Origin of the sequence: Roseivivax halodurans JCM 10272, assembly GCF_000521785.1 — a bacterium.
Classification (GTDB): Bacteria; Pseudomonadota; Alphaproteobacteria; order Rhodobacterales; family Rhodobacteraceae; genus Roseivivax; species Roseivivax halodurans.
Map to the genome: position 1 here is coordinate 55,616 of NZ_JALZ01000002.1, position 109,075 is coordinate 164,690.

The window sequence follows — 109,075 nt, forward strand, 5'->3', positions numbered from 1 at the left end:
TTTACGGCTCCTGCGCAACCCCAGAAAAGAATGGGGCGCGGGAGCCCCGCGCCGGTAAGCGGGGTCTATAAATAGAGTCGCAGGTGGGATCAAGGGGCTTTTGGGAACGGATGATATCGGACTATGTTTGGCCTTGAGGAGAGCGAATGCCCAAGGTTGCCTACCACCTCTTTCGTCCGGAGGCACTGACCTCCTGCGTGGTCTTCGCCTCGCCGCATAGCGGGCGCGACTATCCCTGGTCGTTCCTGCGGCATACGCTGCTCGACGAGCATTCGATCCGTTCCTCCGAGGACGCCTATGTCGACAGGCTCTTCGACTGCGCACCGCAATATGGCGCGGCGTTCCTGAAGGCGGGGGCGCCGAGGGCGTTCATCGATCTCAACCGCGCTGCCGACGAACTCGATCCTGCGCTGATCGAGGGGGTCCGCCGCATGGGACACAATCCGCGCGTCGCCTCGGGGCTCGGGGTCGTGCCGCGGGTCGTCGCGAACGGGCGGGCGATCTACCATGGAAAGCTGCCGTTGACTGAGGCGGATCGCCGCATCCGGGACTATTGGCGGCCCTACCACCGGGCTCTGCAATCCTGCCTCGACGAGGCGCAGCTCGCCTTTGGCGAATCGGTCCTGCTCGACTGTCATTCGATGCCGCACGAGGCGGTCGACGGGCTCGCCCGAGGCGGAGCCAAACGCCCCGATATCGTGATCGGAGACCGCTTCGGGGCTTCGGCTTCGGCACATGTCGTCGACAGAATCGAGGCGGCCTTCACCTCGGCAGGGCTTTCGGTGACGCGGAACACGCCCTTCGCCGGCGCATTCATCACGCAGCATTACGGGCGTCCGGCGCGGCGGCAGCATGCTGTTCAGATCGAGATCGACCGGGCCATCTACATGGACGAGGTCCGCATCCGCCCCAACGCGAACTTCCATGCCTTCCGGCGGATCCTGCGCGGGGTAATCGCCGAAGTTGCGGCGATCGGGAACGCTCAGTCCCGACCTCTCGCCGCGGAGTGATCAGAAGAGGCGATCGAGCGCGGCATCGAGCGGCGCGGGATCGTCGAGGCGCAGCCGGACGGGAAGGGTCAGCACCTTCTGACGGAAGCTGTCCGGCAGTCTCACCGCATCCTTCTCGGTTGTCACGAGCTGCGCGCCGAGAAGCCGGGCCTCGGTCTCGAGCCGCGTCATCAGCGCCTGCGTCAGCGGCTGGTGATCCTCGAGGGCTTCGGCGCGCTTGAGGTCGGCCCCGAGGCCCCGCAGCGTGGCGAAGAACTTGTCCGGATGGCCGATCCCGGCGAAGGCGAGGCTCGGCAGTCCGTCCCAATCCATGCCCGTCTGAAGTGGCTCGAGCGCCCCTGTCAGGTGCGGGATCGCGATCCTGTCACCCCATGCCTCCGCAAACCGCGCCTGCATCTCGGCCGGCCCGATGGAGAGCAGCATGTCCGCACGTGCGAGGCCGTCGGCGACGGGCTCGCGTAGCGGCCCGGCCGGCAGGCAGAGTCCGTTGCCGAAGCCCTTGGCCGCATCCACCACGATCAGCGAGAGGTCCTTGGCGACGCTCGGATTCTGGAAGCCGTCGTCGAGGACGATGACATCCGCTCCCCCGGTCTGCGCCGCCTTCGCTCCTGCAGCACGGTCGCGTGAGACGACGACCGGCGCGAAGGCTGAGAGCAGAAGCGGCTCGTCCCCCACCGCCTTGGCGTCTTGGATCCTGGGCTCGACCCGAACCGGACCGGCCTCTTGCCCTCCGTAGCCGCGCGAGACGACCCAAGGCGTGAGACCGCGGGCGGTCAGGCGCTCGAGGAGGGCGATCACGGTTGGCGTCTTTCCGGTGCCCCCGGCATTGAGATTGCCGATGCAGATCACGGGAACCTCGGGTCGGAATGTCGGGGCTTGTGCGACGCGCCGGGCCGTGGCTCGCGCGGTCAGAGCGCCGAGGGGCGAAAGGACACGCGCCGCAACGCCCGGAGGGCGATCCCAGAACGCAGGAGCCCGCATCAGGCGGCGCCCTCCTGCGGGCGCGGCCGGGGTTCGTCGAGGAGGTCGATGATCCTGTCGATGACCGCGTCGGTCGCCGCCGCCCCGCGCGAGACGATGTCCCAGCCGGCATGTGCCATGGCCGCCGCGCGGTCGGGCGCAACGAGTTGGGAGACCGCTCCGGCCAGCGAATCGACGTCCCGCACGATCCTGGCCGCACCCCCTTCGACGAGCGTCGAATAGGCGGCGAGGTAGCGTCCCACATTGGGGCCGTACAGGATCGCCGTTCCGAGCGCCGCCGCCTCGTAGGGATCGCTCCCGCCATGTCCGGGCGCGAGCGAGCCGCCGAGAAATGCAAGCGGCGCAATACGATACCAGAGGCCGAGCTCTTCGGGCGCGGCGCAGAGAACGACCTGCGTGTTCTCGTCCGGCATCTCGCCCTCGTCCCAGCGGCAGAGGCGCATGCCGGTGGCCTCGGCCGCATCCCGGGCGGCCGCGCCGTCGGTTTCGCTCATCGAAACGGTGACGAGGATCAGCCGGTGCGACAACCGGACCGCACGGCGGTGGGCCTCGACCACCTGCTGGGCTTCGGCTGCGCGCAGGCGTGCGGCGAGCCAGACCGGGCGTCCCGCAAGCGCGCTCATGACCTCCTCGTGGAGGTCGTCGTTGCAGTCGAGGGGCATGGTCGTCTCGGTCAGAGCGGCTCCGCGGCGCAGGCGGGTACCCGACAGGGAAACGCGGGGCAGGCGGCGTTCGGCGGCGGCGTCGGGAAGGAAGATCGTGTCGAAGAGTCCGAGAAGCGCGGGGACGGGATCGGGGAGCCAGCGGGGGGCAGGGGTCGAATGGGCATCGCCGCCGGGGTCGATATGGAGGAGCGGGATGCCTTGTTCGGCCGCGGACCAGAGCAGTGCAGGGCGGAGGCGCGCGCCCTCCCAGACGCAGATGTCGGGGCGCCAGTGCTCTAGGAAGCCGTTGATATCCTGTGGTGTTTCCGGGGGGAGAGGCTCCGGGCCGTCCTCCCATTCGCCGGTGCGGAGGATCGCGATCTCGGGCCTGTTCTGGGCGAAGCGGGCCGCGAGGGTCGCGAGGGCGCGCGAGGCGGCGAGCGATCCGGCATGCAGCCAGACGACCGGGCCGCGCGGGCGGGGAGGCCGGTCCGGGGGCACGCCGGGGCTGCGCTCGCGCGCCATCGAAAAGTAGGTCTGGATGGAAAAGGGGCGCTTTGCCAAAGCCTTACGTCAACTCCTCGGTCGGCGATGCGGCGGCTTCCTCGTCGCGGAGGCGGTGGAGATGCGCGATGTAGTAACGCATATGCGCGTTGTCGACGGTCTTCTGCGCCCATTCCTTCCAGGCGTCGAAGGCCGAGGCGTAGTCGGGAAAAATCCCAACGATATGAATGTCATCGACGTTGCGGAACTGGTTCTTCGACGGCGTGACGAGCTCTCCGCCGAAGACGAGGTGCAGGCGCTGCATGGATGGTGTCCTCTCGATGCTCCCTCCCCTGTCGAAACCCTACGACAGGGGGCAGTTTCGTACAATCCGTACGAAATTCGCGTCGTTTCGTACGGTTTTCCGGTCGTTCTCGCAGGCGCGGGGGTCGGCGCGCACGACTTGGCCCAATTCCCAAGTCCCGAGCCTACTGCACGCCGGCCCAGACGCCGGGAAGGCGGGCGGATTCGGTGTTGAAGCGGAGGGGCGCGCCGGAGGCGTCGGTCACAGGGGCGCCGGCCTCGGTCGCGACGAGGGCGCCCGCGGCGATGTCCCATTCCCAGGTGTCGCGGAAGGTGAACATCGCGTCGAACGAGCCGTCCGCCACGAGGCACATGCGGTAGGCGAGCGAGGGGCGGTGCGAGCGCTGGACGTTGGGCACGCCCTTCGGCCAGAACTTGGGCGCCATGTTCGGCTTCGTCGCCAGCACCCGCGCGCCGTCGAGACCCTCGCGGCGGGAGGGCGCGATGGGCACGCCGTTGAGGTAGGCGCCATGGCCCTTCGCGGCGGTGTAGAGCTTGTCGGTCAGCGGCAGGTAGACAACCGCGGCGGTGATCTCTCCGTCCTCGCAGACGGCGAGCGAATGGGCCCAGATGTCGCCGCCGTCGATGAAGCTGCGGGTGCCGTCGATCGGATCGACGATGAAGACCGACGGGGTGAGCGTGCGCGTCGGATCGCGCTCGGATTCCTCGGAGAGCCAGCCATAGGCGGGACGGGCGGATAGCAGCACGTCCGCCAGAACCTCGTTCACCGCGAGGTCGGCGGAGGTGACGGGGCCCTGACCGCCCGGTTTCTCGCGCACGTCGAGCGGCGCGCCGATATGGCGGGTGGCGGTCTCGGCGGCCGCGCGGGCGGCCTCGATCAGGAGGTCGAGATCAGTCGCCGGCAAGGGTGAGCCCTTCGACCCGGAGCGAGGGGACGACGCGCGAGAGCCAGGGGCGGGCGTCGTTGGCGGGGGTGATCGTCTTCAGCATGTCCGGCAGGGATCCGGCGATGGTGACGCCGGAGACGGGATATTGCGGCTGGCCGTTCTCGATCCACATGCCCGAGGCGCCACGGGAATAGTCGCCGGTATTGGGGTTGATGGTCGCGCCGATCATGGAGGTCACGAGAAGGCCGGTGCCCATTTCTTCCATCAGCTGGCCGAGCGTCTGGCCGCCTTGGGTGAGCATGACGTTCCAGGGCGAGGGCGACGGCGCGGAGGAGAGGCCGCGCGAGGCGTTGCCAGTCGGCGCGAGGTTCAGCTTGCGGGCCGAGGCGAGGTCGAGCGTGAAGGACTCGAGAATGCCGTTCGCGACGATCCGGCGCTGGGCGGTCGGCAGCCCCTCGGCGTCGAAGGGGCGCGAGCCCATGACGCGCGGGCGGTGCGGATCCTCGGTGAGCGAGAGATGGTCGGGCAGGACCGCCTCTCCGAGCTTGCCGCGCAGCCATGACGCGCCGCGGGCGACGGCGCTGCCATTGGCGGCCGACAGGAGATGCCCGATCAGGGAGGCTGCCACGCGCTCGTGGAAGATGACGGGATATGCGCCGGTCTTGGGGCGGCGGGGGTTCAGGCGCTCCACCGTGCGCTCGGCGGCGATGCGGCCGATATCCTCGGGCGAGCGCATGTCGGCGGCGTGGGTGCGGCTGTCGGAATCGTGGTCTCGCTCCATCGCGGTGCCTTCCCCGGCGATGGCGACGCAGGCGAGCGAGCGGCCGGTGCGGGAATAGCCGCCCGAGAAGCCGTTGGTCGCGGCGAAGTGCATGCGGCTCGACGAGTAGGAGGCCGAGGTGGTGTCCATCTGGGTGATGCCGGGCACGGCGCGGGCGGCGGCCTCGGCGCGGCGGGCATCCTCCTCGAGTTCGGAGGGGGAGGGTTCGGCCCCGGGATCGACGAGGTCGAGCGCCTCGGCATCCCAGCTCTGCGCGAGCTGGTCCGGATCGGCGAGACCGGCATGGGGATCCTCGGGGGCGACCTTGGCCATCGCGACGGCGCGGTCTGCCATGGCGTCGAGGCTGCCCTCGCGCAGGTCGGAGCCCGACACGGTGGCGGAGCGATGGCCGACGAGGACGCGCAGGCCGATCTCGGTCGCCTCGGAGCGCTCGGCGTGCTCGAGCGCGCCGCCCCGCACGTCGATGCCCAGAGCGGCGCCCGACCGCGCGAGCGCGTCGGCCTCGTCCGCTCCGGCGCGGCGGGCGGCGGCGAGGAGGGCGTCGGTCAGCGCGGAAAGGTCTTGGGACATGGGCGTGCCTTCGGTCTGTCGGGGCCTTATGACGGACCTTCGGTCCGTCGGTGCCGTGTGACAGGTAGAAGGCGGGATGGGTCAGTGCAAGTGCGGCAGGCCCGGCTCAGCCGCGCGAGAGATCCCAATCCTCGAGGATCGCGCCGTCCTGCCGGGCGATCAGCGACAGCATCAGCGCGCCGAAGAGCAGCATCATCGCGGCGGCGGCGAAGGCCGACAGCGAGGTGAGCCCGGGAAGGGCGAAGGCGGAATGCACGTCGAAGGAATGGACGGCGATGATGCAGGCCATGGCGGTGTTGCCGAACGCAACGATGGCGAAGGTCAGATCGGATTGTGACGACGTCTTGCCCGCGAGGCGCAGGATGCAATGGGCGAGGACGACGCAGCCGATCGCCGCTCCGACCGACATGCGGCTGCGCTCGTCGATGAAGCTCAGCCGTCCCTCAGGGTCGGCACCGAGATCCACGGAGAATTGCAGGGACATGACGCAGGCCACGACGATCACCACGGCGTAGCAGAGGGCCTTCGCGAGCCGGGGAACCGACGGCGCCGGGGTCGTGACCGCGAGCGCGGCACACCCGAGCATGATCAGGCAGAGAGCGGTGTAGGGAATCATCGCGGGGCTTCCCGTCCAGGGATGCAGGACGGCGTCGACCTGCATTCCCCATCCCGCCACGAGCACCGTGACGCTGAGCAGCATGGCGACACAGATACAGGCACGTGCAAGGCCGAACAGACCGGCGCGAAGCGCGGCAGACATGGTGCAGATCCTTGTAAAGGCGAGCGGGGGATGATTCTTCCGATCACTCAACCCCGAGGATATTCGACCTTTCGTATTCCACAAAACGGATTCTTTCCCCGGTGAGCGCCCGCGCCGCACGGTGCGGTAGAACTTTCTTTACCAGGTGCCGGTTTGGGGCTGCTCGCTTGCCGGTGCGACGGCCCTGTTGCCGTGCAAGCGGAGGGTCCGGGCGAGGGACAACGACGCCCGGCCCTCCGGGGGCGTGTCAGCAATCGGAGCTGATCGAGGCGTGGCCGCGGTCGACGGCATCGAGCGTGACCGAGCAGCTCATCTCGGGGACGCTGAGGCTCTCGCCGACCGAGACGGGCTGCAGCGCGAGGCCGTTCACCGCGAGGCGCGCGGTGCCCTCGTCCTGGGACATGCCCGAGACGAAGACGCGGACCTCGCCGTCGGCGAAGCGCAGGACCTCGCCGGGCCGCGCGCCTTCGGGAGAGGGCAGATCGTCGCCGCAGGCGGCCGAGATCATGGCGGTGCGCTCGCGCAGGCTGTCGAGGGCCATCACGCAATCGCCGACATGGACCGTCTCGCCGGGCACGAGGGTCATCACCTCTGTGTTGACCGCGAGGCGCACGCTGCCGCCCTCGGTGTCGATGCGCGAGACGAAGGCGCGCAGGGCGCCGTCCGCGAAGATCGCGGTCTCGCCGACGCTGAGGCCCTCGGTGTCGCCGGCGGCCGCAACCGCCGCGGCGGCCTCGCCGTCGGGGGCGGGGGCGCTCCCGCCCGAGGCGCTCGCGGGCGCGCGGTCGCCCGCAAGTGCGGAGAGCGGGCCGGAGCCGCCCATGGCGGCGAGCGCGGTGCCGAGGCTTTCGAACCCGTCGCTCATCGAGGTGAGGGCGGAGTTCAGCCCCTCCTGCGCGCCGGCGGAGGTGGCGAAGGCCTCGGACATCGCGCCGCGGAGCGCATCCACCTTCTCGCCGAGCGGGGCGAGGCCGGGCGGATCGGCGGGCTCCCGGGTCATGCCCTCCTCGAGGGCGGCCAGCTGTTCGGAGAGGGACGCGAGGCGCCCTTCGAGCGCGGCAATGCCGGCGCTCGAGGCTTCGCCGGCCTCGGTGGCGGGCGCGATGCCTTCGCCGATCGCCGCGCGGATCTGGTCGATGTCAGGGCCGCCCTTGGCCCCGACGAGCCCGACCACCGCACCGACGACAAGGCCGATGACGCCTGCACCAATTGTCTTGTTGTCCAAAGTTCGTCCTCCCTGAATCGCTTGTTCCCTGAAATCCGGCGCCGGCCCGGAGGGCACACGGCGGCCGCGCGCAGGATAATCCGGCTGCGGGATCAAACGAAGGGTTTTCGGACGGGGGCGGCTGCGACTTCGGTCGGGTTTCCCCGTCAGCGGTCGTCAGCCTTGGGGGCGGCGACGCCGACGATCGGCCCCATCGCGCGGCCGAAATCCGAGCGGCCGATCGCGGGCGCGTGCAGTTTCGAGACGTTGCCGTCGAGAAAGAGCGCCTGGTCGAGGCCGAGCCCGTCGCGGTAGAGGCGGCCGAATTCGTGGAAGGTCACCGGGCGGTGGGAGATCGCGAAGATCGCCATGCGGCCGTCGGAGGAGGTGCCGACGCCGTTGCGGATGTAGCGCGAATCGCTGCCTTCGAGAAAGCGCGGGTGCAGCTCTCCGTCGATCACCAGCATCGGGCCCGATTGCGTCGCGTAGGGGCAGGCAGGCCCTTCCTTGAGGAAGGTCAGCGTTTCGATGACATGGGCGCGGCCGCTGCCGAAGCAGAAGACGCCGTTCGGCAGGAGGCCGAAATTGCCGGGGCCGGCATTCGGGATCGCGCGCATGCGCTCCTTGCCGTTCTCGACATAGAGCCCGACAGGCGAGCGGTCGGCGTGGTACATGCCGGCGTTCATGGCGAAGGCGAGGCGCTGGCCGGTCGCCTCGAGCGCGGCGTCGATGCGGCCGAACTGCGCCCAGGGCTGGCCGTCGGGCGCGTCGAGGAAGAGGCGCAGGTCGTCCTGCTCCATGTCGACGCGGCAGATGGTGTAATCCTGCCCGTCGAAGGAGATGTCCTCGCAGCCGAGCGCGGTCGCCGGGGCGGGTCCGAGGAGGATCGAGAGCGTCAGCGCCGCGAGGGCAGATACAATGCGCATGGGGGTCTTCAGTCGTCGAGGTCGCGGCGGACGTTGTCCTGCTCAAAGATGCGGCGGGTCTCGTCCATCCGGTCGAAGGTCTCGTCCACGCGGAATCGCAGGTCGGGCGCGAATTTGAGCGTGAGCTTCTTGGCGATCTGCCGGCGCAGTTCGGACTTGTTGCGCGCGAGCGCGCCGATCAGGTCGTCCTGCCCGTGCCCGCCGAGCGGCAGAACGTAGGCGGTGGCGACCTTCAGATCCGGCGAGACGCGCACCTCGCCCACGGTGATCGAGCGCCCCGAAAGCTCGGGGTCGTGCACGTCGCCGCGCATCAGCACGTCCGAGAGGGTGCGGCGGATGAGTTCGCCCACACGCAGCTGTCGTTGGGAGGGACCTTCGGCCCCGCTTTGCCGGTTCTTCGCCATGGGCATTACCTATGCCAGACGTGCCGCTTTGCCAAGCAGAGGGGCGCAGGATAAGCATGTGCAAATCGGCAAGGGGATCTGGGTGATGAGCGAAATTCCGGGCGTGGTCGTCACCGGCGTGTCGGGCCGGATGGGGCAGATGCTGGCGCACGAGATCGCGGCCTCCGACAAGGTGCGTCTGGCGGGCGCGCTCGAGCATGGGGGGCACGACTGGATCGGGCGCGACATCGGTGCCGCAATGGGCGGGGCCGAAACCGGCGTGATCGTAACGGACGATCCGGCCGAGGCGTTCCGCGGCGCGGCGGCGGTGGTGGATTTCACCGCCCCCTCGGCGACGCTGGCCTTCGCCGAGGCCGCGGCGGCGGCGGGTGCGGTGCATGTCATCGGGACGACCGGATTCTCCGACGAGCAGCTCGATGCGCTGGGCCGGGTCGCGGGCCGGGGCGTGCAGGTGCGGGCCGGGAACATGTCGCTCGGCGTCAACCTGCTGGTCGGTCTGACGCGGAAGGTGGCCGAGGCGCTCGACGCCGACTGGGACGTCGAGGTGGTCGAGGCCCATCACAACCGCAAGGTCGACGCGCCGTCCGGGACCGCGCTGATGCTGGGCGAGGCTGCGGCGGAGGGGAGGGGCGTCGCCCTCTCGCGCGTCGCCGACCGGGGGCGCGACGGGATGACCGGCGCGCGGACGCGGGGTGCCATCGGGTTCTCGGCGATCCGCGGCGGCGACATCGTCGGCGAGCACGACGTGATCTTCGCCGGCGAGGGCGAGCGGATCGTGTTGCGGCACGTGGCGACGGACCGGGCGATCTTTGCCCGCGGCGCGATCCGGGCCGCGCTCTGGGGGATCGGCCGGGCGCCGGGGGCGTACGATATGTCGGACGTGCTCGGGCTCTGATGCCCCGGCGAAACTGATCCGGCCCGGTCCCCGTGCGTATTCCCCGGGATATGTCATCACGGGGACGAAGCGATGTTAGCATGTCTGTGCCGCGCCGGCCTGATCGCCGGCCTCCTCGCAACGCCGCTCGCGGCCGAGCCGCAGCGGATCGCCGAGCGGGGCACGTTTCTCGGGCTCGTCGAGGGGCGGACGCTGACGCGGCCGCTGGTGCGCCTGCGGGTCACGCCCGACGGCGGCATAAGCGGGTCGGGATTCGGCTTCGACGTCTCGGGCGACTGGTCGTGGGAGAACGGGTTCTTCTGCCGGGAGCTGCGCTGGAGCGGCGGCGGGCGTGACCGCAATTGTCAGTTGGTGACGGCGGAGGAGGGGCGGATCCGCTTCACCTCGGACCGCGGCGCGGGCGATTCGGCGGGGTTCGCCATCGAGTGAGGGGCCGGAGCCCCGCTCAGAAGTCGATTGCGATGCCCTTCTTCTCCCAATCGCCGTAGCGGACGGGTTCGGGGCCCTTGCGACCGCCGAGCTCGACCGGGCGGGGATTGGCCGCGTCTGCGGCTTCGGCGGCGCGGCGGCGCTCCTCCGCTTCGGCGAGCGCGCGGCGGGCCGCTTCGGGCAGGTCGGGATTTGCGTCGTCGGACATCTCTTGCCTCCTCTCCGCTTGCGGCGCTTTCGCTCGCGGTGCTGCTGATATACGCAGCCTCGCGTCCCAGACAAGGAAAGCCGCCATGCCCCGATCCGCAACGCCCGACCCGCGACGTGCCGCGGCCGACCTCCTCGGGCAGGTGCTCGGCGAGGGGCGGCTGATGAGCGAGGCGCTGGGCGCTTCGGGTTTCCTTGCCCTGCCGCCCGAGGCGCGGGCCGAGGCGCAGCGGCTCGCGACGGGCACGCTGCGCGGGCTGAGCCGCGCCGATTACGTGCTGGCGCCGCATCTGCGCAAGGCGCCGCCGCTGAAGGCGCGGAACGTGCTGCGCATCGCGGCCTACGAGCTGGCGCAGGGCGGGGCGGCGCACGGGGTGGTGAACGCGGCCGTGGCGACGCTGAAGGCGGGCAAGCGGACGGAAGGCTTCGCGGGGCTCGCGAACGCGGTGCTGCGCAAGGCCGCCGAGGGGGCGCCGGAGGCCTGGGCGGCGGCGCCCGCGCCGCGTTTGCCGGACTGGCTGCGCGAGCCGCTGGTCGAGGCATGGGGCAAGACGGATGTGGCGGCGATGGAGCGGGCGCACGAGGCGGGCGCGCCGCTCGACCTGACGCCGAAGGGCGAAGCGGGCGCACTGGCCGAGGCCGTGGGCGGGGAGCTGCTGCCCACTGGATCGGTGCGGCTGTCTGCGCGGACGCAGGTGTCGGCGCTGCCGGGCTTCGATGCGGGCGCGTGGTGGGTGCAGGACGCCGCCGCGGCGCTGCCGGCGAAGCTGCTTGGGGACGTGGCGGGCTTGCGGGTCCTCGACATGTGCGCGGCGCCCGGGGGCAAGACGCTTCAGCTGGCGGCGGCGGGGGCGGAGGTCGTGGCGCTCGATGCCTCCGAGGCGCGGCTCGGTCGGCTGCGGGAGAATCTGGAGCGGACGGGGCTTTCGGCGGAGGTCGTCTGCGGGGATGCGCTGGCTTTCGATGCCGGGCCGTTCGATGCGGTGCTGCTCGATGCGCCGTGTTCGGCGACCGGCACCATAAGGCGGCATCCGGACCTGCCGCATGCGCGGGCGGGCGAGGGGATCGCGGAGCTGATCGGCCTGCAGGCGGAGATGCTGAATGCGGCGTTGCGGCTGGCGCGCCCCGGCGGGCGCGTGGTGTTCTGCACCTGCTCGCTCATCCCCGACGAGGGCGAATGCCAGGTCGAGGAGGCGCTGGAGCGGCATCCGGGGCTGAGCGTCGTGGCGCCCGAGGCGGATTGGATCGATGACGGATGGCGCTCCGAGGAGGGCGGGCTGCGGCTCCGGCCCGACTACTGGGCCGAGGCGGGCGGCATGGACGGGTTCTACATGGCGGTTCTGGAGCGGGGCTAGGCCCCGCCGCTCAGATCCACTTCGCGAGCGGCGGCAGGGACATGAGGACGGCGTCGGGGTCGTGGCCGGTCTCGAGCCCGAACTTGGTGCCGCGGTCGTAGACGAGGTTGTACTCGGCATAGAGGCCGCGGTGAACGAGCTGCGTCTCGCGGTCGGCGCCGGTCCAGTCGAGCACCCGGCGCTTTTCGACGAGCGGCAGGTAGGCGGGCAGGAAGGCCTGTCCGATGTCGCGGGTCAGGGCGAAATCCGCCTGCCAGTCGCCGGTATTGTGATCGTCCATGAAGATGCCGCCGACGCCGCGGGCGCGCTTGCGGTGGGGGATGTAGAAGTATTCGTCCGCCCACTCCTTGAGCCGCGGGTAATGCGCCGCGCCGTGGGGATCGAGATGTTCCTTCTGGACAGCGTGGAAATGCGCGGTGTCCTCGGGGTATTCGATGCAGGGATTGAGGTCCGAGCCGCCGCCGAACCACCAGGCATGAGGCGTCCAGAACATGCGGGTGTTCATGTGCACCGCGGGGGCGTGGGGGTTCTGCATATGGGCGACGAGGCTGATGCCGGAGGCCCAGAAGCGCGGATCGTCTTCCATGCCGGGGATGCCCTTGCGGGCGGCCATGGCGGCCTGCGCGCGGGTGCCGAGCGTGCCGTAGACCTCGGAGACGTTGACGCCGACCTTCTCGAAGACGCGGCCGCCGCGCATGACGCTCATGAGGCCGCCGCCGGCGTCGGAGCCGTCCTCGGCGGTGCGGCTGGTTTCCGTCACCTCGAAGCGGCCGGGGGCGGAGGCGGCGCCGGGGCCGTCTATGTGGCTGTCCTCGAGCGCCTCGAAGGCGGTCACGATGCGGTCGCGCAGCTCGCGGAACCAGGCGCTCGCGCGCGCCTTTTCGGCCAGCATCTCGTCACTCATTGCACCCGTTCCCCTGATTTGGCCGCTCCTCCATAGCGGGCGGCCGGGCGGCGCCGCAAGTCAGTGGGCGGGGGCCGTGCAGGGGTCGAGGAGGATGCGGCCACCGTCGACGGTCATGATCTGGCCGGTGACGAAGCGCGCGGCGTCGGAGATCAGGAACTGCACCGCCTCGGTCAGCTCGTCGGGAGAGGCGATGCGGCCCAAAGGCGTGTGCTCCTCGATCTCGCCGCGGTAGTCGCGACGTTCCTTCAGCGTGTCCTTGAGGCTCGCCGACATGACCGAGCCGAAGGCGACGGCGTTGACGCGGATCTTGTGGTGCGCCAGCGCGACCGCCAGCGAGCGGGTCATCTGGTCGAGCGCGGCGCAGGAGACCGAATAACCGAGAAGCTGCGGATGGGTGCGGCGCGCGGCGATGGACGAGAGGTTCACGATGGCGCCGGCCTGGCTGACCTCGTCCTGCCCCTCGGACTGCTTGATCATGCGCTTGGCGACGAGCTGGCTGAGCCGCAGCGAGGTCATGAGGTTCTGGTCGAGCAGCGTCTCGATCGAATCGTCGTCCATGTCGAGCGGATCGGACGGCATGAGCTGGCGCGAGGCATTCACCAGGATATCGACGCGGTCGAAGCTGTCGAGCGTCGCTGACAGCAGGTTCGTGAGGGTGAGGCGCTCGCGCAGGTCGCCCGCGAAGTAGCGGATGCGGTCGTCCTCGTCGGTCTTGCCGAGTTCCTTAGACAGCCGCGCCTCGTCCATGTCGGCGAACATCACGTTGGCGCCGCGGGCGGCGAGGTGGCGACCGATGGCGAGGCCGACGCCGTTTGCGGCCCCGGTCACGATGGCGGTCTTGCCCTCTACGGAAAATGTCATGTGCTCTGGTCCTGTCAGGCGCGCGCGGCGCGCGTCCGGGAAGGGGAGGCGGCGCGGCGGGGCCGCGCGGCGGAAAGGATCTTGAAGCGCCGGTCGCCGCCCAGTTCGGAGACGTCGCGGAACGCGTCCTCGAGGACTGTCTCGTAGGGCAGATGGCGGTTGGCCACCATCCAGAGGGTGCCGCCGGGCGTGAGGATGCGCGCGGCCGTTGCGATGAAGGCACGCCCGAGGCCGGGATCGGCGGCGCGGCCCTCGTGGAAGGGCGGGTTCATCACGACGCTGTCGAGGGGCTCGGGCGCGCGCCAGGTGCGGGCGTCGTCCCAGTGCAGGACGGCGCGCGGGTCGGGGGCGTTGCGGGTGGCACAGTCGAGAGCGATGCGGTCGGCCTCGACGAGGTGCAGCACCTTCACGCTGTCGCGCTTCAGGATCTGCGTCGCGAGATAGCCCCAGCCGGCGCCGAGATCGGCGACGCGTGGGCCGAGCTTTTCCGGGAGCGCCTCGGCGAGTGCGGCGGAGGCCGGATCGATCCCGTCCGCGGAAAAGACGCCGGGACCGGTGAGATAACCGTCGCGATTCGCCGTGAGCTCGCCCTGCCAGTCGGCGAAGGCGTCCGTCGACGCGAAGGAGAAGACCTTGCCGTGGTTCTTTGCGATCTGTCCGTCGATCGTCGCGCGGGCGCGGACCGCCTTCAGCATGGCGTCGATGCCGTCGGTCTTGGCGCCGTCGACCAGGATCGGCCCGTCCGTGGCTGCGCAGGCCTCGGCGATCCAGCCCTGCGCGCGGTCGCGGGCCCGGGGCAGCGTGACCACGGCGGCGGCATAGGGGCCGACTGCCTGCGTCGCGCAGTGGTAGCCGCGTGCGGAGAGGGCGGCATAATCGGGCGCGGAGGGCTGGATCACGTGCCAGCGGGCGGGATCGATGCCGGGAAGGTCGGCGTCGGCGGCGGGGCCGAAGATCGCGATGCGACCCTCTTCCGGCAGCGCGACGGCGCCGGCCGCAAGGGCGTGACTGAGTCGGGATTGGGCCATGTCAGAGAGCCGGGCGCGCGGGCCCGGTCATTCCTTTTCCATGGTGCATTGCAGCGGATGCTGGTGGCGGCGGGCGAAATCCATCACCTGGCCGACCTTGGTCTCGGCGATCTCGTGACTGAAGACGCCGACGACGGCGACGCCCTTCTTGTGCACGGTCAGCATGATCTCGAAGGCCTGGGCGTGGGTCATGCCGAAGAATCGCTCGAGCACGTGGACCACGAATTCCATCGGCGTGTAGTCGTCGTTCAGCAGCAACACCTTGTAGAGCGGCGGCCGCTTGGTCTTGGGTTTGGTGTCGACCACGACGCTGGCATCGCCGTCTCCGTCGTCGCCGGGACGGCCCGGCTGGCCGGCCATGGAGATGCGCGCCGCGGGTCCGGTTCTGGTGATCGCGCAGGGGCGGGGGTATGTCATCGTGCCTGAAAACGTCCGTTTCGCGTGGCAGGGTCAGCGCGATTATATAATCACGGGGCTCTACTAGAAAAGGGTCGAGACCGGCGCCGCGGTTCCCGAAATCGGCATCTGCCACGAATGGCGGCGGATGGCCAGCGCGGGGGCCGGAGGGCGCCATCTGTGGCGTATCTCGGGCCGCAATCGCTCTGCTTGTATACGCGATCCCTGCGGGTGACCAGATCTGGTGCCGCTTTCTCGTAAGGCAAGCGAAAAATTAAGCTTAATGAAACCTTTGCGCCTCACTCTTCCCGTGGTACGTTACCTTCATAATACGCGCCCCGAACGGGGTGTCATAAGGCAGCACGGCCCAACCGAAACATCGGGGGCCCCGAGGCAGGCAAAGGCGGAAAACGTGACGGGACGGCGACGTGGGCCGGGCCAAACCGGTCTGTTCATACTCTCTATTTTCGTGCTCTCCATCCTCGCTCCGATCGGTGCGCTGGCGGCGCCCTATGCGGGCATGGTGATGGATGCACGGTCGGGCAATGTCTATTACAGCGAGAACGCGGATACGCGGCTGCATCCGGCATCCCTGACCAAGATGATGACGCTCTACATCGCCTTCGAGGCGGTGGAGCACGGCGAGCTTTCGATGGACACGATGATCACCGTGTCGCGCAACGCCGCCTCGGAACCGCCCTCGAAGCTGGGTCTGCGGACCGGGCAGAAGATCGCGCTGCGCTATTGCGTGCGGGCGGCGGCGGTGAAATCGGCCAACGATTGCGCGACGGCGATCGGCGAGGCGATCTCGGGATCCGAAGCCGCCTTTGCGCGGCGGATGAACAGGACCGCCAAGGCGCTGGGTATGACCCGGACGACGTTCAAGAACGCGCACGGTCTGACCGAGAGCGGGCATCTCTCGACGGCGCGGGACATGTCGATCCTCGGCCGTCACGTGCTTTACGACTATCCCGAATACTACAACCTCTTCAGCCGGATCACGGCGGATGCGGGTGTCGGGACGGTCTATCACACCAACCGGCGGCTGCTGCGCAGCTATACCGGCGCGGACGGGATCAAGACGGGCTATACTCGCGCGGCGGGATTCAACCTCGTCGCCTCGGCCGAGCGCGGCGGCGAACGGGTGATCGCGACGGTGTTCGGCGGCAAGTCGACCGCCTCGCGCAACGCGCAGGTCGCCAAGCTTCTCGATCTCGGCTTCACGAAGGCGCCGAGCCGGATCGCCTTCGCGGCGCCGCGCCGTCCTTCGTACCAAGGCAATTCGGGCATCAATATCGACGTCGCCCGGAACGCCGATCCGGTGCCGGGCGCGCAGGGCCGGTCGGTGCGGATGGCGTCGGCGGCGGTCACCCGCAGCCTGCGACCCGCGCCGCGTCCGGGATCGACGGAGGTCCTGCCGCCGGCGCTGGTGGCCGAGGTCGCGGAGGACATCGAGACGGTGATCGCATCGGCCGATGCCGAGGCGGCGATCGAGGCCGAGGCCGACAAGGTGGCGAGCGCGGTCGAGGCCGCGGTTGCGGTTGCGGCGAGCGAGGCGGCCGAGAGCGACCTCGCGAGCGATGCCGTGGAAGCGGCGGTCGCGATCGCGGCGAACGATGCGGCGGTTGCCGAATCGATGCGGCCGCGCGGACGGCCGGCGGCGGTCGTCCTCGCCTCGGCCGGCGGGCCGACGGAGACCGAGGTCGCGATGGCGGCGCGCAGCCAGCCGGAGACCGAGACGGTGAGCCGCGTCTCGACCTCGGGCGGGCGTCACTGGGGCATCAATATCGGCCGCTACCCGAGCCGCTATGCCGCGCAGAAGGTGCTGCTGAAGACGGCGCTGTCGGAGATGTCGTCGCTCGACGGCTCGCTGCGCAAGGTCGTGGAGCGTCCGAGCGGCTATGACGCCAATTTCATGGGGATGACCCGGGAGATGGCGGACCTCGCCTGCCGGCGCCTGCAGGCGCAGCAGACCACCTGCTTCATGGTCGGCCCGCCGGGCTGATCGCGAGGACAACAAGAAACGGGACAGTGAACCTTGGCCGCGCTCCTCCGGGAGCGCGGCTTTTCTCTGGGCGGAAAGGCCCTCCTGACGTGGCGGGGAGCGTCTGGACATTGCGCCGCTCCGCTGGTCCGGTTCGCGCCGAAGTCCCGATCACAGGAGCGGTCCCTCATGCGCTTGCGCGACCTCGACATTCTCATTGTGGCGCCGCCTCCGCCGGGCTGGGGCGGGCGCTACTGGATCCTCGTCAAGCTGACGACCGACGACGGCATCACCGGCTGGGGCGAATGCTACGCCTCGGCGGTGGGGCCGCGCGCCATGCGGGCGGTGATCGAGGACGTCTTCGCCCGCCACATGGAGGGCGAGAGCGCCGAGAACGTCGAGATGATGTTCCGCAGGGTCTATTCCTCGGGCTTCACCCAGAGGCCGGATCCGACGGTGATGGGCGCCTTCTCGGGGCTCGAGATCGCCTGCTGGGACATCCTCGGCAAGGCGCGGGACCGGCCGGTCTGGGCGCTGCTCGGCGGGCTCATGAACGAGAGGGTGCGGGCCTATACCTATCTCTACCCGCTGGAGCGGCATCCGCTGCCCGAGTTCTGGGTCGATGCCGGGATGGCGGCGGACTCGGCGGCGGAGGCGGTGTCGCGCGGTTACACGGCGGTAAAGGTCGATCCGGCGGGGCCCTACACGCTGCGGGGCGGGCATCAGCCGGCGATGTCGGACATCTCGCGCTCCGTCGCCTTCTGCCGCGCGATCCGCGAGGCGGTGGGAGACCGGGCCGACATCCTCTTCGGCACGCACGGTCAGTTCAACACAGCCGGGGCGATCCGGCTCGGGCGGGCGATCGCGGAGTTCGATCCGCTCTGGTACGAGGAGCCCCTGCCGCCCGACAACGCGCTCGAATTCGCCGAGGTGGCGCGGGCCACCGGCATTCCGGTCGCGACCGGCGAGCGGCTGTCGACGCGGGCGGAGTTCGCTCTTCTGCTGCGCACGGGGGGCGCGGAGATCCTGCAGCCGGCCCTAGGGCGCGCGGGCGGGATCTGGGAGACGCGCAAGCTCGCGGCGCTGGCCGAGAGCTTCAACGCGCAGATCGCGCCGCATCTCTATGCCGGGCCGGTGGAGTGGGCGGCGAACATCCATCTCGCCGCGTCGATCCCGAACCTGCTGATCGCCGAGACGATCGAATCGCCGTTCCACGACCGGCTGATCCGGGGCGCGATCCGGGTCGAGGACGGCTTCATCGCCGCGCCGCGGGCGCCGGGCCTCGGGATCGAGGTCGACGAGGCGCTGGCGCGGGCGCATCCCTACGAGGGAGACGGGCTGCATCTCGAGATGCGCGAGGAACCCTGCGATTACGCCAACGGCAACGTCTTCGAAGGCGGCGCCCCGGCTCCGAAGGCCTGAGGCCCGGGAGCCCCGCCCCGGACGAGTGCCGGGCGGGCTTCGCGGAGCGGTCAGGCCGGGGCTTCGGCGGATTTCGCCTCGGCCGCGTCGCGGCGGGCGCGGTCGAGCCAGCCCGCATCCATCTGCGGGACGGAGGCCAGCAGGCGCTTGGTGTAGGGCTCCTGCGGGGCCTCGAAGATCCGGGCGCGCGGGCCGGATTCGACGATCTTGCCGTTCTTCATGACCATGACCTCGTCGGCGATCGCCTCGACCGTGGCGAGATCGTGGGTGATGAACATGTAGGTGAGGCCAAGCTCCTGCTGCAGCCGGATCAGCAGCTTGAGGATGCCCTCGGCGACGATCTGGTCGAGCGCCGAGGTGATCTCGTCGCAGATGATGAATTTCGGCTCCGCCGCCAGCGCGCGGGCGATGCCGATGCGCTGCTTCTGCCCGCCGGAGAGCTCGGGGATGCGGCGGTCCAGGAATTCGTCCGGATCGAGCTCGATCAGCTCCATCAGCTCGCGCACGCGGGCGCGGCGGGCCTTCCCCTTGAGGTTCGTGAAGAGGCTGACGGGACGGTCCAGCGTTTCCCGGACGGTGTGGCGCGGGTTCAGGGCGGTGTCGGCCATCTGGTAGATCATCTGGATGTCGCGCAGCTGCGCGCGCGTGCGCTTGCCGTGATCCCCGGCGAGGGGCGCGCCGTTCCAGAGAACCCGCCCCTCGGAGGGCGCCATCAGGCCCGCGATGACCTTGGCGAGCGTGGACTTGCCCGAGCCGCTCTCGCCGACGACGGCGGTGGTCCGGCCGCGGGCGAGCGTGAAATCGATCCCGTCGAGCGCGCGGAAGCTGCGGTAATGGGCGCTGGTCGCTTCGAGTGTGAGGATCGGCTCCGCCGCGCCGGTCGCGTCGGGCTTGCGGATCGACCGCACGGCCCAGAGCGAGCGGGTGTAGTCCTCTTGCGGGCTCTCGAGAATGCGCGGGGTCGGCGCGGTCTCGATCTCGCGGCCGTGGCGCATCACCGTGATGCGGTCCGCCATCTGGCTAACCACCGCGAGGTCGTGGGTGATGTAGATCGCCGCGGTCCCGTAGCGCTCGGTGATGTCGCGCATCGCGCCGAGCACCTCGATCTGGGTGGTCACGTCGAGCGCGGTGGTCGGCTCGTCGAAGATGATGAGGTCGGGGCGGCAGGCCATGGCCATCGCGGTCATCGCCCGCTGGAGCTGGCCGCCCGAGACCTCGTGCGGGTAGCGGAAGCCGATCTCGTCGGGGTTCGGCAGCTGCATCTGGCGGTAGAGGGCGCGGGCGTCCTCGTGCGCGGTGGCCGTATCGGCGGTGCCGTGGAGCACCGGCCCCTCGGCGAACTGGTCGATGAGCCTGTGCGCGGGGTTGAAGCTCGCTGCGGCGGATTGCGCGACATAGGCGATGCGGCGGCCGTGCAGGCGGCGGAGGGCCGATTGCGAGGCGCGCGCAAGGTCGGTGCCGTCGAACTCGATGCGGCCGCCGGCGATGCGCACGCCGTCGCGGGTGAAGCCCATGGCCGCGAGCCCGGCGGAGCTTTTGCCCGCGCCGCTCTCGCCGACGAGGCCCAGCACCTCGCCGCGGTCGAGATCGAGGTCGAACCGGTCGAGGATGCGTTTGGGATCGGTGCGCGGTCCGGCCTCGAGGCTCAGGTCGCGGATGGTCAGCAGGTTGCCCATATTGTCCTCCTCAGCTCTTCAGGCCGCTGGCGCGGTGCAGCATCCAGTCGGCGATGAAGTTGATCGAGACGGTCAGCAGCGCGATGGCCCCGGCGGGGATCAGCGGCGTCACGTCACCAAAGGTGATCAGGGTGGCGTTCTCCTTGACCATCGAGCCCCAGTCCGCGGTGGGCGGCTGGATGCCGATGCCGAGGAACGAGAGCGCGGCGATGAAGAGGAACACGAAGCAGAAGCGCAGCCCGGCCTCGGCCACCAGCGTGGACGAGATGTTGGGCAGGATCTCGCGGCGGAGGAGCCAGAGCGTGCCCTCGCCGCGGAGCTTCGCGGCGTCGACGAAATCGAGCGACACGACGTTCATCGCGGCCGCGCGGGAGAGGCGGTAGACCGGCGCGAGGTAGATCACCGCGATCACGCCGACCATGTTGGGGATCGACGGGCCGATGATGGCGAGCAGCATGAGCGCGAGGATCAGCGGCGGCACCGCCATCACGACGTCGATGGCGCGCGACAGGATCTGGTCGACCCATCCGCCCTTGAGAGCGGCGAACATGCCGAGAGCGGCGCCGAGCCCGAAGGCGATGCCGGTGGTCAGGAGCGCCAGCCCCACGGTGTTGCGGGCGCCGTAGATCATCCGCGAGAGCATGTCGCGGCCGAGATTGTCGGTGCCGAGCGGGTATTCCGCGCTCCAGGGCAGGTATTCCGCGCCGACGATCTCGGTCTCGCCATAGGGGGCGACGAGGGGGGCGAAGATGCCGGTCAGCAGGGTCGCGGCGAGGACCAGCATGCCGAAGATCGCGGTGGGCGGAGCGGTTCTGAGAAGCGTCATTCCGGTCTCCTCTCAGCGGCCGTGCCGCAGGCGCGGGTTGGACAGGATGGACAGGATGTCGGCGGCGACGTTCAGCAGGATGTAGGTGCCCGCGAAGAACAGCCCGACCGCCTGCACGACGGGGAAGTCGCGGCTGGCGACGGCATCGACGAGAAGCTGGCCGAGGCCGGGATAGGAGAACACCACCTCGACGACGACCACGCCGACGATCAGGTAGGCGAGGTTCAGCGCGATCACGTTGATGATCGGCGCGAGCGCGTTCGGGAGGGCGTGCTTCAGCACGACGCGCCAGCGCGGCACACCCTTGAGGCGGGCCATCTCGATATAGGGAGAGGCGAGGACGTTGATGATGGCGGCGCGGGTCATGCGCATCATGTGCGCGATCACCACCATGATCAGCGTCAGGGCCGGCAGGAAGGTCACGTAGAGCGCGTCGCCGAGGCCCGTCGCAGTGTCGAGCCGGGCGAGGGTCGGGAACCAGCCGAACTTGATCGAGAAGAGCATGATCAGCAGGTAGGCGACGAAGAACTCGGGCATCGAGATCGCGCTCAGCGCGCCGATATTGGCGGCGCGGTCGAAGATCGAGTTGCGCCAGAGCGCGGCGAGAAGGCCGAGCGTCACCGCGACCGGCACGGCGATCACGGCGGCATAGGCGGCCAGGAACATCGTGTTGGCGAGCCGTGTCCCGAGGAGGTCGGAGACCTTGCGCCCCGAGGCGAGGCTCTGGCCGAAATCGCCCTGAACGACGCCGGAAAGCCAGTCGAGGTAGCGGGTGTGCGGGGGCTGGTCGAGGCCGAGCTCGGCGCGGAAGGCGCGCAGCGTGTCGGGGGTGGCGGACTGACCGAGGATCTGCTGGGCGAGGTCGCCGGGCAGCAGCTCGATCCCGACGAACATCAGCGCCGAGACGACGAACAGGGTCAGGATCCCCAGCGCAAGGCGGCTGAGGATCAGCTTTTGAAGTCGGGTCATTGCGGATCTCCGCGGCCCTTGAGGCGGGCCGGTCTCTGACGCGGCGGCCCGGTCGAGGGGGCCGCCGCAGGGAAGGGCTAGGAGCGGATCAGGCGAACCACCAGCGCTCGATGAAGCGCTGGCTGTCGAGATCCCACATCTCCGAGACCTTCTCGGGCATCGCGACGCGGGTGTTCATCGCCGAGACGTACTGGCCGAAGGCCGGGATGAGGGCGCCGCCGTCGGTCTGGCAGAGCATCTGCATCTCGCCGTACATCTCGGCCCGGAGCGACTCGTCGAGCTCGGCGCGGGCGTCGAGCAGCAGCTCGTTGAAGCGCTCGTTCTGCCACTTGGTCGCGTTCCAGTCCGCATCCGCGGCATAGCCGGCCGAAAACATCAGGTCCGGCGTCGGGCGGCCGCCCCAGTAGCTGGTGCAGAAGGGCTTCTGCAGCCAGACATTCGACCAGTAGCCGTCATCGGGCTCCCGCGCGACGTTGACGCTTATCCCGGCCGCCTTCGCCGCCTCGGAGAACAGAACCGAGGCATCGACGGCGCCGTTGAAGGCCGCATCGGCGGTGTGCAGCGTGACCTCGAGGCTGTCGAGACCGGCCTTGCCGAGATAGTGTTTGGCCTTGTCGGGATCGTAGGCGTGCTGCTCGAGATCGGCGTTGTAGAACGGCATGGAGCTCGCGATCGGATGGTCGTTGCCGACCGTGCCGTAGCCCTTCAGCACCTTCTGCACGATCGCCTCGCGGTCGATGGCGTGCTTGAGGGCGAGGCGGACGTTGACGTCGTCGAACGGCGCCGTCGTCACGTGCATCGGCATGGTGTAATGCAGCGTGCCGTTCTGGGTGTGGATGCGCAGATCGCGGTTGCGCTCCAGCATGTGGATGGTCTTGAGGTCGGGACGGTCGATCAGGTCGACCTCGCCGGTCATCAGCGCGTTCATCCGGGCGGCGGCATCGCCGACCTTGAGGATCAGCACCTTGTCGAAATGGGCCGCGCCCTCTTTCCAGTAATCGTCGCGGCGCGCGAGCTCGATCCGGACGCCGGGTTCGAAGGCCTCGATCACGTAGCCGCCGGTGCCGATGCGGGTGTCGGGATCGATCGTGCCGTCCCCCTGATCCTGCCGGATGGTCAGGTGGTAGTCGTTGAAGATGAACGGGAAGTCGGCGTTCCCGCTTTGCAGCGTGAAGACCACGACCTTGTCGCCGTCGGCCTTGATGTCGGTGATCTGCGCGAGGAGCGGCTTCACGCCCGACTTCGACTGATCGCCCATGTGGTGGCGGACCGAGGCGACGACGTCGTTCGCGGTGACGGTCTTGCCGTCCGAGAAGGTCGCATCGTCCCGTAGGCGGAACGTCCAGGTGGCGGCGTCGGGCGTCGCCTCGTAGCTTTCGGCGAGGTCGGGTTTGGCCGAGCCGTCGGGGGCGATCTCGACCAGCGTCGAGAAGACCGCGTAGCTCGTGGCGAACATGAAGTCGTTGGAATAGGTCGCCGGGTCGAGGGAATCGGACGTGCTGCCCTGCGTAAAGCCGACGCGAAGGGTGCCACCCTTCTGGGGTTCGGCGGCCCGGGCCGGGGTGAGGCCGAGGCCGAGGGTCATGCCTGCGGCGGCGGTTCCTGCCAGAAAGCCGCGGCGGCTGGGGGATGTGAAGCCGGTGAACCGTTTCAAATGATGTCCTCCTGTGTGTCGGTGTCGTCCCCGGCGGCCTGCCGCTGCCGGGGGATCGCGTGTCCGGCGCCCGTGGCGCCTCTCGGGTGGCAGCTGCCGCCCGCCTGTGTCAGCCCGCGAGCGTGATCGCCTTGGCGCGGGTATAGGCGTCGAGGCCCTCGAGCCCCTTCTCTCGGCCGAAGCCGGACTTGCGGTTGCCGCCGAAGGGCAGCTCGATGCCGCCGGCCCAATAGTCGTTCACGGTGACCTGACCGGCATCGATCGCGCGGGCGACGCGAAGTGCGCGGCCCGTATCGCGGGTATAGATGCCGGCATTCAAGGCGAATTCGGTTCCGTTGGCCCGCGCGACCGCTTCCTCCTCGTCCGAGAAGGTCTGGACCGCGAGAACCGGGCCGAAAATCTCCTGCGTCACCGCTTCGTCGGCCGGGTCGGGCGTGTCGAGGATCGTCGGCTCGAAGAACCAGCCGGACCCGCTCTCGGGATCGGTAGTGACGGTCCCGCCGGTCAGGATCTCGACGCCGCGCCCGCGGGCCCGGGAGACGAAGCCCGCCACCTTGTCGAGATGCGCCGCGGAATTGATCGCGCCCATGTCCGGGTTGCGCAGCCCGTGGCCCAGCTTCAGGGCGCGCGCCTTCTCGACGAGCCGCGGCAGGACCGCGTCGCGCAGCGACTCGTGCAGGATCAGCCGCGAGCCGGCGGAGCAGATCTGCCCCGAATTCGAGAAGATCGCCCAGAGGGCGCCGTCCGCCACGGCTTCGGGATCGGCATCCTCGAAAGCGACGAGGGGCGACTTGCCGCCGAGCTCGAGCGTGAGGCCGGTCACGTTGGGGGCGACCGCGCGCATGACGTTGACGCCGGTTCCGACCGATCCGGTGAAGGTGACATGCGCCACCCGGCTGTCGGCGACCAGAGGCGCGCCGGCCTCCGTGCCGGTCCCGGTGACGACGTTGACCACGCCCGCGGGCAGCCCGGCCTCGATCAGCAGCTCGGCGATCAGAAGCGCGGTGAAGGGCGTCGTCTCGGCCGGCTTGACCACCGCCGAGCAGCCCGCCGCGAGCGCCGGGGCGATGCCGCGCACCAGCGTCGAGGTCGGGTAGTTCCACGGCACGATATGGGCGGTGACGCCGACGGGCTCGCGGATCGTGAAGGCGGCCGCGTCCGAGCCGAGATTGACCGAGCGGCCGTCGAGCTTGTCGGCGGCGCCGGCGTAATATTCGAAGAGCCGGGCCGAGCCCGCGACGTCGCCGCGCGCCTCGGCGAGGCTCTTGCCGCTGTCGAGGGATTCGACCACGGCCAGGCGCTCGGCATGGGCACGCAGGGTCCGGGCGATCTCGTTCAGGATGCGGCAGCGCTCCGCCGGCGCGCGGCGCGACCAGGTCTCGAAGCCCGTCCGGGCGGAGACGAGGGCGCGGTCCACGTCCTCGGCGTCGCCTGCGGCGAAGGAGGCATAGGGGCGTCCGGTGCCGGGATCGAAGCTCTCCATCTTCCCGCCCGCGGCGGGGGCGACGATGGCGCCGTCGATGAAGTGGCCGTCCGGGAGGCCCGGGAGGGTGCCGGTTTCGAAATAGGTGGTGATCAGCTCGTCGGCGGTCATATGTCGGCCTCGCTTGCTTGATATGTGGATTTTGCCAGCCAGTCCGGGGAGATCTCGACTCCCCAGCCGGGCGCGTCGCTGACCCGGATGCGGCCGCCGGAGACGGCATAGGGGCTCTGGACGAAGAGCTCGTCCTGCCAGGGATAGTAATCCGGCCCCTCGATCGAGAGTTCGAGGTAGCGCCCGGGATGCGGCAGGGCGCGCATCAGGTGCATGGTGAAGAGGGTCACGAGCGAGAGGTTGGCGGCGTGCGGGGTGCAGGGCAGCCCGGCCTCGGCGCCCATCCGGGCGACCTGCATGGCCCGGGTCATGCCGCCCACATAGAGGATGTCGGGCTGCACGATGTCGACGGCGCGCATGTCGATCATGCGGCGCCAGGTCTCGAGATCCCAGTCCTGCTCGCCCCCGGCCACGTCGAGATCGAGCGCGGCGGTGACCTCGGCGGTCTCCTCGAGCTTCCAGAAGCGGCAGGGCTCCTCGAAATGCTCGACCCCGTTCGCCTCGAGCAGGCGGCCGACCTCGATGGCGCGGGTGGGGGAGAAGCCGGAATTGCCGTCGGCGAGGAGCGCCGCATCGTCCCCGAGCGCGCGGCGCATGGCGGGCACGATCGCCTCGGTCCGGCCGGGCCATTCGTCGACGTCGCGGCCGCATTCGGCCCCGACGCGCATCTTGAACGCATCGAAGCCGTGGGCCTCGCGCAGCCGCAGCATGCGCTCGGCCTCGGCCTCGGGGGTGATGTCGCGGCGCATCGAGGAGGCATAGGCGCGGAGCTCTCCGGCCGAGCCGCCGAGAAGCTCGGCGACGGGTTTGCCCGCGGCCTTGCCGCGCCAGTCCCAGGCGGCGGTGTCGAGACCCGCCAGCGCCCGCATCAGGTAGGTGCCGGGATACTTGTGCTCCCGCTCGGGGATCTCGTCCACGATCGCCTCGAGCGCGTCGATCCCCCGGCCCAGCGCCCAGGGGGCGATCTGGCGGTGGAAGACCTGCGTGGTGATGTCGGCGTTGTAGGTCGACATCTGCCCCCAGCCCTGCGCCCCGTCCTCGGTGGTCAGGCGGACGAAGCCGACGAGCGGGGTCGAGAAGGTCTCGAGCGCGGTGATGCGCGGACCGGTGTCGTCCGCGCCGCGCCCGGCTTTCGGCATCGCGCCGGAGGGCGAATAGGGTGCCTCGGTCATGCGGCCTCCAGGATCAGCTCGGCGGCGTGATGCGCCGCCATCATGGTCGGGGCGTTGGTGTTGCCCGAGGTGATGTTCGGAAAGATCGACGCGTCGACCACGCGCAGGCCGCCGAAGCCGTGCAGCCGCAGCCGCGGATCGACCACGGAGCGCGCGGGGTCGGCGCCCATCCGGCAGGTGCCGACGGGGTGGTAGACGCTGCCGCAGCGCCGGCGGAAATCCTCGAGGATCGCGTCGCCGTCGAGCTGGCGCAGATCGGGCTCGACCGCGCGGTCGATCAGCCCCGCGAGCGCCGGGGTCTCGGCGATGCGGCGGCAGAGCAGGCCGCCGGCGATCACCGCGGCGCGGTCCTCTTCGGTCGCGAGGGAGTTCGGGCGGATATGCGGCGCCGCGTCGGGATCGGCCGAGGAGATGTCGATCCGCCCCCGGCTGGTCGGGCGGGAGGGCTGGTAGCCGATGATGAAGCCGGGGAACGGGTCGGGATTGACCACGTTGCGGGTGCCGCTCGGGGTCGTCGTGTAGCTGACCGGGTTGAAGTAGATCTGCTGGTCGGGGGCGTTGAGCTCGGGTCTTGACCGGAAGAGGCCGCCGCATTGGTTGACCGAGAGCGCGAGCGGGCCGCGCCGGGTCAGGGCATAGCGGATTGCCGCCATCGCCTTGCCCCAAGCGGGGCGCAGCGCGTCGTTGAGCGTCGGTTCGGTCGCCCGGAAATAGTAGTTGAGCCCGAGATGGTCCTGCAGGTTGCCCCCGACATGCGGGACATCGGCGAGAACGTCGATGCCGTGGCGGCGGAGCAGATCCGCGGGCCCGATGCCCGAGAGCTGCAGGAGCCGCGGCGAGGTGACGGCGCCGGCCGACAGGATGATCTCGCGCCCGGCGCGGAGCGTCTCGGGCCCGGCCTTGCCGCGCAGGTGCACATGGGTGGCGCGCCGTCCCTCGAAGCCGATGCGGTCGACCGTGACGCCGGTGCGCAGGGTGACGTTCGGACGCTTCAGCGCCGGGGCGAGATAGGCGCGCGCGGCGGAGTGGCGGAGGCCGTTCCTCGTCGTGATGCGGTAGGTCGTGGCGCCCTCGGGCTTGGCCCCGTTGCAATCGTCGGTGCGGAGCAGGCCGGCCTCGGCGGCCCCGGCGAAGAAATGGCGGTTGACCGGGTGGATCTGGTCCGAGACGTCCTGCACGTGCAGCGCGCCGCTGCCCTCGCGGCGGCCGTCGGCATGCACCCGCGTCTCCATCGCCTCGTAGGTCTTGCGCGCGAGCTCCCAGTCCCAGCCGGTGGCGCCCGCCTCGGCCCAGTCGTCGAAATCGTTGGGCAGGCCTCGGACCCAGACCAGCGCGTTGATCGAGCTCGATCCGCCGACGACCTTGCCGCGCGGCCAGTAATCGCTGCGCCCGCCGAGCCCGGGATCGGCTTCGCTGTGGTAGCGCCAGTTCAGCTTGGGGTGAAAGAACGTCTTGCCGTAACCGAGCGGCAGGCGGACCCAGGGCGAGCGATCATGCGACCCGGCCTCGAGGACGAGGACGGAGTGACGGCCCGATGCGCTGAGACGCTCGGCCAGAACGCAGCCGGCGGACCCGGCGCCGATGATGATGTAGTCGTAGCTTGCCAATGCGGACCTGCCTTGCAACTCGCTTTGGCGCGCACCCTGTCAGATCCGGAGCCGAACCCTATAACGAAAAAAAATTCGCAAGAACCGTGAAAAATTTCGCAGGAGGGAATAGGCTGCCGGTCATGTTCGACGAGCTTCCCCCACTGGCCTGGCTGAGATCCTTCGAGGCGACCGCGCGCCTCGGCAACTTCACGCGTGCCTCAGAAGAGCTGAACCTGACGCCCTCGGCGGTGAGCTACCAGATCCGGTCGCTGGAGGCGCGGCTCGGTCACAAGCTCTTCGAGCGGAGGCGCAGGACGCTGGTCCTGACGCGGCTGGCGCAGGCCTATCTGCCGGTGGTGAGCAAGGCGTTCATCGACATCGATGCGAGCACGGCCGGCGTCTTCGGCCGGTCGGGGGGCGAGCGGGTCACGTTGCGCTGCATGAATTCGCTGAACGTCCTGTGGCTCGTGCCGCGGATCGAGGCCTTCCGCGCCCGGCATCCCGAGATCACGCTGAGCCTGCTCTCGGCGTCATGGGCCGAGGGCGGAGACAGCGCGCTGATCGACATCGACATCCGCTACGGCGAGGGGCTCTGGTCGGACGGAGAGGTGATCCCGCTGATGCACCACGCCGTGCAGCCGGTCTGCGCGCCGGGGCTCGAGGGCGGATTGCCGGCTCTCGAGCGGGGGCCGCTCATAGAACTCGCGGGTGTGGTCGACACCTGGCAGCATTTCTTCTGGAAGTACTGCCCGGAAAGGCGGCCGCCGCTGCCCGATTACGTGGTCGATACCTCGCTGGTGGCGCTCGATCTGGCGGAACGCGGGCTCGGCCATGCGCTGGTCGCGGAGGTCTTCGCGCGGCCCTATCTCGAGAGCGGGAGGCTGGTGCGGTCGTGCGATCTCACCCTGCCGGCGCGGCACGGGCATTTTCTCGTCGTGCCCTCCCGCGCGGACCGGAACCGCTACGGGCCGCAGACGGTGATCGACTGGCTGAAGGAGATCGCCGCGGGCGAGCCGCATCGCTGAGACCGCGCCGGGCCGCCAGCGGTTCAGGCGGCCCGGTTCGTGAGATCTGCATTCCCCGCCCGGAGCTTCGAGAGGTTCTCGATCAAGATGTCGATCACGTTGCCCTCGAAGGCGGCGGTCTCGCCGGCGGTGTGGGGCGTGAGGATGACGTTCTCCATGTCCCAGAGCGGGGAGTTGCCGGGAAGCGGCTCGGTCGCGGTCACATCGAGCCCCGCTCCGGCGAGCGTGCCGGTCCGGAGCGCCTCGATCAGCGCCGGCTCGTCGACGCAGCCGCCGCGCGCGACATTGATCAGCACCGCATCGGGCCGGAACCGCGAGAGCGCGTCCGCGTCGATCAGATTGGCGGTCTCGTCGGTCAGCGGGCAGCAGAGGACCACCGCATCGGCCGCCGGGATCAGCTCGGGGAGGGCGCCGAAGGGATGGACCTCGTCGGCATGGCCGCGCCCTGCCTCCGCGTTCCGGCGCACCGCGGTCACGCGCATCCCGAAGGCCCTGGCAAGAAGGGCGATCCGGTTGCCGATATGGCCGAGCCCCACGAGGAGCAGCGTCCGGCCGGGCAGCTCCCGCGCGCGCCGGGAAGGATCGCTCTGCTCGTCGCCCCATGTTCGCCGCGCCTGCTTGTCCCGGGCGAGGCCCAGCCGGCGGGTCAGCGCGAGCAGGAGCGCCATGGCATGTTCGGAGACCGCGTTCATGTTCGCCCCCGCGCCGCTGGCGAGCATGACGCCGTGCTCCCTGAACGCCGCGAGATCGTAGGCGTTGGTGCCGGAGCTCACCGATTGGAGGAAGCGGAGCCTCGGCGCGTCCTCGAGCATGTCGTTGTGCCAGAGGCCGGAGCAGACGAGCACATCCGCCTCGGGCAGGCGGTGGCGCAGATCCTCTACGCTCGAGACCTGGAAGCTCGTCATGCCGGTTTCGCGAGCGTCGAACGTCGCCTTCAGGTCGTAGGCGTGATGGGCGAAGCAGATGCTCAGATCCTCGTGGGACGGGAGCAGGGCGTCGGTCATGGGGCACTCCTGTGCGGAAGGATCGGGGATCGTCGGGCAAGGACCGGTACGTGGTCCACGTTGCGCGAGCAGTCGCTTCCATTCCGCCCGGCTGCAAGGTCAAAACCGGCGGCATCACTCCGGCGCGGAGCGCGGAGGCGAGCGCCCACGGTGACCGGAAACTGGAGGTGCAGGGGGGCTTTGTGCCGTGCCTCCCTTTCGCTGACGGATTTTGTCAGGTACGCGGATGCGCGGGCCTCGGAGGTCTGCATTTTCCGGATCAGACGGGATCGCCATGCTTCGCCAGTTCGCCGCCTATTATCGCCCCTGGAAGGGCCTCTTCTGGCTCGATTTCGGCAGCGCCGTCCTGTCGGGTCTGCTCGAGCTCGCCTTTCCGCTGGCGATCAAGCTTTTCATCGACGTGCTGCTGCCGCGCGGGGACGTGTGGCTGACCGTGCTCGCCGCCGTCGGGCTGGTGGTGGTCTATGCGGTCAATACCGGCCTCATGGCCATCGTGATCTACTGGGGCCACATGCTCGGCATCAACATCGAGACCGAGATGCGGCGACGTGCCTTCGACCAGCTGCAGCGGCTCTCGTTCTCGTATTTCGACCGCGTCCGCACCGGCAAGCTCGTGGCACGGGTGACCCGCGATCTCGAGGAGATCGGCGAGGTCGCCCATCACGGGCCCGAGGACCTCTTCGTCGCCGTCATGACCTTCGTCGGTGCCTTCGTGATGATGATGACCATCGACGTGGAGCTCGCGCTCATCACCGCGGCCATCGTGCCGGTCTGCGCCGGCATCGTCATGGTCTTCGGCGGGCGCATGACGCGGACCTGGCGCAACATCTATGCGCGGGTCGCGGATTTCAACGTGCGGCTCGAGGAGAATGTGGGCGGCATCCGGGTGGTGCAGGCCTTCGCCAACGAGGATCACGAGAAGCGGCTCTTTGCCCGCGACAACGCGCGATACCGCGACACGAAGCTTTCGGCCTACAGGGTCATGGCGGTGTCCTCGACGCTCAACTACATGGGCATGCGCTTCGTGCAGGTCGCGGTCATGGTGACGGGCGCGGTCTTCGTGCTCAACGGCGATCTGACGACCGGGGGCTACGTCGCCTTCCTGCTGCTCGTCGGCCTCTTCTTCCGGCCGCTCGAGAAGATCGCGGCGGTGATCGAGCTCTATCCCCGCGGCATCGCGGGCTTCCGCAGATATCTCGAACTGATGGAGACGCGGCCCGACGTGGAGGATCGCGCGGACGCTTTCGAGGCGCCCGGTTTCGCGGGTCGCGTGACCTTCGAGGACGTGACCTTCGGCTACGATCCGGCGCGGCCGGTGCTGCGGGAGGTCTCGCTCGATGTGGCGCCGGGCGAGACGGTGGCCTTCGTCGGCCCCTCGGGCGCGGGCAAGACCTCGCTCCTCGCGCTGGTGCCGCGCTTTTACGAGCCCCAGGCGGGGCGCGTGCTGATCGACGGGACGGATACGGGGAGCGTGACCCTGCGCTCGCTGCGCCAGCAGGTGGGGATCGTGAGCCAGGACGTCTTCCTCTTCGGCGGCACGCTGCGCGAGAACATCGCGTATGGACGGCTCGATGCGACCGAGGAGGAGATCGTCGAGGCGGCGCGGAAGGCGCGGCTCGGCGACATGATCGCGGACCTGCCGGACGGGCTCGACACGGTGGTGGGCGAGCGCGGCGTGACGCTGTCGGGCGGGCAGAAGCAGCGTGTGGCCATCGCCCGGATCTTCCTGCGGAACCCGCCGATCCTGATCCTCGACGAGGCGACCTCGGCGCTCGACACCGAGACCGAGAGGCAGATCCAGCGCTCGCTCACGGAGCTGTCGCGGGGCCGTACCACGCTGGTGATTGCGCACCGCCTCGGCACGATCCGCGACGCCGACCGCATCGCCGTTATGGAAGCGGGCCGCATCACCGAGGTCGGCACTCACGCGGATCTGTTGCGGACGGGGGGCCGTTACGCGCAGCTCTCCGCCGCGTGAGAGGCGGGGCCGGAGCCGGCGCGATGTCCTGCCAGCTCCGCCGGAGCGTGGCCGTAACCGTGCGCCCGTTGTCGTAATAGGCGGAGGTGCCGATCGAGCGGGTCTTCGGGCCGAGGGGCCGCGTCATCGCGGATCCGGCCACGGGCAAGCCGATGATGCTGCCACTCGGGCGGCACGGCGGGAGATGACGCTTACCCGGGGGGCTCATGAGGCCGGGACTGCGCGCGGCAATGCCGGGGAGCGGACGATCATATCCATTTCGGACCCCTTGCGTCCTCTGGCCTTTTGACCGACGGTCAGGGGTGGAGGAGCCTTTTCCGGATCGAATTCGGCAAAGGCGCAGGAACGGGAGGAGACCCCCAATGATCAAGACATTCGCAATTTGCGCAACCGCGAGCCTCGTATTCGCGGGCGCCGCATTCGCACAGGACAGCTACGATCTGCGGTTCCAGTCGAGCGACACGTCCGGAAGCGAGGCGTTCAAGGTTCAGCAGAGGTTCGCCGAGAACCTGTCCGAAGCGTCGGACGGCCGCATCAATATCGAGGTCCTGCCGGTCGGCTCGATCGTCGAATACAACGAGACGCTCGACGCGGTCGGTGCGGGCATCCTCGACGGCCATATCACCGATTCATCGTATTTCACCGGCAAGGATCCGGCATTCGCGCTGATCGGGAATCCCGTCGGGGCGTATTCCAGCGCCGAGGAATTGCGGGCCTTCTTCGACGACGGCGGCGGTACCGACCTCTATAACGAGATCATCGAGCCCTACGGCGTCCACTTCATCGGCCCCGCGGCGCAGACCCCCGAATCCGTGCCCTCGAAGGTCGCGATTACCAGCGTCGAGGACCTGAAGGGCGTGAAGATGCGGGCGCCCGAGGGCATGGTGCAGTCCGCCTTCGCCGATGCCGGGGCGTCGCCGGTGAACCTGCCGCAATCGGAGATCTTCACCTCGCTCGACAAGGGGGTGATCAGCGCCGCCGATGCCACGACGCTCGCCACGAACCATTCCATGGGCCTTCACGACGTGGCGAAGAACCCGATCTATCCGGGCTTCCACTCGCTTCCGCTCAACGAGGTGTCGATCACGCTGGCGACCTGGGAGAGCATGTCCGAGGAGGACCGGCAGCTGGTGACCGAGGCGGTTCGCGGCTATGCGGACGATCTCGCGGCGACCATGCGCGAGCGCGACGAGGCGGTGGCCGAGGAGCTGCGCAATTCCGACGACGTGACGCTTCATTCCTGGTCCGAGGACGAGAAGCGCAAGTTCCGCCAGATCGCGCAGGACCAGTGGGAGGCCTATGCCGACCGGTCCGAAAACGCGCGCAAGGTCTACGAGGCACTGACCTCCTACCTGACGAGCCAGGACCTGCTCTGATCGCACGCCGACCCCTCCATTCCCAGCGGATGGAGGGGATCTTCTTGTTGTGCCGATAAGACGGAGGCCTCGATGCGCGAAAATTCGACGCAGGATGAGCTCGAATCCGCCCGCCCCCCGCATTCGGGCGAGACCCCGCAGGACCCGCTGTCGCGATGGATCATCCCGCTGGGCCTGCCTTTCGCAATCGTCTTCGTCTTCGTGACGCTCTTCACCTTCTACGAGGTGATGATGCGCTATTTCTTCAATTCGCCCACGATGTGGGTCCACGAAACCACCACTGCGATGACCGCGATCTGCTTTGCGTTCGGCGGCGTCTATTGCCTCGCCTCGGATCGCCATATCCGGGTCGTGCTGATCTACGACGCGTTGTCGCCGTCCTTGCGCAAATGGGTCGACGTCGCGATTTCAGTCGTCGGCTTCATCGCATGCGCGCTCATGGCCTGGGCGGCCTCGGGGCTGGCCTACAAGGCGCTCTATGCGCCGGACGGGCGGTTCCGGCTCGAGACCAGCGGCAGCGCCTGGAACCCGCCGACGCCCGCGATCGTTAAGTCGTTCCTCTTCATCATGCTCTGCGTGATGTGCGTGCAGTTCCTGCTGCAGACCGTGCGGCATCTGAGGCGTCCCGGCACGGCGACGGCCGAGAGGCGGCCCGGCGCCACCGAGGAAAGTGCCGGCGATGTCTGAGATCCTGAACCTTCAAGCGCTGGGCATCGGCGGTGCGTCGGTTGTCATGTTCGGCATGCTGATCGCGCTCCTGCTCACGGGCATGCAGCTGGCCTTCGTGACGATCCTCGTCGCGCTCTTCTTCGCGCTGGGATGGTTCGGCCCGATGGCGGTGCCGATCGTTACGACGCGGATATATTCCTTCGTCACGCAATACGTCTTTCTCTCCGTGCCGATGTTCGTGCTCATGGCCTCGGTCCTCGACCGGTCGGGGATCGCGCGGGACCTCTTCAACGCGATGCGGCTGGTGGCGGGCAACCTCCGCGGCGGGCTCGGGGTCCAGACGCTCTTCGTCGCGGTGATCCTGGCGGCCATGTCCGGCATCATCGGCGGCGAGATCGTCCTGCTGGGCCTGCTGGCGCTGCCGCAGATGCTGCGGCTCGGCTACGACAAGCACCTCGCCATCGGTATCGTCTGTGCGGGCGGTGCGCTCGGCACGATGATCCCGCCCTCCATCGTCCTGATCATCTACGGCCTCTCGGCCAACGTCTCGATCGGGGAGGTCTTCACCGCCTCCTTCGTGCCGGGCCTGATGCTCGCCGGATTCTACACCATATACGTGCTGGCGGTCGGCTATTTCCGTCCCGAGCTCGCCCCGGTCCAGCAAGAGGACGAGAAGCTCTCGGCCACGGAGAAGCTCGCGCTCCTGCGGGGGCTGATCCTGCCGATCATCGTGGTGATCTTCGTGCTGGGCTCGATCTACGGCGGCATCGCCTCGGTCACGGAAGCCTCCGCCATCGGCGTGATGGGCGTCGTGCTCTCTACCATCGTGCGGGGGGAGTTCACGCTGCGCATGATCGCGGACGCGGCGCTGCAGACGCTGCGCACCTGCGGCATGATCGTCTGGATCGGCGTCGGGGCCACCGCGCTCATCGGGGTCTACAACCTCATGGGCGGGATCGATTTCGTGGAGAGCCTGATCTTCGGGATCTCGGACACGCCGATCGTGGTGCTGCTGGTGATGATGGTGATCCTCGCCGTCCTCGGCATGTTCCTCGACTGGGTGGGGATCGCGCTGCTGACGATCCCGATCTTCGCCCCCATCGTGAGCGAGCTCGGCTACGACCTCATCTGGTTCGGCGTGCTCTTCTCGCTGAACATGCAGATCTCCTTCATCTCGCCGCCCTTCGGGCCGGCCGCCTTCTATCTCAAGAGCGTGGCGCCGCCGGAGATCGGTCTCGGCACGATATTCATCTCGCTCGTGCCCTTCATCGGCCTTCAGGTCCTGGCGCTGGGACTGGTGATCGCCTTCCCGCAGCTTGCGCTCTGGTACCAGTGACGGAGGGGTGGCCGGTCACGCGGCGCGCTGGCCCGCGCTCCAGACCGAGACGGGCCGGAAGATGTCGCCGACCTCGCGCAGCCTGACGAGATCGGCGCGGAGCCCGGGGGCCAGGCGCCCCCGGTCGGCGAGGCCCACCGCCCGCGCCGGAGCGTCCGTGACGGTCGATATGGCGGCGGGGAGGTTCCCGCTCTGGCGCGCGAGCGTCGCGGCGGCCCGCAGCAGGGCGGCCGGGACGTAATCCGACGACAGGATGTCGAGAAGCCCGGCGGCGGCGAGCTCGGACGCGGCGATATTGCCCGAATGGGAGCCGCCGAGCACGATGTTGGGGGCGCCCATCATCACGAGGATGCCCTCGTCATGGCAGGCGCGGGCGGCAATCTCGGTGGTCGGGAACTCCGCGATGCGGGCGCCGTGGGCGGCGCTTCTGGAGACGTGATCGGCGGTCGTGTCGTCGTGACTGGCGAGCGCTGCCCCGAGTCTCCGGGCCGTCGCCACCGCTGCGGCTTCGTGGGCGGCTCCGACCTCGGCCTTGAGATCGACGAGACGTGCGGAGAACGCCTCGAATTCGGGTTCCGTCATGCCGTGCTTGCCGGTCATGTAGCGCCTGTATTGCGCGACGTCCGCGAACTGGCGCTGACCGGGCGTGTGGTCCATCAGGCTGAGCAGCCCGACGCGGTCCTCGGGGCCGAAGGCCTCCAGCTCGTCGATCAGCGTGTCCGAGCAGATCTCGGCGCGCAGGTGGATGTGATGGCCGATCTTGAGATGGCCGGCGGCGCGCATCGACATGATCTCGCTGCAGAGCGGCCGCGCATAGGCGCGCTCGATATGACTGTCCCGGCCGCGGAGGGCACCGACGCGCAACGCGTCGAAGACCGTGGTGATCCCGCAGGCCGCAAGCTCGGCGTCATGGGCGAGGATCGCCGCGTCATGCGGCCAGTCGACGCCGGGGCGGGGCGAGAGGTGCCGCTCGAGATTGTCGGTATGGAGCTCGACGAGGCCGGGGATGACGAGATCGCCGCCGCAATCGACGGCGCCCGGGGGCACGGAGGCTCCGGTGTCGATGGCCTCGATCCGCCCGTCCGAGATCTTCAGCATGCCCGTGACGACGTCGTCGGGCATCACGAGGCGGGCATTTGCGAGTGTCAGCTGGTCTGTCATGGGACGGGATCAATCCTGTGCGGGGAGAGGCGGGCGGGGGCTCATGGCGCGCCGCGTCCGAAGAGGGCGGCTTCGGCGGCGGCGACCGCCTCGGCGAGGGGGCCGTCGTTTGCGATGCGGGCGGAGGGGATCGACGGGGGCAGGGATATGCCGGGACGGGCCAGGCGCTGCCGGATCTCCTCGGGCGCTTCGCGTCCGCGCGCGCCGAGCCTTTCGGCGATGGTCTCGGGCGCGGCGGTGACGACGAGCGCGAAGACGGCGGGATAGGTTTCGGCCGCCTCTCCGAGCACGCGGCGCGAGAGATTGGCGATGACGTCGTGGCCGGAGCGGACCTGATCGACGGTCTCGGCGGGGATGCCGTAGGAAAGCCCGTGCGCGGGCCAGAAGAGCGCGAAGGCGCCTGCGGCGCGGCGGCGCTCGAACGTTTCAGCGTCGAGGCTCTCGAAAGGCTCTGTCTCGTCGCTCGGCCGGGTGATGGACCGACGGCAGACCAGAAGGCCCGGGCGCGCGGCGGCGAGGCCTGCGATCACGCTGTCCTTGCCGGCGCCCGAGGGGCCGACCACGGCGATCAGCCGGCCCGTCACGGCGCCGCCGCGAAGAGCGAGACGTCGACCTCGCGGTCGGCGATCTCGTCGCGGGCCTCGCGGTCGTGGAAGATCCCGACGAGCGCGGCGCCGCGCGCCTTGGCCTCGCGGATGAGGTCGAGCACCACGGCCCGGTTCAGGGGATCGAGCGAGGCGGTCGGCTCGTCGAGGAGCAGGACGGGATAGGGGTGGACGAAGCCGCGGGCGATGTTGACCCGCTGCTGCTCGCCCCCCGAGAAGGTCGTGGGCGAGAGCGACCAGAGCGCTTGCGGCAGGTTGAGCCGGCTGAGGAGCGCCTCGGCCCGTTCGCGCGCCGCTGCCGGCGGAACGCCGAGCTGCAGGAGCGGGTCGGCCACCACGTCGTGCGCGGGCACCCGCGGAACCACCCGCAGGAATTGCGAGACATAGCCCAGCCGGTCGCGGCGGAGCGCCGCGATCTCGCGCGGGGTGGCCGTGGCAAGGTCGAGCCCCGCCACCTCGATCCGCCCCGAGGCGGGGGCGTAATTGCCCTGCAGGAGCCGCAGGAGGGTGGATTTCCCCGAGCCGGAGGAGCCGGTCAGCGCCACGCATTCCCCTGCCGCGACCTCGAGGCGGGCGCCTTCGAGGACGGGGATGACGATGCCCCCTTGCGCGTGCAGGGTGAAGGATTTCGAGACGTCGCGGACGTGGATCATGGGGCATCCGCCGTGTTGGGAGACGAGGGAAAAGAGCGGCGCGGAACGCCGCCCGCGGCGTGGGGGAGATGCGCCTCGATCATGCCGGCAGGACCGAGGAGACGAGAAGCTGGGTGTAGTCGTGCTGGGGATCGTCGAGCACGCGGTCGGTCAGTCCCGCCTCGACGACGCGGCCGTGGCGCATGACCATGAGCCGGTCGGCGAGCAGGCGCACGACGCCGATGTCGTGGGTCACGAGAATGACGGCGAGCCCCATGTCCCGCACCAGCCCGCGCAGCAGGTCGAGCAGCCTTGCCTGGACCGAGACGTCGAGCCCGCCGGTCGGCTCGTCCATCAGCACGAGCTTCGGCGCCGTGACGAGCCCGCGGGCGATCTGCAGGCGCTGCTGCATGCCGCCCGAAAACGCCGTCGGACGATCGTCGATCCGTGCGGGGTCGATCTCGACCCGCTGGAGCCAGTCCGCCGCGGTGTCGCGGATGCTGCCGTAATGGCGCGCGCCGCCCGCCATCATGCGTTCGCCCACATTGCCGCCGGCGCTGACGTTCATCCGCAGACCGTCCCTGGCATGCTGGTGGATATAGGCCCAGTCGGTCCGCATCAGCCGCCGCCGCGCCGGTTCGGGCAGCCGGAGCACGTCCTCGCCGCCCTGGACGACGCTGCCCGCGTCGGCCTCGAGATGACCGGCCAGGCAGGAGAGGAGCGTCGATTTACCCGAGCCGCTCTCGCCGACGATGCCGAGCACCTCGCCCGGCCAGACGTCGAGATCGACCTCGGCGCATCCGGTCCGCGCCCAGTAGGAGCGGGTGAGGCCGCGGACCTTGAGCAGCGGGGCGTCGTCCTGAAATTGGGTATTCTCCATCATGCCGTCCCCTCGCGCCGTTCGGCGCAGTAATCTGTGTCCGAGCACTGGAAGCGGCGCGTGCCCCGATCGTCGGCCACGATCTCGTCGAGATAGCTGCCCGTCGCGCCGCAGAGCGCGCAGGCGCCGTCCGCCTTGGAGGGATCGAAGGGGTGATCCTCGAAGTCGAGGCTCTCGACCTTGGTGAAGGGCGGCAGGGCATAGATGCGCTGTTCGCGCCCGGCGCCGAAGAGCTGGATCGCGCGCGAGGTCAGCTTGGGGTTGTCGAAGCGCGGGATCGGCGAGGGGTCGAAGACGTGGCGGCCGTTGACCATGGCGGGATAGGCGTAGGAGGTCGCGATATTGCCGTGGCGGGAGATGTCCTCGTAGAGCTTGACGTGCATGAGCCCGTATTCCTCGAGGGCGTGCATCCGGCGCGTCTCGGCCTCGCGGGGCTCGAGAAAGCGCAGCGGCTCGGGGATGGGCACCTGGAAGACGAGGATCTGGTCGTCGCCAAGAGGGATCTCGGGGATCCGGTGCCGGGTCTGGATCAGCGTCGCCTCCCGCGTGCGGGTGGTGGTCTCGACCCCGGCGACCTTGGCGAAGAAGGCGCGGATCGACACGGCGTTGGTGGTATCGTCCGCGCCCTGGTCGATCACCTTGAGCTGGTCCTCGGGGACGAGGCAGGCGGCGGTGAGCTGGACGCCCCCGTTCCCCATCCGTAGGGCATCGGCATCTCCCGGCTGGCGAAGGGCACCTGGTAGCCCGGGATCGCGAGACCCTTGAGGATCGCCCGGCGGATCATCTTCTTCGTGCGCTCGTCGAGATAGGCGAAGTTGTACTCGGTCATGATCGTCCTCCCGGTGCGGTGCCGGTGGGATCCCCTGTCGCCTGGGTGGCCCTGATCCGGCGGATCAGCTCGAGCTCGGCCTGGAAATCGACGTAATGGGGCAGCTTGATGTGCTCGAGAAAGCCCGTCGCCTGGATGTTGTCGGCATGCATGAGCACGAATTCCTCGTCCTGGGCCGGGGCGCCGGTGTCGTCCTCGCCGAGCTCGCGCCATTGCAGGGCGCGGTCGACCAGCGACATCGAAATTGCCTTGCGCTCGCAGCGTCCCATGACGAGCCCGTAGCCGCGGGTGAACTGCGCAGGCTCGGTGCGCGAGCCGGTGAACTGGTTGACCGTCTCGCATTCGGTCGCGACGATCTCGGCGAAGGTGATCGAGAAGCCGAGCTCGGGCAGCTCTATCTCGACCTCGACGCTGCCGATCCGGAGCTCGCCGACAAAGGCATGGGTGCGCCCGTATCCGCGCTGGGTGGAATAGGCGAGGCCGAGGAGGAACCCCTCGTCCGCGCGGGCCAGGGTCTGCAGCCGCAGGGCGCGGTCGGCAGGGAGTTCCATGGGTTGCCGCGTTGCGTCGGGGGGCGTCTCGGGCCCCGGGGGCTCGTTCCGCAGCAGCCCCTCCTGCCCGAGATGGTCCGACACCCGCGGGCGGTGCTGGGCGGCGGTCCCGGCCAGCGTCGCGGCGGCGCGCTCGTCTCCGGCGGCGAGCGCAAAATCGAGCAGGCGGTGGGTGTAGTCGAAGGTCGGGCCGAGCACCTGCCCGCCGGGGATGTCCTTGAAGATCGCCGAGATCCGCCGCTCGCAGAGCATCCGGCCGGTATCGAGGGGCGCCGAGGCCCCGAGCCGCGGCAGGGTGGTCCGGTAGGCGCGGATGAGGAAGATCGCCTCGATCAGGTCGCCCCGGGCCTGTTTGACGGCGAGGGAGGCGAGCTCCTCGTCGTAGAGCGAGCCTTCCGACATCACCCGCGCCACGCAGAGCGACAATTGTGCCGCAATCTGCTCTAGCGAGAGCGAGGGCAGGTCCGCCGGTCCGCGCCGCATCTCGCCCAGCCAGTCATGCGCCGCGGCGATCGCCTCCTCGCCGCCCTTTGCTGCCACATACATCAGCCGACCTCCCCGAGGAGCCGCGTCGAGCGGGGCAGGGCGGCGAGACGGGGGCCGCATGTGAGGAAGAGGTCGATGCCCTGGGGATAGAGCTCCATGTTCCGGCGCACGAAGGCGGCGTCGGGCAGGGAGAGGCGCATCTCGGTCTCGATGCCGGGGCCGGCGAGGCGCGGGCCATCGGAGGAGAGCTCCTCGATTTCGGCGATGAGGGTGACCGACCGGTCAGGGTAATCGGGCGTGCCCACGGCGTAGCGCGGGAGCGGCTGCAGATCCTGCCAGGTGCCGACGGCGAAGGCCGCCTCCTCGGGCTCCGCCGCGGGCGCGCCGGTGTGGAAGGTGAGCCAGTGGCGGGCGGCATCGGCGGCGCCGGCGAGATGGACGGGGGTCGTGTGGTCGGCAAGCGTCAGGAGCAGGGCGGCAGCGGCGGGCGAAAGCCCTTCGGGGGCGGGGCCCGGAAGCTCGCTGATCGTGCCGGGGCGCGCCATGACCTGCATGATGATGCGGAAGGCGCGGGCCGAGTCGATGGGCGGGTCGGCAAAACCGGCGGCAAGCTGGGTCATGTGTCCTCTCCCCGGACCATCGTCTCGAACTCGACGCGGGTGGCCTCGGCCTTACGGGCGGTCGTCTCCCGGCGGGTCGCCTCGTCCCGGGCGAGGGGCTCGAGGACGGAGGCGCGGGCCTGCGCCGCCCGATCGCCTTGCATGACGGCGTCGACAAGCGCGGCGTGCCGCGCGTGGTCCTGATCGCGGCCCTGGACGAAGGCATGGCCTTCGGTGCCGTCGGGCAGGCGCAGGGCGCAGCGGGTGGCGGTAACCTCCCCGAGGTTGAAGGGCGCGCCGGTGCCGCCGGCGCGGCCGCGGACCATCACCGAGCCGGTTTCGGGCGGGCGCAGCCAGACATGGCCCGGCAGCTCGCCGAGCTCGGCCATCAGCGCGGCCAGATGGTCGGGGCGGCTGCGGGCCAGAAGGCCGATCCAGTCAGGGCGCTCCATGTCTTCCTCGACAACTAGACAACATACCCGACAGCTAGACAAGTTTGCCGCGACATGCCAGTGAAACTTCCATGACGGATGCCATATGGACTGCCATCGCCGAGACCCTGCGCCGCGAGATCGTCGAGGGCTCGCGCCAGCCCGGGGACCGGTTGCCGACCGAGGCGCAGCTGTCGCGCCGCTTCGGGGTGAACCGCCACACCGTCCGGCGCGCGCTCTCGCGCCTCGGGGAGGAGGGTCTGGTGCATTCCCGCCGCGGCGCCGGAGCCTTCGTCGCGGCGCGCCGGACCGAATATCCGCTGGGCGCGCGGGTGCGGTTCCACCGCAACATCCGCGCCGGGGGTCGCCTTCCGAGCCGCCGGATCGACCATCTCGAGGAACGGCCCGCGACCGCCGAGGAGGCCGAGGCACTCGAGCTCGGCCCGAGCGGGCGGATCGTGCTGGCAGAAGGCGTGAGTTTCGCCGATGGCTGCCCGATCGCGCTCTTTGCGAGCCGGTTTCCGGCGGAGCGGCTGGCGGGGATCGCGCAGGCCCTTGCGGAGGTCGCGTCGGTGACCGAGGCGCTGGCCCGCGTCGGCGTCGGCGACTACGCGCGGCGCTCGACCCGGATCGGTGGAGAGCTCGCCGATCCTGCTCAGGCCGCCAAGCTCGAACTCTCTCCCGGAGCGCCGCTCGTCTGGACCGAAAGCCTGAACGTCGATCCCGGGGGCGTGCCCGTCGAATACGGGTTCACGTATTTTAGCGGCGAGCGCGTGACGCTCGTCCTCGATCATTCGTAGCGGTCGAGGAAGGTCTCTGCGGGCAGCGAGCGGAAGTCGGCGAGCCGCGCGCGCAGGGTTGCGTGATCCCAATCCCACCAGGCGATCGCCATCATGCGCCGGGCGATGTCCTCGGGAAAGCGCCGGCGGATCGGCCGGGCGGGAATGCCCGCAACGATCGTGTAGGGCGCGACGTCCTTCGTCACGATCGCGCCCGCCGCCACCACGGCGCCTGTGCCGATGGTCACCTCGGGCTTGACCATGGCCATGGCGCCGATCCACGTGTCGTGCCCGAGATGCGCGAGCCGTCCGGCTCTGTGGGCGAACCAGTCGTGGTCGCGCTCCGCATCGTCCCAGTAATCGTCCGAGCGGTAGTGGAAATGGTGCAGCGACGCCTTCTCCATCGGGTGATCCGTCGCGCCGATCCGGCTGCCCGCGGCGATGTTGGCGAATTTCCCGATCCGGGCATTGGCGATGTCGGCCATGCGGTCGCAATAGGAGTAATCGCCGAGATGGGCGTTGCCGAGGCGCGAGGCGCGGCCGATCTCGACATAGGCGCCGAAGACGCAATCCTCGCCGATCTCGCAATCGGGATGGATGAAGGGCCGGTCCTCCTTCAGCCGGGCCATCATGCGCCCTTGATCAACTTGCGGCGCAGCCAGCCCGAGAAGGAATCCATCGCGAAGACCATCAGAACGACGAGCACGATGTAGTAGGTGACGAGCTCCCAGTCCTTCTGGGTGATGATCGCCTGGGTCAGCAGAAGGCCGATGCCGCCGCCGGTGATCGCCCCGATGATCGTCGCCGAGCGGGTGTTGGATTCGAGCATGTAGAGGATCTGGCTCAGATAGACGGGGACGAGCTGCGGCAGGACCGAGTGGCGCGCGCGGGCGACGGGACCGGCGCCGGTCGAGCGGACCCCTTCGATCTGCTTCTCGTCGACGTTCTCGAGCGATTCCGAGAAGAGCTTGCCGAAGGTTCCGGTGTCGGTGAACATGATCGCCAGCGCGCCGGTCAGCGGGCCGGGCCCGTAGGCGCGGCTGAGAATGACCGTCCAGATCAGGCCGTCCACCCCGCGCAGGAAGTCGAAGAGCCGTCTGACCACCTGCCGGACCGGCCCGAGCGGCGCGAAGTTCCTGGCGGCGAGGAAGGCGACCGGCAGGGCGATCATGGCCGCGCCGGCGGTGCCGAGAAAGGCCATGAGGAGGGTTTCGACGAGCGCCCAGGCCACCTCGTTGTGGCGCCAGCGGTCGTTCAGCCAGACATCCTGCCAGATCGCCCAGGCCTCTCCGTTCACAGCCCGCGCGCCGATCTCGAGCGGCGAGAGGCCGTGATAGGGGCTGTCGAGGGTGAAGAAGAAGAGCTCCCAGCCGGGGAAGTAGCGCATGACCTCGGTGCGGGCGCGGGTGATGTTGACGCGGCCTGCCTCGGTGGTGATTGCCACGCGGTTCGAGGCCGCGTTGATCCAGTCGGGCAGGGGGCCGTCGGGGAAGGAGGCCTCGACGCCGCCGGAGCGGCTCGCCGTGGCCGCGACCACCCCATAGCCCGGAATGTCGTAACGCAGGCGGTTCTGGCCGATGAGTTCGACGACGTGGCCGCCCCCGAGTTCGACCAGGGTCACGTCCCCGCCCTGGCTCTCCACCCAAGCGGGGCTCTCGCCTTCGGGATAGAGACCGCTGCGCGAGCCTTCGATGGCGATCTCGACGGCGCCGCTGCCGTTGTCGCGGGTGACATGCGTCTTGTAGCTGACCATGTCGCCGGCGAGGATGCGCGCGTTCTCGGCATCGGCCTCGGCGAGGAGGCGCGGGACCTCGAAGGAGAAGACGAGATAGGTCAGGTAGGCGAGGATCAGGAGCGGCACCCCGAAGATCGCCAGATGCTTGCGCCGCATCATCCGTGTCGTGCGCTCGAGCGGGCTCTCCGGAGCCATCGTGTCTGCGGTGCCTGCGCTCATGTCCGCCCCCTGGTCAGCTTGTTCCGGATCATGCTGCCGCCCTGATCGACGATGACGATGGTGAGGAAGAGCAACATGAAGATGGCCGCCGCCTCGTCGAACATGCCGAGCCCGAAGGACATGGTGTTGCGCAGATCGTAGCCGATGCCGCCGGCGCCGACGAAGCCGAGGATGGCCGAGGCGCGGATGTTGATCTCGAAGCGCAGGAGGGCGTAGCTCAGCCAGTTCGGTCCGACCTGCGGGACGATCCCGAACGCCATGCGCTGGGCCCATGTGGCGCCGACCGAGCGCAATCCTTCCACGGGATCGAGCGGCGCGCTTTCGGCCACTTCGGAGAAGAGCTTGCCGAGCGATCCGATCGTGTGAAGGGCGATCGCGATGAGGGCGGGCACGGGGCCTCCGCCGAGCAGGAAGATCAGGATCAGCGCGACGACGATCTCGGGCACCGCGCGCAGAAGATCGAGAAGGCGGCGCAGCGGTGCGATGGCCCAGGGGGCCGGGGCGAGACCGCGCGTCACGAGAAGCGAGGCGAAGGCGCCGAGGATGCCCCCGATGAGCGTCGCGCCCGCGGCGATGTTCACCGTCTCGATAAGCGAGGGGAAATATTCGAGCAGCAGACCGGGCAGGCGGGCCGCGTTCTCGGCGGCTTCCGAGACCACATCGGCGGGAAAGTCGAAGATCTGCGGCAGGCCACGCCAGAAGCCTCCGGCGTTGCGGTCGTTGGCGATCCAGAAGCCGCCGAAGAAGAGCAGCACGTAGATCAGAATGCCGGTCGTCGTCCACAGGCGGCGCGTGCTGACCATTGCAAGATAGGCGTCGGTGACGCCCGGGCGCAGGGCGGAGGTCGAGGCGGCGTCGGTCAAGGGAATTTCCGCTGTCGGTCAGGGGCGAGGGATCGCCGAAGGGCCCCTTCCCGGTGGGGAAGGGGCCGGCGGGATGGGCGGGTCGTCAGCCGCCGATCTCGCGGCGGCGCACTTCGACGATGGTTTCGTAGGCCTCGTGGCCGATCGGGCGGAAGCCGGCGGTCTCGCCCGCGGCCACGCCGTAGGCGCAGTCCTCGTCGATGCTGTGCAGGTTCTCGACGAGGTTCACCATCTCGTCCTTGACCTCCTGCGGCAGCTCGGTGCGCAGGACGACCGGTCCCTCGGGGATCGGCTTCGAGCGCCAGATCTCGACGAGGTTGTTCATGTCGACGATGCCCGCGTCGGAGGCCTTGCGCAGCGCGCCCGAATTGTAGCCGTCTTCCCAGTTGCCGAGGCCGTCGGCCCAGGTCACGCCGGCGTCGATGTCGCCGTTGTTGACCGCGACGATGGTCTGCTCGTGGCCGCCGGTGAAGACGACGTCCGAGAAGTACTCGCCCGGCTCCATGGTGATGCTCTCGCCTTCGGCGGGGATCTCTACGGAGGGGATCAGGTAGCCGGAGGTGGAGTTCGGGTCGCCGAAGCCGAAGACCTTGCCTTCCATGTCCTCGAGGCTGGTGATGCCGCTGTCGGTGCGCGCGAAGCCGATGGAATGGTAGGAATAGGATCCGTCGAGATTGGTCTTCACCAGCACCGGCTCGACCGTTTCGGGATCCTGCAGATGGATCGCGGCATAGGCCGAGGCGCCGAGCCAGGCCATGTCGAGCGAGCCGCCGAGCAGTCCCTGGATCACGCCGTTGTAGTCGGCGGGGGTGAAGATGTTGACGTCGACGCCGAGGCGTTCGGCGGCGTAATCGGCGAGGCACTGGTTCGCGGTCATGCGGTCCTGGGCGTTCTCGCCCCCGAGCACGCCGATGTTGAGCTCGTCGATGAGATCGGCCTCGCTGTCGGCGAGATCCTCTTCGGAGGTGTCGGCCGAGCTGCTCTCCTGCGGCGTCATGCCGGTGTCGGAGGCGCTGGTCTCCTGCGCGAAGGCGTGGCCGGCGAGCGCGGTCGAGGCCAGAAGGGCGAGGGTCAGGGTCTTGACGTCCATGGAAATCTCCCGGTGTGTCGTTGGAGGTCTGGTGCGCCCATTCGCCGGGCGAACCTTGGGGCGTGCGGTCAGACGGCGGCCTTGGCGGGGCTGGCTGCCTTGCGGGGCGGGGCTGCCGCGGGGCGGTCGCGGATTTCGGTCGAGGTGGCGTGTTCCGAGAAGGTCCCGTCGGCGCCGTAGATGTCGCGCGCGACGCCGGTCGTGAGTTGCTCGGGCGTGCCGTCGAAGACGACGCGGCCCTTGCGCATGCCGACAATCCGGTCGCAATAGCGCCGCGCGGTGTCGAGCGTGTGCAGGTTGCAGACGATCATGCGACCGTCCTCGTCGTGGATGGTGCGGAGCGTCTCCATCACCACCTGCGCGTTCATCGGATCGAGCGAGGCGATGGGCTCGTCCGCGAGGATCATCTTGGGGTCCTGCATCAGCGCCCGGGCGATCGCCACGCGCTGCTGCTGGCCGCCGGAGAGCGCCTCGGCCCGCTTCGGCGCCTGCTCGGCGATCCCGAGGCGCTCGAGGATCGAGATCGCCTTGCGGATGTCGACCTCGGGCCAGAGCGCTGTCAGCGCCCGGAACGTGCCGGTGGTGTAGAGCGTGCCGTGCAGCACGTTCGAGACCACGTCCATGCGCGGGACGAGGTTGAACTGCTGGAAGATCATGGCGCACTGGGCCTGCCATCCCCGCGCCCGACTGCCTTTCAGGGTGCTGATCTCGCGTCCCTCGAAGGCGATGCTGCCCGCGCTTGGACGCTCGAGCAGGTTCAGCATCCGCAGGAGGGTGGACTTGCCTGCCCCCGAGGCGCCGATGATCCCGACCATGGTCGGACGCGCGATGTCGAGAGACACCGAATCCACGGCCCTGGTCGTGCCGAACTGCTTTGTGACTGTGTCGAGGGTGAGCATCCAGATCCCGCTGTTGAGGTCAGCGGGGGGATAGGTCTCAGGCTTGACGGATTTGTAATGCCCTCGTGAAGATTGGATGACCGCAGTTCTGCCGGACCCTCGCCGGCGGGCAGCTCCGCCTGCCTCGGAAACCGGGTCAGGCCGAGTGAGGGGTCCGGAGCGGCTCGACCGCCTCCGGGAGGCGGCAGGACGGGAATGTCTTGCAGGATGAATGCGCTAGCGCGAGGGCATTCGGAGCGGCAATCCCCTCGGGACTGCCGCTCTTACGCCGATCGACGTGACCTGCGGGGGCAGGCGTCGCGGCGACGACCTATTGCGTGGTCTCGGCTTCGGGGGCCTGGGTCTCGGCCTCGGGGGCGGTCGTCTCTTCGCCGCCGCCGCTGAACACGGCAATAAGAATGATGAGAACAACGACGGCGATGCCGCCGATGATCATGTTGTTTCTGGACATGGCAGATTCTCCCGTTTCGGCTGAATCCGACGGTATCGCAGATGACGGGAACGCAAGAATGATATCTCCGGCATAGGCGGGACGCTGCCAGCGGGGCTCCGGGCGGCCGCGGCGCATATGCCATGGCCGCTCTTCGGCGTTTCGCCCGCCGAGGGTGCGCAGAGCTATGACCAGGCTCCCGGTGCGCAGGGACTGCCTCGACCCATCATGTCAAGCGGACATGACGAGCAGCGCCGCGACCACCACGCCACCCACGGCCAGCATGGACGAGCTTCTCCTGAAGGGTTTGCGCAGAAACCAATTGGCGGCCTTTTCGCAGTTCGCGCAGACGGTCAAAGGTGTCGTTTTGACACCGCAATATGAGCAAAACATGATGTGAACGTCACTGGTAATTTCGACTGGGACGATAGAACAGCTCAGGGCCGGAACTGTTCCCGCCGTCGGCGTGATACCGCTCGCCTACGTCCGTATATGTTTGGCGGCATGTGATGCCCGACGGTCCGTTCGGCATTTTCGCACGTACCGAGCGCGCGGATGTTCGGATGCGATGCAGGTCTCTGACGCCTGGGCTATGCGCAGGGCGACATCTGGCCCGGCCGAGCGTCGATCCGGGCTCGAGCGTTGCGAGGACTAGCGATGTTCCGGGAGTTCAGTGGTGAGCCGTGCAGGATTCGAACCTGCGACCCACTGATTAAAAGTCAGTTGCTCTACCAACTGAGCTAACGGCCCACTGGCGGGCCATCTAGAGATAGCGCCGGGGGGGGTCAACCGGAAAATCGCGGGTTTTCCGGAAGTGCCGTAGCGGTATGACCAAAACGGGACGCAGGCGGCGGGTGCGCCCTCTGGAAAGCGGTCGCCGAGGCGCGTATATGCGCCGCCATGAGCGATGCGCACGCAGACGGGCTGCCCTTCATGAAGATGCATGGGCTGGGGAACGACTTTGTCGTTCTCGATGCGCGTGCGCGCAGCATTTATATGACACCGGAGCTGGCGGTTGCGCTTGCCGACCGGCACCGTGGGGTGGGCTATGACCAGCTTGCGGTCATCACGCCGGGCGAGAATGCCGATGCGCACCTGACCTTCCTCAATGCCGACGGATCGGCCTCTGCCGCCTGCGGCAATGCCACGCGCTGCATCGCGCGGCACCTGATGACCGAGACCGGTCGCAACCGGCTCGTGCTGACGACCGACCGCGGCGTTCTGCACGCGGCGGATGCCGGGCAGGGGCTCACCTCGGTCAACATGGGGGCGCCGCAGACGGGCTGGCGCGAGATCCCGCTCTCCGAGGACGTGGACACGCTGGCGCTGCCGATCGAGGGCGCGCCGGTGGCGACCGGCATGGGAAATCCGCATTGCACCTTCTTCGTCGAGGACGCGGAGGCGGTCGATCTGGCCACCTTCGGACCGGCGCACGAGCACCATCCACTGTTTCCCGAGCGCACCAATGTGCAGGTGGCGACGGTGACCGGAGCGGACCGGCTGCGGATGCGTGTCTGGGAGCGCGGTGCGGGTGTGACGCTTGCCTCGGGCTCGTCGTCCTGCGCGGTCGTCGTGGCGGCGGCGCGGCGCGGGCTCACCGGTCGGCGCGTGGCCGTGGATCTCGACGGCGGCACGCTCGAGGTCGAATGGCGCGAGGACGGCGTCTGGATGACCGGCCCGACCGCGCATGTGTTCGACGGCGTGCTGAGCCCCGCCTGGCTGGAGGAGATATGAAGGACATGCCCGCTCCCCGTTTCACGACGCTCGGCTGCCGGCTCAACGCCTATGAGACCGAGGCGATGAAGGATCTCGCCCGCGAGGCCGGGCTCGGCGACGCCGTCGTCGTGAACACCTGCGCGGTCACGGCCGAAGCGGTGCGCAAGGCGCGGCAGGAGGTGCGGCGGTTGCGGCGCGAGAACCCGGGCGCGCGGCTCATCGTGACCGGCTGCGCGGCCCAGACCGAGCCCGAGACCTTTTCCGCCATGGAGGAGGTCGACGCGGTCATCGGCAACACCGAGAAGATGGTGCCGGACACCTGGAAGGGGCTCGCCGCCGACTTCATCGGCCAGACCGAGCGCGTCCAGGTGGACGACATCATGTCGGTGACCGAGACCGCGGGGCACCTGATCGACGGGTTCGGGACCCGCAGCCGCGCCTATGTCCAGGTGCAGAACGGCTGCGATCACCGCTGCACCTTCTGCATCATCCCCTACGGTCGCGGCAATTCGCGCTCGGTGCCGGCGGGCGTCGTCGTCGACCAGATCAAGCGGCTGGTCGACAAGGGCTTCAACGAGGTGGTGCTGACGGGCGTGGATCTCACGAGCTGGGGCGCGGACCTGCCAGCGACGCCGCGGCTCGGCGATCTGGTGATGCGCATCCTGAAGCTGGTGCCGGACCTGCCGCGTCTCAGGATCTCGTCCATCGATTCGATCGAGGCGGACGAGATCCTGATGATGGCGATCGCGACCGAGCCGCGGCTGATGCCGCATCTGCACCTGTCGCTGCAGCACGGGGACGATCTGATCCTGAAGCGGATGAAGCGGCGGCATGGCCGTGACGACGCCATCGCCTTCTGCGAGGAGGCGCGGCGGCTGCGGCCGGACATGGCGTTCGGCGCGGACATCATCGCGGGTTTCCCGACCGAGACCGAAGAGCATTTCGAGAATTCGCTGCGGCTCGTCGAGGAATGCGATCTGACCTGGCTGCACGTCTTTCCCTATTCCCCCCGGCAGGGCACGCCGGCGGCGCGGATGCCGCAGGTCCATGGCGGCGCGATCAAGGAGCGGGCGAAGCGTCTTCGCGCGGCGGGGGAAGCCGCGGTGACGCGGCATCTCGAGGCGGCGACGGGGCGCGAGCACCGGATCCTGATGGAGGCGCCCGACATGGGCCGCACCGAGCAGTTCACCGAGGTGCGGTTTGCAGAACCGCAGGACGAGGGGGCGCTGGTGACTGCGACGCCCACTGCCCATGACGGACGCGCCTTGCGGGTCTGACCCCAAGGCTCAGGCCATTCGCAGGGCGGCGGCCATGACGGTTGCAAGAAAGCGCCGAGTTCGCCTCAGCCATTGATCCGCTCGTGATTCTGTTCCATGACGCGTTGATGAAGCTTCAGACCCGCGCTCTTTTCGTCCATCTCCTGACCGCCACCGGTGCCGTCTTTGCGATGCTGGCCTTGCTGGCCGCGGCGCAGGGACAATGGTCGATCATGTTCCTCTGGCTTGTCGTCGCCTTCGCGGTCGACGGGATCGACGGACCGCTGGCGCGCAAATACGACGTCAAGCTCAACTCGCCGCGCTTCGACGGGGTGCTGCTCGACCTCATCATCGACTATCTGACCTATGTCTTCATCCCGGCCTTCGCGCTCTTCCAGTCGGATCTGCTGCCGGGCTGGACGGGCTGGGTGACGATCTTCGTCATCACCTTCGCGAGCGCGCTCTATTTCGCCGACAGCAAGATGAAGACCGAGGACAATTCCTTCCAGGGCTTTCCCGGCTGCTGGAACATGCTGGTTCTGGTGCTGTTCGCGGTGAAGCCGGCGGTGCCGCTGATCCTCGTGCTTGTCGCCCTGGTCGCGACCGCGATGTTCCTGCCGATCAAGTTCATCCACCCGGTCCGCACGGCGCGCTGGCGCGCGCTGTCCCTGCCGATCGCCTTTGCCTGGGTGTTCTTCGCGGCCTGGGCGGCATGGGGTGATTTCCACCCCGAGAGCTGGGCCACTTGGGGCCTCGTCGCGACGTCGGTCTATCTGCTCGTCGTCGGCGCTCTGCAGCAGATCGTTCCGGTCCGCGCTGCTGCCAAGGCCGAGCCGGCCGAGTAGTCCCCCCGTCAGCACGGTGCACGCCGCCCGAGACGACGTGCACCTTTCCGCGATCAGGCCTTCAGCCGGTAGCCGCTGCGGAACATCCGCCACGCGACCGCGGTGATGGCGGCGACGGATACGACCGAGATCACGAAGCCGAGCAGCGGCGAGCTGTCCGAGACCCCGATCATGCCGTAGCGCGCGCCGTCGATCAGGTAGAAGATCGGGTTCACGTGGGTGAGTTCGTACATCACCGGGGGCAGGGCGCTGACCGAGTAGAAGGTGCCCGAGAGGAACGCCAGCGGCGTGACGACGAAGTTGGTGATCGCCGCCATCTGGTCGAACTTCTCGGAGAAGATGCCGGCGACGAGGCCGAGCCCCGACAGGAACGCCGCGCCGAGGATCACGAAGACGAGCGTGATCAGCGGGTGCTGCGGCCAGATCCCGAGGACGAGCCCGAGGCCGAGCGCGATCACCACCGCGACGACGAGGCCGCGCGCGATGCCGCCCGCCAGATAGCCGAGCACCATCTCGCCGCCTGAGAGCGGCGGCATCAGCGTGTCGACGATGTTGCCCTGCACCTTGGCGATCACCACCGAGGAGGAGGTGTTGGCGAAGGCGTTCTGGATCACCGTCATCATCATGATGCCGGGCGCGATGAAGGTGGTGAAGGGAAGGTCCATCACCTCGCCGCGGCGCGGGCCGATGGCGATCGAGAAGATCACCATGAAGAGTCCCGCGGTCACGAGCGGGGCGAGGAGGGTCTGGGTCCAGACGTTCACGAAGCGGAGGACCTCGCGCTCGCAGAGCGTCCAGAGGCCCATCCAGTTCACGCGCCCGAAGCGCCGGGATCCCTGTTCGTATTGCGATATGTCGCTCATGGTATTTCCGCTCTTCTTTCCTGCCGGTGGGCTTGCCCCGCCTTGTATCCGGCGGGGCCATGATTAGAATAGGGGGCCACGCGGATTTGTCAGGCGGCCGGCCCCTCCGGCCGCTTTTTCACTTAGGAAAGGCACGCCCATGTCCTGGACCGACGAACGGGTCGAGATGCTCAAGAAGATGTGGAGCGAGGGCCAGTCGGCGAGCCAGATCGCCAAGGAACTCGGCGGCGTCACGCGCAACGCGGTGATCGGGAAGGTTCACCGGCTCGGGCTCTCGAACCGCACCGGCGGCGAGCCGGGTGCCCCGGTCGAGCCGCAGCCCGAGCCCGAACCGCGCGTCGAGGCGAGGCCGAAGGCTCCGCCGCAGCCCGCACCCGAAGCGCCGGCGGCCGAACCCGCGACCGAGGACGGGGGTGAGGTCGAGGCGCGGACGATGCCGGCGCCGCGGACCAAGATCATCCCCGCCGGCCAGCCCCTGCCGCCGCAACCTTCGGCCAACGAGATCAGCCCCGAGGCGCTCGCCAAGGTCAGCGCGATCGAGAAGAAGGCCAAGAAGCTGACGCTGATGGAGCTGACCGAGCGGACCTGCAAATGGCCCGTCGGCGATCCGGCGACCGAGGATTTCTGGTTCTGCGGCCTGCCCGTCCAGCAGGGCAAGCCCTATTGCGAGGCGCATGTGGGCGTGGCGTTCCAGCCGATGTCCTCGCGCCGCGACCGCAAGCGCTAGCGGCCGGGGCGTGACGCCGCGCGGGGGCACGCCCTCGCGGCGCGTCCCGCGCGGCGGCGCCTCCATGCGCGTCGGCGCGCGCCGTGCGACCCTTCAGCCGTTGGGATCCATCAATTCCTCGACGGCCTCCGGTTTGAGCCATTTCATGATGCCGAGTGCCGCGGCGCCGAGGACGAGCGCCATCAGGGCGGCGGCGAACATCGCGCCGAGCCGTTCGGTGGCGAGCGCGCCGACATCCGAGACGAGACTCAGCGCCTCGAGCACGATCATCGTCAGCAGCGCCGTGAAGCCGAGATAGCTCACCGGGAGGATCCGGAAGGCGAGCGGCAGCGCCGCAAAGGTGACCGCAAGCCGTGCCCAGACCGGTTCGAGCGTGAGCGACACGACGACGGCGAGGGCGACGCCCGCGACGGTCCCGAGCGTCCGTTTGGCGGTGCGCGAGAAGAGCTGCCCGAAGGGCGGGATCCAGAGCACGACGAAGGTCAGCGGGAACCAGAAACCGTGATCGCCGAAGAGCCGCGCGCCGAGCTCGACCGAGATCATCAGGCCGAGACCCAGCATCACACCGAACATCAGGCTGTATTCGGGGCTCGAATCCTTGTCCTTGCGGTGCTCGGCCGCCTGGCCCGTCCATGCGGTGATCGCAAGGCTCCACGCCATCGCCGTGAGATAGACCGCGAGCACGAGCGGTTTCTGATCCGCCGGCAGGATCGGACCAGTGAAGATCGTCCAGGTGAAGAGGGCGCGCAGGCAGGGCGTCGCGAGGCCATGGCGGAACCCCAGCGCCGTGATCGCCGAGAGGATCGCCGCCACCATCAATGCCAGCGTGTGGTCACCGAGCGCGAGCGCGCCGCCGAGCCCGGTGATCAGCGTCACCGCCAGTGCGGTATGGGTGCCGGAATGCTTTGCGGCGAGATGCGCGGGAAGAGCGGCCACGAAGGCGGCGGCGCCGATCTGGCCGAAGAGCCCGATGCCGATGATGACCGGGACAAGGACTGCCGCAAGGGTCACCCCCACGTTGCGCCATGGCGCCGGATCGCCGCCCTCGACGACGAAACGTCGCGCCCGCTCAAGCATGCCTCACTCGTCCCTTTTCCTTCGGTTCGCGTGAGCTAGAGCGCGCCGGGAGCCGGGAAAGGTGGCGCCTCGTGTCGGGCCGGGGCCTCCGGCGGGAGTATTTCCGCCAAGAAGAAGCAGGCCCGCCTTCGGCCGCGACGCTCCGCTTCCCTTCGGGCCGGCGCGGCTGTATTGGGCGGGCATGGCTCAGAACCCTCCCGATATCCGCCCGGACCGCGCTCAGGCGCGGCTCGAGCGCGACCTCTCGACCGTCCGCCCGGGCGCGCAGCCGACCATCGGCATGGTGTCCCTCGGCTGCCCGAAGGCGCTGGTGGACAGCGAGCGCATCCTCACGCGGCTCCGGGCGGAGGGCTACGGGATCTCGGGCGACTACACCGGTGCCGACGCGGTGATCGTGAACACCTGCGGCTTTCTCGACAGCGCCAAGGCCGAGAGCCTCGAGGCGATCGGGGAGGCTTTGGCGGCGAATGGTCGGGTGATCGTCACCGGCTGCCTCGGGGCGGAGCCCGAATACATCACCGGTGCGCATCCGAAGGTGCTCGCCGTGACGGGGCCGCATCAATACGAGCAGGTGCTCGACGCGGTGCACGCGGCGGTGCCGCCCGATCCCGATCCGTTCGTGGACCTGCTGCCGGCCTCGGGCGTGAAGCTCACGCCGCGGCATTACAGCTATCTGAAGATCTCGGAGGGCTGCAATCACAAGTGCAAGTTCTGCGTGATCCCCGACATGCGCGGGCGGCTCGCCTCGCGGCCGCACAAGGCGGTGATGCGCGAGGCCGAGAAGCTGGTCGAGAACGGCGTGCGGGAGCTTCTGGTGATCAGCCAGGACACCTCGGCCTACGGCACCGACTGGCGCGACCGGGAGGCGAAGTTCCCGATCCTCGATCTTGCCCGCGATCTCGGCCAGCTCGGGGCCTGGGTGCGGATGCATTACGTCTATCCCTATCCGCATGTGCGGGACCTTGTGCCGCTGATGGCGGAGGGGGGCGTGCTGCCCTATCTCGACATCCCGTTCCAGCACGCGCATCCCGACACGCTGCGCCGCATGGCGCGGCCCGCGGCAGCCGAGCGGACGCTCGACGAGATCGCCGCCTGGCGCGCCGCCTGCCCCGACATCGTGCTCCGCTCGACCTTCATCGTCGGCTATCCCGGCGAGACCGAAGCGGAGTTCCAGACGCTGCTCGACTGGCTGGACGAGGCGCAGCTCGATCGGGTCGGGTGCTTCCAGTACGAGAATGTGGAGGGCGCGCGGTCGAACGCGCTTCCGAATCACGTCGCCGATGAAGTCAAGGCCGAAAGGTGGGCGCGGTTCATGGAGAAGGCCCAGGCGATCTCCGAACGCAAGCTCGCCGCCAAGGTCGGGACCCGCATCGACGTGCTGGTGGATTCGGTGGACGAGGAGGGGGCGATCTGCCGGACCAAGGCGGATGCCCCAGAGATCGACGGGAATCTCTTTATAGACCGCAACTTGGGCGGGATTTCTGCCGGCGACATCCTGACGGTCGATGTCGAGGAGGCGAGCGAATACGACTTGTGGGGCGTCCCCGCGGGAAGCGAATCGTCTCACGCGACGTAAGGCTCGGAGCGCGGCCGACGACGGGCGCATGGCGATTCTTGCAGGTTTGACCGGATTTGATCCGATTCGATGCGCAGAGACTCGCTTGGATGCGGTACAGCACCCGGCGACTTTGAGAAAACTTTGCGGTAAGATGATGGCATTATCTGGGATGTCGCAGGGCCGCGGCATCACGGGGGTCAGGGGATGCGCCTTGGGCGACAGCGGGCCGATCGGTCCGCACGAACTGGTCTTCGATAACATTTTACCCTTTTGCGGGGGGTCGAACGATTGGACGCCGCCTTTTCAAGAGGTTCGGGGCGCTTCGGAGACGAGGCGCCCCTTTTTGCCGGATCGTCTCCGGCAGGTGTCATCGCGCATCGCTGACACGGCTGCGCGCGCCGAAGCCATCCATCTCGACCAGCATGTCCATCGCACCCGAGGAGATCGCGCGTCCGGCCGGATCGGGCAGGATGCCGAGGGACATCGCCAAAGCCGCCATCTCCGTCCGCGAGGTGAGGCCGGTGCGCGTCGAGAGCGCGCTCATCCGCTGGCGCACCGCCGAGACCGAGATGCCGAGCCGCTCTGCGATCTGCTTGTCCTGAAGTCCGCGGCCGACGAGTTCGAGGAGTTCGCGCTGCTTCGCGGTGACGTGGTTCCGCTCGAAGAATTCCTGGGTGAAATGGTGCAGGTACCGCTGGTGCCCGATGAGGGCGATGGCGTGAAGCGCCCAGCCATGGGCGCGGACGATCGCGCGCATGCCGCGCCGCGAATGATCGCCCGAGAATGTCAGGAGCCCCGCACGCGGCGGCGCGTTCTGGCGGAGCGGGAACGAGATGCCCGCCCGCATGCCGCGCGCGGCCGCGGCCTCGAGCAGGACGCGGCGTTGCTCGGGGACCGGGGGCGATTCGTCGATGAATTCGAGCCCGACTAGGAGCGGCGTCAGGTGATGCTGCGCGTGCTGCCGCAGGATCGACCATTGGCGCGCCTCGTCGTCGCGATATTCCTCGGTCAGCCAGGAGGAATCGTAGGAGGTCCGCAGGAAGAGCGTGCGCCGCCAATCCTGCAGGCCCTCGGTCGAGACGAAATCGACGAAGGGCAGGGAGACCGATCGGCCGACCTCGACGATCAGACGCCAGACCTCGAGGGAGTGCTGGGTCTTCTCCAGCCGCACGAGACACCGTTGCAGGAGCTCGGGCGTATAGCTTTCGGCGGCCGTGACGTGCCGCGGCCCTGTGGCCTGGAGTGTCGACGTCATGGAGCGGTCCCTCCTGTCGGCGCCGGGATGCGTCTGCCCGGTCCTTGCCCTGCCGGCGCTGCTGGGGCATCTGCCGCGCATGGCCAAGCTCTACTTCCATTATTCCACGATGAACGCGGGCAAATCGACCCTGCTCTTGCAGGCGGCGCACAACTACGAGGAACGCGGCATGTCGGTCATGCTGATGACCGCGACCGTGGACGCCCGCGCCGGGCGCAATCGCATCGGCTCGCGCATCGGCCTCGGCCGGGATGCGGAGGGGTTCGACGAGGGGACGGATATCTGCGCGGCGGTGGTCGAGCGGCAGCGGCAGGGAGAGATCGCCTGCCTCTTTCTCGACGAGGCGCAGTTCCTCACCGAGGCGCAAGTCTGGCAATGCGCGCGCGTCGCGGACGATCTCGGCGTGCCGGTCATGTGCTACGGACTGCGGGTGGATTTCCGCGGCCAGCTCTTTCCGGGCTCGGCCGCGCTTCTGGCGATCGCGGACTGGCTGCGCGAGGTGCGCACGATCTGCCATTGCGGACGCAAGGCGACGATGGTGGTGCGGCAGGACGAGGCCGGACGGGTTCTGACCGAGGGTGCCCAGGTGCAGATCGGCGGCAATGAGACCTATGTGAGTCTCTGCCGCCGGCACTGGCGCGAGGCGATGGGGATGCGCTGAGCGCCGCGGCTCAGGCGCGCTCGACGAGGACCGAGCCCACCGAATAGCCCGCCCCGAAGGAGCAGATCACGCCGCGCTCGCCCGGGGCGAGGTCATCCGAGTTCTGTGAGAAGGCGATGATCGATCCCGCGGAGGAGGTGTTGGCGTAATCCTGGAGGATGTTCGGCTGCTCGCCGTCCTCGGGCGTGCGGCCGAGGACCTTCTTGCCGATGAAGTCGTTCATCGCCTTGTTGGCCTGATGCAGCCAGAGCCGCTTGATGTCGTCCGCGCTCCAGCCGGCGGAGTCCAGATGCCCCGCGATATGGGCCGAGACCAGCGGCAGCACTTCCTTGAAGACCTTCCGGCCGTTCTGCATGAAGCGCATGTCGCGGCGGTCCTCCATCTGGTCGTGGACCGGGCGCAGGAAGCCGTGGTTGTTGCGGATGTTGTTGGAATACTGCGTGGCGCAGCGGGTGGAGACCACGTCGAAGCGGGTGCCCTTGGCCTCGTCCGCGGGTTCGATCACGACCGCGGTCGCGACGTCTCCGAAGATGAAGTGGCAGTCGCGGTCGCGCCATTCGAGATGGCCCGAACAGATCTCGGGCGAGACGACGAGCGCGCGGCGGGCCGAGCCGCCGCGGATCATGTCGGCCGCGGCCTGAATGCCGAAGGTCGCCGAGGAGCAGGCGACATTCATGTCGAAGGCGAAGCCGCCCGCGCCGAGAAGCTGCTGGATCTCGATGGCGACGGCCGGGTAGGGGCGTTCGTGGTTCGAGGCGGCGCAGATCACGAGGTCGATCTCCTCGCCATCCCGTCCGGCCTGCTCCAGGGCCTTCTTCGCGGCGTCGAGACCCATCTCGGCCATGATCGAGGGCGCGTCGTCGCGCCGCGGATCGAGCCGGGGATACATACGGTCCGGGTCGAGCACGCCCTCCTTGTCCATCACGTAGCGGTGCTCGATGCCCGAGGCCTGCAGGATGAAGTCCGCGCTCGAATGGGGCTTCGGCTCGACCTCTCCGGCCGCGATCTCGGCCGCGTGGGCGTCGTTGAAGCGGTCGGCATAGGCGTTGAATGCGACCACGAGCTCGTCGTTCGAGATGGATTGCGCGGGCGTGAAGACGCCGGTGCCGGTGATGGCGGGGTGGGTCATGAAGTCCTCCGGAGCGTGGCGGGACTAGAACCCCAGCCGGGCTTCCGGGTCAACCCGAGGCGCGGACATGCGAGAGGCTCCGCCTCTCGCGTTCTCCGGGATATTTGGGTCAAGAAGAAGGGGGAGGCTCAGTGCATCCGCGCGCCGTCCGGCACGGGCCGCTCGGGAGAGATGAGGACGATGGCGCCGTCCTCGTCGGAAAGGCCGAGCACGAGGACCTCGGAGAGGACCGGTCCGATCTGGCGCGGAGGGAAGTTGACGACCGCGAGCACCTGCCGGCCGACGAGATCGTCGGGGGTATAATGCGCGGTGATCTGGGCGGAGGAGCGCTTCTCGCCAAGCTCGCCGCCGAAATCGATCCAGAGCTTGATGGCGGGCTTGCGCGCCTCTGGGAAGGGTTCGGCGCGGGTCACTGTGCCGGCGCGGATGTCGACTTTCAGGAAATCGTCGATGCCGATCTCATCCGTCACGGCCGAGCTCCCGGGCGCGATTGGCGGCGGCCTTGACCGTGGCTTCCATGAGCGGGGGGAGGCCGTTCTCCACGTCCATCAGCACGTCGAGACCGGCCTGCGTCGTGCCGTTCGGGCTCGTCACGTTGCGGCGCAGTTCGGCGGGATCGGTGCCGGTCTCCTGCGCCAGCGCGCCGGCGCCGGCCACGGTGGCGCGGGCGAGTTTCAGCGCGAGCTCGGCATCGAGGCCTTGCGCCTCGGCGGCCTTCGCGAGGCATTCGATCATGTGGAAGACGTAAGCGGGCCCCGAGCCCGAGGTGCCGGTCACCGCGTCCATCTGCGCCTCGGTCTCGAGCCGGACGGTCTCGCCCACGGCCGAGAGCAGCAGCTCGGCCTGTTCGAGGTGAAACTCGGTCGCCTGAGCGTTGCCGACGAGAGCCGTGATGCCGCGGGCGATGGCGGCGGGGGTGTTTGGCATGGCGCGGATGATCGGCGTCTCGCTGCCGAGCATCTCCTCGTAGGTGGCGATGGAGGTGCCCGCGGCGATCGAGAGGAAGAGCGTCTCGCCACCACTCAGGGCTTTGAGCGAGGGGAGCGCCTCGCGCATCATCTGCGGCTTGACGGCGATGAGCGCGATGGCGGGGTTTTCGGGCAGGTCCTCGTTGAGGTGCACGCCCTGATCGCTCAGCCAGTCCGAGGGTTTCGGGTCGGTGACCCAGACCGAGCCGGCCGGCAGGCCGCGGGCGAGCCAGCCCTCGAGCATGGCCGATCCCATCTTGCCGCAGCCCAGGAGTACGAGGCCGCGGCGGGCGATGTCGGTGTCCTGCATGGTCGGGTCCCCCGGTCTTTGCGATGCCGGGGGACAGGGTTACGCGCGGCCGTAGGCCTCTGCAATGGCGACCTGCAGGGCGTCCTTCGGCGTGCGGTCGGACCATGCGACGAGCTGGAAGGCGGGGTAGAAGCGCTCGGCCGCGTGGATCGCGGTGCCGATCATCGTGTCGATCTGGTCGGGGCTCGCCACCTGGCCGCCCGAGAGGACGAGGCCGTAGCGCCAGACCATCAGGTTCTGCTCGGCCCAGAAGGAGAAGGCGCCGGACCAGCATTGCTCGTTGACGAGGTTCAGCTCCTCGTAGAGCGCGCCCACCCGGTCCGCGGGCGGCTCCATCTCGAAGGTGCAGATGAGGCGCAGCGTCTCGTCGTAGCCGGACCAGGCGAGGGTGACGGAATAGGTGCGCCATTGGCCCTCGACCGCCATGGCGATCTGGTCGTCTCCGACGCGATCGAAATCCCAGTCGTTGTGGGAGGCGATGCCCTCCACGATGTCGATGGGGTGAATCTCGTCTTCCAGGAACTGCTCGGACAATGCCATGGCGCCAACCCTTTTGCTGTCGCGCCGGGGGCTCGCAGCGCCCCTAGCGCTTGGTGCCTGCTCTAGGGGCGGCACGGTCGCACGCGCCCCATACGACATATCGTGCCTGTGGGGGCGAGGTGGAGTAAAGCGATATTTTTGTGAAGCACGCAATTAGTTGTGGATGAACCTGTGAAACACTCAAGATGGGGCAGCTCGGGGTGCTGCCCGGATTTTGGGCGGAAATGGCGCTGGCGCACTTTTTTGACCGTTCGGACAAAATTTACCTTTTGATAAAATTTCGGGACGTGTCAGTCTGCTTGCAAAGAAAAGACCGACACGGAGGTAAATACATGGCCGACCCGCTGACCCCAGGCATCGCGCCGGCGCGATTGTCCGCCCAGGAGATCACGGAGAACTTCACCGATCTGCACAAGCCGCTCTCGATGCACGAGGCGTCGGTGGCCGCGGACCGCTGCTATTTCTGCTTCGATGCGCCCTGCGTCGAGGCCTGCCCGACCGAGATCGACATCCCGCTCTTCATCCGCCAGATCGCGACCGGCCAGCCAGAGGCGGCCGGGCACACGATCCTCGAGCAGAACATCCTCGGCGGTATGTGCGCGCGCGTCTGTCCGACCGAGGAGCTCTGCGAGGGCGCCTGCGTGCGGGAGGCGGCCGAAGGCGAGCCGGTGCAGATCGGGCGGCTCCAGCGCCACGCCACCGACAGCGTCATGGCGCGGCAGGGGCACCTCTTCGACCGCGCCGCCCCCACGGGCAAGCGCGTGGCCGTCGTCGGCGCGGGGCCCGCGGGCCTCGCCTGTGCGCATCGCCTCGCCATGAAGGGCCACGAGGTGCAGATCTTCGAGGCGCGGCCGAAGCCCGGCGGTCTCAACGAATACGGCATCGCGGCCTACAAGAGCACCGACAATTTCGCCGCCCGCGAGGTCGAGTGGCTCATGGGGATCGGCGGGATCAGCGTCGAGTACGACAAGATGCTCGGCGGGAACCTCTCGCTCTCCGAGCTGACCGAGGGCTATGACGCGGTGTTCCTTGGGGTCGGTCTTGCGGACGTCAACGCGCTCGACGTGGACGGCGCGGATCGCGAAGGCGTCGAGGATGCGGTCGGTTTCATCGCCGAGCTGCGGCAGGCGGCGGACCTGACGGCGCTGCCGGTTGGGCGCAATGTCGTGGTGATCGGCGGCGGCATGACGGCGATCGACGCGGCGATCCAGTCCAAGCTTCTGGGCGCCGAGAACGTCACCATCGCCTATCGCCGCTCGAAGGATCGCATGGGTGCCTCGCAATACGAGCAGGACCTCGCGACGTCCAAGGGCGTGCGGATCGTGGCCAACGCGCAGCCGAAGGCGGTGCACGGCAACGGTGCCGCGGCGGAGATGGAACTGGAATACACCGCGGACGACGGCTCGGGCCTGCGCGGCACCGGCGAGACCATGCGCCTGCCCGCCGATCAGGTGTTCCGCGCCATCGGCCAGAGCATCGTGCCGGTCGGGGGGCTCGAGATGGACGGGCGCAAGCTGCGCGTGTCCGAGACCGGGCGCACCTCTATGGAGAAGGTCTGGGCCGGCGGCGACTGCACGCCGGGCGAGGACCTGACCGTCGTGGCCGTGGCCGAGGGGCGCGACGCCGCCGAGGACATCCACGCCACGCTCATGGGCGAGGCGCTGGCGGCGACCGGTGCGGTGCTCGGCGAGAGCGCGCGCGGCGGCACGGCTCCGCGGGGCGCCTGATGCCCGAGCTGCCCGAATGCGAGGCGAACCGGCGGCGCATCGAGGATGCGTGTCTCAACCGCACGATCGAGGCGGTGGAGCTCGGGGAGGTCCGGCACATGGACCTTCCCGGGGGCAACGCGCAGGGCCGCCTCGTCGGGCATCAGTTCACCGAGACGCGGCGGCACGGCAAGGCGATCTTCGCGGGCACCAAATCGGGTCCGTGGATCGTCGTGCATCTCGGCATGACCGGCTCGCTTCGCCCCTATGACGGGGAGGACGCGCCGGACTACGCCAAGGTGACGATCCGCTTCGAGGGCGAGCGGCGGCTCGCGTTCCGCTGTCCGCGCAAGCTCGGCACGGTGTCGGTGATCGACGATCCCGAGGCTTACGTGAGCGAGGCAGGGCTCGGACCCGACGCGATGCAGGTGGATGCCGATCGCTTCGTGGAGATCATGGGGCGCAGCCGCGGCGCGGCGAAGTCGGCGCTGATGGCGCAGACTAAGATCGCCGGGGTGGGCAACCTCTGGTCCGACGAGACGCTCTATCGTGCGGGCGTGTATCCCGAGGCGCGGGCGAGCGAGCTGGGCGAGAAGATGCTGCGGACGCTTCACGCCGAGATGCGACACGTGCTCGGGCATCTTCTCGAGGCGAACGCCGATTACAGCCGCATCCCCGAAGACTGGCTCTTTCCGAGCCGGGACGAGGGGGAGGCCTGTCCCCGCTGCGGCGGGACCATCACGAAATCCAAGGTCGGCGGGCGCACCGCGTATTTCTGCGCCGACCATCAGAAGACCGCCTGAGGCGGCAGCTACAACCCAAGGGACGCGGGGCGTCCCTCCGGCAGGGAGACAACGACATGGCCGATCTGACCACCGACTTCGTGGGCATCAAGAGCCCGAACCCGTTCTGGCTGGCCTCCGCGCCGCCGACCGACAAGGAATACAACGTCCGCCGCGCCTTCGAGGCCGGCTGGGGCGGCGTCGTCTGGAAGACGCTCGGGGCCGAGGGCCCGCCGGTCGTCAACGTGAACGGCCCGCGCTACGGGGCGATCTACGGCAGCGACCGCAAGCTGATGGGCCTCAACAACATCGAACTCATCACCGACCGTCCGCTCGAGGTGAACCTCGAGGAGATGGCGCGGGTGAAGTCGGACTACCCGGACCACGCCCTGATCGCGTCGATCATGGTGCCCTGCGAGGAAGACGCCTGGAAGGCGATCCTGCCGCGGGTGATGGAGACCGGCGCCGACGGGATCGAGCTCAATTTCGGCTGCCCGCACGGCATGGCCGAGCGCGGCATGGGCTCGGCCGTGGGGCAGGTGCCGGAATACATCGAGATGGTGACCCGGTGGTGCAAGAAGTACTACGACCGCCCGGTGATCGTGAAGCTGACGCCCAACATCACCGACATCCGCAAGCCGGCCCAGGCGGCCAAGAACGGCGGCGCGGATGCGGTGAGCCTCATCAACACGATCAACTCGATCACCAGCGTCGATCTCGACGCGATGTGCCCCGAGCCCGCGATCGACGGCAAGGGCACCCACGGCGGCTATTGCGGCCCGGCGGTCAAGCCCATCGCGATGAACATGGTGGCCGAGATCGCGCGTGATCCCGAGACGGCGCATCTGCCGATCAGCGGCATCGGCGGGGTGACGACGTGGCGCGACGCGGCGGAGTTCATGGCGCTCGGCGCCGGCAACGTGCAGGTCTGCACCGCGGCCATGACCTACGGCTTCCGCATCGTCGAGGAGATGAAGCGCGGGCTGTCGCAGTGGATGGACGAGAAGGGTTACACCAGCGTCGACCAGGTGGTGCGCCGCGCGGTGCCGAACGTCACCGATTGGCAGTATCTCAACCTCAACTACGTGACCAAGGCGAAGATCGACCAGAATGCCTGCATCTCGTGCGGACGCTGCTACGCGGCCTGCGAGGACACTTCGCACCAGGCGATCGCGATGAAGCCTGGACGGGTCTTCGAGGTGATCGACGAGGAATGCGTGGCCTGCAACCTCTGCGTCGACGTCTGCCCGGTCGAGAACTGCATCTCGATGGTCGAGATGGCGGCGGGCGAGGTCGATCCGCGCACCGGGCTTACGGTCCAGAAGGATTACGCCAACTGGACGACGCATCCCAACAACCCGGCGGCCGCTCAAGCGGCGGAATGATCGCGCAGGCCGGCTCGCCACGAAGGCGTGCCGGCCTCACGCTCTCAGCTTTGTCGCGGCGGGCGTCGGCTGTGAATGGCGGCGCGGATGCTGCGCCAGTCCTGCGCCTCGCTCAATCGGCCTCTTTCCTCGCATTCGCGGGCCCGGCGCGCGGCCTCGACTTCGGCCTTGTCGCCATGCGCGCGGTACAGCGCGCCGGCGTAGTGCGAGATCTGGATTGCGTCCATAAAACCGTCCTCCTCCCGAACAGCTGCCTTAAGACATAAGTCCGCGAGGCGGTGCCTGCCACAAAATGAGCGGGGATCAGCGCATGTATTCGAGGCCCGCGTCGCCCTCGGTGAGGTGCACGATCACCCGGCAGCCGGGATCGCCGCGGGCGATGGCCTTCTCGATCTCCACCCGCGCGTAGCCGAGATTCTCCGCCGCCACGCGCCCGAAGACGCTCGACGTCATCATGCAGAGGGACCGCCGCCCCTCGACATAGCGACCGAAGGGGCAGGCGGTGTTGACGAGGACGATCGCCTCGTTGTCGACGCTCTCGACGGAGAAGCCGCCATTGATCCGGCGCTTGAGGTCGACAAGGGCCGCCGCGACCTGGTCGACGTCGAGGCGGTCGGCGCTCGCGGCGTCGAGATAGTCGGCGTTCATCTCCCGCCCGATGCGGTTGCCGACCCGCGCGATGAAACCGGCCGTCTCCTCGAGCCCCACCCCCTGTTCGAGAATGTCGGCAAGCTCTCCGAGCAACTCCCGGACGAAGACGTCGCGGTCCCTCCGGATCGGTGCCTTTTCGAATACCGCTAGCGCATCCATTTTCGGTTGTTCCTCAGCCCATGGGGCCACGATAACCGCTTCCCAAATCGATGCAATTGCCGTGACATGCGACGTTCGGATGACTCAAGGGGCGGGCGAGCCACCCGGCGCCAGCAGGGTGCGGAAGAGGTGGTCGACATGGGCGAAAGCCCGGGCCCGCGTGTCTTCGGTCTCGGGGGCGAGTACGGCCAGCTGAGCCTCGAAATCCGCGTAATGCTGCGTCACGGCCCAGACCGAGAAGATCAGGTGCTCGGGGTCGACCGGCGCGATCCGACCGGCGGCGCTCCACCGCTTGATGAGCGCGCATTTCTCGTCGAAGAGCGGCTTCAGGCCGCCTTCGAGCTGGTTGCCCATGCGCGGCGCGCCCCGCAGGATCTCGTTGGCGAAGAGTCGGCTTTCGCGTGGCATGTCGTAGCTCATCTCGAGCTTGCGCAGGATGTAGCCCATCATCGCCTCGAGGGCGTCGCCGTCATCCTCGAGCGCCTCGAGCGGAGCGAGCCATTCGGTCATCAGGGCGCTCAGCAGGTCGGTGTGGATCGCCTCCTTGCTCTCGAAGTAATAGAGCACGTTGGGCTTCGACATGCCCGCCTGGTCGGCGATCTGGTCGAGGGTCGAGCCGCGGAACCCCTCGCTCGAGAAGACCTCCAACGCGGCGTCGAGGATGCGCTTGCGGTTGCGCGTCTGGATCCGGCTGCGGCGCTTCCCGGATTGGGGCGCGTCGGTGATCGGGGTGCCGTCTTCGGCCATGTGGCCTCCTTGGTGGTGACACGGCAGGCAGCCTGCTCAATCTTTGGGCGGTGGTCCGGGCTGGCGGGTGATCCCTCGCTTGACAGGGGGGCACCCGGTTGCAATCGTCCCTTTACCAAATGGTAAAAAACGAGTGGCCGCGCGGTCAAGCGCGCTGACGCGAACGAACGACAGGGATGTGACATGGCAGCACCGGGAGAAAACCTCCGGATCGACGGCGACCGCCTCTGGGACAGCCTGATGGAGATGGCCAAGATCGGCCCGGGCATCGCGGGCGGCAACAACCGCCAGACGCTGACGGACGAGGACGGTGAAGGCCGCAGGCTCTTTCAGGAATGGTGCGAGGCCGCCGGCTGCACGATGGGTCTCGACACGATGGGCAACATGTTCGCGCGCCGCGAAGGCGCGGATCCGGACGCGCTGCCGGTCTATGTGGGCAGCCATCTCGATACCCAGCCGACGGGCGGGAAGTATGACGGCGTTCTCGGGGTCCTCGGCGGGCTCGAGGTCGTCCGCACAATGAACGATCTCGGGATCAAGACGAAGCATCCCATCGTGGTGACCAACTGGACCAACGAGGAAGGCACGCGCTTCGCTCCGGCCATGCTCGCCTCCGGCGTCTTCGCGGGCGTGCACGAGCAGGACTGGGCCGAGGCGCGCGAGGATGCGGACGGCAAGCGCTTCGGCGACGAGCTCGACCGGATCGGCTGGCGCGGCGAGGAGCCGGTGGGCGAGCGGAAGATGCACGCCTTCTTCGAGCTGCATATCGAGCAGGGACCGATCCTCGAGGCCGAGGGCAAGGATATCGGCGTCGTGACCCACGGGCAGGGCCTCTGGTGGCTGCAGGTGACACTGACCGGCAAGGACGCGCATACCGGCTCGACCCCGATGGAGATGCGCGTGAACGCGGGCCTCGGCATGGCGCGGATCACCGAAGCGGTGCACCGGATCGCGATGGAACACCTCCCGAACGCCGTCGGCGCGGTGGGGCAGGCGAACGTCTATCCCAACAGCCGGAACGTCATTCCGGGCAAGGCGGTCTTCACCATCGACTTCCGCTCGCCCGATCTCGAGAAGCTCAACTCGATGCGCGCGCGGCTTGAAAAGGAAGCGGCGGAGATCGCCGAGGATCTCGGCCTCGGCATCGAGATCGAGCCGGTCGGCCATTTCGACCCCGTGACCTTCGATCCGGGCTGCGTGTCGGCGGTTCGGGACGCGGCCGAGCGGCTCGGCTATTCGCATCTCGACATCGTGTCGGGTGCGGGACACGACGCCTGCTGGATCAACCAGGTCGCGCCGACCGCGATGGTCATGTGCCCCTGCGTGGACGGCCTCTCGCATAACGAGGCCGAAGAGATCAGCAAGGACTGGGCCACCGCAGGCGCCGACGTGCTGATGCATGCGGTGATCGAGACCGCGGAGATCGTCGAGTGAGACACCTGATCACCCTCGCGTCCCTCCTGGCTCTGACCGCGTGCGCGCAGGACGGCATCGGCTACGGTGTCGGCGGGCCGGACAGCGGCATACGGCGAGTCGGCGACAACATCCTCGTGCAGGACGCAGAGGGCGCGACGCTCGTCATCGACGAGAACGGCTGCCAGTCGGTGATGTCCGAGGGCAGCCGCAGCGCCCAGCCGGTGACCGACGCGTCCGGCCAGCAGGTCTGCGCGGGGGCGGAAATCATACCTTGAAGGCGGGCGCCGGCCGATCGCGGCCGGGCGCCTAGCAAAGAACAAGCGCGACAACGCGCATCGGCATGAAAGACAGGGAGACATCATGACCAAGGTCATCAAGAACGGCACCATCGTCACCGCCGACCGCACCTACAAGGCGGACATCCTTATCGAGGGCGAGACGATCAAGCAGATCGGCGAGGACCTGAAGGGCGACGAGGTGATCGACGCCGAAGGCGCCTACGTCATTCCGGGCGGGATCGACCCGCACACCCACATGGAGATGCCCTTCATGGGCACCACCGCGGCCGAGACCTTCGAGACCGGCACCTGGGCCGCGGCCTGCGGCGGCACCACGATGACCGTCGATTTCGTCCTGCCGGGCGCGGACGGGTCGATCAAGAACGCGATCAACGACTGGCACCGCAAGTCAGGCCCGCAGATCTGTTCCGATATCGGCTTCCACGTCGCGGTCACCGGCTGGAACGAGACCATCTTCAACGAGATGAAGGACGCCGTCGACATGGGCGTCAACTCGTTCAAGCACTTCATGGCCTACAAGGGCGCGTTGATGATCGAGGACGACGAGATGTTCGCCTCGTTCAAGCGCTGCAAGGAGCTCGGCGCGCTGCCGATGGTCCATGCCGAGAACGGCGATCTCGTCGCCGACATGCAGCAGCAGATGCTTGAGCAGGGCATCACCGGCCCCGAGGGCCACGCCTATTCCCGCCCGCCCGAATTCGAGGGCGAGGCCGCGAACCGCGCGATCACCATCGCCGATGCCGCGGGCGTGCCGCTCTACATCGTGCACGTCTCCTGCGAGCAGGCGCACGAGGCCATCCGCCGCGCCCGCCAGAAGGGCATGCGGGTCTACGGCGAGCCGCTGGCGCAGTTCCTGACGCTCGACGAGAGCGAATATTTCAACAAGGACTGGGACCACGCCGCGCGCCGCGTGATGTCGCCTCCGTTCCGCAACAAGCAGCACCAGGATTCGCTCTGGGCGGGTCTGCAGGCGGGCTCGCTGCAGGTCGTCGCGACCGACCACGCCGCCTTCTCGACCGAGCAGAAGCGCATGGGCGTTAACGATTTCACCAAGATCCCGAACGGCTCGAACGGGCTCGAGGAGCGCCTCGGCGTGCTCTGGACCCACGGGGTCGAGACCGGCCGGCTGACGATGAACGAGTTCGTCGCGGTAACCTCGTCGAACGTCGCCAAGATCCTCAACATCTATCCCCGCAAGGGCGCGATCGTCGAAGGCGCGGATGCGGACATCGTGGTGTGGGATCCGTCGATCAAGAAGACGATCAGCGCGTCGAACCACCACTCGATCCTCGACTACAACGTCTTCGAGGGCTTCGAGGTCACGGCCCAGCCGCGCTACACGCTGAGCCGCGGCGAGGTCATCTGGGCCTGGGGGCAGAACAGCCAGCCGCAGCCCGGCCGGGGCAAGTTCGTGCCGCGTCCCGCCTTCCCCTCGGCGCATGCGGCGCTGTCGCGGTGGAAGGCGCTGACCGCGCCGAAGCAGATCCACCGCGATCCGATGAACATCCCCGCCGGGGTGTGAGCGACATGGGGCGGCGCGCCGCCGCCCCGCTGCTTGCACCGGTCTGCCGCGTCCCTGCAGGGTCATGCGGCCTGTCCCACCCATGCCAGGAGGGGTGCCATGTCCCCCGTGATCTCAGCCGATACTCTCAACCTCACCTTCCGGACGAACGACGGCCCGGTCCATGCGCTGAAGGATGTCGATCTCGACATCCGAAAGGGCGAGTTCGTCTCCTTCATCGGCCCGTCGGGCTGCGGCAAGACAACGTTCCTGCGCTGCGTCGCGGGCCTCGAGACCCCGACCGGCGGCACTCTGACCGTCAACGGAATGTCCCCCGACGAGGCCCGCCGCGCCCGCGCCTACGGCTACGTCTTCCAGGCCGCGGGGCTCTATCCGTGGCGTACGATCGGCGGCAACATCCGGCTGCCGCTCGAGATCATGGGCTTCTCCGAGGAGGAGAAGCGCCGGCGCGTGAAGGACACTCTCGCGCTGGTCGATCTGGACGGTTTCGAGAAGAAGTACCCCTGGCAGCTCTCGGGCGGAATGCAGCAGCGCGCCTCGATCGCGCGCGCGCTCAGTTTCGACGCCGAGATCCTGCTGATGGACGAGCCCTTCGGGGCGCTCGACGAGATCGTGCGCGACCGTCTCAACGAGGAATTGCTCTCGCTCTGGGGCCGGACCGAGAAGACCATGCTCTTCGTCACCCATTCGATCCCCGAGGCGGTGTATCTCTCGACCAAGATCGTGGTCATGAGCCCGCGCCCGGGCCGCATCTCGGACGTGATCGACAGCCCGCTCCCGAAGGAGCGCCCGCTCGACATCCGCGACAGCCGCGAGTTCATCGAGATCGCCCACCGCGTCCGCGACGGCCTGCGCGCCGGGATGGAGGCGGCATGACCGAGCGCCTGACCCTGCTCTTCTCCTTCTTCTTGACGGAAATATCCCCGCCGGAGGCTCCGCACCTCGCGGACTGCGCTACGCCGGGAGCTGCGTCATGACGGATACCGCCCCTCTCGCGGCGCAAGGCGCCGGCGTCGGCCGGTCGAGGCGCGTCGCGCTCTGGATGCGCGGTCTCGCCCATACGCTGGTGCCCGTGGCGACCGTCGTCGCCGCGTTGATCGCGCTCTGGTATCTCGCCTGCGTGCCGATGAACGCCTCGCAATCGGTGCTGAATGCGGCGCGCGCGGACGTCGTTGTGTCGCCCGAGAGCGCTTCAGACCGCCGGGGGATGAGCGGGCTCGCGCTCGCCATCCGGAACCCCGGCGTGGCGGTGACCGGCGCCTTCGCGCAGGATCGCGCCCGGCTGCCCGCGCCGCATCAGGTGGCGGCCGAGCTCTGGGCGGGCACCGCCCGAGAGCCCGTCACCTCGAACCGCAGCCTCGTCTACCACGCCTGGGTGACGCTCTCGGCGACGCTTCTGGGCTTCGGCTTCGGCACCGCCCTCGGGATCGCGCTGGCGGTCGGGATCGTGCATTCCCGCGTCATGGACATGAGCGTGATGCCCTGGGCCATCGTCAGCCAGACGGTGCCGATCATCGCCATCGCCCCGATGATCATCGTGGTGCTCTATTCGATTGGCATCCAGGGGATCGTGCCCAAGGCGGTGATCTCCGCTTACCTCTCGTTCTTTCCGGTGGTGGTGGGCATGGTGAAGGGGCTGCGCAGCCCGGATGCGATGCAGTTCGACCTGCTTGCCACGTATGGCGCTTCCAAGGGGCAGGTCTTCGGCAAGCTGCGGCTGCCGTCGTCGTTGCCCTACCTCTTCGCCTCGCTGAAGATCGGCATCGCCGCCTCGCTCATCGGCGCGATCGTGGGCGAGCTGCCGACGGGCGCCTCGGCAGGGCTCGGCGCGCGGCTTCTCGCGGGCAGCTATTACGGCCAGACCGAGCAGATCTGGGCCGCGCTCTTTGCCGCGGCGATCCTCGCGGCGCTCTGCGTCGCGTTGATCGGAATGATCGAGAAGGCGCTGCTCGGCCGGATGGGGATGGGGTCATGACCGGGGTTCCTTCGGCAAGCGGCGGAGGGGGGCTGTCCGCCCCCCGCGCGTGGCCGCGCCCCCCCGAGGATATTTCGATCAAGAAGAAGGAGGGGCGCGCATGGCACTCGTGATCTTTGCACTTGTCCTCTGGGCCGCGGGCTGGGCGCTGAACGCGCGTCTCGCCTCCGGACCGGCGCGGGAGACCACCGCAGCGCGGCTCGCGGTGCCCATCATCTTCGGCGCGACGCTTCTGGCCATGTGGGAGCTGATCGTGCGCGGACTCGATGTGCCGATGGTCATCCTTCCCGCGCCGAGCGTCATCGCCGAGACCTTCGCCGCGCGCCTGCCGACGCTCTGGGAGGATTTCGTACAGACCTTCCTCAAGGGTGCGCTCTCGGGCTATCTTATCGGATGCGCCGCGGCCTTTGCCGTCGCGATCGTCGCGGACCGGTTCGATTTCCTCAAGCGCGGGCTGCTGCCCGTGGGGAACTTCATGGCGGCGCTGCCCATCGTCGGCACCGCGCCGATCCTCGTGATGTGGTACGGCTTCGACTGGCAGAGCAAGGCGGCGGTGGTCGTCGTCATGGTCTTCTTCCCGATGCTCGTGAACACGGTGGCGGGCCTGTCGGACACCGCCGCGATGCAGCGGGACCTGATGCGCACCTACGGGGCGAGCTACCTGCAGACGCTGGTGAAGCTGCGGCTGCCATCCGCGATGCCGTTCATCTTCAACGGGCTCAAGATATCGACCACGCTGGCGCTCATCGGCGCGATCGTCGCCGAGTTCTTCGGCTCGCCGATCCGCGGCGTTGGCTTCCGGATCTCGACCAGCGTCGGGCAGCTTGCGCTCGACATGGTCTGGGCCGAGATTGCCGTGGCCGCGCTTGCCGGCACGCTCTTCTACGGCGCGATCGCGCTGATCGAGAAACGGGTCACGTTCTGGCACCCGTCGCACCGCTCCTGAGACGGGCGGGCGGAAAGACAGGACCCACTTGGAGGTACCACATGAAGACCAAGATCATCGCCGGAGCCATGAGCCTCGCCCTCGCCGCGCCCGCGGCCGCGCAGGACATGGACGAGGTCACGCTGCAGCTGAAATGGGTGACGCAGGCCCAGTTCGCGGGCTATTACGTGGCCGAGGAGCAGGGTTTCTACGACGAGGAGAGCCTCGACGTCACGATCAAGCCGGGCGGACCCGACATCGCGCCCGAGCAGGTCATCGCGGGTGGCGGCGCGGACGTCATCGTCACGTGGATGGCGGCGGCGCTCGCCGCGCGCGAGCGGGGCGTGCCGCTCGTCAACATCGCCCAGCCCTTCGCCACCGGGGGTCTGCAGCTCACCTGCCTCAAGGAGACCGGGGTCGAGAGCCCGGAGGACTTCCCGGGCCGCACGCTCGGCGTCTGGTTCTTCGGAAACGAATACCCGTTCTACGCCTGGATGGCGCAGCTCGGGATCGGCACGGACGGGGCGGACGAGGACGGCGTGACCGTGCTCAAGCAGGCCTTCAACGTCGACCCGCTGCTGCAGGGGCAGGCGGACTGCATTTCGACCATGACCTACAACGAGTACGGCCAGATCCTCGATGCCGGCTACACCGAGGAGGAGCTCGTCAACTTCAACTACCTCGAGCAGGGCGTCGGCATGCTCGAGGACGGGCTCTACGTGCTCGAGGAGGATCTCGGGGACGAGGCGTTCAAGGACAAGATGGCCCGCTTCGTACGCGCCTCGATGAAGGGCTGGGACTGGGCCGCGGAGAACCCCGAGGAGGCCGCGCAGATCGTCGTCGACAACGACATGACCGGCGCGCAGACGCTCGATCACCAGGTCTACATGATGAACGAGGTCTCGAAGCTGACCGAAGGCTCGGACGGGGCGCTGTCCGAGGAGGACTACCAGCAGACGGTGCAGACGCTGCTGTCGGCGATCTCGGAGGAGAACCCGGCGATCACCGAGGAGCCCGAGGGCGCCTATACCCACGACGTGACCGACATGGCGCTCGACGGCGCGTCCTGATCATCCTGGCGTGACGGAGGATCCGCCGGCCTGCGAGGGCCGGCGGATTTTTACGTTCGGATCAGGGCCAGTCGGCGCGCCTCTGGGCCACGGCGCCGCGCAGGATCACCGTATCGACGCCGATGGCGATGAAGAGTGCGCCCGCCGCCTCGGCCTCGGTGAGGAACGCATCGTCGCTGCCGAGAATGCCCGGCGCGAGGCCCGCCGCGCGGATCTTGCGGGTCGCGTCCAGTATCGCCGAACGGACCTCGTGATGGCCGGGGTCGCCCGGATGCCCCAGAGAGGCGGAGAGGTCCGCGGGCCCGATGAAGACGCCGTCGAGACGCTCGACCTTCAGGATGTCGTCCAGCGCATCAAGCGCCGCGCGGGTCTCGACCTGGACGATGGTGCAGGTCTCTTCGTGGGCGCGGGTGACATAGTCCGGGATGGTGCCCCAGCGGCTGCCGCGATGGGTGCCGCCCACTCCGCGCATCCCGTGGGGCGGATAGTGCGTGGCGGCGACCGCCGCGGCGGCTTCCTCTGCCGATTGCACGTAGGGCACGATCAGCGTCTGGGCGCCGATATCCATCAGCTTCTTGATCTCGGTGGCATCGTTCCAGCCCGGGCGGACGCAAGCGTGGACGGGGTAGGGGGCGCAGGCCTGCAGGCTCGGCATCAGGCGCTCGGCGTCGATCGGGGTGTGTTCGGTGTCGAGCACCAGCCAGTCGTAGCCGCAGCCCGCAAGCATCTCGACGATGCCGCTGTCTGGGATGGTGTTCCAGAGGCCGATCTGCCTCCTCCCCGCCTTGAGCGCGGCCTTGAACGTATTCTTCGGCAGATCCATGCGTCCCTCCTTGTCCCGGCGCCGGAGCCTAGGCCGGCGGTGGCGCCGCTGTCGAGGCGGGGGATCCGCCCGCAGCTTGCGCCCATGTCTCCGGCTTGTCACAGTTCCGGGGCAAACCGGACCGGCCGCGACGTGCCGGCACCCGAAGAAAGGATCTCCGACATGCCGCACCTCAGCCGCCGTGCCTTCCTGGCCTCCACTACGGGAGTGACCGCGCTTGCGATCCTGCACCCGTTCTCGGCGCGTGCGCAGGCCGGGCAGGTGCATCTGCGGCTGATGGAGACGACCGACCTGCACGTCCATGTCTTTCCCTACGACTATTACAGCGACAAGGAGGTGGACACGGTCGGGCTCGCTCGCACGGCGGCGCATGTGAAGAAGATCCGCGCCGAGGCGACGAACTCGCTCCTGCTCGACAACGGCGACTTCCTGCAGGGCAACCCGATGGGCGACTACATCGCCTACGAGCGCGGCATGAAGGAGGGCGATACGCATCCCATCATCACCGCGATGAACACGGTGGGGATCGAGGCCTCCACCTTGGGCAACCACGAGTTCAACTACGGGCTCGATTTCCTGATGAAGTCGCTGGCCGGGGCCGATTTCCCGGTGGTCTCCGCCAACGTCGCCAAGACGAAAGGCGGAACGCCGCGGCAGGACGAGACGCTGGTGCCGCCTTACGTGATCCTCGACCGCGAGCTGACCGACGGGGCGGGAGAGGCGCATCCGATCCGCATCGGCGTGATCGGCTTCGTGCCGCCGCAGATCATGAACTGGGACCGCCAGCACCTCGAGGGGCGCGTCGAGGCCCGCGACATCGTCGAGGCGGCCCGCGCCTGGGTGCCGCAGATGCGCGAGGAGGGCGCCGACATCGTCATCGCGCTCTCCCATTCCGGCATCGGCGCGGCCGAGCACGAGGAGGGCATGGAGAACGCCGCCGTGCCGCTCGCCGGGGTCGAGGGGATCGACGGGCTGATGACCGGCCATTCGCACCTCGTCTTCCCGTCGCCCGATTACGAGGGCTTCGCCGGCACGGACGTTTCCGCAGGCACGATCCAGGGCAAGCCCGCGGTCATGTCCGGCTTCTGGGGCAGCCATCTCGGCGTGATCGATCTGATGCTCGAACGGGACGGGGGCGAATGGCGCGTCGTGACCACCGAAAGCTCCACCCGGCCGATCTACGAGCGCGGCGAGGACCGGTCGGTGACCCCGACGGTCGAGAGCGTGGAGCCGGTGCTCGCCTCGGTGCGCGAGGAGCACGAGGCGACGCTCGCCTATGTGCGCCGCGCCGTGGGACAGACCGAGGCGCCGCTCTATTCCTACTTCGCGCTCGTCGCCGACGATCCCTCGGTGCAGATCGTCTCGAACGCGCAGTCCTGGTACATCGCGCAGATGATGCAAGGCACCGAGCACGAGGGCCTGCCGATCCTGTCCGCCGCCGCGCCGTTCAAGGCAGGCGGGCGCGGCGGGCCGGACTACTATACCGACGTGCCGGCGGGCGACATCGCGATCAAGAACGTGGCGGACCTCTATCTCTATCCCAACACCGTGCGCGCGGTGAAGGTCACGGGCGCGCAGGTGCGCGAATGGCTCGAGCGCTCGGCGGGCATGTTCAATCGGATCGAGCCCGGGGCGACCGATGCGACCCTCCTCAACCCCGACTTCCCGTCCTACAATTTCGACGTCATGGACGGGGTGAGCTACCGGATCGACCTGTCGCAGCCCGCCCGATACGACGCGGACGGCAACTTGGCCAACGAGGAAGCGCACCGGATCGTGGATCTGACATTCGAGGGCGAACCGATCGACGAGGCGCAGGAGTTCATCGTCGCCACCAACAATTACCGCGCGGGCGGAGGCGGCAACTTCCCCGGCGCGACGGCCGAGACCACGGTGTTCGAGGCGCCCGACACCAACCGCGATGTCATCGTGCGCTACATCCTCGATCAGGGCACGATTTCGCCCTCTGCCGACGCCAACTGGCGCTTCGCCCCGATGGAGGACACGACGGTGCTCTTCGACACGGGCCCGGCCGCGTCGGCCTATCTCGAGGACGTGAAGGGGGTCGAGATCGAGGAGACGGGCGAGACCCTCGACGGCTTCTCGCGGTTCCGCATCCGCCTCTGACGCCCTTGCATCTTTCCTCCGAAGCGTGGGAATTACCCGAGACAAGCCGGGCGGCGTTTGCTATGCCGCCCGCGATCGGCCCCGTGGCTCAACTGGATAGAGCAGCCCCCTCCTAAGGGGCAGGTTGCAGGTTCGAATCCTGCCGGGGTCACCAAGAACTATATCTTTAAAAACAGTTCTCTGTGCCGGTCTTCATAAGCCGTGTACCTGACGGTCAGCGGGTTTAGTGGCTCTTTGCCGCAGGACGGAAACCTTCAGACATACTTGTTCGTATCATGGCCGATCCAAGGGCCGAGCGGCGGAGCAAAGGCAGCACCCCAGCGCGTTGTCAGGGTCGGAGCTCGGAGCGATACCGTAAGCCCCTGCCGCGATTGCACACCCCTCCGCCACGGATTTCTGCTGGCATGTCGGCTTGCAATCTCGGAAGCTTCGGCCACGTGCGCTCCATTTCCATGCTCTCCCCGCACGACCCCCAGCGCCATGACACCCAAGCTGATGACCACCCTGCCCGAGACGACGCGGGCCTCGCTTCTGGCCGACGTCCTCGCGGGGATCACCGTCGCGCTGGTGGCGCTACCGCTGTCGCTCGCCATCGCCATCGCCTCCGGCGCGCCTCCGGAGGCGGGGATCGTCACGGCCGTGGTGGCGGGACTGCTCATCTCGGCCCTCGGCGGCAGCCGCGTGCAGATCGGCGGGCCGACGGGCGCCTTCATCGTCGTGGTGGCGGGGGTGATCGCGGCGCATGGTTATGACGGGCTGGTCCTCGCGACCCTCATGGCCGGGGCGATCCTCGTCGTTGCGGCACTCTTCCGGCTGGGACGACTCGTGGCCTACGTGCCCGAACCGGTGGTCGAGGGTTTCACGATCGGCATCGCCATCATCATCGCCGCCAGCCAGCTCTCCGACGCGCTTGGCCTGAGGCCCGGAGACCTGCCCGCCGATTTTCTCGAGAAGCTGGCCGCGCTCTGGACGGCGCGGGATACGCTCTCGGTTCCGGCGCTGGGGATCGCCCTGGTCACGGGGGTCCTGATCGTGGTCCTGCGCCGTCTCGCGCCGCGCTGGCCCGGCCTCATCGTCGCGATGGCTGCGGGCAGCGCGCTGGCTGTCGCGGTCGGCGGCCCCGGCGGCGGTGTTGAGACCATCGCCTCGCGCTTCGGCGCGCTGCCGCGCGGTCTGCCTGCGCCTGCCATGCCGGACGTCACGCTCGATCGGCTGCGCGAGCTGCTACCCTCGGCGTTGATCATCGCCTTCCTCGCCGGCATCGAGTCGCTGCTTTCGGCGATGGTCGCGGACCGGATGATCGGCGGACGCCATCGGCCGAATGCCGAGGTTCTGGCGCAGGGCGTGGCCAATATCGGGTCGGCGCTGTTCGGCGGCCTGCCTGCCACTGGCGCGATCGCGCGCACGGCCACAAACGTGCGCGCGGGGGGCCGAACGCCGATCGCGGGCATCGTCCATGCGCTTGCTGTGTTCGCGATGATGCTTGTCGCGGCTCCGCTGGTCGGGTTTCTCGCCATGCCGGCGCTTGCCGCGCTGCTGATCCTGACTGCATGGAACATGAGCGAGCCCCACCGGTGGCGCGCGCGCCTGCGCCAGCCCACCGCCGATCTGGGTCTTCTGGTGCTGACGCTCGTACTGACCGTGCTCGCGGATCTCACCGTCGCCATCGCCACGGGCACCGCCCTCGGCCTGGCCCTGCGCCTTCGCCGACGCCAGGCAAGCCCGGCCGACTGGACGACGCCCGAGCGGTGAGCGGGAACGCGGCGGCGGCACGATCGCCGAGCGGAAGACCTGGGGGCGTGGATCGTAGCGGGTGGCGACGCAGCACCGTCTTTTAACCGCAGCGTACAATGTGGTTGACCGTCGATCATGCGGTCGGCATCTTCGGGGCTGGAAAACTGCTTCCAAGTCGGGATGCGCCTGTGACGTTCGGTACCAGCCAATCGGAAACTCTGCTCGCCGGTCTGATCGGGCGCGGGATCGGGCTGTCGCGGACGCCTGCCATGCACATGGCCGAGGCCGAAGCGCAGGGCCTCAGCAGTCTCTACCGCCTGCTCGACATGGATGCTCCCGAGAGATCGCAGCTCGGCCTCGCGGGCATCCTGTCGGCCTGCGAAGCGTGCGGTTTCGACGGGCTGAACGTGACGTATCCGTACAAGATCGACGTCATCGAATTGTTGGACACCCTGTCCGATAACGCGCGCGCGGTCGGTGCCGTCAACACCGTGGTGCTGAGCCAGGGCCGCCGGATCGGCCACAATACCGACCTCTGGGGCTTTGCGGAAAGCTTCCGCCGCGGCCTTGAGGGATCCGCGACGGACCACGCGCTGCTCCTCGGGGCAGGGGGCGCGGGAGTCGCGGTCGCGCATGCGCTTGCCGATTGCGGCATCGCTCGGCTGACCATCGTCGATTCCGACAGGGGCCGGGCGGAGAGGCTGGCGGAGCAGGTCTCTCGTAATCGACCCGGCGTGACAGCCCAAGCGACGGACGATCCCGGCGCCGGCATCCGCCGCGATCCGCCTGACGGCATCGTCAACGCCACCCCCATGGGCATGGCGAAGCTGCCCGGGATGGCGATCGACGCGGCGCTGATTGAGCCCGCCATGTGGGTCGCCGATATCGTCTACTTCCCGCTCGAGACCGAGCTTCTGCGCGTCGCTCGCGCGAAGGGGTGCCGCGTGCTGCCGGGCTCCGGCATGGCGGTCTTTCAGGCGGTTCGGGCCTTCGAGCTCTTCACCGGCCGCGCCGCGGAATCCGAGCGCATGGCCGCCACCTTCGAGGCTCTTGGCGCCGAGCCTGCGCCGCACCCTGCGGGGCGGTAGCGTGCCCGGACCAGGCAAAGGGACCTCGCCATGAAAACGTCGATCGCAACAGTGTCCATCTCGGGCGCCCTGCCGGAGAAACTCGAGGCCATCGCCGCGGCGGGTTATGACGGGATCGAGATCTTCGAGCAGGATTTCATCACCCATGACGGCGGCCCGGCGGAGGTCGGACGGATGATCCGCGACCACGGACTCGAGATCACGCTGTTCCAGCCGTTCCGCGACTTCGAATGCCTGCCCGAGCCCATGCGCTCCAAGGCGTTCGAACGGGCGCAGCGGAAGTTCGACGTGATGGGAGAGCTTGGCACCGACCGCATTCTGATCTGCTCGTCGGTGCATCCGCGCAGCCTCGGCGGGATCGACCGGGCGGCGGACGATCTGGCCGCGCTCGGCGAGATCGCGGCGACCCGCGGCATCACGCTCGGCTACGAGGCGCTGGCCTGGGGGCGGCACGTCAACGATCACCGCGACGCCTGGGAGATCGTGCGCCGCGCGAGTCATCCCAATGTCGGCCTCGTGCTCGACAGCTTCCATTCGCTCGGGCGGGGGATCGCGTCCGATTCGATCCGCTCCATCCCCGGCGACAAGATCGCCTTCGTCCAGCTTGCCGATGCGCCGGCCATCGACATGGACCTGCTCTACTGGTCGCGGCACTTCCGGAACATGCCGGGCGAGGGGGACCTCGATGTTCAAGGCTTCATGCAGGCGGTCATGGCGACGGGCTATGCCGGGCCGGTCAGCCTCGAGATCTTCAACGACCAGTTCCGCGGGAGCAACGCGCGCGCGGTGGCCAAGGACGGCTACCGCTCTCTGATCGCGCTCATGGACGACGTGCGCCGCAGCGAGCCCGAGACGCCGGTCGACCTGCCCGCGATCCCCGCGCGGGTTCCGGCGAACGGCGTATCGTTCCTCGAATTCGCCGCACAGGGAGAGGCGGCCGAGGATCTTTCGGCCTTCCTTGCGACGCTCGGGTTCCGGCGCGCGGGACGCCACCGCAACAAGCAGATCGATCTCTGGCAGCAGAACGACGTGCGCATCGTCGTCAACTCCGAGACCGAGGGACACGCCGCCCATGCCTGGAACGCGCGCGGCACCTGCATCTGCGACATCGGCCTTCGCGTCGGCTCGGCGCAGGATACGGTGGCGCGGGCCTCTGCGCTCGGGTCTGCCCCGTTCGAGCAGCCGACAGGACCGGGGGAGCTCAACATCCCGGCGATCCACGGCCTCGGCGGATCGGTCATGCACTTCATCGACGCGGCGAGCGGGCTGGACCGGGTCTGGGACGTGGAGTTCGTGCCGACGGGGCACGACGCGGCAGCGCAGACCGGCCTGACCCATGTAGACCATCTGGCACAGACCATGTCCTACGAGGACATGCTGAGCTGGACGCTGTTCTACACGACCCTCTTCGACATGCGGAAATCGTCGATGGTCGACGTGATCGATCCCGACGGGATCGTCCGCAGCCAGGTTGTGGAAAGCCGGGACGGCGCGCTCAGGATCACGCTCAACGGGGCCGAGACGCACCGCACGCTCGCGGGGCGGTTCCTCGCAGAGAATTTCGGCGCGTCGGTCCAGCACGTCGCGCTCGCGACCGAGGACATCTTCGGAACTGCCGAGGCGCTGGCGGCGCGCGGCTTTGAGGCGCTGCCGATTCCGGAGAACTACTACGACGATCTGGCCTCACGGTTCGACCTCTCGGCCGAGCTGCTGAGCCGGATGCGCAGCGCCAACATCCTCTACGACAGCGTGGACGGCAGCGAGTTCCTGCAGTTCTATTCGCGCAGCTTTGCGGGCGGCATGTTCTTCGAGATCGTCCAGCGCGGTCCGGGCTATACCGGGTTCGGAGGCCCCAACGCCCCGTTCCGCATCGCCGCCCAGAAACGCCTCGGGCGGCACAAGGGAATGCCTCTCGCCTGACGCCTCAGCGGTCCCCGATCAGGTCCAGCATCGCCCAGACGGCGTGGCGGTACCCGCGCGCACCGAGCCCGGCGATCACCGCCGTGGCAACGCCCGACACGAGCGAGTTGTGATACATCGGCTCGCGGCGATGGATGTTCGAGATGTGCAGTTCGATCAGCGGACAGGGCAGCATCTTCAGCGCGTCCATGATGGCCATCGAGGTGAAGGTGAACGCGGCGGGGTTGATGATCACTCCCGCCGCCTCGTCCGCCGCCTCGTGACACCACTCGATCAGCTCGCGTTCGGAATTGCTCTGCCGAAAGATCACGGCGGTGTCTCCGGCAGCCTCCCGGCACATGGCCTCGATGTCCGCAAGCGTCGTGCTGCCGTAGATGTCCGGCTCGCGCTTGCCGAGCCGGTTGAGGTTCGGTCCGTTCAGGATGTGAATGGCGGTCATGGCGTCAGCCTCCGTATCCGAAGACCCGCGGCAGCCAGAGCGACACCGCGGGCACGAGCGTTATGATCACGAGCGATACGAGGAGAGCAGCGAGAAACGGCAGGATCTCGCGCGAGATGCGCCCGAGGCTCTCGCCCGAGATGCTGGTCATCACGAAGAGCAGAAGCCCGTAAGGCGGGGTGACGAGGCCGAGCATGATGTTGACCACGCAGACGACCCCGAAATGCACGAGGTCGATGCCGAGCGCGTTGGCCGTCGGGATGAAGACCGGCACCACGATCAGCAGGATTGTCGTGCCTTCGAGCAGGCAGCCCAGAACCAGCAGGATGGCATTGACCATGAGCAGGAAGGCGAGCGGGCTCAGATCGAAGCCCGAGAGCCAGCGGCTGAGTTCGGTCGGGATGTTCTCGACCGTGACCACGTAGTTGAAGACGATGGCGCCGGCGATGAGCATGCCGATGGAGGCCGTGGTCCGCGCGCTGCCCGCGAGGGAGGCGTAGAAGGAGCCGAAGGTCACGCTTCGGTAGAGCAGCGCGGATATCACCAGCGCGTAGAGCGCGGCGACGGCCGCAGCCTCGGTCGGGGTGGTCACCCCGCCGTAGATTCCTCCCAGAAGCACGACCGGCATCATCAGGGCCGGGAAGGCGTTGATCGTGGTCTTCGGAATGTCGCGCAGCGGCACCGGCTCGCCCACGGGGAAGTTCCGCGTCTTGGCCTGCCACACGACGATGACGGCGAGCGCGAGGCCCATCAGAAGGCCCGGCGTCACCCCGGCGAGGAACAGGTAGCCGATTGAGGCATCGGAGACGAGCGCATAGATCACCACGGGGATCGAGGGCGGGATGATTGGTCCGATGACCGCCGAGGCCGCAGTCAGCGCGGCGGCGAAGGCGGGGGGGTATTTTCCTCCTTCGGTCATCATCTTCTGCATCATCTTGCCGGTGCCCGCCGCGTCGGCGATGGCCGAGCCCGACATGCCTGCGAAGATGATGCTCTGCACCACGTTCACGAGCGCGAGCCCGCCATGGAACCGCCCCACGATGGCATTGCAGAAGCCGAGCAGACGGATCGTCATCGAGCCGGAATTCATCAGCTCAGCGGCGAGGATGAAGAGCGGCACGGCGAGCAGGATGTAGCTCGAGAACATGCCGTTCAGAAGCTGCTCGGCCGCCGTGCCCATGTCGAGGCCGGCCAGCATGAGGTAGAGGATCGACGAGGCGATCATCGCATGCCCGATGGGCAGACCCAGGAGAGCGAGCAGCACGATCGAGATGACGCTGGCGGTAAAGGGATCCATGGGGCTCACTCCACCGCGTTCGGCGCGGCGTCACCGCGGTGGCCGCCCGGCGTGCCGCGGTTGGTCACTGCATCCCAGAGCAGCCAGACATAGCGCACGAGGATCGCGACCGCGAAGAGGATGTAGATCGAGTAGAGGTAGTCGTAGCGGATATCGAGATACGACGTCTCCTGGATCTTCATGAAGGTGACGTAGTCCCAGACCGCAGGCAGCGACCAGCCGTAGAGGAAGATCAGCGCCAGAGCGGCGAGCATCGTCATGATCCGCCGCACCTTCGGCCCCACGACGCCGTATATCACGTCGAAGCGGATCTCCTCGTCCTCGCGGGTCACGAATGCGGCGCCCCAGAGCACGACCCAGAGCCACATGACGATGGTCAGTTCCGACGCCCAGCCGGAGTGCCAGTTGAACACGTATCGATAGACGACCTGCAGGATGAACGAGCCGAACATCACGGCGAGCATCAGGGCGGCGACGTTTTCCGCCCGGCGGTGAAGCCATTCGAGGCCGGTCTTCATGCTTTCCATAACGGGACCCTGTCGTTGCGGGTGCGCGCGGCCCGAAGGGACCGCGCGCCTCGTTGTCCGGGGAAGGTTTTGGCCTCAGAGGTCGTTGATCCGGTCGAGCATCCCCTCGGGCCAGCTCTCGGAGATCTCGGACTCGAGATATTTCTGCTGCGCGAAGTCGCGGAACGCGTCGACATCGGGTTCGTAGAGCCGCAGGCCCTGCTCTTCCATGAAGGAGGCCAGTTCCTCTTCCTGCGCCAGATGCTGCTCGGTGCTCCAGGCGATGGCCTCGTCCGCGGCGGTCTGGAACGCCTCCTGCTCTTCGGCGGACATGCCGTCCCAGACCTCCTGCGACACGACAAGAAGATCGTAGCCGACGAGGTGCGAGGTCTGCACGATCTGGCTCATCACCTCGTAGAACTTCATGTTCTCGACATTCGGAAGCGGGTTGTCCTGACCGTCGATGGTGCCGGTCTGAAGGCCGGTATAGACCTCGGAATAGGCCATCGGGGTCGGGTTCGCGCCGAGCGCCTCGCCCAGGAACTGCCAGGCATCGCCGCCCGGCATGCGCAGGCGCACGCCGTTCATGTCCTCGGGCGTCTGGATCTCCTTGTCGATGCGCAGGCCCACCTGCCGCGTGCCGAAATAGGTCGGCCCGAGGATGTGGATGCCGAGCTGTTCCTCGGCCATAGCCTTCATTTCGGCGCCAGCGTCGCTGTCGAAGAAGGTCTGCAGGTGCTCGGCGTCGCGGAAGAGATATGCCGAGGTCAGGATCGAGAAGGCGTCGATCTGGTTTGCGATATCCTGCGGCGCGACGTTGCCCATCTCGAGGTTGCCGCGCTGGATGGCGACGATCTCGGTGCCTTGGTCGAAGAGGTTGCCGCCGTAGTAGATCTGCATGTCGAACATGTCGGACACGGAATCCTGGAAGCGCTGCATCATCTGGGCGCGAATGTCCTGCTCCGAGAAGACGGCCGAGAAGCGCAGGGTCTCGGTGTCCTGTGCCAGCGCCGGAGCGCCGGTCACGAGCGCGGCCGCCGTCAGAGACAGCAATGCGCGGCGAGTGGTGGTGAACATGGTCATGTATCCTCCCTTGACCGGATTTGGGTGACGGACCGCGCCGGAGGACCGGCGCGGACGTGCGGCTAAGACGCGCCTCCCGGCGCGTTGATCTGATCGAGCATGCCTTCGGGCCAGGAGGCGCCGGCTAAGATGGCCTGCCAGAGACATCCCTCCGCGTCGACGCAGGCCCCGTCCGGCCGCGCGCCATCGCCGCGGTAAGCCGCAAAGACCTCGACGCTTGGTCGAGGCGTCCGCGCGGCAGCCGATCTGAACTTCGTGGCGTCCATGCCGTTGTCTCCAGCTCTCCGCGGCAGGGAGTCGGTCGGCTCGTCGACTGGCATCAGAGGCGTCTCCTCCCGTCTCCGCGCACTTTGTTCGCCACGTTTAATACGAGTTTTGTCCGCCACGGTTAATTATGTCAACATGAGAGTCGGGGCGGAGAATTGGCCGATCCATGACCCACTCCGTGACAGCGGCGGTGCCTCGCGATAATCAATTCCCGCCGACCTATCGGAATGGCGGCAGCAGGGAGACGTGGATGGCTGAAGACAGCGCGGGAAAGATCGCCACTCCGAGGCGCCGAACCAGCTGGAAGCAGGATCCGGAACGCGTGCGCGCCAACATCCTCGAGGTCGCCCGCGGCGTTTTTGCCGAGCATGGGCTGTCCGGCGCCCGGATCGACGAGATCGCAACCAAGACCGAAACGTCGAAGCGCATGATCTACTACTATTTCGGCGACAAGGAGAGCCTCTACCGGGCCGTCTTGGAGGATACCTATGCCGAGATGCGCCGCGCGGAGGACGAGTTGGATCTCGATGCGATGCCGGCCGACGTGGCCCTCCGCACCCTTGCCGAGTTCACCTTCGACCACCACCGCGAAGCCACCGAATTCGTGAGACTGGTCATGATCGAGAACGTTCACGGCGGCACGCATATCGACCAGTCGAGCGTGATCTCGGCCCACAATTCCTCTGCCGTCCGCCACCTCGAATCCATATACGCCCGCGGCTGCAACGACGGGCTCTTTCGTACCGGCCTGACCGCTCTGGAGTTGCACTGGCACATCTCCGCGCTGTGCTTCTTCAACGTCTCGAACAGGGCGACATTCTCGCGGATCTTCGGAGACGAGCTTTTCCGCGAGGATGCCCAGGCCTCCTTGCGGCATCACGTCGGCGAAAGCATCGTCCGCTTCGCGGCGCCCTGAAGAAAACCTACATTGGATTGCGCGATTGCCCACGGCGGTGGGGCGCGGCATGGTCGCGTGCACATCCAGTCCAAGCGGAGCCCGACCATGCCTCCCGAACGCCTCAGCTTCGAGAATGACGACGGCCACCGTCTTGCCGCGCGGCTCGACCGGCCCGACGGGCCGCACCTCGCGACCGCGCTCTTCGCCCATTGCTTCACCTGCGGCAAGGATATCGCCGCGGCCCGGAGGATCGCATCGCGGCTGACCTCCGAGGGCGTTGCGGTTTTGCGCTTCGACTTCACCGGGCTCGGCCATTCGGAGGGCGAGTTCGCGAACACGTCCTTCACCTCGAACGTCGCGGACCTTGCCGCAGCGGCGCGCAAGCTCGGCTCGATGGGCATGGCGCCGGATCTGCTGATCGGGCATTCGCTGGGCGGGGCGGCAGTGCTGGCAGCGGCGCATGACATCCCCTCGGCCAGGGCGGTCGTGACCATCGGCGCCCCGTTCGATCCGGCTCACGTGACCCACAATTTCGGCGGGGCGCTGGAGGCGATCGAGCGCGACGGGGAGGCCGAGGTCACGCTCGCGGGGCGGCCCTTCCGGATCGGCAGGCGGTTCGTCGAGGACATGCGCGAGACTAAGCTGCGGCCGGCGATCGCCGATCTGAGACGCGCCCTCCTGGTCCTGCACGGACCGCGCGACGAGGTCGTCGGGATCGACAATGCGACCGAGATCTTCACCGCGGCGAGGCACCCCAAGAGCTTCGTGACGCTGGATGATGCAGACCATCTCGTCTCGGATCCCGCTGATGCGGATTACCTTGCCGGCGTCATCGCGGCATGGATGGCGCGCTATGTGGACCTCGCGCACGAGCACATCTCGGTGGACGTGCCCGAGGGCGTCGTCCGCACGTCGGAAGCCGATCCCGCGGGGTTCCTTCAGGACATCACCGTCGGGCGGCACCACGTTCAGGCGGACGAGCCCGCCTCGGTCGGTGGCTCGGATCGGGGCATGACGCCCTACAACCTGCTCTCGGCGGCGCTCGGCGCCTGCACGTCCATGACGATGCGGATGTATGCGCGCCGCAAGGGGATCGCGCTCGACCGGGTGCGCGTCGATGTCAGCCACGACAAGCATCACGGCACCGATGCCGCATCGGACGAGGAGAGGAAGATCGACGCCTTCCGGCGCGAGATCGCGCTTGAGGGCGATCTGAGCGATGCGGAGCGGCGGCGGCTGATCGAGATCGCGGACAAGTGCCCGGTGCACCGGACGCTGGAGCGGTCCTCGACGATCGAGACGGTGGAGGTGAGCCCTCAGTCGACCCCGACCTGAGTGCGGCCGCGCCGGTCCATGCGGAGCGACGCGTAGAGGACATGCGTGCGCCAGCGGCCGTTGATCTGCAGATAGCTCTGCGCGACGCCCTCGTACTTGAAGCCCGACCGTTCCAGAAGACCGCGGGAGGCGACGTTCTCGGGAAGGCAGGCGGCCTCGACGCGGGAGATGTCCATGCGCTCGAAGGCGTGGTGCACGACGGCGCCGATCGCCTCGCGCATGTAACCCTGCCGGGCGAAGGGCTGGCCGATCCAGTAGCCCAAAGTTGCCGCCTGCGCGGGGCCGCGGCGGATGTTGTCGAGCGTGATCGCGCCGAGGAGCCGCTCGTCGTCGCGCCGGAAGAGGAAGACCGGGATCGCGGTACCGCCCGAGATCGACCGGCCCGCCCAGTAGACGCGGTTGGTGAAGGCCTTGCGCGACAGGTGATCCGAGGCCCAGGACGGCTCCCACGGGCGCAGGAAGTCCTGGCTCTGGGCGCGCAGCGAGGTCCATTCGGTGAAATCGGCATGGGCCGGCGCCCGCAGGACAAGCCGCTCGCTGTCGAGCCTGAACCTCCGACGCAGCCCGATCATCAGGCCACCCGGCGCTCTTCGAGGCTAGCAAGCTCGGGGGCCTTCGACACCGGCCCGTAGAGCGCCATGGCCGCCGGGGCCGATGCCGCGGTGTGTTCGGCGAAGGCGCGCACGTCGGCGTCGGTGACGGCGTCGATGCGCGTGACGGTGTCCTCGATAGAGGGGACCTTGCCCCAGATCTGGATCATGCGCGCGGCGCGCTCGGCCCGGGCCGACGGGCTCTCGAGGCCCATCAGGAGGCCGGCCTTCATCTGCGCGCGGGCCCGGGCGATTTCCTCGGCACTCATGTCGGAGGCGGCGCGCTTCATCTCGTCGACGGTGATCCGGGCGAGATCGCCCACCTCGTCGCCGCTTGTCCCGGCGTAGATGGTCGTCGTGCCGGTGTCGGCATAGGCGCCCGCTTGCGCGAAGATCGTGTAGCAGAGGCCGCGGTTCTCGCGGATCTCCTGGAAGAGGCGAGAGGACATGCCGCCGCCGAGGGCGATGGAATAGACCTGGCTCGCGTAGAAATCCACGTCGCGGTAGCCCGGCGCCTCGAAGGCGAGGGCGAGATGGGCCTGCTCGAGGGTCTTGTCGCGGCGGATCTCGCCGCCGTGGAACCGGGCCGGCAGGGCCTCGGCCGAGCCGCGGGGCGTCATGTCGCCGAAGAGTGCCTCGGCCTGAGCGACGATGGCGTCGTGATCGACCGCGCCCGCCGCCGAGAGGATGAGCTGATCGGGGCCGTAATGCTCCTCGACGAAGGTCGAGAGGTCGCCGCGGCCGAAGGCGTTCACGCGCGCCGCCTCGCCAAGGATCGTCCGGCCGATGGGCTGCTCAGGATAGCAGATCTCCTGCAGCCAGTCGAAGATGATGTCGTCGGGCGTGTCGAGCGCCTGGCCGATCTCCTGCAGGATCACGTGCCGTTCGGTCTCGATCTCCTTCTGATCGAAGAGCGGGTTGCGCAGGATGTCGGCAATCACCTCGAGCGCGAGGCCGGTATCGGCCTCGAGCACGCGGGCGTAGTAGGCGGTCACCTCGCGGCTGGTGTAGGCGTTGATGTAGCCGCCCACGTCCTCGATCTCCTCGGCGATCCGCAGGGCGGAGCGGGATGCGGTGCCCTTGAAGGCCATGTGTTCGAGGAAATGCGCCACGCCGTTCTGCTCGGGGCGCTCGTGGCGTCCGCCGGCCGACACCCAGATGCCGAGCGCAGCCGATTTGAGGCCGGGCATGTGTTCGGTGACGACGCGGAAGCCGTTGGGAAGGGTGGCTGTCTGTAGGGTCAAGTGCGGATACGCTCCTGGATGATCTCTTCGAGGGCGGCGAGGTCGTTCGGCGCCCGGGTGATGCGCTCCTCCCGCTCCATGAGGTCCGACATGCGCTCGGGCAGCGGCGGACGGATGCCGGTCGCGGCCTCGACGGCGTCGGGGAATTTCGCGGGGTGGGCGGTGGCGAGCGTGACCATGGGCACGGCGCGGTCGCGGTGCTCCTCGGCCACCTTGATGCCGACGGCGGTGTGCGGGCAGACGAGCTCGCCGGTCCTGGCGTGGGTGGCCGCAATGGTGGCGGACGTGTTGGCCTCCGACGCGCGGCCGCTGTCGAAATTGTCGCGCAGCGCCTCGAGTGCGCCCTGGCTGACATGGAAGCCGCCGCCCGATTTCAGCTCGTCCATCAGCTGGGCCACGGCATTGCCGTCGCGGTCGTAGGCGTCGAAGAGCGCGCGTTCGAAGTTGCTGCTGACCTGGATGTCCATCGACGGCGAGATCGACGGCTCGACCCGGCCGGTGGTGTAGTTCCCGGTCGAGACGGCACGGTGCAGGATGTCGTTGTGGTTCGTCGCGATCACCAGCCGGTCAATGGGAAGCCCCATGCCCTTGGCGATGTAACCAGCGAAGATGTCGCCGAAATTGCCGGTGGGGACGGTGAAGCTGACCTTGCGCTCGGGCGCGCCGAGGGAGACGGCGGCCGAGAAGTAGTAGACGACCTGCGCCAGAACGCGTGCCCAGTTGATCGAGTTCACCGCCGCGAGGCGCACGCCGTCGCGGAAGTCGTCATGCGCGAACATGTCCTTGAGCCGTGCCTGCGCGTCGTCGAAATGGCCGTCGATGGCGACGGCGTGCACATTCTCCTCGACGGGCGTGGTCATCTGGCGGCGCTGCACCTCGGAGACCCGTCCGTGCGGATAGAGGATGAAGACGTCCACCGCGTCGAGGCCGCGGAAGGCCTCGATGGCGGCCGAGCCGGTGTCGCCCGAAGTCGCGCCGACGATGGTGACGCGGCTTCCCGAACGGGTCAGCGCCTCCTCGAAGAGCTGCCCGATGAGCTGCATGGCGAAGTCCTTGAACGCCAGCGTGGGCCCGTGGAAGAGCTCGCAGAGGAAATGGCCCGAACCGAGCTGCTTGAGCGGCGCGCGGGCGGCGTGGCCGAACTGCGCGTAGGATTTCGCGATCAGGTCGCCGAAGGTCGCGTCATCGAAGGTGTCACCGACGAAGGGCCGCATCACGCGGAACGCGACCTCCTCGTAGGGCAGACCGTGCAGCGCGCGGATGTCGGCCTGGCTCATCTGCGGCACGGTTTCAGGCACGTAGAGGCCGCCGTCGCGGGCGAGGCCCGAGAGCATGGCCTCTTCGAAGCTCAGGACCGGCGCCTGGCCGCGGGTGGAGACGTACTTCATGTGCGGACCTCTTGGGCGAAGGAGCGGCGACGCACCCAGATCACGGTCATGCCCAGCCAGACGGCGGCGAGCGAGAACCACGTGATCGCATATTGCAGGTGGTCGTTCGGGATTCCTTCGCTCGACACGGGCAGGGGATCGATGCCGGGGGCGGGGGGCATTTCCTCGCGGACGATGGCGAGGATCGGCTCGGCGCCGAGCGCGTCGGCCATGGCGCCGACATCGCGGGCGAACCAGATGTTGCGATCGACCTCGTTCTCGGGCGTGAAGCCGCTGCGCTCCTCGGGGGCGTGCAGGTTGGCCCGGATCGCGGTCTCTCCGATGCGGCGGGTGGCGTCCTTGGCCTCGTTCGGAACGAAACCGCGGTCGATCAGGATCGTGCGTCCGTCGTCCGTCGTGAAGGGAGCGATGATACGGTAGCCCGCGCCCTTCTGCTTCTGACTGACGAGGACGTGCAGCTCTCCCTCGCCGATGGAGCCCTCGAGCTCGACCGGCTGGTAGCGATCCGTCCCGGGATCGTAGCTCGCGGGCAGGGGGACCGGATCGCCCGCGATGGTGCTCTCGATGTCGTTCAGGATGGCCTCTTTCCACGCGAGCCGCTGCATCTGCCAGACGCCGAGCGCCACGAGGATCGCGGCACCGATCAGGCCGATCAGCAGGGGGGCGGCAAGGCGTTTCACGACAGGCAAATGTCCGGACCGTGGAAAGGCGGGGCCCCGGAATGCGGGGCAGGCTTCGCTTTACCCCCGGGCCGGGGGCGGGTTCAACCGGAAACGCCTTTTGCGGCGGTGCGATCCCGATATGTGCGGCGGTGTCCCGTGCACCGCGGGCCAACGAAAAACGCCCGCCACGGGGGCGGGCGTTTCCCGGATTTCGGTGAGGGCCGAGGGTCAGCCGCCCCAGACGTAGACGGCCGCGAAGAGGAAGAGCCAGACCACGTCGACGAAGTGCCAGTACCAGGCGGCGGCCTCGAAGCCGACATGCTTGTTCGGAGTGAAGGCCCCGTTCATCAGCCGCAGCAGGCAGACGAAGAGGAAGACCGTGCCGATGATGACATGCGCGCCGTGGAAGCCCGTCGCCATGAAGAAGTTCGCGCCGTAGATGTTGCCGGAGAAGCCGAAGGCCGCGTGGCTGTACTCGTAGGCCTGGAAGACCGAGAAGATTAGGCCGAGCACGATGGCGATGATCAGGCCCCACTTCATGTCCCTGCGATTGTCCTCGTGCACCAGTGCATGGTGCGCCCAGGTCGCCGCGGCACCCGAGCAGAGCAGGATCAGCGTGTTGATGAGCGGCAGGTGCCAGGGGTCGAAAGTCTCGATTCCCGCGGGCGGCCAGACACCGTCGACGCCGGGGCTTTCGGGGCCCATCGGATACATCGCGTGTTTGAAGAACGACCAGAACCAGGCGAAGAAGAACATCACCTCGGACATGATGAACAGGATGAAGCCGTAGCGCAGGCCGATCTGCACGACGGGCGTGTGATCGCCCACGTTGCTTTCGTTGATGACCTCGGACCACCAGCCGAACATCGTGTAGAGGACGCCGACGGTGCCGATCAGGAACAGCCACGGGCCGTTGTCGTTCATCCACATGACCGCGCCGAACAGCATCACGAAGCCGGCGACGGCCCCGATGAACGGCCAGATCGACGGCGGCAGGATGTGATAGTCGTGGTTCTTAGCATGCGCCATTGGTCTTGGTCCCTCTTCGGATGGCGTCAGTTGACGGAGGTTTCTTCTTGCGCGCCGGTCTGGAGCGCCGCCTGTGCTTTGGCGTCCTCGGGCAGATCGATCTCGTAGAACGTGTAGCTGAGCGTGATGGTCTTTGTATACTTCGCGTCGCGGTCGTTGACGATCTCGGGGTCGACGTAGAAGTAGACCGGCATCTCGACCCGCTCGCCCGGCTGCAGCACCTGCTCGTTGAAGCAGAAGCACTGCACCTTGTTGAAGTAGCTGCCGGCGGTGAAGGGCGCGACGTTGTAGCCGGCCTGACCGGCGACTGGCTTGTCGGTGGGGTTGTAGGCCTCGAAATAGGCGAGGCCGTCCTGACCGATTTTGAGCGTCATGGAGCGCTCGACCGGCCGGAATTCCCACGGCATGCCGGCTTCGGTATTGGCGTCGAAGCGCACCGTGATCTCGCGGTCGAGCACGCTGTCGCTGCCTTGTTCGGCGACGTTCGTGGTGCCGCCGTAGCCGGTGACGGCGCAGAACCAGTTGTAGAGCGGGATCGCGGCCCAGGCCATGCCGCCCATGAAGACGATCACGGCGCCGAGGCCGGCCACGGTGCGGGTCTTGCGATCGAGGTTCATCCGCCCTGTCCCTCCGTTCGTTGCGTGACGCTGTCCGCCGTGCCGGGTGCGCGGCCGAATTCGCCGTTCTGCACCTTGACCATGGTCAGGCCGAAGATGATCACGATGAGCGCGGCAAGCACGATCCCGAGGCCGAGATTGCGGCCGTGACGGCGGTGATGAAGTTCGTGGAGCGGGCGCAAGGCCATCAGAGTGCCCCCCAGAGGATGCCGAGGCGCGCGATCGTGGCTTCGGCCAGAAGCGCGCCGAAATGCAGGAAGAGGTAGAGAAGGGAGAGTTTGAAGAACCCCTTCTCGACCGCGTAATTGTCGGTCTCGGCCATGATCTCGTCACGGTGCCAGATGTCCCAGGCGCCCTTGAGGAACATGGCGTTCAGCACGATGGCGACCGACAGGTAGAGCGGCCCGCCGGCCGAGGTGAAGCCGGTCGCGAGCGCGAGCGCGGCGAGGATGATGGTGTAGACGAAGACATGCTTGCGGGTCGAGGGCCGTCCGTGGGTCACGGTCAGCATCGGCACGCCCGCGTTGTCGTAATCCTTGCGCATGAAGAGCGCGAGGGCCCAGAAATGCGGCGGTGTCCAGAGGAAGGTCAGCGAGAACATCAGCACCGATTCGATCGAGACGCCGCCGGTCGCGGCGGCCCAGCCGATCATCGGGGGGAAGGCCCCGGCGGCGCCGCCGATGACGATGTTCTGGGGCGTCCAGCGCTTGAGCCACATCGTGTAGATCACGACGTAGAAGAAGATGGTGAAGGCCAGGAGCCCGGCGGCGACCCAGTTGGTCGCGAGGCCGAGGAACATGACCGAGAAACCCGAAAGGGCGAGGCCGAGGCCGCGCGCCTCCTCGCCGGTGACGCGGCCCGAGGGAATCGGCCGCTTGGCGGTGCGGCGCATCACCGCGTCGATATCGGCGTCCCACCACATGTTGAGAGCGCCGGACGCGCCGCCGCCGACGGCGATGAAGAGGATGGCGCAGAGCGCGACGAACGGATGCACCTGATCCGGAGCGGCGAGCAGGCCGACGAGCGCGGTGAAGACGACGAGCGTCATCACGCGGGGCTTCAGCAGCGCGAAATAGTCGCTGAACTGAGCCTCTTGGCCGGCGGCCGTGGGATCGAGGGATGCGTCACTCATCGCGGGGTCTTTCCTGGAAGGCGTCGCGCGACCCGTGTCCGGATCGCGCGTGGCTGTCTGGGCGCGGGGCACGACCTAGCGCGCCCCGGCGCGGCTTCACTCGGCCGATGCGACCTGCACGGGCGCGTCCGCGGGCGCCTCGGCGTATTCCTCGATCATGTCGGCCTTCCAGACGTCGTATTCTTCCTGGCTGACGACCTTGACGGTGATCGGCATGTAGGCATGCGCGATGCCGCAGAGCTCGGAGCACTGGCCGAAATAGACGCCTTCCTGCTCGGGGGTGAACCACAGCTCGGCAAGGCGGCCGGGGACCGCGTCCTGCTTCACGCCGAAGGCCGGGATGGTCCAGGAATGGATCACGTCGCCGCCGGTCACCTGGATGACGATGGTCTTGTTCACCGGAACGACCACCGCGGTGTCGGTGGCGAGGCGGAAATGCTCGGGCGCGTAGCCCGCGTCGAGAAGCTGCTGCTCGACTTCCTCGGAGTAGGAATTGTCGCCGCCCGTCGCCGGCGAGCCGATCATGTAGCTGTCGAAGGCGAAGCCGTCGTCCATGTATTCATGGTTCCAGTACCACTGGTAGCCGGTCGCCTTGATGTAGACGTCGCCCTCGGGGATCTCCTGCTGCTTGAACAGCACCGGAAGGGAGAACGCGCCGATGAAGACGAGGACCAGGATCGGGCCGACGGTCCAGGCGATCTCGAGCGGCGAGTTGTGCGTGAACGAGCCCGGCTTGGGGTTCGTCTTGCTGTTGTAGCGCACCACGCAGAACGCCAGCAGCGCCGTCACGAGAATCACGATGCCGGTGATGATCACGGTGACCATGCCGTCGAGCCAGTGGATGTCGCGCGCCAGTTCCGTCGCGGCGGACTGGAAGCCGATCCCGCCGTTGCTCGGCGCGCCGATCACCGGAAGGTCCGTGAAGCTGTCCTGCGCGAAGACCGGCCCGGCGAAGGCGGCGAGAACGCCCGTGAGCATCGTCTTAAGTTTCATGTGTCACCCTGATCGGTTGTCGTCTGTCACATCTAGTCACGGGTGGCGCGCGATGAGGCGCGGCCGCGGGCGGTGGAGGCCCCCGTTGTCTTGCGGTGGTCTTCAACCATATTCTTCACGCCAGATAAAGAACCCCGCTTGCGGCATGTGGCCGCTTGTCGTTGACCCATATCAATCTCCCGAGGCGCAATCCATGTCCGATGCCCCCTTTCGCCCGTTCGACACCCATCTCGACCGGCAGGCGGCCGTCGAGAACCTGCGCGAGACCCTCACCGGCGCCGAGGACGGAGAGCTCTTCCTCGAGCGTCGCCGCTCGGAGGGGCTGCTCTTCGATGACGGGCATGTGAAACAGGCGAGCTACGACGCCCACGAGGGCTTCGGCCTGCGCGCCGTGCGCGGCGAGACCGCTGGATATGCCCATTCGACCGAAATCAGCGAAAGCGCGCTGAAGCGGTCGGGCGAGACCGCGCGGCTCGCGGTCGGAGGCGGCGGAGGCACGTTGGCGGCCGGGCCGGTGAAGACCAACCGCACGCTCTACACCGATGTCGATCCCATCGCCGGGCGGCCCTTCGCCGCCAAGGTCGAGACGCTGGCCGAGATCGACGCCTATTTGCGGGACCTCGACCCCCGTGTCGTTCAGGCCACGGTCTCGATCGCCGCATCCCTGCAGGAGGTCGCGATCCTGCGCGCGGACGATTCGCTGGTGACGGACGTTCGGCCCATGACCCGGGTGAATGTCAGCGTCATCGTCGAGGAGAACGGCCGCCGCGAAAGCGGCAGTGCCGGCGGCGGCGGGCGCGTTGCGCTCGACGGCCTGCTCGATCCGCAGGACTGGCAGGGAAAGGCCCGCGAGGCGCTGCGAATCGCGCTCGTGAACCTCAGCGCCGAGCCCGCGCCCGCCGGCACATTCGACATCGTGCTCGGCCCGGGCTGGCCCGGGATCCTCCTGCACGAGGCGGTGGGTCACGGGCTCGAGGGGGATTTCAACCGCAAGGGCTCCTCGGCTTTTGCGGGCCTCATGGGGCAGAGGGTGGCCGCTCCCGGCGTCACCGTGCTCGACGACGGCACGATCCCGGATCGCCGCGGCTCGATCACGGTCGATGACGAGGGCACGCCGAGCGGAAAGAACGTGCTGATCGAGGACGGCATCCTCGTCGGCTACATGCAGGACCGCCAGAACGCGCGGCTCATGGGCGTCGAGGCGACGGGCAACGGGCGGCGGGAGAGCTACGCCCATGCGCCGATGCCCCGGATGACAAACACCTACATGCTGGGCGGCGAGGCGACGCGCGAGGATCTGGTCTCCGAGCTGAAGGACGGGATCTACGCGGTCGGATTCGGCGGCGGGCAGGTCGACATCACCAGCGGCAAGTTCGTCTTCTCCTGCACCGAGGCCTACCGCGTGCAGAACGGCAAGGTCGGCGCCCCGGTCAAGGGCGCGACGCTGATCGGGGACGGCGCAACCGCGCTCCAGCAGATCCGCGGGCTCGCCAACGACATGGCGCTCGATCCCGGCATGGGCAATTGCGGCAAGCAGGGACAGTGGGTGCCGGTGGGCGTGGGCCAGCCGAGCGTCCTGATCGGTGGTCTGACCGTGGGCGGCTCGGCCGGCTGACAGAAGCGAGTCGCGCGGCGGGCGGCGGTGTCGCCGCTCCAGGTCGTCCGACATCGGCGGGGCTCGGACGATCCGGCGCAGGCGGAAGGGTGCCGGCCATGCCAACGGCGCGGCGCTTCCCTGCGTCTCTTTACCGGTCATTAACCGCGGAGCCCGTACCAAGGGGGGGCAAGAGTCGGAGCCGGGTTGATGGTCGAGCATTTCTCATCTTCCACTCACCCCCTACTCCCACCCACCACGGAAGACGATCGGCTGGACCGGTTGCGACTCTTGCGCTCCCGCCGTGTGGGGATTTCGACCTTCCATCGTCTGATGTCGGAACATGGCTCGGCGGCTGCCGCGCTCGAGGCGCTGCCGGAGATCGCGCGAGCCGCGGGTCTCGAGAACTACGACATCTGCCCGCTTGGGGTCGTGGAGGCCGAGATGCGGGCCGCCCGCACCGCCTGCGCCCGGATGATCTGCCGCGGCGAGCCGCTCTATCCGAGCGCCCTGAACGATCTCGACGACGCCCCGCCGATCCTCTGGGCGGTGGGCGACGCCGGCATTCTTTCTCGCCCGGCCGTCGCGCTCGTCGGTGCCCGCAACGCCTCGTCGCTCGGCACGCGCATGGCCCGGGCCATGGCGGAGGGGCTGGGGCAGGCGGGCTACGTCACCGTCTCGGGGCTGGCGCGGGGCGTCGATGCGGCGGTGCACGCCGCCAGCATCGCCACCGGCACGATCGCCGTGCAGGGGGGCGGCGTCGACGTGCTCTACCCGGCCGAGAACGCCCGGCTGGCCGAGGAGATTGCAGCCACCGGGGGGGTGCGCCTCTCCGAACAGCCGATGGGCCTCTCTCCGCAGGCCCGCCACTTCCCTGCCCGCAACCGCATCATCTCCGGCCTCGCCCGGGCGGTCGTCGTCATCGAGGCGGCCCCGAAATCGGGATCGCTGATCACGGCACGCACGGCGCTCGATCAGGGCCGGGAGGTGCTGGCGGTGCCGGGACACCCCTTCGACGCCCGCGCGGGCGGCTGCAACATGCTGATCCGCGACGGTGCGCGGCTCGTGCGCTCGGCCGCCGACGTGATCGAGGCGCTGCCGGCGATGGTCGGGGCGCCCGCACAACCGGAGCTGCCGCTTGCGCCGCTTGTCCCGCCGCGGCGCCCCCGGCGGGAGATCGCCGACCTTCACGCCAGGATCCTCGACCGGCTCGGGCCATCGCCGGTGGCCGAGGATCAGCTTCTGCGCGATCTCGGCGCGGAGCCGCGCGAAATCGTGCCCGCGCTCACCGATCTCGAGCTCGAGGGCCGCATCCGGCGCCAGCCCGGCGGGCTTCTGTCGCTCGCGGTTTAAGGCGACGCGCCGCCGGCCCTTCCCGGACCGATTGACAATTTGGCCTTGCACCACACATGCTGCCCGGCCATTAGAAGGCCCGTTTTCCCCGCAAGAGGTGCCCGAAGACATGCCCGTCGTCGTCGTCGAGTCCCCGGCCAAGGCCAAGACCATCAACAAGTACCTGGGGTCCGGCTACACCGTCCTCGCCTCGTACGGCCACGTGCGTGATCTGCCGCCCAAGGACGGGTCGGTCGATCCGGACCACGAGTTCGAGATGACTTGGGAAGTCGGCAACGACAGCAAGAAGCACGTCAAGGCGATCGCCGACGCGCTGAAGGACGACAACGCGTTGATCCTCGCGACCGACCCCGACCGAGAGGGCGAGGCGATCTCGTGGCACCTCAAGGAGGCACTGACCAAGCGCAAGTCGATCAAGAAGGACACCGACGTCCGCCGCGTGACCTTCAACGCGATCACCCAGAAGGCGGTGACCGAGGCGATGCAGAACCCGCGCGAGATCGACGCGCCGCTGGTCGAGGCCTATCTCGCCCGCCGGGCGCTCGACTATCTCGTCGGCTTCAACCTCTCGCCCGTGCTCTGGCGCAAGCTGCCGGGGGCCAAGTCCGCCGGCCGCGTGCAATCTGTCTGCCTTCGGCTCATCGTCGAGCGCGAGATGGAGATCGAGGCCTTCGATCCCCGCGAATACTGGTCGGTGAAGGCACTGCTCTCGACGCCGCGCGGGCAGGATTTCGAGGCGCGCCTCACGACGCTCGCCGGAAAGAAGCTCGACAAGTACGACCTCGCGAACGAGACGCAGGCCGAGATGGCGGTGCAGGCCGTCGCCCATCGTGCGCTCTATGTGACCTCGGTCGAGGCCAAGCCGGCCTCGCGCAATCCGTCCGCGCCGTTCATGACCTCGACCCTCCAGCAGGAGGCGAGCCGCAAGTTCGGTATGGGCGCGAAGCAGTGCATGTCGGCGGCGCAGCGTCTCTACGAGGCCGGGCACATCACCTACATGCGGACCGACGGTATCGACATGGCGCCCGAGGCGGTCCACGCCGCCCGCGACGCGATCAAGGACCGCTACGGCGACAAATACGTCCCGAAATCGCCGCGGATGTACAAGAACAAGGCCAAGAACGCGCAGGAAGCGCACGAATGTATCCGGCCGACCGAGATGTCGAAAGATGCAGGCGCGCTGAGACTCACCGATGCCGACCAGCGCAAGCTCTACGATCTCATCTGGAAGCGCACGCTCGCCTGCCAGATGGAGGCCGCGCGGCTCGAGCGGACCACGGTCGAGATCGGCTGCGACGACAAGCAGGTCGGCCTGCGCGCCACCGGTCAGGTTGTGCTCTTCGACGGGTTCATGAAGGTCTACGAGGAGGGCCGTGACGAGCCCTCGGGCGACGAGGATGACAGCCGCCTGCCGCAGATCCACGAGGGCGACAAGACGCCTTTCGCCAAGGCCGGCCTGCGCGCCGAGTTTGCCAAGGCGGGCGAGAAGGACGACGCCGCACCGGTCGCGAACACCGATGAGGGCAACGATCGCAACGGCAAGGCCGTGATCGGCGGCGCCGACGCCGTTCTCGCGCTCCAGCACCACACCCAGCCGCCGCCGCGCTACACCGAAGCGACGCTCGTCAAGAAGATGGAAGAGCTCGGCATCGGCCGTCCCTCGACCTACGCCTCCGTGCTCACGACGATCCAGGACCGCGAATATGTCCGCAAGGACAAGAACCGGCTGATCCCCGAGGACAAGGGCCGGATCGTTACGCATTTCCTTCTCAACTTCTTCAAGCGCTACGTGGAATACGACTTCACCGCGAGCCTCGAGGAAGAGCTCGACGACGTCTCCGCCGGCCAGCGCGACTACAAGGAGCTTCTGGCGAAGTTCTGGCGCGACTTCTCGGCGGCGATCTCGGAGACCTCCGAGCTGCGCATCGCCGAGGTGCTCGACGTGCTCGACGAGGCGCTCGCGCCGACGCTCTATCCCCCCCGCGAGGACGGAACCGATCCGCGCACCTGCCCGCTCTGCGGGGAGGGCAGCCTGCACCTCAAGACCTCGCGCTCGGGCGGCTTCGTCGGCTGCTCGCGCTATCCCGAATGCCGCTACACGCGCCCCATCGGCGGCGACGACGGCGCCGGCGACCGCGTGCTCGGCCATGACGGCGAGGACGAGATCTCGCTGCGCTCGGGCCGCTTCGGGCCTTACGTGCAGCGCGGTGAGGCGACCGAGGAGCAGCCCAAGCCTCCGCGCGCGAGCCTGCCCAAGGGCTGGTCGGCCGAGGCGATGGATCTCGAGAAGGCGCTGACGCTCCTGTCGCTGCCGCGGCAGGTCGGCATCCATCCCGAGGACGGCGAGCCGATCGAGGCGGGCATCGGGCGCTATGGCCCGTTCGTGAAGCACAACCGCCTCTACGCCAACCTCAAGGAGGTGGACGAGGTCTTCGAGATCGGCATCAACCGAGCCGTCGATCTTCTGGCCGAGAAGGCCGCCAAGCGGGGCGGACGCACCGCGGCGAAGGCGCTCAAGGAGCTCGGCGAGCATCCCGAGCACGGCGGCGCGCTTGCCGTCTTTGACGGCCGCTACGGGCCCTACGTGAAGTGGGACAAGGTCAATGCGACGCTGCCGAAGGACACCGATCCGCAGGAGGTGACGCTCGAGCAGGCGGTGGCGCTGGTCGACGAGAAGGCCGCCAAGAAAGGCGGGGCCAAGAAGAAGGCGGCGCCCAAGAAGGCGGCCGCCAAGAAGAGCCCGGCCAAGTCGGCCGCCGCGAAGAAGACCACGGCGGCGAAGAAGACCGGCACCTCGAAGGCCTCGGCGTCGAAGAGCGCGACGACGAAGAAATCCGCCAGCGGCTGACGCGGCTCCGCGGCTTCTTCTTGATCCAAATATCCCGGGGGCCGCGGAACGCGGCGGGGCGGAGCCCCTCCGACCGTCGCTCACGGGGCGCAGAGCCGCAACGGATTTGACTCTCCCCGGGCCCTTCGCCACTAATCCTCGCAACTTGAGCACGAGGGAGAGTTCCATGAAGAAAGTCTACGATTCCGCGGCGGATGCGCTCGACGGTCTCCTCTTCGACGGCATGACTATCGCCGCCGGCGGCTTCGGGCTCTGCGGCATTCCCGAACTGCTGATCCAGGCGATCAACGAGGCCGGCACCAAGGATCTGACGGTTGCGTCCAACAATTGCGGCGTCGACGGCTTCGGGCTCGGCATCCTTCTGGAATCCAAGCAGATCAAGAAGATGATGTCGTCCTACGTGGGCGAGAACAAGGAATTCATGCGCCAGTACCTCGGCGGCGAGCTCGAGCTCGAGTTCAACCCGCAAGGCACGCTCGCCGAGCGCATGCGCGCCGGCGGCGCAGGCATCGCGGGCTTCTACACCAAGACCGGCTACGGCACCCAGATCGGCGAGGGCAAGGAGGTCAAGGAGTTCGACGGCGAGCACTACATCCTCGAGCGCGGCATCTTCGCCGACCTCGCGATCGTCAAGGCGTGGAAGGCCGACACCACCGGCAACGCGATCTTCCGCAAGACCGCGCGCAACTTCAATCCGCCCGCGGCGATGTGCGGCAAGACCTGCATCATGGAGGTCGAGGAGATCGTCGAGCCCGGCGAGCTCGATCCCGATCACATCCACCTGCCGGGCATCTACGTGCACCGCCTGATCCAGGGCGAGCACGAGAAGCGCATCGAGCAGCGCACCACGCGCCCCGCAGCCTGATCGCAGGGCAGGGGAGGACCCCCATGTCGGACAGCGCGCAGCGGAAACTGAGCGCGGTTCTCGACGACCGCGAGGCGGTCGCCGGGTTCTCGCGCCTGTCGGTCGCGGTGGTCATCACCAATCCGCGCGCGCCCGACAATCCGATCGTCTACGTGAACGAGGCGTTCGAGCGCTCGACCGGCTATTCCCGCGCGGCGGTGATCGGCCGAAATTGCCGCTTCCTCCAGGGGGAGCGCACCGAAAAGTCGGACGTGGACCGCATCCGCGCCGCCGTGCAGGCGGGGCGGGACGTGACGGTCGACATCCTCAACTACCGCGCCAGCGGCGAGCCGTTCCGCAACCGCCTCATCATCGCGCCGATTACCGACGAGGATGGCGCGCCCGTTTACTTCCTCGGCCTGCAGAAGGAGATGCGCTCCGGAGAGGCGGGCGAGGACGATATCGACGCCCATCTCGGCGCGCTCCGGGCCCGGGTGCGGGACGATCTGTCGATGATCCTCGCCAATCTCGGTGCGCCCGAGCGGCGTCGCAGCCTCGACGATCCTCTGCACGAGATCGAGGCGCTGCCGCGACGGCTCGAATGCCTCGAGCTCGCCTACGAGGAGATGCGCCTGACCGACGGCCAGGCCGGCCGCGCCGGCATCGATATCGGCGCGCTCCTGAGCCGCGTGGCGAGCACCATCGCGCATCACGAGGGCCGGCCGGGGGTGCGCTTCACGGCGCAGGTGGACCAGATCGAGATCGGTCTCGAAGCGGCCGTGCGCGTGGCGCTCGTCGCCTCGGAGACACTCTCGAACGCCTTCACGCATGCCTTCGCCGGGCTCGATCGCGGCTATGTGGGCTTTCGCGTGACCCGGCTCGGCGCCGGGGGATTGCGGATGACCGTCTCGGACGACGGCGTCGGCATCCCGCGCAATATCGACTGGCCCTCCGCCGCGACACGCGGGGGGCGGCTCATCGCGTCGCTGCTCGAGGGGCTCGACGCGACCATCAACGTGGCGCGGGGCGCCGCCGGAACCGTCGTCCTTGTCGACGTGCCGGTGGACCCGCAGGAACTGGACAATAAGGGAGACTGAGCAATGGCCTGGGATCGCAACGAGATGGCCGCGCGGGCGGCGCAGGAGCTCGAGGACGGCACCTACGTGAATCTCGGGATCGGCATCCCGACGCTGGTGCCGAACTACATCCCCGAGGGTGTGAACGTGACGCTCCAGTCCGAGAACGGCATGCTGGGCATGGGTCCGTTCCCGGTCGAGGGCGAGGAGGATCCCGACCTCATCAATGCCGGCAAGCAGACCATCACCGAGCTGCCGCACACCTCGTATTTCGACAGCGCGACCTCGTTCGGGATGATCCGCGGCGGCAAGATCGCCATGGCGATCCTCGGCGCGATGGAAGTGGCCGAGAACGGCGATCTCGCCAACTGGATGATCCCCGGCAAGCTCGTGAAGGGCATGGGCGGCGCGATGGACCTCGTCGCCGGCGTGCGCCGCGTGATCGTGGTCATGGATCACACCAACAAGCATGGCGAGCCGAAGCTCATCCCCGAATGCACCCTGCCGCTGACAGGCAAGGGCGTGGTGAACCGGATCATCACCGATCTCGGCGTGCTCGACGTGGTCGAGGGCGGCCTCAAGATCGTGGAAACCGCCCCGGGCGTGACCGAGGACGAGATCCGCGAGAAGACCACGGCGAAGATCGTTGACTGACGCTGCGATCGCCCGCGAGGTTGACGGATCGCGCGGGCGTTACGTGCTGCGGCAGGACGGGGCGGAGGCGGAGCTGACCTACTCGGTCGCCTCGCCGACGCTGATCATCGCCGACCACACGGGCGTGCCCGAGGCCTTGCGCGGCACCGGAGCGGGGCTGGCACTGGTCGAGCGGCTGGTGGCGGATGCCCGGGCGGAGGGCGTGAAGATCGTGCCGCTCTGCCCGTTCGTCAACGCGCAGCGCCGCAAGCATCCCGACTGGGCTGACGTCTTCCAGGTCTGACCCGGCGGAGCGCGCTGCCGCCCACGGGATATCCGGGGGGAGGCCCCCAGACCACCGGGCGGGGGCTCCTGCCCCCGCACCCCCGGGATATTTCTGTCAAGAAGAAGGGGCGGCTCAGGAAGGGCGGGAGGCCTTTTCGGCGAGGCCCGAGCGGGACTGGCGACGGGCGAGCTCGTTCATCACCTCCGAGAGGGGAAGGTCGCGGGATTTCAGCATCACGAGGAGGTGGAAGAGGACGTCGGCGGCTTCGGATGCGAGGCGCTCGCGGTCACCTTTCACGGCTTCGATGATCGCCTCGATGGCCTCCTCGCCGAACTTTTCGGCGCATTTTTCGGGGCCTTTGGCGAGGAGCTTCGCCGTCCAGCTCTCCTCCTGGGATGCGCCGGCGCGGTCGGCGACGATCGCCTCCAGCTCCTCGAGCGTCATTGCCGCACCGCGATCCCCGCCTCGGCCATGTGGCTCTTGGCCTCGCCGATCGTGAAGGTGCCGAAGTGGAAGATCGACGCCGCGAGAACGGCGGAGGCGCCGCCCTCGGTGATGCCCTCGACGAGGTGATCGAGCGTGCCGACCCCGCCGCTCGCGATGACCGGGATCGGAACGGCGTTCGCGATGGTCCGGGTCAGCTCGAGGTCGAAGCCGGATTTCGTGCCGTCGCGGTCCATCGAGGTCAGCAGGATCTCACCGGCACCCTTGGCCACCATGTCGAGCGCGAACTCGACCGCGTCGATGCCGGTCGCCTGCCGGCCGCCATGGGTGTAGATCTCCCAGCCCTCTCCGTTCGCCTTCCGCTTGGCGTCGATCGCCACGACGATGCACTGGCTTCCGAAACGGTCGGCGGCGGCCGCGACGACGTCGGGATCCTTCACCGCGGCGGAGTTGAAGCTCACCTTGTCGGCGCCCGCGAGCATAAGCTTGCGCACGTCCTCGACGGTGCGGACCCCTCCGCCTACGGTGAGCGGGATGAAGCATTGCTCGGCCGTCCGGCGCACCACGTCGAGGATGGTCTCGCGGTCCTCGTGCGTCGCGGTGATGTCGAGAAAGCAGATCTCGTCGGCGCCCGCGGCGTCGTAGGCGCGGGCGGCATCCACCGGATCGCCCGCGTCACGCAGGTCGACGAAGTTCACGCCCTTGACCACGCGGCCTTCGGCCACGTCGAGGCAGGGGATGATGCGGGTCTTAAGCATGGCCAATCCTTCCGTCTGCTCTTGGGATATGCCGAAGCGGAGGCCCGAGCGCAACAGCGCGTGACCCCGGGAACCCGGGGGTGGGACCGGCGTTCCCCGGGCAATGGTCCCCAGAGAAAGCTTCGTCATGATCCGTCACGCCGCCCTCGCCCTCGCGCTTTTCGCAACGCCCGCCGCCGCCGACATGATGAGCATCGAGAGCCCCTATCCGGTTGCCGAGACCGCCGACAGGCTCGAAGCGGCCGTGGAGGAAGCGGGTGCAACCATGTTCGCCCGCGTCGATCATGCCGAGGGCGCCTCATCGGTCGACATGGAGCTCGAACCGGCGACGCTGCTGATCTTCGGCAACCCTGCGCTCGGCACGCCGGCGATGCAGGACGACATCCGCGCCGGGCTCGTGCTGCCGATGCGGGTCCTGGCGCATGAATGGGAAGGGGTGACCTACCTTACCTACGAGGATCCCGAGGAGATGTTCGACGATTTCGACATCGACGACGATTCCGATTACATCGCCGAGATGGGCGCCGCGCTGGAGAAGCTCACCGGCGCGGCGGTCGCCGAATGAATCAGGCGAGGGCGCGCAGGGCCTCGCCGAGGTCGAGCGCGCCGTCGTAGAGCGCGCGGCCCGAGATCGCACCGGCGATCACGCCGGTGTCGCGCAGGGCGGTGAGGTCGCCGAGCGACGAGACGCCGCCGCTCGCGATCACCGGGATCGACACAGCGCGGCCGAGATCCGCCGTCGCCTCGACATTCGGCCCGCCCATCGCCCCGTCCCGGTCGATATCGGTGTAGATGACGGCCGCGACGCCGGCATCCTCGAAGCTCTTTGCGAGATCGGTCGCCATGACGTCGGTCTCCTCGGCCCAGCCCTTGGTCGCCACGCGGCCCTGGCGGGCGTCGATCCCGACGGCGATCTTCCCGGGGAAGGCGCGGGCGGCCTCCCGCACGAGATCCGGATTCTCCACCGCCACGGTACCGAGGATCACCCGCGCGAGGCCCTTCTCGAGCCAGGTCTCGATCGTGGCCATGTCGCGGATGCCGCCGCCGAGCTGGGCAGGGACGTCGGTCTGGGCCAGGATCGCCTCGACCGCGTCCGCGTTCACCGGCCGGCCGGCGAAGGCGCCGTTGAGGTCCACGAGATGCAGCCACTGGCAGCCCGCCTCGACGAAGGCGCGGGCCTGCGCCGCGGGATCGTCGTTGAAGACGGTGGATTTCTCCATGTCGCCGCGCAGCAGGCGGACGGCTTGGCCGTCCTTGAGGTCGATGGCGGGGTAAAGGATCATCAGCTCGGGTCTCCGTCTCTCGGGCCGCCGCTCATTGGCATGACGGAACGGCACACGCAACGCGACCTCGCGTCATTCTTGATCGGACGGCCTCCGCGGCGCCACGCTTTCCGTCGCGATATCCATGAGGAGGAGATCAGGAATGACACGTATCGGCGCGGCGCTGGCCGCATTGGTGATGGGCGCGAGCATGGCGGCGGCGGACCCGGTCGAGGGCATCTGGAAGACCGAGACCGACGACGGCTCCTACGCCCATGTCGCAATGACGCCCTGCGGCGACAAGCTCTGCGGGGTGATCCACCGAACCTTCGATTCGAGCGGGGAATACGACTCGCCCAACAAGGGCAAGGTGCTGGTCATCAACATGGTGCCGCAGGGCGGAGGTGCCTATGAGGGCCGCGTTTGGCGCCCCTCGAACGACAAGGTCTATCTCGGCAAGATGAACCTGGCCGGCGATACGCTGAAGCTCTCGGGCTGCGTTGCGGGCGGTCTGCTCTGTTCGAGCCAGACCTGGTCGCGCCTGCAGTGAGGAAAAGGGGCGGGCCCTGCTGTCCGCCCCTGCGTGCAGATTGGCGGGACGGAGCGCTTCAGTCGGCAAGCAGGTCGGCGTAGAGAAATCCGTCGCGCAGTATCGTCTCGCCGACGCGGTGCGGGATCGGCGCGGCGAATCCCGGGCCGTTCGTCACGAAGGTATGGAACTCGCCGTTCTCCCCGCAGGGATCGACGCCCTCCGGCAGGTCGGCCATGAAGTCCGCGTCCCACAGCCGGCCGACGAAGTTCTCGTCGAGGCGAGCGGGATCGCAGGTCACGACGCGGGCCTCGACCCCTTCCGAGATCATCTCCCGCGCAAGGGCGCTTGTGTCGGAGCCGAAGAGCGGAAAGAACGGGGCGAGCCCGGTGCCCGCCAGCTGCGTCTCGCGATAGGCCCGGATGTCCTCGAGGAAGAGGTCGCCGAAGACCACCGTGCCGAACCCGTCCGCCACGAGCCGGGCGCAGGCCTCGCCCATGATCCGTTCGTAATCGGCATTGCTGCAGGGCCAGGGCAGGGCGATCTCGATCAGCGGCAGGCCCAACGCCTCGGCCTGCGCCTGCAGGAGGGCCCGGCGCGTGCCGTGCATCGCGACCCGCTCCGCCGTGCCGTTGACAGTGGTCATGAGCGCGCCGATTTCCGCGAGCCCGTCCCGGCGGCAGACATGCAGCGCCCAGGCACAATCCTTGCCCGACGACCAGCTGAGGACCGCGCGCGCGTCCCCGCCGGCCTTCACGGGCGCCAGGCGAGGAAGTTCGCGATCATCCTCAGGCCGGTCTCGCCGCTCTTCTCGGGGTGGAATTGCAGGCCGATGCGGTTCTCGTCGCCGACGATGGCGGTGACCTGCTCGCCGTAATCGACATGCGCGATCCGCTGCGAGGGATCGGCCATCCGGATCTGGTAGGAATGCACGAAATAGGCGTGGTCGCCGCTGCTGATCCCCTCCATCACAGGATGCGGCAGGTCGATCAGAAGGTCGTTCCAGCCCATATGCGGGACCTTCAGCGCGGGATCGGCGGGGGTGATCTTCATCACCTCGCCGTCGACCCAACCAAGGCCGCGCGTCTCTTCGTATTCGTGCCCGGTACGCGCCATGAGCTGCATACCGACGCAGATGCCCATGAAGGGGATGCCGCGCTTTTCCACGGCCTCGACCATCGCCTCCTGCACGCCGCTCGCGGCGAGCGCCGCGGCGCAGGCGGGGAAGGCGCCGTCGCCGGGAAGGACGAGCCGGTCTGCCTTTGCGACCGTTTCCGCTTCCGAGGTCACGACGACCTCTCCGGCATCGGTGTCCCGGGCCATCTTCTGGAAGGCCTTGTCGGCGGAGTGGAGGTTGCCGCTTTCGTAGTCGATGATCGCTGTCAGCATGGGGCCCGTCGGTCGGTCTGGCAGGCGCGCCTCAGAGCGCGCCCTTGGTGGAAGGGATGGCGTCGGCCTTGCGCGGATCGGTCTCGACCGCATCGCGCAGGGCCCGCGCCACGGCCTTGAAGGCGGCCTCGGCGATGTGGTGGCTGTTGACCCCGCGGATCAGGTCCACGTGCAGGGTGATCCCGCCATGGGTCGCCAGCGCCTGGAAGAACTCGCGCACGAGTTCGGTGTCGAAAGTGCCGATCTTCTCGGTCGGGAACGGCAGGTCCCAGCCGAGCCACGGCCGGCCGGAGAGGTCGAGCGCGGCGCGCACCAGCGTGTCGTCCATCGGCAGATGGCATTCACCATAGCGGCGGATGCCGCGCTTGTCCCCGAGCGCCTCGCGCAGCGCCTGCCCGATCGCGATCCCGACATCCTCGACGCTGTGATGGTCGTCGATGTGCAGATCGCCTTTGCAATCCACTTCGAGATCGAAGAGCGCGTGCCGCGCCAGCTGGTCGAGCATGTGATCGAAGAACCCGATGCCGGTCGCATTGCGATAGCTCCCGGTCCCGTCGGGCGTCAGCGCGACGGAGATGTCGGTCTCGGCGGTCTGCCTTGTGATGCGGGCGGTCCGCATGGTCTCTCCTGTCGCTGCTCGCTACGGCCTGCCCGGGTATAGGCTCCGCGTCTGCCAAGGCCAAGGGGGCGCCCGCGCGCCATTGTGCCCGCGTGACGGCTGTGCCAGCGTCCGGCTCATCCGAGACTTGCCCGAGGGCCCTGCCATGACCGTCTGCGTCTTCGTCCAGATCCGCTGCACCCCCGGCCGGACCTACAAGGTCGCCGAAGAGATCGCGCTGCGCGAGATGCATTCGGAACTCTTCTCGACCTCCGGCGAATGGGACCTGCTGATGAAGCTCTACATTCCGGCGGGCGAGGACGTGGGCAAGTACATCAACGAGCGCCTCCTCGACATCCCGGGCATCGAACGTTCGCTGACGACGCTGACCTTCAAGGCGTTCTGAGTCGCGTCCGGCCCCTGTCTTCTTCTTGATCGAAATATCCCGGGAGCGCGAGGGCAGAGCCCTCGCACGCGAAGCGGCGCTTCGCGTACAGACGTCTGACGAAGGAAGAAATTGGAGCGGGTGAGGCGATTCGAACGCCCGACCCTTACCTTGGCAAGGTAATGCTCTACCCCTGAGCTACACCCGCGCTCCAGGCCGCTTCCGGCCGATCTTACACCCCGATGGAGCGGGCGAGGCGATTCGAACGCCCGACCCTAACCTTGGCAAGGTTATGCTCTACCCCTGAGCTACGCCCGCTTACCATTGGGTGTGGGCGGCATTTAAAGTCTGTACCGGGCCCCTGCAAGCAGAAAATTCGGGCAGACCCCGCGGCTTTCGCGGCGTCATGCCCGCCTCCCCCGGGCTCGGCTTTCCGTGACGCCGGGTGATCACTCCTCGTACTCGATCAGCAGATCCTTGGCGTCGATCTGGCCGCCGGCATGGACGTGGACGGCTTTCACCGTCGCGTCGCGCTCGGCGTAAAGGCCGGTCTCCATCTTCATCGCCTCGATGACGAGGAGGAGGTCGCCCTCCTTCACCGGCTTGCCCGCCTCGGCCGCGACCTGGCTGACCACGCCCGGCATCGGCGCGCCCACATGGGCGGCATTGCCGAGCTCGGCCTTGGGCCGTGCGGCGGCGCCTCCCGTCGCCTTGCGGTCGGGCACGCGCACGGTGCGCGGCTGGCCGTTCAGCTCGAAGAAGACCCGGACCTCGCCCTCGTTGCTTTCGCCCACCGTCACGAGGCGGATCTCGAGCGTCTTGCCGGGGTCGATCTCGGCGGTGACCT

Annotated in this window: 112 protein-coding genes, 4 tRNA genes and 1 pseudogene (1 of these 117 only partly in view); 46 read left to right on the plus strand and 71 right to left on the minus strand. The window is 68.3% G+C overall.

Features of this window, described 5'->3' with window-relative positions; translation table 11 throughout:
* Positions 1–146 precede the first annotated feature (146 nt).
* Positions 147–1,010 carry an N-formylglutamate amidohydrolase gene (locus OCH239_RS02620; RefSeq protein WP_037258347.1) on the plus strand — a complete coding sequence of 288 codons (864 nt, stop codon included), beginning with the start codon at positions 147–149 and terminating at the stop codon, positions 1,008–1,010.
* On the opposite strand, the gene lpxK is transcribed toward OCH239_RS02620, so the two are convergent.
* The 9 genes from lpxK to rbfA all read right to left on the minus strand — a co-directional run bounded on the left by lpxK (position 1,011) and on the right by rbfA (position 8,974).
* On the minus strand, positions 1,011–1,991 hold the full coding sequence (gene lpxK, locus OCH239_RS02625; RefSeq protein WP_037258350.1) for a tetraacyldisaccharide 4'-kinase: 981 nt from the start codon (positions 1,989–1,991) through the stop codon (positions 1,011–1,013).
* Complete coding sequence (locus OCH239_RS02630; RefSeq protein WP_037258353.1) at positions 1,991–3,199, minus strand: 3-deoxy-D-manno-octulosonic acid transferase; 1,209 nt, start codon at positions 3,197–3,199, stop codon at positions 1,991–1,993. The genes lpxK and OCH239_RS02630 overlap by 1 nt, the downstream gene beginning before the upstream one ends.
* A 4-nt stretch (positions 3,200–3,203) precedes the next feature.
* Positions 3,204–3,443, minus strand: coding sequence for a DUF4170 domain-containing protein (locus OCH239_RS02635; protein ID WP_037258355.1), 240 nt, complete (start codon positions 3,441–3,443; stop codon positions 3,204–3,206).
* A 163-nt stretch (positions 3,444–3,606) separates the two neighbouring features.
* Complete coding sequence (locus OCH239_RS02640; protein WP_037258357.1) at positions 3,607–4,347, minus strand: 3'(2'),5'-bisphosphate nucleotidase CysQ; 741 nt, start codon at positions 4,345–4,347, stop codon at positions 3,607–3,609.
* On the minus strand, positions 4,334–5,680 hold the full coding sequence (locus tag OCH239_RS02645; protein WP_037258362.1) for a TldD/PmbA family protein: 1,347 nt from the start codon (positions 5,678–5,680) through the stop codon (positions 4,334–4,336). The genes OCH239_RS02640 and OCH239_RS02645 overlap by 14 nt, the downstream gene beginning before the upstream one ends.
* Before the next feature lie 106 nt (positions 5,681–5,786).
* Positions 5,787–6,440, minus strand: a complete 654-nt coding sequence (locus tag OCH239_RS02650; protein ID WP_037258365.1) for a hypothetical protein — start codon at positions 6,438–6,440, stop codon at positions 5,787–5,789.
* A 247-nt stretch (positions 6,441–6,687) separates the two neighbouring features.
* Positions 6,688–7,665, minus strand: coding sequence for a hypothetical protein (locus tag OCH239_RS02655; protein ID WP_037258367.1), 978 nt, complete (start codon positions 7,663–7,665; stop codon positions 6,688–6,690).
* A gap of 146 nt (positions 7,666–7,811) precedes the next feature.
* Positions 7,812–8,570, minus strand: coding sequence for a phosphodiester glycosidase family protein (locus tag OCH239_RS02660; protein ID WP_051489195.1), 759 nt, complete (start codon positions 8,568–8,570; stop codon positions 7,812–7,814).
* 8 nt (positions 8,571–8,578) lie between these two features.
* Positions 8,579–8,974: a 30S ribosome-binding factor RbfA gene (rbfA, locus tag OCH239_RS02665; RefSeq protein ID WP_037258370.1), complete on the minus strand. Its 396-nt coding sequence runs from the start codon at positions 8,972–8,974 to the stop codon at positions 8,579–8,581.
* A gap of 85 nt (positions 8,975–9,059) precedes the next feature.
* Here rbfA and dapB point away from each other — a divergent pair, with 85 nt between their 5' ends.
* Both dapB and OCH239_RS02675 read left to right on the plus strand, forming a co-directional pair.
* On the plus strand, positions 9,060–9,869 hold the full coding sequence (gene dapB / locus OCH239_RS02670) for a 4-hydroxy-tetrahydrodipicolinate reductase (RefSeq protein WP_037258970.1): 810 nt from the start codon (positions 9,060–9,062) through the stop codon (positions 9,867–9,869).
* A 72-nt stretch (positions 9,870–9,941) separates the two neighbouring features.
* Positions 9,942–10,298, plus strand: coding sequence for a hypothetical protein (locus OCH239_RS02675; RefSeq protein ID WP_037258372.1), 357 nt, complete (start codon positions 9,942–9,944; stop codon positions 10,296–10,298).
* A gap of 16 nt (positions 10,299–10,314) precedes the next feature.
* Here the strand turns inward: OCH239_RS02675 and OCH239_RS02680 are convergent, their stop codons facing one another.
* Positions 10,315–10,506: a DUF1674 domain-containing protein gene (locus OCH239_RS02680; RefSeq protein WP_037258375.1), complete on the minus strand. Its 192-nt coding sequence runs from the start codon at positions 10,504–10,506 to the stop codon at positions 10,315–10,317.
* A gap of 85 nt (positions 10,507–10,591) precedes the next feature.
* Here OCH239_RS02680 and OCH239_RS02685 point away from each other — a divergent pair, with 85 nt between their 5' ends.
* Positions 10,592–11,860, plus strand: a complete 1,269-nt coding sequence (locus OCH239_RS02685) for an RsmB/NOP family class I SAM-dependent RNA methyltransferase (protein ID WP_037258378.1) — start codon at positions 10,592–10,594, stop codon at positions 11,858–11,860.
* Between the two features lie 10 nt (positions 11,861–11,870).
* Here OCH239_RS02685 and hemF read toward each other — a convergent pair whose 3' ends face one another.
* From hemF to clpS, 4 genes are read right to left on the minus strand one after another with little or no spacing between them, the layout of a single operon-like run.
* Complete coding sequence (hemF, locus tag OCH239_RS02690; protein WP_037258381.1) at positions 11,871–12,764, minus strand: oxygen-dependent coproporphyrinogen oxidase; 894 nt, start codon at positions 12,762–12,764, stop codon at positions 11,871–11,873.
* Between the two features lie 60 nt (positions 12,765–12,824).
* Positions 12,825–13,628 carry an SDR family NAD(P)-dependent oxidoreductase gene (locus OCH239_RS02695; protein WP_037258384.1) on the minus strand — a complete coding sequence of 268 codons (804 nt, stop codon included), beginning with the start codon at positions 13,626–13,628 and terminating at the stop codon, positions 12,825–12,827.
* Between the two features lie 14 nt (positions 13,629–13,642).
* Positions 13,643–14,656 carry a class I SAM-dependent methyltransferase gene (locus OCH239_RS02700; RefSeq protein ID WP_037258386.1) on the minus strand — a complete coding sequence of 338 codons (1,014 nt, stop codon included), beginning with the start codon at positions 14,654–14,656 and terminating at the stop codon, positions 13,643–13,645.
* A gap of 27 nt (positions 14,657–14,683) precedes the next feature.
* Positions 14,684–15,016: an ATP-dependent Clp protease adapter ClpS gene (gene clpS / locus OCH239_RS02705; RefSeq protein ID WP_037258389.1), complete on the minus strand. Its 333-nt coding sequence runs from the start codon at positions 15,014–15,016 to the stop codon at positions 14,684–14,686.
* 448 nt (positions 15,017–15,464) lie between these two features.
* On the opposite strand from clpS, the gene OCH239_RS02710 reads away from it, so the two are divergent.
* Both OCH239_RS02710 and OCH239_RS02715 read left to right on the plus strand, forming a co-directional pair.
* A complete protein-coding gene (locus OCH239_RS02710) occupies positions 15,465–17,057 on the plus strand; it encodes a D-alanyl-D-alanine carboxypeptidase family protein (protein WP_037258392.1) in 1,593 nt (530 codons plus the stop codon).
* Positions 17,058–17,225: 168 nt separating this feature from the next.
* On the plus strand, positions 17,226–18,458 hold the full coding sequence (locus OCH239_RS02715) for a mandelate racemase/muconate lactonizing enzyme family protein (protein WP_037258394.1): 1,233 nt from the start codon (positions 17,226–17,228) through the stop codon (positions 18,456–18,458).
* 50 nt (positions 18,459–18,508) lie between these two features.
* On the opposite strand, the gene OCH239_RS02720 is transcribed toward OCH239_RS02715, so the two are convergent.
* From OCH239_RS02720 to OCH239_RS02750, 7 genes are all read right to left on the minus strand, one after another.
* Positions 18,509–20,134 (minus strand): ABC transporter ATP-binding protein, encoded by a 1,626-nt coding sequence (locus tag OCH239_RS02720; RefSeq protein WP_037258397.1) that lies wholly within the window; start codon positions 20,132–20,134, stop codon positions 18,509–18,511.
* Positions 20,135–20,144: 10 nt separating this feature from the next.
* A complete protein-coding gene (locus OCH239_RS02725) occupies positions 20,145–20,960 on the minus strand; it encodes an ABC transporter permease (RefSeq protein ID WP_037258400.1) in 816 nt (271 codons plus the stop codon).
* A 12-nt stretch (positions 20,961–20,972) separates the two neighbouring features.
* Positions 20,973–21,929 carry an ABC transporter permease gene (locus OCH239_RS02730; protein ID WP_037258404.1) on the minus strand — a complete coding sequence of 319 codons (957 nt, stop codon included), beginning with the start codon at positions 21,927–21,929 and terminating at the stop codon, positions 20,973–20,975.
* A gap of 88 nt (positions 21,930–22,017) precedes the next feature.
* Positions 22,018–23,583, minus strand: coding sequence for an ABC transporter substrate-binding protein (locus OCH239_RS02735; RefSeq protein WP_037258407.1), 1,566 nt, complete (start codon positions 23,581–23,583; stop codon positions 22,018–22,020).
* Positions 23,584–23,692: 109 nt separating this feature from the next.
* Positions 23,693–25,177, minus strand: a complete 1,485-nt coding sequence (locus OCH239_RS02740) for an aldehyde dehydrogenase family protein (protein WP_037258411.1) — start codon at positions 25,175–25,177, stop codon at positions 23,693–23,695.
* Positions 25,174–26,349: a mandelate racemase/muconate lactonizing enzyme family protein gene (locus tag OCH239_RS02745; protein WP_037258414.1), complete on the minus strand. Its 1,176-nt coding sequence runs from the start codon at positions 26,347–26,349 to the stop codon at positions 25,174–25,176. The genes OCH239_RS02740 and OCH239_RS02745 overlap by 4 nt, the downstream gene beginning before the upstream one ends.
* On the minus strand, positions 26,346–27,956 hold the full coding sequence (locus OCH239_RS02750) for a GMC family oxidoreductase (RefSeq protein ID WP_037258417.1): 1,611 nt from the start codon (positions 27,954–27,956) through the stop codon (positions 26,346–26,348). Before OCH239_RS02750 ends, OCH239_RS02745 begins: the two co-directional genes overlap by 4 nt.
* Before the next feature lie 122 nt (positions 27,957–28,078).
* On the opposite strand from OCH239_RS02750, the gene OCH239_RS02755 reads away from it, so the two are divergent.
* Entirely contained in the window at positions 28,079–28,963 is an 885-nt protein-coding gene (locus OCH239_RS02755) for a LysR family transcriptional regulator (protein WP_037258420.1), read from the plus strand.
* 23 nt (positions 28,964–28,986) lie between these two features.
* On the opposite strand, the gene OCH239_RS02760 is transcribed toward OCH239_RS02755, so the two are convergent.
* The gene (locus OCH239_RS02760) at positions 28,987–29,967 is read right to left on the minus strand and encodes a D-2-hydroxyacid dehydrogenase (RefSeq protein WP_037258423.1); all 981 of its coding nucleotides are present in this window, start codon (positions 29,965–29,967) and stop codon (positions 28,987–28,989) included.
* A gap of 274 nt (positions 29,968–30,241) precedes the next feature.
* Between OCH239_RS02760 and OCH239_RS02765 the strand changes: the two genes are divergently transcribed.
* The 4 genes from OCH239_RS02765 to OCH239_RS02780 all read left to right on the plus strand — a co-directional run bounded on the left by OCH239_RS02765 (position 30,242) and on the right by OCH239_RS02780 (position 35,326).
* A complete protein-coding gene (locus tag OCH239_RS02765; RefSeq protein ID WP_037258425.1) occupies positions 30,242–31,945 on the plus strand; it encodes an ABC transporter ATP-binding protein in 1,704 nt (567 codons plus the stop codon).
* 362 nt (positions 31,946–32,307) lie between these two features.
* Positions 32,308–33,321, plus strand: a complete 1,014-nt coding sequence (locus tag OCH239_RS02770; protein WP_037258428.1) for a TRAP transporter substrate-binding protein — start codon at positions 32,308–32,310, stop codon at positions 33,319–33,321.
* Positions 33,322–33,393: 72 nt separating this feature from the next.
* Entirely contained in the window at positions 33,394–34,008 is a 615-nt protein-coding gene (locus tag OCH239_RS02775; protein WP_037258431.1) for a TRAP transporter small permease subunit, read from the plus strand.
* Entirely contained in the window at positions 34,001–35,326 is a 1,326-nt protein-coding gene (locus OCH239_RS02780) for a TRAP transporter large permease (protein WP_037258434.1), read from the plus strand. Before OCH239_RS02775 ends, OCH239_RS02780 begins: the two co-directional genes overlap by 8 nt.
* 15 nt (positions 35,327–35,341) lie before the next feature.
* Here OCH239_RS02780 and OCH239_RS02785 read toward each other — a convergent pair whose 3' ends face one another.
* The 8 genes and pseudogenes from OCH239_RS02785 to phnG all read right to left on the minus strand — a co-directional run bounded on the left by OCH239_RS02785 (position 35,342) and on the right by phnG (position 41,521).
* Positions 35,342–36,487: an alpha-D-ribose 1-methylphosphonate 5-triphosphate diphosphatase gene (locus OCH239_RS02785; protein ID WP_037258437.1), complete on the minus strand. Its 1,146-nt coding sequence runs from the start codon at positions 36,485–36,487 to the stop codon at positions 35,342–35,344.
* A gap of 41 nt (positions 36,488–36,528) precedes the next feature.
* A complete protein-coding gene (gene phnN, locus OCH239_RS02790) occupies positions 36,529–37,071 on the minus strand; it encodes a phosphonate metabolism protein/1,5-bisphosphokinase (PRPP-forming) PhnN (RefSeq protein WP_037258440.1) in 543 nt (180 codons plus the stop codon).
* Positions 37,068–37,745 carry a phosphonate C-P lyase system protein PhnL gene (gene phnL / locus OCH239_RS02795; RefSeq protein ID WP_037258442.1) on the minus strand — a complete coding sequence of 226 codons (678 nt, stop codon included), beginning with the start codon at positions 37,743–37,745 and terminating at the stop codon, positions 37,068–37,070. The genes phnN and phnL overlap by 4 nt, the downstream gene beginning before the upstream one ends.
* Before the next feature lie 79 nt (positions 37,746–37,824).
* Positions 37,825–38,604 (minus strand): phosphonate C-P lyase system protein PhnK, encoded by a 780-nt coding sequence (gene phnK, locus OCH239_RS02800; protein WP_037258445.1) that lies wholly within the window; start codon positions 38,602–38,604, stop codon positions 37,825–37,827.
* Positions 38,604–39,433 (minus strand): annotated as a pseudogene (locus tag OCH239_RS02805) (alpha-D-ribose 1-methylphosphonate 5-phosphate C-P-lyase PhnJ). Before OCH239_RS02805 ends, phnK begins: the two are co-directional and overlap by 1 nt.
* The gene (locus OCH239_RS02810; RefSeq protein ID WP_051489197.1) at positions 39,430–40,530 is read right to left on the minus strand and encodes a carbon-phosphorus lyase complex subunit; all 1,101 of its coding nucleotides are present in this window, start codon (positions 40,528–40,530) and stop codon (positions 39,430–39,432) included. The pseudogene OCH239_RS02805 and the gene OCH239_RS02810 overlap by 4 nt, the downstream one beginning before the upstream one ends.
* Positions 40,530–41,090: a phosphonate C-P lyase system protein PhnH gene (gene phnH, locus OCH239_RS02815; RefSeq protein WP_037258448.1), complete on the minus strand. Its 561-nt coding sequence runs from the start codon at positions 41,088–41,090 to the stop codon at positions 40,530–40,532. Before phnH ends, OCH239_RS02810 begins: the two co-directional genes overlap by 1 nt.
* Entirely contained in the window at positions 41,087–41,521 is a 435-nt protein-coding gene (gene phnG / locus OCH239_RS02820; RefSeq protein ID WP_037258451.1) for a phosphonate C-P lyase system protein PhnG, read from the minus strand. The genes phnH and phnG overlap by 4 nt, the downstream gene beginning before the upstream one ends.
* A gap of 71 nt (positions 41,522–41,592) precedes the next feature.
* Here phnG and phnF point away from each other — a divergent pair, with 71 nt between their 5' ends.
* Positions 41,593–42,300, plus strand: a complete 708-nt coding sequence (gene phnF, locus OCH239_RS02825; RefSeq protein ID WP_037258453.1) for a phosphonate metabolism transcriptional regulator PhnF — start codon at positions 41,593–41,595, stop codon at positions 42,298–42,300.
* Here phnF and OCH239_RS02830 read toward each other — a convergent pair.
* From OCH239_RS02830 to OCH239_RS22510, 6 genes are all read right to left on the minus strand, one after another.
* Positions 42,291–42,908: a DapH/DapD/GlmU-related protein gene (locus OCH239_RS02830; protein ID WP_037258455.1), complete on the minus strand. Its 618-nt coding sequence runs from the start codon at positions 42,906–42,908 to the stop codon at positions 42,291–42,293. The two genes, phnF and OCH239_RS02830, sit on opposite strands and share 10 nt — an antisense overlap.
* Complete coding sequence (gene phnE, locus OCH239_RS02835) at positions 42,908–44,233, minus strand: phosphonate ABC transporter, permease protein PhnE (RefSeq protein ID WP_084782069.1); 1,326 nt, start codon at positions 44,231–44,233, stop codon at positions 42,908–42,910. Before phnE (OCH239_RS02835) ends, OCH239_RS02830 begins: the two co-directional genes overlap by 1 nt.
* Entirely contained in the window at positions 44,230–45,096 is an 867-nt protein-coding gene (phnE, locus tag OCH239_RS02840; RefSeq protein WP_425280277.1) for a phosphonate ABC transporter, permease protein PhnE, read from the minus strand. Before phnE (OCH239_RS02840) ends, phnE (OCH239_RS02835) begins: the two co-directional genes overlap by 4 nt.
* Before the next feature lie 85 nt (positions 45,097–45,181).
* Positions 45,182–46,186 carry a phosphonate ABC transporter substrate-binding protein gene (gene phnD / locus OCH239_RS02845; protein ID WP_037258457.1) on the minus strand — a complete coding sequence of 335 codons (1,005 nt, stop codon included), beginning with the start codon at positions 46,184–46,186 and terminating at the stop codon, positions 45,182–45,184.
* 68 nt (positions 46,187–46,254) lie between these two features.
* Complete coding sequence (gene phnC / locus OCH239_RS02850) at positions 46,255–47,085, minus strand: phosphonate ABC transporter ATP-binding protein (protein ID WP_037258459.1); 831 nt, start codon at positions 47,083–47,085, stop codon at positions 46,255–46,257.
* Positions 47,086–47,395: 310 nt separating this feature from the next.
* The gene (locus OCH239_RS22510; protein ID WP_157577784.1) at positions 47,396–47,536 is read right to left on the minus strand and encodes a hypothetical protein; all 141 of its coding nucleotides are present in this window, start codon (positions 47,534–47,536) and stop codon (positions 47,396–47,398) included.
* Between the two features lie 220 nt (positions 47,537–47,756).
* Between OCH239_RS22510 and OCH239_RS02855 the strand changes: the two genes are divergently transcribed.
* The gene (locus OCH239_RS02855; RefSeq protein ID WP_157577785.1) at positions 47,757–47,915 is read left to right on the plus strand and encodes a hypothetical protein; all 159 of its coding nucleotides are present in this window, start codon (positions 47,757–47,759) and stop codon (positions 47,913–47,915) included.
* Between the two features lie 274 nt (positions 47,916–48,189).
* Here the strand turns inward: OCH239_RS02855 and OCH239_RS02860 are convergent.
* A tRNA-Lys gene (locus OCH239_RS02860) sits at positions 48,190–48,265 on the minus strand.
* A gap of 150 nt (positions 48,266–48,415) precedes the next feature.
* On the opposite strand from OCH239_RS02860, the gene dapF reads away from it, so the two are divergent.
* The 3 genes from dapF to OCH239_RS02875 all read left to right on the plus strand — a co-directional run bounded on the left by dapF (position 48,416) and on the right by OCH239_RS02875 (position 51,332).
* Positions 48,416–49,249, plus strand: coding sequence for a diaminopimelate epimerase (gene dapF, locus OCH239_RS02865; protein WP_037258464.1), 834 nt, complete (start codon positions 48,416–48,418; stop codon positions 49,247–49,249).
* 5 nt (positions 49,250–49,254) lie between these two features.
* Entirely contained in the window at positions 49,255–50,508 is a 1,254-nt protein-coding gene (gene mtaB, locus OCH239_RS02870; protein ID WP_037258981.1) for a tRNA (N(6)-L-threonylcarbamoyladenosine(37)-C(2))-methylthiotransferase MtaB, read from the plus strand.
* A 107-nt stretch (positions 50,509–50,615) separates the two neighbouring features.
* Positions 50,616–51,332: a CDP-alcohol phosphatidyltransferase family protein gene (locus tag OCH239_RS02875; protein WP_037258984.1), complete on the plus strand. Its 717-nt coding sequence runs from the start codon at positions 50,616–50,618 to the stop codon at positions 51,330–51,332.
* Positions 51,333–51,385: 53 nt separating this feature from the next.
* On the opposite strand, the gene OCH239_RS02880 is transcribed toward OCH239_RS02875, so the two are convergent.
* Positions 51,386–52,195 carry an ABC transporter permease gene (locus OCH239_RS02880; RefSeq protein WP_037258466.1) on the minus strand — a complete coding sequence of 270 codons (810 nt, stop codon included), beginning with the start codon at positions 52,193–52,195 and terminating at the stop codon, positions 51,386–51,388.
* A 139-nt stretch (positions 52,196–52,334) separates the two neighbouring features.
* Between OCH239_RS02880 and OCH239_RS02885 the strand changes: the two genes are divergently transcribed.
* Entirely contained in the window at positions 52,335–52,922 is a 588-nt protein-coding gene (locus OCH239_RS02885; RefSeq protein ID WP_037258469.1) for a GcrA family cell cycle regulator, read from the plus strand.
* 93 nt (positions 52,923–53,015) lie between these two features.
* On the opposite strand, the gene OCH239_RS02890 is transcribed toward OCH239_RS02885, so the two are convergent.
* The gene (locus tag OCH239_RS02890; RefSeq protein ID WP_037258470.1) at positions 53,016–53,999 is read right to left on the minus strand and encodes an FUSC family protein; all 984 of its coding nucleotides are present in this window, start codon (positions 53,997–53,999) and stop codon (positions 53,016–53,018) included.
* A 181-nt stretch (positions 54,000–54,180) separates the two neighbouring features.
* Here OCH239_RS02890 and rimO point away from each other — a divergent pair, with 181 nt between their 5' ends.
* Entirely contained in the window at positions 54,181–55,575 is a 1,395-nt protein-coding gene (gene rimO / locus OCH239_RS02895; RefSeq protein WP_037258472.1) for a 30S ribosomal protein S12 methylthiotransferase RimO, read from the plus strand.
* 349 nt (positions 55,576–55,924) lie between these two features.
* On the opposite strand, the gene OCH239_RS02900 is transcribed toward rimO, so the two are convergent.
* Entirely contained in the window at positions 55,925–56,812 is an 888-nt protein-coding gene (locus OCH239_RS02900; protein WP_037258478.1) for a helix-turn-helix transcriptional regulator, read from the minus strand.
* A 79-nt stretch (positions 56,813–56,891) separates the two neighbouring features.
* Here OCH239_RS02900 and OCH239_RS02905 point away from each other — a divergent pair, with 79 nt between their 5' ends.
* Complete coding sequence (locus OCH239_RS02905) at positions 56,892–57,473, plus strand: thymidine kinase (protein ID WP_037258986.1); 582 nt, start codon at positions 56,892–56,894, stop codon at positions 57,471–57,473.
* A gap of 10 nt (positions 57,474–57,483) precedes the next feature.
* Here OCH239_RS02905 and OCH239_RS02910 read toward each other — a convergent pair whose 3' ends face one another.
* The 4 genes from OCH239_RS02910 to OCH239_RS02925 all read right to left on the minus strand — a co-directional run bounded on the left by OCH239_RS02910 (position 57,484) and on the right by OCH239_RS02925 (position 60,420).
* Complete coding sequence (locus OCH239_RS02910; protein ID WP_037258481.1) at positions 57,484–58,602, minus strand: beta-ketoacyl-ACP synthase III; 1,119 nt, start codon at positions 58,600–58,602, stop codon at positions 57,484–57,486.
* Between the two features lie 128 nt (positions 58,603–58,730).
* Positions 58,731–59,072, minus strand: coding sequence for a tRNA-binding protein (locus tag OCH239_RS02915; RefSeq protein WP_037258484.1), 342 nt, complete (start codon positions 59,070–59,072; stop codon positions 58,731–58,733).
* Positions 59,062–59,880 carry a pyrroline-5-carboxylate reductase gene (gene proC / locus OCH239_RS02920; RefSeq protein ID WP_037258487.1) on the minus strand — a complete coding sequence of 273 codons (819 nt, stop codon included), beginning with the start codon at positions 59,878–59,880 and terminating at the stop codon, positions 59,062–59,064. The genes OCH239_RS02915 and proC overlap by 11 nt, the downstream gene beginning before the upstream one ends.
* A gap of 39 nt (positions 59,881–59,919) precedes the next feature.
* Positions 59,920–60,420: a type III secretion system chaperone family protein gene (locus OCH239_RS02925; RefSeq protein WP_037258491.1), complete on the minus strand. Its 501-nt coding sequence runs from the start codon at positions 60,418–60,420 to the stop codon at positions 59,920–59,922.
* Positions 60,421–60,752: 332 nt separating this feature from the next.
* On the opposite strand from OCH239_RS02925, the gene OCH239_RS02930 reads away from it, so the two are divergent.
* Genes OCH239_RS02930 through preA form a run of 3 tightly spaced genes read left to right on the plus strand, consistent with a single transcriptional unit; the run spans position 60,753 to position 64,293 of the window.
* On the plus strand, positions 60,753–62,147 hold the full coding sequence (locus tag OCH239_RS02930; protein WP_084782074.1) for an NAD(P)-dependent oxidoreductase: 1,395 nt from the start codon (positions 60,753–60,755) through the stop codon (positions 62,145–62,147).
* Positions 62,147–62,929, plus strand: a complete 783-nt coding sequence (locus OCH239_RS02935; protein ID WP_037258493.1) for an Fpg/Nei family DNA glycosylase — start codon at positions 62,147–62,149, stop codon at positions 62,927–62,929. Before OCH239_RS02930 ends, OCH239_RS02935 begins: the two co-directional genes overlap by 1 nt.
* Before the next feature lie 56 nt (positions 62,930–62,985).
* Positions 62,986–64,293, plus strand: coding sequence for an NAD-dependent dihydropyrimidine dehydrogenase subunit PreA (gene preA, locus OCH239_RS02940; RefSeq protein ID WP_037258497.1), 1,308 nt, complete (start codon positions 62,986–62,988; stop codon positions 64,291–64,293).
* A 44-nt stretch (positions 64,294–64,337) separates the two neighbouring features.
* On the opposite strand, the gene OCH239_RS02945 is transcribed toward preA, so the two are convergent.
* From OCH239_RS02945 to OCH239_RS02955, 3 genes are all read right to left on the minus strand, one after another.
* Positions 64,338–64,520 (minus strand): hypothetical protein, encoded by a 183-nt coding sequence (locus OCH239_RS02945; protein WP_037258500.1) that lies wholly within the window; start codon positions 64,518–64,520, stop codon positions 64,338–64,340.
* A gap of 76 nt (positions 64,521–64,596) precedes the next feature.
* Positions 64,597–65,103 (minus strand): methanogen output domain 1-containing protein, encoded by a 507-nt coding sequence (locus OCH239_RS02950; protein ID WP_037258503.1) that lies wholly within the window; start codon positions 65,101–65,103, stop codon positions 64,597–64,599.
* Between the two features lie 84 nt (positions 65,104–65,187).
* Positions 65,188–65,850 carry a TetR family transcriptional regulator C-terminal domain-containing protein gene (locus OCH239_RS02955; RefSeq protein ID WP_037258506.1) on the minus strand — a complete coding sequence of 221 codons (663 nt, stop codon included), beginning with the start codon at positions 65,848–65,850 and terminating at the stop codon, positions 65,188–65,190.
* A gap of 183 nt (positions 65,851–66,033) precedes the next feature.
* On the opposite strand from OCH239_RS02955, the gene OCH239_RS02960 reads away from it, so the two are divergent.
* The 7 genes from OCH239_RS02960 to OCH239_RS02990 all read left to right on the plus strand — a co-directional run bounded on the left by OCH239_RS02960 (position 66,034) and on the right by OCH239_RS02990 (position 73,057).
* Complete coding sequence (locus OCH239_RS02960; protein ID WP_037258509.1) at positions 66,034–67,284, plus strand: Zn-dependent hydrolase; 1,251 nt, start codon at positions 66,034–66,036, stop codon at positions 67,282–67,284.
* Positions 67,281–67,541 (plus strand): hypothetical protein, encoded by a 261-nt coding sequence (locus OCH239_RS02965; RefSeq protein WP_037258513.1) that lies wholly within the window; start codon positions 67,281–67,283, stop codon positions 67,539–67,541. The genes OCH239_RS02960 and OCH239_RS02965 overlap by 4 nt, the downstream gene beginning before the upstream one ends.
* 85 nt (positions 67,542–67,626) lie before the next feature.
* On the plus strand, positions 67,627–69,087 hold the full coding sequence (gene hydA, locus OCH239_RS02970) for a dihydropyrimidinase (RefSeq protein ID WP_037258515.1): 1,461 nt from the start codon (positions 67,627–67,629) through the stop codon (positions 69,085–69,087).
* A 99-nt stretch (positions 69,088–69,186) separates the two neighbouring features.
* Positions 69,187–69,963 carry an ABC transporter ATP-binding protein gene (locus tag OCH239_RS02975; protein ID WP_037258518.1) on the plus strand — a complete coding sequence of 259 codons (777 nt, stop codon included), beginning with the start codon at positions 69,187–69,189 and terminating at the stop codon, positions 69,961–69,963.
* A gap of 166 nt (positions 69,964–70,129) precedes the next feature.
* Positions 70,130–71,062 carry an ABC transporter permease gene (locus OCH239_RS02980; RefSeq protein ID WP_037258993.1) on the plus strand — a complete coding sequence of 311 codons (933 nt, stop codon included), beginning with the start codon at positions 70,130–70,132 and terminating at the stop codon, positions 71,060–71,062.
* Between the two features lie 100 nt (positions 71,063–71,162).
* On the plus strand, positions 71,163–72,008 hold the full coding sequence (locus OCH239_RS02985) for an ABC transporter permease (RefSeq protein WP_037258521.1): 846 nt from the start codon (positions 71,163–71,165) through the stop codon (positions 72,006–72,008).
* Between the two features lie 41 nt (positions 72,009–72,049).
* Entirely contained in the window at positions 72,050–73,057 is a 1,008-nt protein-coding gene (locus OCH239_RS02990) for an ABC transporter substrate-binding protein (protein WP_037258525.1), read from the plus strand.
* A 61-nt stretch (positions 73,058–73,118) separates the two neighbouring features.
* Here the strand turns inward: OCH239_RS02990 and OCH239_RS02995 are convergent, their stop codons facing one another.
* Entirely contained in the window at positions 73,119–73,880 is a 762-nt protein-coding gene (locus OCH239_RS02995; protein WP_037258528.1) for an HpcH/HpaI aldolase family protein, read from the minus strand.
* Positions 73,881–74,042: 162 nt separating this feature from the next.
* Here OCH239_RS02995 and OCH239_RS03000 point away from each other — a divergent pair, with 162 nt between their 5' ends.
* The 5 genes from OCH239_RS03000 (at position 74,043) to OCH239_RS03020 (ending at position 80,749) form a co-directional block, all read left to right on the plus strand.
* Positions 74,043–76,007, plus strand: coding sequence for a bifunctional 2',3'-cyclic-nucleotide 2'-phosphodiesterase/3'-nucleotidase (locus tag OCH239_RS03000; RefSeq protein WP_037258531.1), 1,965 nt, complete (start codon positions 74,043–74,045; stop codon positions 76,005–76,007).
* 77 nt (positions 76,008–76,084) lie between these two features.
* Positions 76,085–76,161, plus strand: a tRNA-Arg gene (locus OCH239_RS03005).
* A gap of 326 nt (positions 76,162–76,487) precedes the next feature.
* A complete protein-coding gene (locus tag OCH239_RS03010; RefSeq protein WP_037258535.1) occupies positions 76,488–77,759 on the plus strand; it encodes a SulP family inorganic anion transporter in 1,272 nt (423 codons plus the stop codon).
* 170 nt (positions 77,760–77,929) lie between these two features.
* Positions 77,930–78,829, plus strand: a complete 900-nt coding sequence (locus OCH239_RS03015) for a shikimate dehydrogenase (protein WP_037258996.1) — start codon at positions 77,930–77,932, stop codon at positions 78,827–78,829.
* Between the two features lie 30 nt (positions 78,830–78,859).
* Positions 78,860–80,749: a bifunctional sugar phosphate isomerase/epimerase/4-hydroxyphenylpyruvate dioxygenase family protein gene (locus tag OCH239_RS03020; RefSeq protein ID WP_037258538.1), complete on the plus strand. Its 1,890-nt coding sequence runs from the start codon at positions 78,860–78,862 to the stop codon at positions 80,747–80,749.
* Positions 80,750–80,753: 4 nt separating this feature from the next.
* Here OCH239_RS03020 and OCH239_RS03025 read toward each other — a convergent pair whose 3' ends face one another.
* From OCH239_RS03025 to OCH239_RS23335, 5 genes are all read right to left on the minus strand, one after another.
* Complete coding sequence (locus OCH239_RS03025) at positions 80,754–81,188, minus strand: type II 3-dehydroquinate dehydratase (RefSeq protein ID WP_037258541.1); 435 nt, start codon at positions 81,186–81,188, stop codon at positions 80,754–80,756.
* A 4-nt stretch (positions 81,189–81,192) separates the two neighbouring features.
* Complete coding sequence (locus OCH239_RS03030) at positions 81,193–82,485, minus strand: TRAP transporter large permease (protein ID WP_037258544.1); 1,293 nt, start codon at positions 82,483–82,485, stop codon at positions 81,193–81,195.
* Between the two features lie 5 nt (positions 82,486–82,490).
* The gene (locus tag OCH239_RS03035; protein WP_051489203.1) at positions 82,491–83,012 is read right to left on the minus strand and encodes a TRAP transporter small permease; all 522 of its coding nucleotides are present in this window, start codon (positions 83,010–83,012) and stop codon (positions 82,491–82,493) included.
* A gap of 75 nt (positions 83,013–83,087) precedes the next feature.
* Entirely contained in the window at positions 83,088–84,074 is a 987-nt protein-coding gene (gene dctP, locus OCH239_RS03040; protein ID WP_037258547.1) for a TRAP transporter substrate-binding protein DctP, read from the minus strand.
* Between the two features lie 62 nt (positions 84,075–84,136).
* Positions 84,137–84,340: an SMP-30/gluconolactonase/LRE family protein gene (locus OCH239_RS23335; protein WP_037258549.1), complete on the minus strand. Its 204-nt coding sequence runs from the start codon at positions 84,338–84,340 to the stop codon at positions 84,137–84,139.
* Positions 84,341–84,591: 251 nt separating this feature from the next.
* Here OCH239_RS23335 and OCH239_RS03050 point away from each other — a divergent pair, with 251 nt between their 5' ends.
* Both OCH239_RS03050 and OCH239_RS03055 read left to right on the plus strand, forming a co-directional pair.
* Positions 84,592–85,257, plus strand: a complete 666-nt coding sequence (locus OCH239_RS03050; RefSeq protein WP_051489205.1) for a TetR/AcrR family transcriptional regulator — start codon at positions 84,592–84,594, stop codon at positions 85,255–85,257.
* A gap of 87 nt (positions 85,258–85,344) precedes the next feature.
* On the plus strand, positions 85,345–86,574 hold the full coding sequence (locus tag OCH239_RS03055; RefSeq protein ID WP_037258552.1) for a bifunctional alpha/beta hydrolase/OsmC family protein: 1,230 nt from the start codon (positions 85,345–85,347) through the stop codon (positions 86,572–86,574).
* Here OCH239_RS03055 and OCH239_RS03060 read toward each other — a convergent pair.
* The 9 genes from OCH239_RS03060 to coxB form a co-directional block, all read right to left on the minus strand.
* The gene (locus OCH239_RS03060; RefSeq protein WP_037258555.1) at positions 86,556–87,146 is read right to left on the minus strand and encodes a GNAT family N-acetyltransferase; all 591 of its coding nucleotides are present in this window, start codon (positions 87,144–87,146) and stop codon (positions 86,556–86,558) included. The two genes, OCH239_RS03055 and OCH239_RS03060, sit on opposite strands and share 19 nt — an antisense overlap.
* A complete protein-coding gene (locus OCH239_RS03065) occupies positions 87,146–88,408 on the minus strand; it encodes a M16 family metallopeptidase (RefSeq protein ID WP_037258558.1) in 1,263 nt (420 codons plus the stop codon). Before OCH239_RS03065 ends, OCH239_RS03060 begins: the two co-directional genes overlap by 1 nt.
* The gene (gene thrC, locus OCH239_RS03070; RefSeq protein ID WP_037258561.1) at positions 88,405–89,796 is read right to left on the minus strand and encodes a threonine synthase; all 1,392 of its coding nucleotides are present in this window, start codon (positions 89,794–89,796) and stop codon (positions 88,405–88,407) included. The genes OCH239_RS03065 and thrC overlap by 4 nt, the downstream gene beginning before the upstream one ends.
* Positions 89,793–90,476, minus strand: coding sequence for an SURF1 family protein (locus OCH239_RS03075; RefSeq protein WP_037258564.1), 684 nt, complete (start codon positions 90,474–90,476; stop codon positions 89,793–89,795). The genes thrC and OCH239_RS03075 overlap by 4 nt, the downstream gene beginning before the upstream one ends.
* A 210-nt stretch (positions 90,477–90,686) precedes the next feature.
* Entirely contained in the window at positions 90,687–91,487 is an 801-nt protein-coding gene (locus OCH239_RS03080; protein WP_037258567.1) for a cytochrome c oxidase subunit 3, read from the minus strand.
* Between the two features lie 26 nt (positions 91,488–91,513).
* Entirely contained in the window at positions 91,514–92,104 is a 591-nt protein-coding gene (locus OCH239_RS03085; RefSeq protein WP_037258569.1) for a cytochrome c oxidase assembly protein, read from the minus strand.
* Positions 92,101–92,292 carry a hypothetical protein gene (locus OCH239_RS03090; RefSeq protein ID WP_037258571.1) on the minus strand — a complete coding sequence of 64 codons (192 nt, stop codon included), beginning with the start codon at positions 92,290–92,292 and terminating at the stop codon, positions 92,101–92,103. The genes OCH239_RS03085 and OCH239_RS03090 overlap by 4 nt, the downstream gene beginning before the upstream one ends.
* Complete coding sequence (gene cyoE / locus OCH239_RS03095; RefSeq protein WP_037258573.1) at positions 92,292–93,236, minus strand: heme o synthase; 945 nt, start codon at positions 93,234–93,236, stop codon at positions 92,292–92,294. The genes OCH239_RS03090 and cyoE overlap by 1 nt, the downstream gene beginning before the upstream one ends.
* Positions 93,237–93,332: 96 nt before the next feature.
* Positions 93,333–94,229: a cytochrome c oxidase subunit II gene (gene coxB / locus OCH239_RS03100; RefSeq protein ID WP_037258575.1), complete on the minus strand. Its 897-nt coding sequence runs from the start codon at positions 94,227–94,229 to the stop codon at positions 93,333–93,335.
* Positions 94,230–94,422: 193 nt separating this feature from the next.
* Here coxB and tldD point away from each other — a divergent pair, with 193 nt between their 5' ends.
* The 7 genes from tldD to OCH239_RS03135 all read left to right on the plus strand — a co-directional run bounded on the left by tldD (position 94,423) and on the right by OCH239_RS03135 (position 102,881).
* On the plus strand, positions 94,423–95,844 hold the full coding sequence (gene tldD, locus OCH239_RS03105; protein ID WP_037258578.1) for a metalloprotease TldD: 1,422 nt from the start codon (positions 94,423–94,425) through the stop codon (positions 95,842–95,844).
* Positions 95,845–96,033: 189 nt separating this feature from the next.
* Positions 96,034–97,176, plus strand: a complete 1,143-nt coding sequence (dprA, locus tag OCH239_RS03110; protein ID WP_084782085.1) for a DNA-processing protein DprA — start codon at positions 96,034–96,036, stop codon at positions 97,174–97,176.
* A 109-nt stretch (positions 97,177–97,285) separates the two neighbouring features.
* Positions 97,286–100,024, plus strand: a complete 2,739-nt coding sequence (gene topA, locus OCH239_RS03115) for a type I DNA topoisomerase (protein WP_037258583.1) — start codon at positions 97,286–97,288, stop codon at positions 100,022–100,024.
* A 166-nt stretch (positions 100,025–100,190) separates the two neighbouring features.
* The gene (locus tag OCH239_RS03120; protein WP_037258585.1) at positions 100,191–100,889 is read left to right on the plus strand and encodes a CoA transferase subunit A; all 699 of its coding nucleotides are present in this window, start codon (positions 100,191–100,193) and stop codon (positions 100,887–100,889) included.
* A 23-nt stretch (positions 100,890–100,912) separates the two neighbouring features.
* Positions 100,913–101,965: a PAS domain-containing protein gene (locus OCH239_RS03125; protein WP_051489208.1), complete on the plus strand. Its 1,053-nt coding sequence runs from the start codon at positions 100,913–100,915 to the stop codon at positions 101,963–101,965.
* Positions 101,966–101,968: 3 nt separating this feature from the next.
* The gene (locus OCH239_RS03130; RefSeq protein WP_037258586.1) at positions 101,969–102,598 is read left to right on the plus strand and encodes a CoA transferase subunit B; all 630 of its coding nucleotides are present in this window, start codon (positions 101,969–101,971) and stop codon (positions 102,596–102,598) included.
* Entirely contained in the window at positions 102,591–102,881 is a 291-nt protein-coding gene (locus OCH239_RS03135; protein ID WP_037258588.1) for a GNAT family N-acetyltransferase, read from the plus strand. Before OCH239_RS03130 ends, OCH239_RS03135 begins: the two co-directional genes overlap by 8 nt.
* A 114-nt stretch (positions 102,882–102,995) precedes the next feature.
* Here the strand turns inward: OCH239_RS03135 and OCH239_RS03140 are convergent, their stop codons facing one another.
* A complete protein-coding gene (locus tag OCH239_RS03140; protein ID WP_037258590.1) occupies positions 102,996–103,307 on the minus strand; it encodes a phosphoribosyl-ATP diphosphatase in 312 nt (103 codons plus the stop codon).
* Positions 103,304–104,065, minus strand: coding sequence for an imidazole glycerol phosphate synthase subunit HisF (gene hisF / locus OCH239_RS03145; protein WP_037258594.1), 762 nt, complete (start codon positions 104,063–104,065; stop codon positions 103,304–103,306). The genes OCH239_RS03140 and hisF overlap by 4 nt, the downstream gene beginning before the upstream one ends.
* A gap of 127 nt (positions 104,066–104,192) precedes the next feature.
* Between hisF and OCH239_RS03150 the strand changes: the two genes are divergently transcribed.
* Positions 104,193–104,630, plus strand: a complete 438-nt coding sequence (locus tag OCH239_RS03150) for a DUF302 domain-containing protein (protein WP_037258597.1) — start codon at positions 104,193–104,195, stop codon at positions 104,628–104,630.
* A gap of 1 nt (position 104,631) precedes the next feature.
* Here OCH239_RS03150 and hisA read toward each other — a convergent pair whose 3' ends face one another.
* Entirely contained in the window at positions 104,632–105,348 is a 717-nt protein-coding gene (hisA, locus tag OCH239_RS03155) for a 1-(5-phosphoribosyl)-5-[(5-phosphoribosylamino)methylideneamino]imidazole-4-carboxamide isomerase (protein WP_037258599.1), read from the minus strand.
* Positions 105,349–105,490: 142 nt separating this feature from the next.
* On the opposite strand from hisA, the gene OCH239_RS03160 reads away from it, so the two are divergent.
* Entirely contained in the window at positions 105,491–105,877 is a 387-nt protein-coding gene (locus tag OCH239_RS03160; RefSeq protein WP_037258602.1) for a DUF2147 domain-containing protein, read from the plus strand.
* Positions 105,878–105,935: 58 nt separating this feature from the next.
* Here OCH239_RS03160 and OCH239_RS03165 read toward each other — a convergent pair whose 3' ends face one another.
* From OCH239_RS03165 to hisB, 3 genes are read right to left on the minus strand one after another with little or no spacing between them, the layout of a single operon-like run.
* The gene (locus OCH239_RS03165; protein WP_037258605.1) at positions 105,936–106,613 is read right to left on the minus strand and encodes a Dph6-related ATP pyrophosphatase; all 678 of its coding nucleotides are present in this window, start codon (positions 106,611–106,613) and stop codon (positions 105,936–105,938) included.
* Positions 106,610–107,245, minus strand: a complete 636-nt coding sequence (gene hisH, locus OCH239_RS03170) for an imidazole glycerol phosphate synthase subunit HisH (RefSeq protein ID WP_037258608.1) — start codon at positions 107,243–107,245, stop codon at positions 106,610–106,612. The genes OCH239_RS03165 and hisH overlap by 4 nt, the downstream gene beginning before the upstream one ends.
* A 31-nt stretch (positions 107,246–107,276) precedes the next feature.
* Entirely contained in the window at positions 107,277–107,864 is a 588-nt protein-coding gene (gene hisB, locus OCH239_RS03175) for an imidazoleglycerol-phosphate dehydratase HisB (RefSeq protein WP_037258611.1), read from the minus strand.
* Between the two features lie 145 nt (positions 107,865–108,009).
* On the opposite strand from hisB, the gene OCH239_RS03180 reads away from it, so the two are divergent.
* Positions 108,010–108,249 (plus strand): Lrp/AsnC ligand binding domain-containing protein, encoded by a 240-nt coding sequence (locus OCH239_RS03180; protein WP_037258613.1) that lies wholly within the window; start codon positions 108,010–108,012, stop codon positions 108,247–108,249.
* 112 nt (positions 108,250–108,361) lie between these two features.
* Here OCH239_RS03180 and OCH239_RS03185 read toward each other — a convergent pair.
* The 3 genes from OCH239_RS03185 to pyc form a co-directional block, all read right to left on the minus strand.
* A tRNA-Gly gene (locus tag OCH239_RS03185) sits at positions 108,362–108,436 on the minus strand.
* Positions 108,437–108,471: 35 nt separating this feature from the next.
* A tRNA-Gly gene (locus OCH239_RS03190) sits at positions 108,472–108,546 on the minus strand.
* A 131-nt stretch (positions 108,547–108,677) separates the two neighbouring features.
* On the minus strand, positions 108,678–109,075 hold the end of the coding sequence (gene pyc, locus OCH239_RS03195) for a pyruvate carboxylase (RefSeq protein WP_037258616.1). Its footprint extends 3,043 nt past the window's final position; only the last 398 of its 3,441 coding nucleotides appear in the window; its start codon lies off the right edge, out of view; the stop codon is at positions 108,678–108,680.

What these genes read in the sequence shown, in the direction of transcription:
- OCH239_RS02620 (WP_037258347.1), top strand. Translation starts at nt 147, where the DNA reads ATGCCCAAGGTTGCCTACCACCTCTTTCGTCCGGAGGCACTGACCTCC.
- lpxK (WP_037258350.1), bottom strand. Translation starts at nt 1,991, where the DNA reads ATGCGGGCTCCTGCGTTCTGGGATCGCCCTCCGGGCGTTGCGGCGCGT.
- OCH239_RS02635 (WP_037258355.1), bottom strand. Translation starts at nt 3,443, where the DNA reads ATGCAGCGCCTGCACCTCGTCTTCGGCGGAGAGCTCGTCACGCCGTCG.
- OCH239_RS02645 (WP_037258362.1), bottom strand. Translation starts at nt 5,680, where the DNA reads ATGTCCCAAGACCTTTCCGCGCTGACCGACGCCCTCCTCGCCGCCGCC.
- OCH239_RS02650 (WP_037258365.1), bottom strand. Translation starts at nt 6,440, where the DNA reads ATGTCTGCCGCGCTTCGCGCCGGTCTGTTCGGCCTTGCACGTGCCTGT.
- OCH239_RS02660 (WP_051489195.1), bottom strand. Translation starts at nt 8,570, where the DNA reads ATGCGCATTGTATCTGCCCTCGCGGCGCTGACGCTCTCGATCCTCCTC.
- rbfA (WP_037258370.1), bottom strand. Translation starts at nt 8,974, where the DNA reads ATGGCGAAGAACCGGCAAAGCGGGGCCGAAGGTCCCTCCCAACGACAG.
- dapB (WP_037258970.1), top strand. Translation starts at nt 9,060, where the DNA reads ATGAGCGAAATTCCGGGCGTGGTCGTCACCGGCGTGTCGGGCCGGATG.
- OCH239_RS02675 (WP_037258372.1), top strand. Translation starts at nt 9,942, where the DNA reads ATGTTAGCATGTCTGTGCCGCGCCGGCCTGATCGCCGGCCTCCTCGCA.
- OCH239_RS02680 (WP_037258375.1), bottom strand. Translation starts at nt 10,506, where the DNA reads ATGTCCGACGACGCAAATCCCGACCTGCCCGAAGCGGCCCGCCGCGCG.
- OCH239_RS02685 (WP_037258378.1), top strand. Translation starts at nt 10,592, where the DNA reads ATGCCCCGATCCGCAACGCCCGACCCGCGACGTGCCGCGGCCGACCTC.
- hemF (WP_037258381.1), bottom strand. Translation starts at nt 12,764, where the DNA reads ATGAGTGACGAGATGCTGGCCGAAAAGGCGCGCGCGAGCGCCTGGTTC.
- OCH239_RS02695 (WP_037258384.1), bottom strand. Translation starts at nt 13,628, where the DNA reads ATGACATTTTCCGTAGAGGGCAAGACCGCCATCGTGACCGGGGCCGCA.
- OCH239_RS02700 (WP_037258386.1), bottom strand. Translation starts at nt 14,656, where the DNA reads ATGGCCCAATCCCGACTCAGTCACGCCCTTGCGGCCGGCGCCGTCGCG.
- clpS (WP_037258389.1), bottom strand. Translation starts at nt 15,016, where the DNA reads ATGGCCGGCCAGCCGGGCCGTCCCGGCGACGACGGAGACGGCGATGCC.
- OCH239_RS02715 (WP_037258394.1), top strand. Translation starts at nt 17,226, where the DNA reads ATGCGCTTGCGCGACCTCGACATTCTCATTGTGGCGCCGCCTCCGCCG.
- OCH239_RS02720 (WP_037258397.1), bottom strand. Translation starts at nt 20,134, where the DNA reads ATGGGCAACCTGCTGACCATCCGCGACCTGAGCCTCGAGGCCGGACCG.
- OCH239_RS02725 (WP_037258400.1), bottom strand. Translation starts at nt 20,960, where the DNA reads ATGACGCTTCTCAGAACCGCTCCGCCCACCGCGATCTTCGGCATGCTG.
- OCH239_RS02730 (WP_037258404.1), bottom strand. Translation starts at nt 21,929, where the DNA reads ATGACCCGACTTCAAAAGCTGATCCTCAGCCGCCTTGCGCTGGGGATC.
- OCH239_RS02740 (WP_037258411.1), bottom strand. Translation starts at nt 25,177, where the DNA reads ATGACCGCCGACGAGCTGATCACCACCTATTTCGAAACCGGCACCCTC.
- OCH239_RS02745 (WP_037258414.1), bottom strand. Translation starts at nt 26,349, where the DNA reads ATGACCGAGGCACCCTATTCGCCCTCCGGCGCGATGCCGAAAGCCGGG.
- OCH239_RS02755 (WP_037258420.1), top strand. Translation starts at nt 28,079, where the DNA reads ATGTTCGACGAGCTTCCCCCACTGGCCTGGCTGAGATCCTTCGAGGCG.
- OCH239_RS02760 (WP_037258423.1), bottom strand. Translation starts at nt 29,967, where the DNA reads ATGACCGACGCCCTGCTCCCGTCCCACGAGGATCTGAGCATCTGCTTC.
- OCH239_RS02765 (WP_037258425.1), top strand. Translation starts at nt 30,242, where the DNA reads ATGCTTCGCCAGTTCGCCGCCTATTATCGCCCCTGGAAGGGCCTCTTC.
- OCH239_RS02770 (WP_037258428.1), top strand. Translation starts at nt 32,308, where the DNA reads ATGATCAAGACATTCGCAATTTGCGCAACCGCGAGCCTCGTATTCGCG.
- OCH239_RS02775 (WP_037258431.1), top strand. Translation starts at nt 33,394, where the DNA reads ATGCGCGAAAATTCGACGCAGGATGAGCTCGAATCCGCCCGCCCCCCG.
- OCH239_RS02780 (WP_037258434.1), top strand. Translation starts at nt 34,001, where the DNA reads ATGTCTGAGATCCTGAACCTTCAAGCGCTGGGCATCGGCGGTGCGTCG.
- OCH239_RS02785 (WP_037258437.1), bottom strand. Translation starts at nt 36,487, where the DNA reads ATGACAGACCAGCTGACACTCGCAAATGCCCGCCTCGTGATGCCCGAC.
- phnL (WP_037258442.1), bottom strand. Translation starts at nt 37,745, where the DNA reads ATGATCCACGTCCGCGACGTCTCGAAATCCTTCACCCTGCACGCGCAA.
- phnK (WP_037258445.1), bottom strand. Translation starts at nt 38,604, where the DNA reads ATGGAGAATACCCAATTTCAGGACGACGCCCCGCTGCTCAAGGTCCGC.
- OCH239_RS02810 (WP_051489197.1), bottom strand. Translation starts at nt 40,530, where the DNA reads ATGTATGTGGCAGCAAAGGGCGGCGAGGAGGCGATCGCCGCGGCGCAT.
- phnH (WP_037258448.1), bottom strand. Translation starts at nt 41,090, where the DNA reads ATGACCCAGCTTGCCGCCGGTTTTGCCGACCCGCCCATCGACTCGGCC.
- phnG (WP_037258451.1), bottom strand. Translation starts at nt 41,521, where the DNA reads ATGGAGCGCCCTGACTGGATCGGCCTTCTGGCCCGCAGCCGCCCCGAC.
- phnF (WP_037258453.1), top strand. Translation starts at nt 41,593, where the DNA reads ATGACGGATGCCATATGGACTGCCATCGCCGAGACCCTGCGCCGCGAG.
- OCH239_RS02830 (WP_037258455.1), bottom strand. Translation starts at nt 42,908, where the DNA reads ATGGCCCGGCTGAAGGAGGACCGGCCCTTCATCCATCCCGATTGCGAG.
- phnE (WP_084782069.1), bottom strand. Translation starts at nt 44,233, where the DNA reads ATGAGCGCAGGCACCGCAGACACGATGGCTCCGGAGAGCCCGCTCGAG.
- phnD (WP_037258457.1), bottom strand. Translation starts at nt 46,186, where the DNA reads ATGGACGTCAAGACCCTGACCCTCGCCCTTCTGGCCTCGACCGCGCTC.
- phnC (WP_037258459.1), bottom strand. Translation starts at nt 47,085, where the DNA reads ATGCTCACCCTCGACACAGTCACAAAGCAGTTCGGCACGACCAGGGCC.
- OCH239_RS22510 (WP_157577784.1), bottom strand. Translation starts at nt 47,536, where the DNA reads ATGTCCAGAAACAACATGATCATCGGCGGCATCGCCGTCGTTGTTCTC.
- OCH239_RS02855 (WP_157577785.1), top strand. Translation starts at nt 47,757, where the DNA reads ATGACGAGCAGCGCCGCGACCACCACGCCACCCACGGCCAGCATGGAC.
- dapF (WP_037258464.1), top strand. Translation starts at nt 48,416, where the DNA reads ATGAGCGATGCGCACGCAGACGGGCTGCCCTTCATGAAGATGCATGGG.
- mtaB (WP_037258981.1), top strand. Translation starts at nt 49,255, where the DNA reads ATGCCCGCTCCCCGTTTCACGACGCTCGGCTGCCGGCTCAACGCCTAT.
- OCH239_RS02875 (WP_037258984.1), top strand. Translation starts at nt 50,616, where the DNA reads ATGAAGCTTCAGACCCGCGCTCTTTTCGTCCATCTCCTGACCGCCACC.
- OCH239_RS02880 (WP_037258466.1), bottom strand. Translation starts at nt 52,195, where the DNA reads ATGAGCGACATATCGCAATACGAACAGGGATCCCGGCGCTTCGGGCGC.
- OCH239_RS02885 (WP_037258469.1), top strand. Translation starts at nt 52,335, where the DNA reads ATGTCCTGGACCGACGAACGGGTCGAGATGCTCAAGAAGATGTGGAGC.
- OCH239_RS02890 (WP_037258470.1), bottom strand. Translation starts at nt 53,999, where the DNA reads ATGCTTGAGCGGGCGCGACGTTTCGTCGTCGAGGGCGGCGATCCGGCG.
- rimO (WP_037258472.1), top strand. Translation starts at nt 54,181, where the DNA reads ATGGCTCAGAACCCTCCCGATATCCGCCCGGACCGCGCTCAGGCGCGG.
- OCH239_RS02900 (WP_037258478.1), bottom strand. Translation starts at nt 56,812, where the DNA reads ATGACGTCGACACTCCAGGCCACAGGGCCGCGGCACGTCACGGCCGCC.
- OCH239_RS02905 (WP_037258986.1), top strand. Translation starts at nt 56,892, where the DNA reads ATGGCCAAGCTCTACTTCCATTATTCCACGATGAACGCGGGCAAATCG.
- OCH239_RS02910 (WP_037258481.1), bottom strand. Translation starts at nt 58,602, where the DNA reads ATGACCCACCCCGCCATCACCGGCACCGGCGTCTTCACGCCCGCGCAA.
- proC (WP_037258487.1), bottom strand. Translation starts at nt 59,880, where the DNA reads ATGCAGGACACCGACATCGCCCGCCGCGGCCTCGTACTCCTGGGCTGC.
- OCH239_RS02925 (WP_037258491.1), bottom strand. Translation starts at nt 60,420, where the DNA reads ATGGCATTGTCCGAGCAGTTCCTGGAAGACGAGATTCACCCCATCGAC.
- OCH239_RS02930 (WP_084782074.1), top strand. Translation starts at nt 60,753, where the DNA reads ATGGCCGACCCGCTGACCCCAGGCATCGCGCCGGCGCGATTGTCCGCC.
- OCH239_RS02935 (WP_037258493.1), top strand. Translation starts at nt 62,147, where the DNA reads ATGCCCGAGCTGCCCGAATGCGAGGCGAACCGGCGGCGCATCGAGGAT.
- preA (WP_037258497.1), top strand. Translation starts at nt 62,986, where the DNA reads ATGGCCGATCTGACCACCGACTTCGTGGGCATCAAGAGCCCGAACCCG.
- OCH239_RS02945 (WP_037258500.1), bottom strand. Translation starts at nt 64,520, where the DNA reads ATGGACGCAATCCAGATCTCGCACTACGCCGGCGCGCTGTACCGCGCG.
- OCH239_RS02950 (WP_037258503.1), bottom strand. Translation starts at nt 65,103, where the DNA reads ATGGATGCGCTAGCGGTATTCGAAAAGGCACCGATCCGGAGGGACCGC.
- OCH239_RS02955 (WP_037258506.1), bottom strand. Translation starts at nt 65,850, where the DNA reads ATGGCCGAAGACGGCACCCCGATCACCGACGCGCCCCAATCCGGGAAG.
- OCH239_RS02960 (WP_037258509.1), top strand. Translation starts at nt 66,034, where the DNA reads ATGGCAGCACCGGGAGAAAACCTCCGGATCGACGGCGACCGCCTCTGG.
- hydA (WP_037258515.1), top strand. Translation starts at nt 67,627, where the DNA reads ATGACCAAGGTCATCAAGAACGGCACCATCGTCACCGCCGACCGCACC.
- OCH239_RS02975 (WP_037258518.1), top strand. Translation starts at nt 69,187, where the DNA reads ATGTCCCCCGTGATCTCAGCCGATACTCTCAACCTCACCTTCCGGACG.
- OCH239_RS02980 (WP_037258993.1), top strand. Translation starts at nt 70,130, where the DNA reads ATGCGCGGTCTCGCCCATACGCTGGTGCCCGTGGCGACCGTCGTCGCC.
- OCH239_RS02985 (WP_037258521.1), top strand. Translation starts at nt 71,163, where the DNA reads ATGGCACTCGTGATCTTTGCACTTGTCCTCTGGGCCGCGGGCTGGGCG.
- OCH239_RS02990 (WP_037258525.1), top strand. Translation starts at nt 72,050, where the DNA reads ATGAAGACCAAGATCATCGCCGGAGCCATGAGCCTCGCCCTCGCCGCG.
- OCH239_RS02995 (WP_037258528.1), bottom strand. Translation starts at nt 73,880, where the DNA reads ATGGATCTGCCGAAGAATACGTTCAAGGCCGCGCTCAAGGCGGGGAGG.
- OCH239_RS03000 (WP_037258531.1), top strand. Translation starts at nt 74,043, where the DNA reads ATGCCGCACCTCAGCCGCCGTGCCTTCCTGGCCTCCACTACGGGAGTG.
- OCH239_RS03010 (WP_037258535.1), top strand. Translation starts at nt 76,488, where the DNA reads ATGACACCCAAGCTGATGACCACCCTGCCCGAGACGACGCGGGCCTCG.
- OCH239_RS03020 (WP_037258538.1), top strand. Translation starts at nt 78,860, where the DNA reads ATGAAAACGTCGATCGCAACAGTGTCCATCTCGGGCGCCCTGCCGGAG.
- OCH239_RS03025 (WP_037258541.1), bottom strand. Translation starts at nt 81,188, where the DNA reads ATGACCGCCATTCACATCCTGAACGGACCGAACCTCAACCGGCTCGGC.
- OCH239_RS03030 (WP_037258544.1), bottom strand. Translation starts at nt 82,485, where the DNA reads ATGGATCCCTTTACCGCCAGCGTCATCTCGATCGTGCTGCTCGCTCTC.
- OCH239_RS03035 (WP_051489203.1), bottom strand. Translation starts at nt 83,012, where the DNA reads ATGGAAAGCATGAAGACCGGCCTCGAATGGCTTCACCGCCGGGCGGAA.
- dctP (WP_037258547.1), bottom strand. Translation starts at nt 84,074, where the DNA reads ATGACCATGTTCACCACCACTCGCCGCGCATTGCTGTCTCTGACGGCG.
- OCH239_RS23335 (WP_037258549.1), bottom strand. Translation starts at nt 84,340, where the DNA reads ATGGACGCCACGAAGTTCAGATCGGCTGCCGCGCGGACGCCTCGACCA.
- OCH239_RS03050 (WP_051489205.1), top strand. Translation starts at nt 84,592, where the DNA reads ATGGCTGAAGACAGCGCGGGAAAGATCGCCACTCCGAGGCGCCGAACC.
- OCH239_RS03055 (WP_037258552.1), top strand. Translation starts at nt 85,345, where the DNA reads ATGCCTCCCGAACGCCTCAGCTTCGAGAATGACGACGGCCACCGTCTT.
- OCH239_RS03060 (WP_037258555.1), bottom strand. Translation starts at nt 87,146, where the DNA reads ATGATCGGGCTGCGTCGGAGGTTCAGGCTCGACAGCGAGCGGCTTGTC.
- thrC (WP_037258561.1), bottom strand. Translation starts at nt 89,796, where the DNA reads ATGAAGTACGTCTCCACCCGCGGCCAGGCGCCGGTCCTGAGCTTCGAA.
- OCH239_RS03080 (WP_037258567.1), bottom strand. Translation starts at nt 91,487, where the DNA reads ATGGCGCATGCTAAGAACCACGACTATCACATCCTGCCGCCGTCGATC.
- OCH239_RS03085 (WP_037258569.1), bottom strand. Translation starts at nt 92,104, where the DNA reads ATGAACCTCGATCGCAAGACCCGCACCGTGGCCGGCCTCGGCGCCGTG.
- OCH239_RS03090 (WP_037258571.1), bottom strand. Translation starts at nt 92,292, where the DNA reads ATGGCCTTGCGCCCGCTCCACGAACTTCATCACCGCCGTCACGGCCGC.
- cyoE (WP_037258573.1), bottom strand. Translation starts at nt 93,236, where the DNA reads ATGAGTGACGCATCCCTCGATCCCACGGCCGCCGGCCAAGAGGCTCAG.
- coxB (WP_037258575.1), bottom strand. Translation starts at nt 94,229, where the DNA reads ATGAAACTTAAGACGATGCTCACGGGCGTTCTCGCCGCCTTCGCCGGG.
- tldD (WP_037258578.1), top strand. Translation starts at nt 94,423, where the DNA reads ATGTCCGATGCCCCCTTTCGCCCGTTCGACACCCATCTCGACCGGCAG.
- dprA (WP_084782085.1), top strand. Translation starts at nt 96,034, where the DNA reads ATGGTCGAGCATTTCTCATCTTCCACTCACCCCCTACTCCCACCCACC.
- topA (WP_037258583.1), top strand. Translation starts at nt 97,286, where the DNA reads ATGCCCGTCGTCGTCGTCGAGTCCCCGGCCAAGGCCAAGACCATCAAC.
- OCH239_RS03120 (WP_037258585.1), top strand. Translation starts at nt 100,191, where the DNA reads ATGAAGAAAGTCTACGATTCCGCGGCGGATGCGCTCGACGGTCTCCTC.
- OCH239_RS03125 (WP_051489208.1), top strand. Translation starts at nt 100,913, where the DNA reads ATGTCGGACAGCGCGCAGCGGAAACTGAGCGCGGTTCTCGACGACCGC.
- OCH239_RS03130 (WP_037258586.1), top strand. Translation starts at nt 101,969, where the DNA reads ATGGCCTGGGATCGCAACGAGATGGCCGCGCGGGCGGCGCAGGAGCTC.
- OCH239_RS03140 (WP_037258590.1), bottom strand. Translation starts at nt 103,307, where the DNA reads ATGACGCTCGAGGAGCTGGAGGCGATCGTCGCCGACCGCGCCGGCGCA.
- hisF (WP_037258594.1), bottom strand. Translation starts at nt 104,065, where the DNA reads ATGCTTAAGACCCGCATCATCCCCTGCCTCGACGTGGCCGAAGGCCGC.
- OCH239_RS03150 (WP_037258597.1), top strand. Translation starts at nt 104,193, where the DNA reads ATGATCCGTCACGCCGCCCTCGCCCTCGCGCTTTTCGCAACGCCCGCC.
- hisA (WP_037258599.1), bottom strand. Translation starts at nt 105,348, where the DNA reads ATGATCCTTTACCCCGCCATCGACCTCAAGGACGGCCAAGCCGTCCGC.
- OCH239_RS03160 (WP_037258602.1), top strand. Translation starts at nt 105,491, where the DNA reads ATGACACGTATCGGCGCGGCGCTGGCCGCATTGGTGATGGGCGCGAGC.
- hisH (WP_037258608.1), bottom strand. Translation starts at nt 107,245, where the DNA reads ATGCTGACAGCGATCATCGACTACGAAAGCGGCAACCTCCACTCCGCC.
- hisB (WP_037258611.1), bottom strand. Translation starts at nt 107,864, where the DNA reads ATGCGGACCGCCCGCATCACAAGGCAGACCGCCGAGACCGACATCTCC.
- OCH239_RS03180 (WP_037258613.1), top strand. Translation starts at nt 108,010, where the DNA reads ATGACCGTCTGCGTCTTCGTCCAGATCCGCTGCACCCCCGGCCGGACC.